Below are 111,769 nucleotides of genomic sequence, written 5' to 3' on the forward strand. Positions count from 1 at the left end.
GAAGCCCGGCTCCGGCATGCCGCGACCCTCTGCGTCGGAAAAGCTGAAATCGTCTCCGGCCACGAATTGAATCTGGCCGTTATGATCCTCGGTCAGGGTGAAGTGGCCTTCCACCACATACGGTCCGCGACCGTCCAGCGACCCTCGTCCCAAAAGCATGTTGTGTCCTCTGTCCTCTTTAATTGTGGATTTCATCATGGCGCCCCCCGCACCGGCACCAGAGACGCGCCGTGCTTGAGCAGCCGGTGAATGCCTTGCGCGCCGCCGACGAGAACCAGCGAGGTGAGCGCCGCATCGACGAACCGGAACCACGTTGCCGGTTGCGCACCGCCGATATCGCCCGCAAGTCCCGTCAGGACCATTTCGCCGAGAAAGATGCCGTTCACGACGATCAGGCTGGCAATGGTCAGGCAGATCAGGAACGAGACGAGGTTCCGCCGGGATTGAGCTTGGGGGCCTTCCGACTTTGCCGGGATCAACCCGATATCCGTCAACGCGCCCAGCATCCCTTCGCAAGCCCGTTCGATGATGAACGATACGAGAAGGAGGAGGACGACAATGTTGAACGCGCGCATCAACAGCAATCCATCCTCGCCGACCAACAGCGGCGCGAAACGGGCGCTTGCTGTCACGGCGGCGATGAAGATCAGTCCCAGCACGGACAATCCGATAAAAGTCAGGAGCGGGCGGTGGATTTGCATGGAACCTCGGGACATTGGTGCTGTGCTTCGTTGGAAAGGGATGCCCCCTTCGCAAGGAAGGGGGCATCAGGTACCCCGCGTCAGGACAGGCGCGGGGCCAGGGAGAGAGAATGGACGGGTGATCGAAGAGCGTCGTCTTGTCGTGTCTGGCACGGTGGCATGACCGAAAACTCCAATCTGAAATCGCCCCACAATGGAGCGCGATTCTCGGTCGTTCATGGAGTGAATAAGGTGTGAACCCTGCCGGGGCCGAGACCGCAGGCGGGCCAGAGACGTCGCAACCCGCTGTTTTCAATGCAGAATAAGCTCCCTTGCACAATTCCACGCCAAGCTGACCCAGCGTAATGTGAAAAAAGCGTGAAAGCCCTTTGTGAAACCGGCGCTCTGTGGCTGACTGGCGACGGAGGGGAAAAGGTCATGACGAATTGTATTTCAATTCGACTTTTCGGCGCCTTTCGGCTGGAGACGGTCGAGGGGGAGGAAATCTTGATCCGCAGCGCGAAGCTGCGTGGATTGATTGCCTTGCTTGCCCTGGCCCCTGATGGAACCCATTCACGTTCATGGATCCAGCAGGTCCTGTGGGGGAGGTCCGGATCGGAATTAGGACGATCCAGTCTGCGTCGTGCTCTGTCGGACCTCAGGCGGAGCATGGGCGAGACGTTCGAGCTCCTTTTCTCCGCCACGAATTCCGAGGTGCGGCTGAACCAGGCCGCGGTGCAGATTACTGGGTCGCCCAGTGACGGCGAATTTCTCGAAGGTATCGACATCAACGAACCGCGGTTCAACGAATGGCTGTCCGAGCGGCGAGAGCAGGCCTATGACCGCCGTCTGCGCCTCCCGTCCGTCATCAGTGCCCGCCTTTCGCCGTCGGTCTGCGTGGTGCCATTCTGCCCGGTCGTCCCCGATGAGCAGGCCCGGCACCTCGGCGATCTTATGGCGCTCGAAGTGACGCGAGACCTGTCGCGCTGCACGATTGTCGATACGATCTCGCACCTGTCCAGCCGACGATTTCAGTACCCAACGCTCGATCTTGCGACGCTTCGCCAACAGCTCAACGCCGATTACCTGCTGTTCGGCACGATCCGCCTGATGGGGACGGAGCTTGCCGTGTCCTGCGACCTCGTCGAATTGCAATCGGAACGTGTGTGCTGGAGCCGGCAATTGTCCATGGCCCTGTCGGAAATCTCTGCCGCGGATTGGGCCGCCCCGCGCGACATCGCGCAAATGACGCTGGAGACGATCCTGTCACAATCGGTCCATGCGGTACAAAGCCGGGATCGCTTCCGCCTTCAGGTTCACCAACGCCTGATGGCCGCCATCAGCATGATGCACCAGCACCAGAAGGTCGTGGTGCAGCAGGCACGCACCTTGATGGAGGAGCTGATCGAGGAATTTCCCGGCCACGCCGTTCTACATGCCTGGCTTGCGAAGTTCTACATTCTCAATGCCAACCAAGCATGGAGCACGGACATCAAGGCAGACGGCGCGCGTGCGCTGCATCTGGTCCAGCAGGCACTGGCGCTTGACCCGGCCTGCTCGTTCTCCCGTGCGATCCACGGCATGGTGTTAAGCCATTTTCACGATGATTTCACGCGCGGCGCGATCGAGATGGACATGGCGTTAGAGACCGATTCCAGCAACTCGCTGGCGTGGCTCCTCAAAGGCGCGATGCTGTCGTTCTCGGACCAAGGGGCGGAGGCTGTGCTGTGCACCTCGAAGGCGCGCAACCTGTCGCCGCTTGATCCGCATCGCTACTACTTCGATTGCCTGTCTGGAACGGCGCATCTGGCCATAGAGGATTACGGAACCGCGCTTCGCTTGGCAGAGCGGTCGTATCTGGCCAACCCGCGCCATGCCTCCACCCTTCGCGTTCGCACCATTGCCCTGCAAAACCTCGACCGCCACGAAGACGCGGTGCAAAGCGCGCAGGAAATCTTGCAGCGCGACCCGAATTTCACCGTCGAGGGCTACCTGAAATTCCACCCGGCCGCCAATTTCCGGACCGGTGAGAACTGGGCCAAGGCCCTGTCGGACGCGGGCATACCGCTGCGCTAACCTAAGAAGAGAGTATCTGCGATGTCGACCACAGCAACATCATCGGGCGCCTCCGGGGCGTCAGGCGCTTCCGGCGCGTCGGGTGCATCCGGGGCCTCCGGCGCATCGGGAGCGTCAGGCGCGTCCGGAGCCTCGGGCGCATCTGGTGCGTCGGGGGCTTCCGGCGCATCCGGCGCGGCAGGCAGCTACGGTTCCTTCCTGTCGGGCGCGTCGATCATGGCGCGCGACGGGATCGCGGGATATTGGCAGCACAGCACGCGGACCCCGCCGCACCTGGCAGATTCCGACGCCTACGCGCGCTTCAGCGCTCCGTGGGTCCGTGCCATCACGATGGAGAACGAGATCGTCGGCCCGCTGGTTTTCAAGGAGCGGAACGATTGCGACGACGCTAATACGCCAGCCGTTTCCATCTATCACACCGCCAAGACCATCCCCGACGCGGCACCGGCCTTGGGTGACGTCGCCGATCTGGAAACCCAGACGCAACTGCTCGCCGATCTGATTGCGCCGACCCCGGCCATCCTCGCCCAGCAACTCGACCTTGTGGCCAATTACATTCCGCAACGGAGCGAACGGCTTGGCGAGGCTGTGGGCCAGATCGGGTTTCCGACGCCGTTTTTCGAAACGGTCCTGCCGCTGCACCCGGCGTCCAGGAAATTCACGCGAGAGTTGGTGAGCATTGCGCAATCTTCGGCGTCCGAAGTCGTGATACGGGTCAAGAAGGCCCTGCGATGCCGCCGCCCGAACGAATTCTCCCCGCAATTGCAACCCATCGTGCCCACCCCGGGCCATGGAACGCTGCCAAGCGGTCATTCGACCGAGGCTTTTGTCGTTGCCCGGATGCTCGATCACCTGATGAACGACACCGGCTACGATGGCGGCGCATCCGATTGGGCGACGATGCTTTTGCGCCAAGCCCATCGCATCGCGGTAAACCGCACTGTTGCGGGGGTGCATTTCCCCGTGGATTCGCTTGCCGGTGCCGCACTTGGCCTGATGTTGGGCGACTACATCGTCAGCCTCGCGAAACAAGATGCCGGAGAGATCGGGGCCTTCAAGTTCGTCGGGTCCGAGATGGGGTCGCGCGACTTCTTGTTCGGCAGCTACTTCGCCGGGACTGCGCTGCAATTGCAGGACGGCATTTCGGAGCTGCCCCAGAATGTCGGCTTGGCCCACGGGGTCGAGGATGCGCCGACCCTCGCATGGCTCTGGACCAAGGCGATGGAAGAATGGGCCTGAGGGGGACAACGCCATGCCGTTGACCTACGCATTGGCAAAACGCGCCTCCACGCCCGCGACCGCATCGGGCGAACCGCTCGACCCCTATACGGACTGGGACACGTCCGAAGGGGCCGCATATAGCGAAATCTCACGGCTTGGGGCGGTCCGGCCCGAAGTCGTGTCCGCGCGTCATGTTTTGAACCTTGATCCCATGGCGCGAGATGTCCGGGTGGAGACGTTGGGACGGGACGGCCAGAACCGTGAACCTTTTGACAAGGCCGGTGGAAAGGCACGGGTGATAAGCCGTCTTCCAGTGCCACCGTCCAGTATCCCGCTGTCACCGCCCAAGTCGGACGGAACACAGGGGGGTGCGCATGTCCTGCATGACGGCGCGAACCCCGCCAACATGGTGATAACCGCGATTATCGACACCGCGATAAATCCCTTCAACACACGCTTCCGGGTGCCGTCGCCGGACGGATCCATCCGCGGAGCACGCTGCGACTATATCTGGGCGCAGGCCGCCAAGAGCGATCCGATGTCCCCGGTCCCATTCGGGCGCGCGTGGATTCGCAAGGACCTTGAGGCGGAAATGGGCCGCTCGGCTGAGGATGAGGCGTTGTGGATGACCCATCTTGGCCTGATCTCGGACACGACCTCGGAATTCGGCGCATCGCGCTTGAGCCTTGGCCACGGTACGCATGTCCTCGACGCAGCTGCCGGTTATGACCCGGATGTCGGGGACCGGGCGCGGGACCACCGGATCATCGCGGTGGAATTGCCGGAACTCGTGACGGCCGACACGTCGGGAAGCGCGCTTTATGGTGTTGTGCTGTGCGGTTTGCGGTACATCTTCGACCGGGCCGAACAGATCTGCATCGCCGCGTCCCGCCCGGTTCCCCTCGTCCTGAACTTCAGCTTCGGCCTTGGAGCCGGTCCCCACGATGGCACGCATCCAATCGAGGCTGCGTTTCGCAGGATGCTTGCGGATTACGTGGAACGGATCGAGACGCTGTTTCCCAAGCGTCACGATGATGCCTCGGTGAAGGCGGACATCGTGCTGCCCGCCGGAAACCGGCGTCTTGCCCAGGGCCACGCAATGTCGGACCGTGTGGATGCAAAGACCTCCTCCACAATTCTTAACCTCAGCTGGAAGACGCAACCGGCGGACCACAGCTCCAATTATCTTGAGGTTTGGGCGCCCCTTGGTGCGCATATCTCCAAGGTCGCGCTACAGCCGCCCGGTGGCGGGCAGGAGTTGATTTGGACAATACCGAAAGGCCGCATGCCCCACAGCATCGACATCACCCTGAACGACGCCGTGATCGGCAGGATGAACGTCGACCACCCCTATGCCAATGACAAGGACCCGGGTGCGTGCCGAACCGTGCGCCTGCTCATCGCGCTTGCCGGGACCGAAAATTACGACGGCGCCCCGATGTGCGAGCCCGGGCCTTGGCAGGTCAGCGTGGCAGCAGATGGACTGAGCAAGGGTCAATCCCTCCATGCCTGGGTGCAACGCGACGATCAGGCACTGGGCTTCGTCACACGGGGGCGGCCCTCTTACCTGGACGAAGCCCCGTACGAAGGATCAAGGCGCCTGCCGCAGGGTGAAACGCGGGCAACCGATCCCGGCGATGACGGCGCCATCATCCGCCGGGCCGCGACGCTCAACGGGCTGGCAACCCGTCCGCGCGACGGCGTGATCGAGGACCGCATACACATCATCGGTGGGATCTATGGCGAATTTGACGAAGCCTTGCATCTGCAGGGTAAAGAGGCGCCCTATTCCGCCTTGGGCGAGGGCGCGAAGACCAAATGCTACGTCCACGATCCCAACGCCCACAGGGCGAGCGACCGGTCCATTGATCGGTGGGGGCAATTCGCCGCCGGTATGCAAAGCGGTGCCGTCCGCGCGATGAATGGAACCAGCGTGGCGGCCCCGATCTATTCACGGGAGATTTTGGCGCGCGATTGAACAGCCCTCATGCCTCCGCTTTCATTGACAGCGCGACATGATTTGTCGATATGCCGTCCATGACCGACAAGGAAGAGATGATCGCCGCCGCCGCCATCCGGGTCTTTTCCCGCTATGGCCTTAAGCGCGCGACGATGAACGATGTAGCGGACGAGGCAGGCGTAGTGCGCCAGACCCTCTACAACGTGTTTTCCAACAAGAACGAGGTGATCGAGGGCGCGATCCGATACTATTGTGCCGGGATCCTGCAACGGACCCTAGCCGATTGGGACGGCGCGCAGACGCTGTCCGAAAAGCTCGATATCCTGTTCCAACATGCCGTGATTGACCCCTGGGACGCTTTAAGGGACGCCCCCGATGCCGCGGAGTTGGAGCAGGCTGCGCATCCGGCCGCAAGCGCCGCGATGGAGGAAGCCCAGGCCAATATCCATGCAGCCCTCACCGATTTGCTGCGCCCCCACGGACCGGCGCTGGCCGCCAAGGGACAAAGCCCCGAAAGCCTTGCCGCCTATCTTGTGACGGCGACCCACGGCATCAAACATAACACACCCGACCGTGACCGGTTGCTCGGCCTTCTTGCCACGCTGAAAACTTCTGTCGAAGTCATGGTGGACGGTTGACCTATTTTGGACACGTATTGACCAATTGTCCAAATCTACGCTACGATACTGACCAACGTCTTTGGCCGATCCCGACCAGATGACACCAGACCAATGGACGGAGGCCCCACATGGAACTGACCGTGAACGGCGAATTGCGGGAGGTCGAGGTCGCGCCCGACATGCCGCTTCTCTGGGTCTTGCGAGAGGAGCTGGGCCTCACCGGCACGAAATTCGGATGTGGTATTGCGCAATGCGGGGCCTGCACGGTCCATATCGACGGTATCGCGGCGCGGTCTTGTCAGACGCGGATTGGCGACCTGGCCGGGGCGAACGTTACCACGATAGAGGGTTTGGGGACGCCCGAGGCGCTGCACGCGGTGCAGGCGGCCTGGGTCGAGCATCAGGTCGCGCAATGCGGCTATTGCCAGTCCGGCCAGGTGATGCAGGCCGTAGCCCTTCTGGATCTCAACCCTGCGCCGACGAATGAAGATATTGATCTCGTGATGTCGGGCAACCTTTGCCGGTGCGGCACCTATCCGCGGATCCGGGCCGCAATCCATACCGCCGCCCGCAATCTGGAGGGGTGAGGGATGAGCAAGCTGAAAACCTTCACCCGCCGCGCATTCCTCGTAGGCTCCGCCGCCGTTGCGGGCGGCGTGGCGTTCGGCACCTACATGGTGCAGCGGCCCCACGATAATCCGCTGCTCGACGGACTTGCTGACGGCGCGGCGGCGTTCAATCCCTGGGTGCGCATTGATGCAACCGGGATCACGCTGATCACGCCGCACGCCGATATCGGGCAGGGCGTGGCCTCCATGCAGGCCGCACTGATCGCGGAAGAGTTGGACCTGACCTGGGGTGAATTCGAAACCGAATTCGGTCAACCCGCTGCCGCTTACTGGAACACGGCGATGGCCAATGAAGGCGCGCCCCTCTTGCCGTGGGACGAAAGCTTCGGGGCGCGGACAATGCGAACCTCCGTCTCGTCCCTTGTGAAAGTGATGGGAGTTCAGGCCACGGGCGGCTCGACGACCACACCCGACAGCTTCATCAAGCTGCGAGAGGCCGGCGCGATGGCGCGGGAAACGCTGAAACTGGCCGCAAGCAGGCGAACCGGCATTGCCGTGACCGACCTGCGCACCGAAGGCGGCGCGGTGCATCTGCCGGACGGAACCGCCCTGCCCTACACCGATTTGGCGGCGGAGGCCGCATCGCTTGAGCCGGTACAGAACACACCCCTGCGCGATCCGTCCCAGTGGCGTTTGATCGGCAACGACATGCCCCGGATCGACATCGTGGCGAAATCTACCGGGACTTTGGCATACGGCATCGACCTTGACGTGCCGGACATGGCGCGCGCATCGCTTCGCATGAACCCCCGCAAGGGCGCGGCGCTCAACAGCTTCGATGCGAGCGCTGCCGAGGCGATGGAAGGCGTGGAACAGGTGGTGGAGATCACCGGTGGTGTGGCCGTTGTCGCCTCGAACACGTGGTATGCAATGCAGGCCCTGGACGCGATCGAGTTCGATTGGGCACCAGCCGCTTATCCCGCAGAGCAGGCCGAACATTGGGCGGCCCTTGAGGCAAGCTTTACCGAAGAACGCCTGGACAGCGAATGGCTCAATACCGGCAATGTGGACGCGGACATTCCGGGTGCGGAGGTGATGGAGGCCGAATATCGCGTGCCTTATGTTGCGCATCAGCCGCTGGAACCGCTCAATGCGATCGTGCTTGTGGAAGAGGACGAGGTACAGGTCTGGACCGGCCACCAGATGCCCCGCTTCCTGCAACAGCAGGTCGCCGCGATCACCGGGCACACGGCGGAACAGATCACGCTGCACAACCAATATTCCGGCGGCTCCTTCGGACATCGACTGGAATTCGACTACGTTCGGCAAGCCGCGGAAATCGCCATGCAGATGCCTGGTCGGCCGGTGAAGCTCACCTATAGCCGCGAGGATGATTTCGCCCAGGATTTCCCCCGTCAGATCACGATGGGACGTGGGCGTGGCGCGGTCGTGAATGGCCAGGTTGTCAGCTTTGACGCCCAGATCGCAGCACCTTCCGTGATCCGCTCTCAGATGAGCCGGATGGGCCAATCTGTTCCGGGCCCGGATGCGCAATTGGCGGCGGGCGTATGGCAGCAACCTTACGGGTTTGAAAACGCGCGCGTGCGCACCTACGCGGTGGAGGGGCTTTCCCCCGTCTCCTCCTGGCGGTCCGTCGGTGCTTCGGCCAATGGATTCATCGCGGAGAGCTTTCTTGACGAGCTGATCCATGCCGCCGGTGCCGATCCACTGGAAGAACGCATCCGCCTTTGCACCCTCGATGATGTCAGCCTGCGCGTGCTGGAAGCCGTGGGCGAGATGTCGAATTGGGGCGAGGCATTGCCCGATGGCACAGGTCGCGGCGTTGCCTTCGTGCATTCCTTCGGCGTCCCCACCGCGGAGGTGGTCGAGGTGACGGAAACGGCGGCAGGCATCCGCATCGACAAGGTCTGGATCGCCGCGGATGTGGGGCGCGTCGTGGATCCGGTGAATTTCGAGAACCTGGTGCAGGGCGGTGTTGTCTGGGGCCTTGGTCACGCGATCAATTCGGAGATTACATATTCGGACGGGATTGCCGAGCAGACCAACTTCCACGCCCATGAAGGAATGCGGATGCATCAGACGCCGGAGATCTTCGTGCGTGGGCTGGAGAACGGACACATTCGCGGCATCGGGGAACCGCCTGTGCCACCCACGCCTCCCGCGCTGGCCAATGCCATTTTCGCCGCCACCGGACAGCGCATCCGAGAGATGCCGTTCTGGAACCACATCGATTTCGTCTAGGGGGATTGGTCGATGAAACACCCGCTTATCCTCGCACTTGCCGTGATCGGGGCCGCCGGCCTTGCCCTTGCCGACGGCACCGATGTCGTGATTGATCCGCCCGCAGAAGGCTCCATCACCCAGGCCGAAGGGCTGGCGGCGTGGGGGCGCATATTCGAGGTCACGTCCCATCCGCGATGTTCCAATTGCCATGTCGGGCCAGACAATCGCCCCATGTGGTCTGGACCTTCCTACGGCCGCACGCGGCCCCACGGAATGAACATCAACGCGGGCGAAAGCAGGATCGGGGCGGAGTACGTTCAATGCCAGACTTGCCACGCCTACAGCGAGGGCGGTGGCAACAATGCGCCGCAGATGGCCCCGCAAGTGGCGATGACGTGGCAGCTGCCCCCGGTCGAAGCCGAATGGTTCGGGCGCAGCACGGAGGAAATCTGCGCCCAGCTGCGTGATCCCGCCCGCAATGGTGACCGGGATATGATCGCGCTGGCCAGCCATCTGGAACATGACCTTATCCTGCATTGGGCGTGGTCGCCGGGTGGCGGACGTGAACCGGCGCCCTATTCCCTGCAAGAGCATGTGAATGACGTCCTTGCCTGGGGCGTGGCCGGGTATCCCTGCCCGCACGATCAGTGAGGGACCAATGGGAAACCGTCTCTATCTGACCGCTTCGGTCTTCGCCGCCTTCGGCGCGGTCCTGCATTTCGCGGCGTTGCCGTTCGGGGCACCGCTTTCTGCGGGCCTTCTGGGCGGGCTGATCTGGGCCGCGCTGGCGTTCGGTCTGTTCCGTGAATGGCGCTTGGCGGCCTATGTTACGTTTCTCACATCGCTCTTCGGGATCAGCGCCGCGATGACGCTGGCTGTCGGTGGCCCACCGGGACCCGTGGCTTGGCTGTTCGCGGCCATCGTGGTGGTTGATGTGTTGATCGCGCTCACGCTCATTCGGCTGCTCTGGTCGGCACCCGCACGGCCTTAAAACTCTGTTCACGGGTTTCGGCGTAAACCTTTCCGGTCGCTTCAGGAGCTTCCGGTTATGGCCGAAAACGAACTGCGTCCGCTGATTATAAAGCGAAAGAAAGTGTCCGGCGATGGCGGCCACCACGGCGGCGCGTGGAAGGTGGCTTATGCGGATTTCGTGACGGCGATGATGGCGTTCTTCATGCTGATGTGGCTGTTGAACGCCACGACGGAAAACCAGCGGAAGGGCCTGGCCGATTACTTCAGCCCCTCCATACCCGTGGCACGGATCTCCGGCGGCGGGGACGGCGCGTTCGGCGGGGATAGCCCGTTTTCAGAAGAGGTACTGGCCCAGGACGGCACTGGCGCCACCAGCCTTCGCCCGACGGAGGGGCGGCAGGCCCTGGGCCTGGAGGGCACCGAGCACGAGGACGATGCCGCCGACAGCGCGGAACTTTCGGAAATCGAAGGCTCCCTGACAGGCGAAGGCGGCGATAGCCTTGTCAGTGACCTGGCCCGCCCGCATATCGAAACGCGATTGAGTGACGAAGGATTGATCATCGAGATCTTCTCTCGTCCCGGCGCGCCGCTGTTCGATGCCGATACCGGTGCTCCGCAACCTTGGATGGCGGAACTGATGGAGACGATGGCGGACCTTTTCAATACCGTCACCAACGGCGTTGCTGTGGAGGCGCATATCGCGACCGAACCCTTGGTGCGCGCCAGCGCAAGTGGCTGGCAACGCACCACCGAACGCGCACAACTGATCCGCACCATGCTGGAACGGGCGGGTCTGGATGGCCAACGCGTCGTGCGCGTGACGGGCCATTCCGACCGTGAGCCTGCGATTGATCCTCCGATCTCTCCGCGCAATGACCGGATCGAGATCATCTTGCTGCGCAACGACCGCTGAGCGTCACCGCCACCCGCTGAAAATACGGCGCATTTTATCTGTTAGCCTCGCCTTAATCCGCCACGGCGCAAGCTGCCCCGAAGTTCGAGATGCAGCAGAAAGGCGCATGAGATGACGATTTCCTCCTCGCTCAATTCCGGCGTGGCAGGCCTGACGGTTAACGCGAACCGCCTGGCCACCATCGCAGACAACATCGCCAATTCCGGCACATACGGCTACAAACGGGCCGTCGCAGATTTCCACTCCATGGTCATTACGCAATCCGACGGGTCCTATTCCGCCGGTGGTGTGCGCGCCACGGTCAGTCGGATGATCGACCAGCGCGGCACCTTGATCGCCACCGACAACCCGACCGACCTTGCCATTTCCGGGCGCGGCTTCCTGCCCGTCACGCCCTTTGCCGGGCTCGACAGCACTGGCAGCCAAACCGTTCATCTTGCAACAACCGGGTCATTCCGGCCCGATTCCGAGGGGCGGCTGGTGACATCGACCGGACAGGTGCTGATGGGGTGGCCCGCCAATCCTGACGGGTCGATCCCGACCTTCCCGCGCGACACGTTCGACGGGCTCGAACCGATTCAGATCAACGCAAATCAATTCGCGGGCGATCCGACCACGATGATGGAGCTGACGGTCAATCTGCCCGCGACCGAGACCGACGAAACCGGTGGCGGCGATAGCCTGATCATGTCGGCGGAATATTTCGACAACCTTGGCACGTCGCAATTCCTCGAGATCGAATACACGCCCACGATTCCCACATCCGGCATGTCGCATACCTGGACGATGGAGATCCGGGATTCCGCCCAGGGCGGTGCCGTGATCGGGAACTACACGCTTGAATTCGACGATGCGCGCGGCAATGGCGGCAACCTGCTCAACGTGACAGTCAATTCCGGCGGCGCCTTCAATGCCACAACCGGCATACTCGACCTGACCGTTGCGGGTGGGCCGATGGAGATGTCCATCGGCATTCCCGGCACACCCGGTGGCCTGACGCAGTTGAGCGACAATTTCTCCCGTGCGCCGGTGGTCAAGAACGGGTCTGCCGTGGGCGACCTGACAACGCTGGAGGTCGACGTAAATGGCACGCTCCACGCGGTCTACGACAACGGAATGACGCGTCCGATCTACCAGATCCCGATCGTGGACGTCCCGAACATCAACGGCCTGACATCGCTTGATAATCAGGCGTATTCCATCTCTCCGGACAGCGGCCCGTTCTTCCTGTGGAACGCGGGCGATGGGCCCACGGGTGAAATGGTCGGCTACGCGCGGGAAGAATCGGCGACCGACGTCGCCGCTGAACTGACACAGTTGATCCAAACCCAGCGCGCCTATTCCTCCAACGCCAAGATCATCCAGACCGTCGATGAAATGCTGCAGGAGACGACGAACATCATCCGCTGATCCGCGGCTGTTCGTTTCCCCTGATCCCACGCCATGTCCATTTCCTCCGCGCTGTCCAATGCCTTGTCCGGCCTCTCCGCCTCGTCTCGGGCGGCCGACATCATCTCATCGAATATCGCCAATGCGATGACCGACGGTTATGGCACAAGGCGGCTCGACACCGCGTCGCGCGTGATCGGCAATGCCGGTGCGGGCGTCTCCGTCGTCGGTGTGACCCGGTATTCGGACGAGGCGCTGATCGGTCAGCGCCGCGTGGCGGAGGCTGATCTCGGCGCAAGCCGCGCACGCGCGGATTTCATGGCACAGCTGGAGGGTTTGATCGGCGCGCCGGACGCCGTCGGAAATTTGTCGGCGAGGGTGGCGGATTTCGAGGGCAAGCTGATCACAGCCGCAAACGCGCCCTGGAACGAGTCCCACCTGTCCAGCGCGGTCCTTGCCGCGCAATCCATGGCGACGGGGATCAACGACGTATCGAACGGCATCCAAGAGCAGCGGCTGCAAGCGGACGGCCAGATCGCCATAACGGTCGACCGCATCAACGGCGCATTAGAAAGCCTTGCCGACCTCAACACACGCATCGTCGCCGCGCAGGCCGGCGGGGGCGAGGCGGCCTCCCTCCTCGACGCCCAAGCCCAATTGGTCGAACAGATCGTCCCCTTCATCCCCCTGCAATCGCGTCGGGATGAGGCGGGCGCGCTCTACCTCTACAGCGATGACGGGGAGGCCTTGCTGGATGTCCGCCCGGCGACCCTTGGGTTCACACCGGTGGCCGCCATCGCGGCCGATATGACGCTTGCGAATGGTGATCTGTCAGGGCTGACGCTCAACGGGCGTTCGCTTTCGATGGATGGCGCTTACCCGGCACTGGGCGGCGGCGAATTGCAGGCCATGTTCCAATTGCGCGACCAATGGGCGCCGGAGGCGCAGGCCCGGCTCGACGCCGTGGCGCGCGATTTGGTGGAGCGGTTCGATGCCCCAGGGCTCGACGGCACCATCGCGACCGGCTCCCCGGGCCTGTTCACGGATGCTGGAAATCTTGCCATCCCGGCCAACGAGATCGGACTGGCGGGTCGCCTGCGGATCAACGTGGCCGTCGACCCCGATCAGGGCGGCGCGGTGTGGCGATTGCGTGACGGCATCGGAGCTACCGCGGAGGGCCCCACCGGCAATGCGACATTCCTAACGGCACAAGTCGATGCCCTTGCCGCCTTGCGACCCACGGTGTCGGGCGGGTTTTCGGGCGCTGCACGGTCGGCCGCCGGGCTGATCTCGGAAAACCTGTCGGCGGCCGGATTGCGCCGGTCAGCAGCCGAAAGCGAGTTGGCGCAGATCGCGGCCCGTCACTCCGCCCTGGAATCGGCGGAGAGGGCGGGCGGAGTGGACAGTGACGATGAGCTTCAGCGCCTTCTGATGGTCGAGCAGATGTTCGCGGCCAATGCACGTGTCATTACCGCTGCGGAAGAGATGATGGATGAATTGATGAGGATCGCCCGATGAGCCTGACGACCTACGGCGATCTCGCGCAATTCCATATGCTGCGCAGGGACAGCGCACAGTTGAAATCCGACCTCGTTCGCCTCACCGGGGAGTTGTCGTCCGGCAAGACGGCGGATATCGGGCGCGCCTTGGGTGGCGACTTCTCCACCCTTGCCGATATCGCCCGCAGCCTTCGCCTGAATGCGAGCTTCAGCGCCTCCGTGGCGGAAGCCTCCATCGCGGCGGAGGGGCGTCAATCCGCATTGGGCCGTATCGCGGCGGAACTCGACGGGTTTGCGCCGCAGCTCCTCTCGGTCACGGGCGCGGGCAGTTGGAACGACATCCAATTGACCCTCGCAAACGGGTCAGAACGGTTCGACGCTGCCGTCGATGCCCTGAACACTCGGCTTGCTGGCCGAAGTCTCTTTTCCGCCGACGAACCCGACGCGACGCCATTGGCGGGAAGCGAGGCAATCCTCGATGAATTGCGCCTTCTGGTCGGAACCACAACCGATGCCGCAACGGCCGAGGCAGATGTGCGCGCGTGGTTCATGTCTCCCGGCGGCGGATACGAAACGATGGCATGGCAGGGGGGGGCCGGGGCCGCGCCCGAAGTGCTCCTCGGTGAAGGCCGATCGGCGGAAACCGGGGTGACCGCCCTTGATCCGGCGATCCGTGAAAGCCTGATCGGTCTGGCATTGGTGGCCTTGGCGGAAGAGGAGGCCGCGCCCCTTGATGAGACTGAGAAGCGCGCCCTCGTGACCGGTGCGGCGGAACAGATGCAGCGCGGCGAAGGGCAGCTTATCACGCTCCGCGCCGCCCTCGGCGCGGAAGAGGCCCGGATCGAGGAGGCTCGTGTCGCCTCCCAGGCCGCGCGGGCCAGCCTTGAGATCGAATACGGTCGGCTGGTCGAAGCGGACCCCTACAGAACCGCAACCGACCTAGAGACGGTGAATACGCGATTGGAAAGCCTTTACATCCTCACCGCGCGCCTGTCGCGGTTGAGCCTTACGGAGTTCATCCGGTGATCAGAATTTTCACACTTCTCGTCTTGGCGCTTAGCGTCGCCACAAGTGCGCTGGCGACACCGATCCGGATCAAGGATCTGGTGGAATTCGACGGCGTACGCGGCAATGATCTGGTCGGGTACGGCCTTGTCGTTGGCTTGAACGGCACCGGTGACGGGCTGCGCAACGCTCCGTTTACCGAAGAGATCATGGTCAACATCCTCGAGCGCCTTGGCGTCAATGTCACGGGAGAGCAGTTCCGCCCGCAAAACGTGGCCGCCGTGATCGTCACTGCAACCCTGCCGCCCTTTGCGCGGCAGGGCGGCCAGATCGACGTGACCGTATCGGCGATCGGCGATGCCGACAGCCTGCTTGGTGGCACGCTTGTGATGACTCCTCTGACCGCTGCCGATGGGGAGATCTATGCCGTGGCTCAAGGTGCGGTCATCGCAGGCGGGGCGTCGGTGGAAGGGGACGGTGCAGAGATCGTGCAGGGCGTCCCCACTGCGGGCGTGATCCCCACCGGTGCCCGGGTGGAGCGCGAAGTCGCATTCGACTTTACAGAGATGGGGCAGATCCGCCTCGCGCTCCGCTCCCCCGATTTCACGACTGCCGCGCGCATTGAAGTGGCCATCAACACGGAATTCGGCCGGGGGGTGGCGGCGATGCTTGATGCGGGCACCGTCCTTCTGGACATCGAGCGTACCCACGCACCATCCCCCGCCCACGCGATCACGAGGGTCGAAAACATATTGGTTGAACCGGAAACGCGCGCGCGGGTGGTCGTGGACCAACGCAGCGGTACGATTGTCATGGGAGAGGACGTACGCATCAGTCGCGTGGCCGTGGCGCAGGGCAATCTGACCCTCCGGATCGAGGAGGCACCGATCGCTCTGCAACCCAACCCCTTCTCGGAAGGAGAAACCGTCGTCCTGCCCCGCACGGAGGCCGCTTTGATCGAGGAACCCGGCTCGCGCCTGGCCGAGGTCAGCGGAGGGACGTCCCTGTCCGAAGTCGTGGGCGCGCTGAATGCGCTTGGCGTCTCACCCCGGGACATGATCGACATTCTCGCCAGCATCGAGGCTGCCGGTGCGCTCCATGCGGAGTTCATCGTGCGATAGGGTGCGTTTGCTGTCGTATCCCGGCTGATTCTCGAAGATGAAGGCGGCGCCCGATTGCGAGTGCGCCGCCCAAATGCCTGTCCGGTTTAGCCTCTTGCCCGGTGCAACACATGTTTGGCCCGCCTAAACGAGCCGCAATCGCGCCGCACCCCCAATGGCTACGGCAGCTCTCGCAACCGTTGCACGATGCCGCGCGCCATCGGTCCGGGCAGCGACCGCAACGCTTCGATCCGCGCGGGCCGGGCGAGTGTCCCAAGAAGGCGCGCGATCACGGCGGGGTGTTCACCGGCCAATCCGGACCCACTGACGTTTCGCGCCAGCCTTTGATCCAGACCGGCTCCGGCAGGGATTTGGTTCGGGTCATCTGCCTGCGTGGCCGTTTGCGAAAGTGGCGGCGTTGCCGGGTCGATCACGCGATCCTCCCCCGTGCCCGGTCTGGATTGCCTTTGCCGCAACCGTTCCAACAACTTGTTGCGGTGCCAATCGACGCGGGCCTGATCGACCTCCTGCGCATCCGCGTCGGGCGCATCCACGCGCAGCTTGGCCAACGCCTCCGGACCGAGGAGAGAGGCCAGCGCGCTCAGCTTCTCGTTTCGGGACACGGAGCCCACGCGGGTTGGTTCAGAATGATTTTGCATCGGCAGTCTCCGGGCCAGGGGGGCGTCTTCGCCCGTCAGAAATAACTTCGCACGAGCGCGCCCGTGATCAGCGCCCAGCCATCCGCAACGACGAAAAAGGCAAGCTTGAAGGGCAAGGACACGATCGCGGGTGGCACCATCATCATGCCCATCGACATGAGAATGGCCGCGACAACCAGATCAATCACGAGAAACGGCAAGAAGATGAGAAAGCCGATCTGGAACGCCCGCTCCACCTCGCTCAGCATGAAGGACGGGATCAGGACAGAGGCGTCAGGATTTTCTGCATCCGTGCCGGGGCGCAGTTCCGCCAGGCTGACCAATGTCGATTGATCGACGCGATTCAACATAAAGCCCCGGAATGGCTCATAGATCAGGGGGATCGCGGCGTCGGGTGTCAAATCCCCGGCGATCAGCGGTGCGATGCCGGTGGCATAGGCCTCCTCGAAAACCGGGGCCATGACGAAATACGTCAGAAAAAGTGCGAGGCTGACGATCAGCATGTTGGGGGGCGAAGCCTGTAGCCCGATCGCCTGTCGCAAGATGGACAGAACCGTCACGACGAACGGAAAGCACGTCACCATCACGGCGAGACCCGGCGCGAGGCTCAAGAGCGTGATCAGCGCAATCAGCTGGAAGGTGCGCGCCGTCAGGCTGCCTTCGTCCCCAAGATCAAGGGTCACTTCCTGCGCCGACGCGAAGGCGGGCCACAACACTGCCATCGCCACGAACAGAAGAAAGAGCGTGGGCCTAGACCGCGGCATCACCACCGTCCATCAGGTCGGTCACGCGCACGGCAAGCTGACCGGCCCGGTCGCCATCGAGTTCCACCAACTCCCCCTCGGCGATGATCTTGTCACCGACCCAAAGGCTCACCTTGTCCTCGATCCGACGATCGAGCGGCAGAACGGTATCGGGATCCATTGACAGCATCTCTGACAGGCGCGGGCGTGCCTTGCCCACGCAGACGCGGATCTCGATCGGGACGGAATGAAACGCGGAGGCACGCGCGGATTGGGAAGAAGGCTCGGACATCAGGCGGCTCCTTTATCGGTCCATTGATCGGATGGGGGCGGTTCGGTGCGGTTCAGGGTGACAATCGCCTCCGCGATGCGGCGGGCCGCGCCCGTCACGTCGAGATCCCGGCGCGTGGCACCGGCCTGGAGGGTCACTTGACCTTCCGCAAATGCAGGCTCCGGACGCACGCGCACCTCGAAACCCTGATCTTCCACCAAGCGCTGGAGGCTGGCACAGTCACCCGGGGCTGCGACGATTTCGATCCGGGCCTCGGCCTGATTTTCCGCCAAGGCGGTCAACTCGGCCAAGACGGTGGGCGCAATGGCCGCCGCCGCCAGTTCCGGCAGAACTGTTGACGCGATATCCTCGAACAGGGGACCGAGCGCGGCCAGCACATCGCGCCGGGCGGCGTCGAAGGTCAATTCAGCGTCTTTGAGATTACGGCCCAAATCCGCGCTGACGGACTTCCGCTCCTCCGCTTCGGCGGCAGCGCAATCCGCCCAGCCGCTCTTGTAGCCATTGTCATAGGCGTCGAGCTGATCCACGTCCTGACCGCCCTCTTGCGCCTGCGACATCGCGGCAGGGGCCGGCCCGAATCCGGGATCCGTTGGCGCCTCGCCAAAATCAGGAAGGGTCAGGGAACGGGTCATGGGGCCGTTTCCTCGTCTTCGTCCATCCAACTGCGCAAAATCTGGACGGTTTCATCCTCCCGTTCAGAGATCAGGCGGCGCAGGCGATCCACCGGGTCCAGGTTTTCCAGGTCCTGTTCTCTCGGGCCGACGGTGGCGCCTGCCATCATCATTGGGAGTGCATCGTCAAACGCCGACCCGAGTGACGCGATCTGCGCCGTCTCACCCGCTTCCTCTTCGCCGTTTGCTGTCCGCGCAGAACCGCCTGTCGCATTTGCGGATTCCGTGGGACGTGTGGCGGGCAGGTTGTTCGGGTTTTCGGATGCATTCGGCGCGGATGCATCGCTGGACCGGGCGGGGGCAGGCAGGCCCGCCATGGCGGTCGATCCGGTACCAGGGAGGGCGGAGGGCGTGTTTGCACTGGCCGTCTGTCGCGCCAGCATCGGACGCAACAGCCCGAATGTGATCGCAAGGGCGACCACTGCAAGCAGAGCCGTTTGAAGCAAGCGACCAAGGTCGATACTCAACCTATCGGCAAACCCCGGCTCCGACAGATCGGTGATCGCGGCCTCATCGAAAGCCATGGATTGTATTGTGACCTGATCCCCCCGCTCCGCGTCGTACCCGACGGCGGACCGGACGAGTTCAGTCAGTTGCTCGATTTCCTCCGCTGCGCGGGGGATTGTAGAAACTATCCCGTCAGCGCTGACATTTTCCACGCCGTTGAGCAACACGGCGACCGTGATCCGGCGCACGGCACCGGGCTCCCGCTCCAGCTCCCGCTGCAATTCGGACATGTCGAAGGTCACGCGTTCACGGGATTCCGTGGTCTGCGCGGAGGAGCTTTCGCCACCCGCCGCATCTCCATCGGGAAGGTTGGAGGCGACGGTCACGCCGGCGCCCGCCCCATCGGTCGAGGAATTATCAAGCTCCTCGGTATCGGTTGCGATAATCACGCGACTTTCGGGGTCGATTACGCGTTCAAGGATCGTTTCGCGCGCCATCTCCAACTCGACGGAGACCTGGACAACGGCATTCCCCGGCCCGACACGGGCGGCGAGAAGACGCTCGATATTCTGGCGCAGCTGCTCCCCCCGGCCAGCGGCATCGGCGACGGGCGACATCTGATCCTGTGCGCCCATGACCTGGCCCGAATCTGCATCCACGATGATCACGTTTTCCGGGCTCAGGCCGGGCACGGACGACGCCACGAGGTACCGCAGGGCCTGCGCATGGCCGGGCGCGAGACCGCCAGCCGCGGGGCGCAACGCGACGGATGCCGTGACCTCCCGCGTAGGTTGAAACGGGTCGGATGACGGGTTGGCGATATGCACCCGCGCCGCCCGGATAGCCGGGGACGCGATGATCGTGCGCGCGAGCTCCCCTTCCTTGGCCCGCCAGTAGGCGGCATCGAACATCTGCGACGTCGTGCCGAAGCCCGACAGCGAATCGAGCAGTTCATAGCCCTGCGGCCCGTTGGCCGGCAGCCCCTCACCGGCCAGCGCCATGCGCAAGGCATCCCGTTCCGTTGCATCCACAAGGATCGAATCACCTTCCACCCTGTGCGCCACGCCACGGGCGGAAATCGCTTCCACCACCTCTCCGGCGGCGGCGGGGTCGAGACCGGAATATAGCAATGCATAGGACGGTTGAGATGCGATGCGTGTCAGGATGACAAGGACGACGGCAAGCGCCGCAATTCCCCCGATCAGAACGCCACGGCGGCGGCCATCCATCCCATTCCAAAGCTCAAGCAGCGTGTTCACCGCAGCACCTTTCGCATCGACCCATTCTGGCCCGTTGCTGCCACACATACCCACCGCACGATTAACAATCGGTTAGTGCCTTCGGTCTAAAACGAACGAGAACGAAACAAGATCATGAGCATCATGGACGACGAGGTCGAAACCGAAGACGCCAAGAAGAAGAAGGGCTTGAAGGGTCCGCTTCTGATCGGCGTGATTCTCGCAGCTCTGGGCGGTGGTGGCGGCTTCTGGGCCGTCACGCAGGGGCCACTTGCGTCGACCACCCCCACGGAAGACAGCGCGGAACAGGGTGGCGAGGACGCCGAGGATCAAGGTGGAGGCGAGCCGGTCGACGTCGCCTTCGTGGAGCTTGAGACGCTTGTCATCACCCTTGGGGCCGAGGGGTCCGGGCGCAACCTGATCTTCACCGCCGCGCTTGAGGTGGAGCCGGACCATCTCGAAGAAGTCACGGCACTCAGCCCTCGGGTGCTCGACGTGTTGAATTCCTACCTGCGGGTGATCTCCGTTTCGGAGTTAAGCGAACCAACCAGCCTCGCGCGGCTGCGCGCGCAGATGCTGCGCCGCATCCAGGTCGTGACCGGGTCGGGCCGGGTCCGCGACCTCCTCGTGACACAATTTCTGGTGAATTGAATGGCATTCCTTTTCAGCTACGGCGCCGACATCCTCGTCATTCTCGCCAGTCTCGGGGCGATGGCCTACTGCATGATCCTGTCGCGGCGATTGTCGCGGCTGACATCCTTCGACAAGGGCCTTGGCAGCGCGATCGCCGTGATGTCGAGCCAGGTGGATGAGATGAAATCCGCGCTCCACGAGGCGAAGGCCGGGTCGGACGGGGCGGGCACTCATCTGAACGATCTGGTCCACCAGGCGCGGGAGATCTCGGCGGAACTCGAGATGATGATCGCGGCCTGCCACGACTTCGCGGAAGAGGCGATAACGGTCCAGTCCGAAGCGCCGGAACCCGGGACGCAATCCGAGCTTGATGCTGAGGCTGAGGCTGAGGCTGAGGCTGAGGCTGAGGCTGAGGCTGAGGATATCTCCGAAGCACCCACCGATGTCGAACCCGATCTCGATGACGAAACGCCAAACGCCATTCCGGTCTTTGGCTCCCGCAGGACAGCCACGGCGAGGTCTCAGGACACGGCCTCGGTCGAGCCGCTCTTCCGCCACCGCAAATTGGCGGCTGGCTGAGCGATGGCGACCAAAAGACATAGGGCGCTGAAAAGGGGCGGCGTGTTGGCCACATTGGGTATCCTCTTCGCCTTGTCCGTCATCTTGCGCGTGGGGACCATGGACGCACCTTTGATCGCGCCGGCGCAGGCGTCCGACCCCGATCCCGTCATGTCTGTCGTCGGACCAACCTCACCGATCCGCGCCGCATTGGACGAGGTCAGCGCCCTTCGTGACCGCCTTCTTGCACGGGAAGCGGAGATCGCGGATCGGGAACGTGCGGTGGATGCCGCGCAAGCCCTGATCGAAGCGCGACTCGCCGAGCTGGAAGCGGCGGAGGTTCGGTTGCAGGCCCTGATCCAGACCTCCGACAGGGCGGCGGAAGAAGACCTCGCACGCCTGACGCAAGTCTACGAGTCGATGGAGGCGCAGGAGGCCGCGGCCCTTTTTTCGCAGATGGACCCGAACTTCGCCTCTGGTTTTCTGACCCGCATGTCGGCCCCCGCCAGCGCCGCCATCATGTCGGAGCTGGATCCCGCCACCGCCTATGCAATCTCCGTCGTGATCGCGACGCGAAATGCCGGCGCTCCAACCCTTCCGGCCGCCGATGATCCGCCCGAGGGCGATACCGAATCTTAAGGCTTTTCAACCAAGTCTCAGCGCAGCGCAGGAGAACCCGCAATGCTTGGAATTATCGGAATCGTGGTCGTTTTCGGCATGGTCTTCGGCGGCTACAAGCTGGCTGGCGGCAAGTTCGGCATCATCATCAAGGCGCTGCCGTTCGAGATGATGATGATCATGGGCGCGGCCACCGGCGCATTCCTGATTTCAAACGACAAAGGCACGATCAAGGCCACGCTCAGTGGACTGAAGAAGGTCTTCAAGGGACCCGATTGGAAGGATGAGGATTACCGCGACCTTCTGTGTCTGTTGTTCGAACTGATCCGCCTGCAACGCCAGAATGCCGTCGCGGTCGAGGAGCATATCGAGAACCCGGAAGGCTCGGAGATTTTCGGCCGCTATCCCAAGATCCTGAAGGACCACGAGGCGGTTGAACTGATCTGCGATACGATGCGGTCCGCCGCGATGAACTACAACGACCCGCACCAGGTGGAGGAGGTTCTGGATAAGCGTCTGGAGCAGAACGTCCACCACCAGATGCACGGAAGTCATGCGATGCAGACCGTGGCCGATGGCCTGCCCGCACTTGGCATCGTTGCCGCCGTTCTGGGTGTGATCAAAACCATGGCCTCCATCGACCAGCCGCCCGAGATCCTCGGCGGCCTGATCGGCGGTGCGCTTGTCGGGACATTTCTGGGCGTATTCTTGGCCTACGGATTCGTCGGTCCTTTCGCCTCCAAGATGAAGACCGTGATCGAAGAGGATCACCAGTTCTACCTGATGATCCGGGAGGTCCTGATTGCGAACCTCCACAACCACGCCACGAACATCTGCATCGAAGTGGGCCGCCAAAACGCCCCGCACCACGTCCGTCCCGGCTTCAATGATCTGGAAGAAGCGCTGAGAGGGTTGAAGGCGGCATGAGGACCCTACTCATTGCAGTGTCGTTGCTAGGCGCTTGGGTCGCTCCCGGCCATGGGCAGACACTTCGCATACAGTCCGGCGATCATGCCGGATTCACCCGGCTCGTTTTGCCTATAGGCACGGAACGCGAATGGAATCTTCAGACCGAGGGCGATCGGGAATGGACGCTCAGCCTCGTGCCCGGCGTGGACGGCTTCGACACGTCCGGTGCATTCGATCTGATCCAGCGGACACGGCTTGCCGATCTTCGCGCCGGTGACGACCTTAGGCTGGACCTGAACTGCTCCTGTGGCGTCAGCAGTTTCCGGCACGAGGGACAATACCTGGTCATCGACATCGCCGATCCCGACCCCAACGCGCTGCCTCCCGCCGATGAGCCCAGCGAGGGTGCGGAACCCGACGTCGCCGTGACGGAGCCCACGGAGATCAACACCCTGCCCGATTTGACCTCGATCCTCCGGGTACCACGGGCCCTGCCGATCATCCCAGCGTCGCAACAACCCGTCATGGCCGAACCCGCAGTGACCGAACCGGACATGGGCGAAGGCGACCCAAATCCGCGCATTGCCGAAGCGGCGGAAATCATGGCGGAACAACTGGCTCGCGCGGCAGCCTCCGGATTGCTTGACGCGGCCCTTGACCAGCCTTTCACGGCCGCTGACCCCGTGGAAGCCGACCGTCCTACCGATGTCGAAATCGTGGACCCCAACCCCGTCCCCCCCGAGGGAGACCCACTTGTGACAGGCGACCTCCCGATCCGGGCCGAGACAGCGTTTGATCGGTCGATTCAGATTGAATTGCCCTCGCGCCCGACCCGGACGGAAGGATCGTGCACCGGAGCACCGTTCTCCGCGCGCGATTGGGCGGATGGGTCTGGCTTCGATCAGGATCTCGGGGCGCTCCGCCTGGCCCTCTATGACGAACGCGATGTCCTGTCGGAAACCGGGGCGCTGCAAATGGCACAGCACTATCTCTACTACGGGTTCGGGGCGGAAGCCGCCTATTGGCTGTCGGAATTGGCCAACCCTCCCGATCCGTATCTGCCAATTGCATCCATCCTTGACGGCAGACAGGACGCGCGCTTCGTTCCGGTCGAGATGCCGTCGGGTTGCTCCCCGGGGGAGCTCTTGTGGCGTTACATTGGTGATGCCGTCACGGCGGATCTTGAGCCGGACGATCTGTCCGCCCTGCAGCGGGCCTTTGCGGACTTGCCCCCCGGTCTGCGCGACCATTTGGGGCCGATGCTGGCGGCACGCCTTCGCGACGATGGCCATGGCGCGGCGGCGCTCAATATCCGCGATGTCCTCCACCGTGGCGGGCGCATAGATCCGAACCAATTGACGGTGCTGGACCTCAGTCTCGGCATCTCGGGCACCGAAGGTCCACACCAGACACGCGCCGCAATCGACGGCGCGTTGGCCAGCGACGGCGCGAATTCCGTCACTGTTATGGCGGAGGCCCTCGGCTTCGAGCGTAGTGCTGGTACTCTGCCTGATCCGGCTCGCGTCACGGCAGCGGAAGCCCTGTTGCGCGAAAACGGGGAGGGCCCGGATACCGCAATCCTTTGGCGTGAGGTCCTGCTGGCCCACGCGGCGCTGGGGCGGATCGACACCGCGCTTGGCATGCTGTCCGACCCCGCGCGGTCGGACGATGCGCGGGCGGATGCGCTGACCCTTCTGATAGAAGAACGTGCTGCGGTGAACGATACGGCCTCCCTCCTGATACTGGCCTATACCTATGGACGCGATTGGCGACCGGAGGGCTCGGCCGCCGGTCGGGCGCAGGTGCGCGCCATTTCGGCTCTCCGGGCGGAGGGTCTTTTCGAGGCCGCCAACATCCTGCGGGACGTGCGCCGCCCGCTGATCCTGCCAAACCTGGACGACGAGATGCCCGAGGCCCCGGACGAGGCGCTTGATGCGTGGCAGGATGGGGATTGGGAGCGACTGGCCACGTCCGCCGATGGCCCCCACGGCGACATCGCCGCCCGAATGTCAGCCCTTGGCCGCGGGGAAGACGTAACTCAAACGACGCTCAATCTCGCCGACCTCGCCAGATCGGTCACAGATAGCCGCGACTTGCGCGGAACGATCACCGAACTCCTCGCGCAGCCGACGCTGCCATGACCGGAAAGCCCTATAGCCATTCCATGCACCAAGCCGCGGGCCGTTCGACGAGCCGCACCACGTGCCCTTCCAAACAGGCCTGATCATGTCCGCCAAAGCCCTGTTCCAGCCGACGATCCTGTTCGCCCTGGCCCTGATGGCCGTCATCGTCATGATGATCCTACCCGTGCCGTCCTTCATCCTCGACCTCGGGCTGGCGGCGTCTTTCGGGTTGGCGATCCTGATCTTCACGGTGACGCTGTTCATCGAGCGGCCGTTGGATTTCTCGGCATTTCCGACGGTCCTTCTGGCGTCCCTCATGCTGCGGCTGTCGCTGAATGTCTCGTCCACGAAACTGATCATCGGACAGGGGCATACCGGAACGGATGCGGCGGGGGGCGTCATCGAAGGCTTTGCGATGTTCGTCATCGGCGGATCAGTCGTGATGGGTCTTGTCATCTTTTGCGTTCTTTTGATCGTAAATTTCATCGTAATCAACAAGGGCGCCGCGCGCATGGCAGAGGTCGGGGCCCGCTTCGCGCTCGACGGGATGCCGGGCAAGCAACTCGCTATCGACAGCGATATGGCCGCGGGCGCCATCGACCATACCGAAGCCAAGGAGCGGCGCGAACGGGAGCAGGCGGAGACGACCTTCTTCGGCTCCCTGGACGGGGCGTCGAAATTCGTGAAGGGCGACGCAATTGCCGGGCTTCTCATCACGCTGCTCAACCTCGTGGTCGGTCTGATCATCGGCACCACGCTCCATGGCATGCCGCTTGCGCAGGCGTTCGAGACCTACACGATCCTCACTGTGGGCGATGGTCTGGTCAGCCAGATCCCAGCGGTCATCATCGCCATCGCATCCGCCTTGTTGCTGGCACGCGGCGGGGCGACCGGTGCGACCGACACGGCGCTTCTGTCTCAGCTCGGCCGCCATCCTTCGGCCCTTGCCACCGTAGGTATCCTGATGGGAATCTTCGGTCTTGTCCCCGGCCTGCCGCTCGCGCCGTTCCTCCTTGGCGCTATCGCATTGTGCGCCGCGGCGTGGTGGCGGTCCAACACGCTATCCAATGAGGCAAGTCTCAAGATCGCCGCCGAAACACCCGATAAGGATGCGCCGCGAGAGACGGTGGGCGACCTTCTGGATGTGGACGACATTCATGTGGAGTTTGCGCCCGACCTCGTTAGCCTCGCCCTTGATCCGGCGACGGGGCTGGATGCCCGAATCAAGAGCATGCGGGAACACATTGCCCGCGCCTTCGGGGTAATCCTGCCGGAAATGCGCCTGACCGACCGGGGCGACCTGCCGCCCGGTTCCTATTCCATTCGGCTGCTCGGCGTCGAACACGCCACCGCGTCGCTACAGCCCGCCCGCGTCCTGATGTTGACGCAGGATGGCGCAATTGACTTGCCCGACGGCGAAGAAACGGCGGAGCCTGTCTACAATGCGCCCGCCCGATGGATCGACCCGCGCGATCGGGAGCGTGCGGCACTGGCAGGTATGACGGTTGTCACTCCGTCCGAGGTTCTGGCGACGCATCTGTTAGAGGTTCTAAAGCGCAACCTCTCGCGCCTGCTGACCTTCAAGACCCTGCAACGGCAGCTCGATGCGTTCGTGACCCTTTCTGACGGAACGCGGTCGGAAGAGAACCGTCGCCTGCTTGATGAGCTTGTGCCGGACAAGGTGCCGCTTGACCTTCTGCATTCCGTCCTGCGCCTGCTTCTTGCCGAACAGGTCTCGATCCGGAACCTGCCCCTGATCCTCGAAGCCATTGCGGAGGCGCGCGGCAACGCAGCTCAGCCCGAGATGATCTGCGAACATGTGCGCCAGCGGCTCGGCTTTCAGTTGATATCCGAGATGAAGCGCGCGGATGGCTCGCTGCCTCTGATCCAGCTGGCATCGGAATGGGAAGACGTTTTCATGCGTTACCAGATCGGTGGCGACGGCGGCTTGCCCGAAATTGCGCTGCCCCCCGATGAGTTCAACGCGCTGGCCAAATCCGTGGGCGACAAGGTCAACACCGCCAGTGAAAAGGGCACGTATCCCGCAGTCGTGACCTCGGCGCTGCGGCGACGGTTTCTGCGCACGGTCCTGTCAGCGCGCGGTATCCCGAATCCGGTCGTGTCATTCGAGGAGATCGGATTGGAGGCGAAACCTGCCCTTGTCGGGCTCGCCGCGCCATGATCGCGCTTGCGGCAGAGATGCTGGAGGTCACGCAAATCTGGCTGGCGACGGCGATCGCCGTATTCCTGCGCATCGGTGCTTGCTTCATCGTCCTGCCGGGGCTGGGCGAACAGATGATCCCGGCGCGCGTGCGTCTTGGGGCGGCCTTTGCTTTCACCATCTTCCTCACCCCCGCCCTCCACGGAGAGATTGCGGCCCAGGGCACGCTCCCCCCGATTACGGCCTTCTTCTCGGAGGCGCTGTCGGGCCTGATCCTCGGCCTTGCCCTTCGTTTGATGGTCCACGCCTTGCAGATTGCGGGCACGATTGCGGCGCAATCCACGTCGCTCAGTCAGATCATGGGCGGCGCGTCACCCGACCCGCAACCGGCCATGGGTGCGATCCTCATGTTGGGTGGCCTGACCCTTGCGGTTCTGTCAGGCCTGCATATCCATCTGGTCGAAACGTTCCTGCGCTCCTACGCGATCCTGCCGTTCGGCGATCTGCCCGGCCCGCGCGATTTGGGTGGTTGGGGCGTCGATCAGGTACGCCACAGCTTCTCCCTAGCCCTGTCACTGGCGGCTCCGTTTCTTGTGGCGTCGCTGCTCTACAATGTTGCGCTTGGCGTCATCAACAAGGCGATGCCGCAACTGATGGTCGCCTTCGTGGGCGCGCCCGCGATAACTTGGGGCGGTCTTGTCCTTCTCTTGCTGACGACACCGTTCATCCTGCCGATCTGGCTGACCGCGTTTGAAGGGGTGCTGTCCGCGCCGATGGGGCCACGATGAGCGACGAAGACCAAAGCCCATCCGATAAGCCACACGACCCAACCGACCGCAAACTGGAGGAGGCGCGCAAAAAGGGAGAGATCGTGCGGTCCGCCGATCTCAACACGGCGGTCGTCTATGCCGGTTTTCTCCTGTCTGGCGCGCTTCTTGCCCCTTGGGTCGTGCAATCCCTTGGCGCTTTGACCCAGGCCAGCCTAGGGCAGGCGGAGGTGTTGGCCCCGTTGCTTCTTGGCCCGGGCGGCTCCGGACCTGCGGTTGGGCTCTTGTCGCCGTCCATGCTGTCGGCGGCGGTCGTGGGCTTCGTCCCGGCGATCCTCCTGGTGGCAGCGCTCATCGCGCAACGTGGCCTCCTGTTCACGCCATCCAAACTCGCCCCCAAGCTCAACCGCATCTCGCCCATCGGCAACGCCAAGCAGAAATTCGGCGCGCAAGGCATGTTTCAGTTCGCAAAATCCGCCGTGAAACTCGCCCTGGTCTCGATTTTTCTCGCCCTCTACCTCTGGGCCCGGGCGGAAGAGATTCTCGCGTCGATCTATGCCAGCCCCGGGCAGGTTCTCGAGCTTCTCGGGCGCCTGTCGCTTGATTTTCTTCTGGTCGTCACCGGGATGACCGCCCTGATCGGGGGCGCGGATTGGCTCTGGGAATGGGGCCAACTGCGCCAACGCAATCGCATGACAAGGCAGGAGCTGATGGATGAAGCCAAAAGCTCCGAAGGCGATCCCCACATGAAACAGCAGCGTCGGCAACGGGGCCAAGCGATTGCGATGAACCAAATGATCGCCGATATACCCAAGGCAGACGTCATTATCGTCAACCCCACGCATTACGCCGTTGCATTGAAATGGGACCGCGCCGACGGCGGCGTGCCGACCTGCGTGGCCAAAGGCGTGGATGAGGTCGCCCGGCGCATCCGTGAAGCGGCGGCTGAGGCGGGCGTTCCCGTCTTCTCCGATCCGCCAACGGCCCGCGCCCTTCACGCCTCGGTGGAGCTTGGTCATCCAATCCTGCCCGATCAATACCGCGCCGTCGCGGCCGCCATCCGGTTCGCGGATCTGATGCGCAGCAAGGCCCGCAAGGTGCGCAAGCCGTGAGCGAGACGCGCCTTGACCGCCTGCACCAGGTGTCCGGCATTCTGGCCGACCGCGCCCTTGCCCCCGTGGAAAAGGCAGCCGTGGACATGCATGCGATCGAGCAGCGGGTGGAAGCGTTGGCGCACCATCGCGCAGCGCTGATGCGGTCGGCCAGCGACCCGACGCTCGCCGGGTCCATGCTGGCCCAGGCCGAAAGGTTGCGTCAGCAACAGGCGCGCGCATTGGAAGAGCTTGCGCGCGCGCGCGTGGCGCTGGAACAGGCCCGGCAGGCGGCGGCCAAAGCCGTCGGACGGAACCGCGTCCTGGAGAAGCTGATCGAGAAGCGCGCCCTCGTTATAAGAAAGTCGGGGCGCGCAAAGCGTTGAACGGCAGCTAAAACTTCGCGATCAGGCGTCCTGCCGCGTCAGATCCGTGATCAAGACGTCATGCACGACCGCATCGCCCAATACGCCGATCGCTGCCTCCCGCAGACCCTCACGCAGGGGGGCCATGGCCGCGGCCTCGGTGAACATGCCGTCGAAGCCCCCTGCATTTGCATGGGCGAACAGGACGCGCAGGAAGCTGTCGCGAAGGCGCGGCTCTCGATTGAAGACGGAGCTGTTCTGGCCCGTATTGACCTCCACCGTCAGTCCCATCACGACGAGCGCACGAACCGATCCGTTGCGCACGATGGGCACGACGAATTGATTGTTCAGGCGCACATATTCCGTGCCCTCGCCGGTCTGCTCAACCGGGGACGGTTCGCCGTCATCTTCGGCGACATCGTCCTCGCCACCCTCGTCCGATGAAGTTCCCGCCACCTCCTCGACATCGTCGGAAGGCACATCGCCGCCGGCCAGCATCATCCCCGCACCGATGCCGCCACCGGCCCCGAGCAGCAAGAGGAGCACGGGCAAGAGCATCCGCATCATACCAATATTCCTAAGCCGTTCAGCCGATCAGAAAGGCAGGATCGCATCGGCCACCTCCTGCCCGTATCTGGGCCGCTGGACGTCAGTAATCAGGCCGCGCCCGCCATATGAAATCCGCGCCGCCGCGATCCGGTCATATTCGACGGAGTTCTGGCGCGAGATATCCTCGGGCCGGACGTACCCCGTCACCAGCAGCTCTCGGACCTCGTTGTTGACGCGCACTTCCTGGCTGCCTTCGATGCGCAGGACGCCGTTTTGCAGAACCTCCGTGATCGTGGCAGCGACGCGCAAGGTCAGCTCCTCGTTGCGACGGACAGAACCCTCGCCCGCCGACCGGCTGGAACTGTCGAACTCCACCGCCTCCCCCAGCGAACCACCGCGGGTCAGTAGCCCGTCCGCCCGCTGTGGCAGGCCGAAGAGGTTGGGGATACCCATTTCCTCCGACCCGCTGCGTTCCCGTTCGGAGGAGTTCTGGAATTCCGCGCTGTCGTCGATCTCGATCACCACGGTCAGGATATCGCCCCGCAAGCTCGCCCGCCGGTCCCCCAACAGCGATGCACGTCCCGCGGTCCAGAGCGAGGCGCCCTCCGCCCGGTCGGGGATGTCGCGCGAATCGGGAAGCGGCACCACGTTCATGGCGAAGACTTCGTTACCATTGGCGGGCGAGGTCAGGTCGGGGGTCTGGCCCACCTGGGACAGTCGGGCACAGGCCGACACGGACAGGATCGCGGCGGCGAAAAGGATCAGGGATAGATGTTTCATGGGGTGGGTCCAACGGTGACAAGGCCAGGACCGGTGGCCGTGGCGGTAACGGTTTGGCGCGAATTGAGATTGATCACGCGGAGCATTTCGCCCGAGGCCGCACGATCCAGCGCGCGCCCCTCGGTGAGGATCAGAAGGCCCCCATGGTTGTAGCGCAGCGACACGATCTCGTTACGCTCCACGATGGCGGGCGGGCGCAGATCGCCCGGGCGGATGGGGCGGCCAGGGTAAAGGTTGATCCGGGCTTCCATCCCGATCGCATCGCCCATGTCAGACAGCGCGCCGGGCGTTGCACCTTCGACCGTCGCCACATCGGCGGGGCCGATCAGCGTGGCGCCCCGAATGGTTCCGGCGGCGATCACGGTTTCCTGCGCAGCCACGGGCGTGGCCAAGAATGTCAGCATCAAGACGACCCGCATCAGCGCACCTGCGTCGTTGCGCCGAGCATCTGGTCGGCAGCGGTCAGAACCTTGGCGTTCAACTCGTATCCGCGTTGTGCCTCGATCAGGTCAGTGATCTCTCGCACCGCATCGACGGAGGATTGTTCGACATAGCCCTGCCGCAACGTCCCCAGACCGTCCTGCCCGGGTTGTGCCGCCAAAGGCGGACCGGAGGCCGCGGTCTCAAGAAACAGGTTCGATCCGATCGCTTCCAGCCCGTTGTCGTTGGAAAAGCCTGTCAGGTTGAATTGCCCGAGCAATTGCGGCTCCACCTCTCCGGCGAAGAAGGCATAGACCTCGCCTTGCGCGTTGATGGAGATGTCGCGGGCATCGGCCGGAATGGTGATCCCGGGGTTCACCTCGAACCCATCGGCCGTCACGATCAAACCGTCGCCGGTACGCTGCAACGCGCCGTCGCGGGTATAGGCCGATTCCCCCGAAGGCAGCGTCACCTCCAGATAGCCGCGCCCTTCGATGGCGACATCCAGATCTCCACCGGTCTGGGCGATCGTGCCCTGCTCCCACGTCACGGTCACGGCGGAGGGGCGAACGCCAAGGCCCACTTGCACACCGGCGGGAACAATCGTCCCGTCGGCGGCATTGATCGCACCGGCCCGCGTCATCTGCTGGTAATGCAAGTCGGCAAAATCCGCGCGGCGCGGGCTGTAGCCGGTGGTGGACATGTTCGCGATGTTGTTCGAAATCACGTCGACGCGCATCTGCTGCGCGCTCATGCCGGTGGCGGCGATATCCAAGGCTCTCATTCGGGAATCCTTTCTGGATTAACTGCGCTGACCCGCGGTGCGCAGGAAGTCGCGGATGCGGTTGTCTTCGGCATCCATGAAACTCTGGCCAAGTTCATAAGCCCGCTGCACCTCGATCATGCGAGAGATCTGGGCGACTGCATTGACGTTGGACTGCTCCAGAAACCCTTGCATCACCCGCGCGTTATCGGCGGGGACATAGCCGCTTTCGGCAACGAAAGCGGTCCCGAATTGGCGCGACAATTCTAGCGGGTCACTGGGCAGGTAAAGACCCACAACCGTCAGGGGCTGGCCACCGACCGACAGCGTTCCATCGGGCGCAAGGGCCAGGTCGCCGCCATTGGGCGGTACGAAGACGGGCGCGCCGCCTTGATCGAGAAGGCGACTGCCGTCAGGCGTCACAAGTTCCCCAACATCGTTGCGGATGAACGCGCCCGCGCGGGTCAGCGCCTCCCCCGCGACCGTGTCGATCAGGAAAAATCCTTCACCTTCGATTGCGAAGTCGAACTCACCGCCCGTGCGTTGCAGGGCGCCTTGCTGCGCGGAAATGCTTCGTCCTGTGGCCGTCCCCATGCTTAATGAAGGGTCGTCCCGCCCGGTATGGGCGACGTGTTCGGCGAAGATGATCCCTTCGGTGCGGAACCCGGTGGTGGAGATATTGGCGATGTTGTTGGCAACGACCGACATCTCCCGCACCAGGCCGGACAAGCGAGTGAGCGACGTGTAGCCGGGATTATCCATCGCTCACATCCCCGCGATCATCGGGACAAGCGTGTCCGAGAAATAGGAGGTGAGCGCCTGCGTCATGAACCCCATCGACGCCCAGAAAACGACGACGATGGCTGCGAGTTTCGGCACGAAGGTCAGCGTCATTTCCTGCACGCTCGTCAGCGCCTGAACCAGGCCGACCAGCACGCCAACCACGAGGGCAGCGGCCAGGATGGGAGTGGAGATCACGACGGAAACCCAAAGCCCTTGGCGGAGCGTGTCATAGAAGACCATTTCCTCCATCACTCTACACCGGCATCCGCAGGATTTCCTGGTAAGCTTCCACGACCCGGTCGCGGATCGTCACGGCCGTTTCCACCGCAAGCTCCGTCTGCGCGAGGGCCGTTACAAGCGAATGGGGATCGGCCCCGGTGGTCATGGCCGCGGTCGCCTGCGCCTCTCCCTGCGCCACGGTATCGGCAAATGACGTGACGGCCTGTACGAACGCGCCGCCATCCTGGGGGGCCGTCGGTTGCGGGGTCAGCCGCGTTTGACCGTAGGCCTGTGCGGCCATGGTTTGACGAATATCCATCCGGGGTTCTCCTCAGACGTGAATGAAAATCGGTGCGCTACCGGCGCAATAGATCGTTAAGAGAGGTCGACATCTGCCGGATCTGGTCAAAGACCCTCAAATTCGCCTCATAGGATCGCTGGGCTTCGCGGGCATCGGCCAGTTCAACGACCAGATCGACGTTCGACCCTTCGTAGTGCCCGGTATCGTCCGCCATGGGGTGGGCGGGATCGAATATCTGTGGAAGGACGGTCTGGTCCAGCCGCACCGGGCCGGGGCGCACTGTGCCCTCGGTCGTTCCCATGCCGCGTTCGACCTCGAAGCTGGTGATCTTGCGCTGGTATCCGGGTGTATCGGCATTGGCGATATTCTCCGACACATGGGTCAGGCGCTGCGCCTGGGCGCGCATTCCGGAGGCCGCGACGGACAGGGCATTGGAAAACTCGGTCATGGCATCCCCCTATCGCCCAAGGCTTGTGCGCAGGATCGACATGGCGGAGCCATAGATACGAAGCGCTCTGGAATGGGCGCGCTGCGCCTCAATTCCGCGCAGCATTTCCAGTTCCAGCGACACGGTATTTCCGTTCGGGGACGCGGGCGTTCCCGCATCTACCACGCGCATCGGCAGCGGGCCATCGGCCATCCTGTTCTCCGCGTTCATCCTGCGCCATGTCTCCGCGAAATCGGTGACGTCCCGAGCGCGATAACCCGGCGTATCGGCATTTGCGATATTCTGGGCTACCACGGCCTGACGGGACGCGGCGTGGCGCGCCTGTGCGCCCGCAAGTTGAAAAATCTCAAGCCTGTCTAGCATTTGGGGTTCTCCCATCTCGGCTACACGAATGCTTAAGAGTGATTCCTTTAGATTCGGTAATCGAGGCGCTTCAAATGCGCCGTTTGCCGGAGAAGCCGCCATGACGAATGCCGCCACCCTGACTGCCTTCGACCACCTGCGCGCGCAATTGCGCACTATCCGAACGGCTCGCGCCGTGGGACGCGTCGAACGCCTCGGGCGCAACGTGGTGACGGTGTCGGGCTTGGAGGGGGAGGTCGCCCTGGGCGACCGCGTCCGCCTCGGCCCTGCCTTGGTCGGGGAGGTATTGTCCATCGGCCCTGACGGGGCCCGCGTCATGCCGGAAGGATACGCAGATGGCCTGCGGCTTGGCACGGACGTGACCCATATCGGCCCGCCCGTCATTTCCCCCGACGACAGCTGGCTTGGTCGTGTGATTGATCCCGATGGCCAACCCCTCGATGGTCGCGCGCTTGTTCCCGGCGCCCGCCCGTATCCCCTCATCACTGCCCCGCCTTCGCCCGCTGCACGGCGCGGACTGGGGCGGCGTTTGCGGACCGGGTTCGCGGTGTTCGACACGCTGCTTCCCATCGTGCGCGGGCAGCGGATCGGGCTTTTCGCGGGCTCCGGTGTCGGGAAATCGCGCCTCATCGCGGCCCTGGCAGAGGGGATGCGCGCCGATGTGGTCGTGATTGGCCTGATCGGCGAACGCGGGCGGGAAGTGCGCGACTTCGTCTCCGATACCCTTGGGGCGGACGGATTGGATCGTGCGATCGTTGTCGCCGCCACGTCCGACCGGCCCGCCCTCACCCGGGCGCGGGCGGCCTACACGATGATGGCGATTGCGGAGTATTTCCGGGATCAGGGAAAGCAGGTTCTCGTTCTCGCCGATTCCATTACCCGCTTTGCCGAGGCCCATCGCGACGTCGCGGCCAGCGCGGGGGAACCCTTTGGCCCCGATGGCTTTCCCGCGTCGATGGCCCAAGCGGTCATGGGCCTCGCTGAGCGGGCGGGGCCAGGTGCGGCGGGACAAGGCGACATCACCGCAATCCTGTCCGTGCTTGTCGCGGGGTCGGACATGGACGGCCCCGTCGCCGATGTCATGCGGGGGGTCCTTGATGGCCATGTCGTGTTGTCGCGCGATATCGCGGAACGGGGGCGCTATCCGGCGATTGATCTGCTCCGCTCCGTCAGCCGGTCACTGCCCGCTGCCGCGGGTGCGGAAGAGAATGCGTTGATCGGGCAGGCCCGCAAGCTGATGGGTGCCTATGACCGGGCGGAGATGATGATCCAGGCCGGCCTCTACTCACCCGGTACCGATCCGCTGATCGACGGCGCGGTCAAGGTCTGGGACGCTTTGGACGAATTCATCGGCGCCCCCGCCGGTGTCGATGAGGCCGCGAGTTTCGAGGCGCTGGCCCGCGTCCTTGGTCCCGCCAGCACGCCTGGCCACGGGACGACCTGAGCCCGGCGACCGTACCGCTTAGGCGAGGTTCTGCAACAAGATCACCGCCGATGCGCCGGGGGTCAGGGGGGACGGGCCGGCAGCGATCTGCGCCTGCAACGTGAAGGCGCGGACCAGGTCATCCACCTTCTCCGGGTCCCGCAAATCCTTGAAGTCAGACGTTCCCAAAACACGCTCCGACGCTTTGCGGAATTCGTCGAGCTGTTGGTCAAGGTCGAGCGTCCCGATGGATGTGGGCAAGGCGAAGGCGGTCTCGAAAACCTTGCGCAGGGGCGGATTGCCCAACACGCTCAACCATTGGGTGTTGTTCGAAGAGGTTAGCGCGGCGATTTCCGGCACTTCACGGGACGCCGTCAGGGCAAGGCGCATATCCTCATCCTGCGCACCCACCGCAACCTCGAAGGATTGGCGATCGAAGCGTGCCAGGATACGGTCGGCGAAGCCGGGGGATTGGGTGCGGGGCGGGAGCGTGCCGCCGAACCCGAAGGCCTCAGCAAAGGCGCGGTAGCGTTTGTCGGCCAGCCGGTTGGATAGGGCATCGTCATTGTCGACACCGTCCGACAGCACCTTTTCGATAAAGGCGCGGTTGCCGATATCGCCGTCCAAACCATAGGCTCCGAGCGCCACGCGCATCATGCGAAAGTCCGCAACCAGATCAGCCGGCGATGTGATGGACCCGATCTTCTCTCGGAAGTAGGCACGATCCCTCGCCTGGGCCGGCGCATCGGCGAATTGTGCCTGTTGCTGGTCGAGGCTGGATTTCAGAAACGACCAACCGGCAAACCCGCCAAGCGGAAGAACGGGTTGGAAGGTCACGCCTGACTTGCGGCCAGCAGCCGCTCCTCCCGCGGGAGAAGGCCACGCAATGCCTTGAGGGTCTGGTAAACCTGCCCGTCGACGAGAGTTTCCGTCGCGCGCGCCAGCAACGCGCGGCTGTCGGGATCGGTGAAGACCTGGCTCAATTGCTCGACGCCGCGCAACAATTGCGCCTTGGCGTCATCGAAATCCGCATCACCAGACAGGACCAGCTGCGCGACATAACAGACGCGGCGGACGGGTGTGTTCACCTCCTCCGGGTGGATCGCGTCTCGCAGGCGCAGGATGTTGGCTCCGGGCGTCACGATCGACAAACGCGTGCGCCGGTCGCCGTTCTCGATCACGGCGCCGTTCACGAGGACCCGTTCCTTTGGACCAAGCTTCAGGACAAGGCCGCTCATTCCGAAACCTCCTGTCCGCTCAACCCCCGCATGACGGCCGTGTTGATGTCGATCAGCGCATCGAGGGCCGCGCTTTCGTCCAAGGCCTTGCGCGATTGCAGAAGCGAAAACTCGGCAAGGTAGAAGAGCTGCGCACGAAGGCTCTGGGGCAGGCGATTATCGGGATCCGCAAGGTCCGAGGCGAGGATTGTCCAAAGCTTGCGATTGTCGTGCAGGGCAGATGCGCGGTCCGACATCGGGGCGCCCTTTCGGCGCGATGCGTTCAGGCGTGCGGTGATGGATTGAAATGCTGCGTATTCCGTGCCCCGCGCGGTGCGGACGGGCGTGGCAGAAGAGGTATAGGCGGTCTGGGCGAGGGAGGTGGACATCACGGATGTGCTCCTTGGGCGGGCTGTGTCGGTCGGCGATCAGGGGCGGTCTGCGGCGATGGGGGTCGTATTGCCGAGCGGCCAAGACAGTCGGTGATTTCCGGGGCGTGTGCGCGTCATGCGCCACGCCCCGGAAAAGGATCAGTTTACCGGAACAGCGCCAGGATGTTCTGAGGCGCCTGGTTGGCAATGGACAGCGACTGGGTCGCCAGCTGCTGCTGCACCTGAAGCGCCTGCAAACGAGCAGAGGCCTCTTCCATATCTGCGTCCACCAGCGTGCCGATCCCGGATTTCAGGGAATCGATCAGCTTGCCCACGAAGTCCGACTGCGTTTCGATCCGGCCCTGGGCCGAACCGAAGGCCGCCGCGGCGTCGATGGAATTCTGGATCAGCGTCTCAACGTTATCGAGCGCGGAATCCGCCCCCGCATTCGTGGTTACGTCCAGATTATCGAGGCCGAACAGACCGCCCGACGCCTCGCCCCCCGTCGATGCGCTCAATGCGATGGTGGTGGTGGAGGCGTTGTCATAGTCGATGGCCAACGAATAGGCGCCCGTGGTCTCGTTCTGCTGGACCTGCGTGGTCACACCATCGGGCGGGTTGGAGTCAATCGCCGTTTTCAGACCCCGTGCGACGTCTTCCATTGTCTCACCCTGGCCCGCGATGTAGCGGAACGCCGTGCCGGCAACCGTCACTTCGAAGCCATCACCTTCCGACACATTGGCGGCGGCGCTGAAGTCGATCGTCTCGGCCCGTTGCGCGATGGTGCCTGTGGTCTGGGTCAGGCCGGTGCTGCCGTTGAGCTCTTCGATATTGGCACCGGCACTACCGGACGTGTCGCCCAGCGTTGCGGCAACCTCGATATCGACCTCTGCGAAGGCGTTGGTGTTGGAAATCACCAATTCGCCCGCATTGGCACCGGCGGTGGCGGTGATACCGGGAATGTCGCGCGCATTAATCTCACCCTGCAGAAGCGTGGCAACGCCTGTGGCGTCTTCCGTGCCGTCGAGCGTGACGGTGATGGTGGACCCGCCGACCGTCAGGCTGAACGTGTCGTTCGCGGCAAAGCCGGTGGTCGTGCCTTCGGTGATCTGAATCTGCGCACTCAGCCCCGCCTGCGCGCCGCTTGTGGCCGACGCCGACCCGTTGAGCGAGCCAAGCGCCGTCAGATCGCCACCGGTCACGGCCGTCGTTCCGTAGGTGCCCGCGATGCTGCTCAGGTCCTGACGCTGAACCGTGATGTTAGAGGCGGCAACATTCCCGGAACCCGACCGGTCGAGGGACGAGAGGACGTTCACATCTTCGGTGCCGGACACGAGGTTCAGGCCGTTGAACTGCGCCGCGCCCACAACCGATTTGATCTGGTCGGTCAGCGCGTCGATGTCGGTCTGGATCTTGGCCCGGTCGACGTTCTCCTCCTGCGCGGCCACGATCTTGCCTTTGATCTCGGTCAGCAGGTCCGTCACGGTTTCGGAGGCGTTCCGGGCAACGGCGACGGTGGATTCCCCAAGGCTCAAGCTTTCCTGGATGCCCTTGAAGCCCTTCACGTCCGATTCCATCACCTTGGAAATCGCCCAGACGGCCGAATTGTCTTTCGCCGATGCCACGGATTTACCGGTGGAGATCTGCGATTGGGTTTCTTGCAAGTTCGCGTTGACCGATTTCAGGGTCTGAAGCGCGACCATGGCGCTGTTGTTGGTCAGAATGCTGGACATGAATGTCCCTTTCTTTGCTTTCCTTGGCGTGATTTTCCACGCCGGTCACAGGACAGCCTCCGCTTTGGCGGGGCATTGCGAGCGTCATTCTGACGGTTGCGGGTCGATCGTTCCGGCCCACGCCACCCCTCGGGTGCAGAGCCCGTTCTGGGCAGAGGGGGGTTAAACCGGCGTTAAGGCCCGGCTCGGCGATGCTGCTAATTTGATCCAACGCGAGCCGCTAGCGACGGGCGAGGGTTTTGCCCGGCGCTTCGCCATTGGCCCGGCTCTGGCCCGATGCATCATAGGTATTGAGGACCGGCGCGCGTACCGACCCCAACTGATCCCGCGCCCGCGCGACACCTGTCTGGGCCGCGCGCAGAAGCGTGGCATTGCGTGCGGACATCGCCTTGATCGCGGTCAGCTCCCCCGCACTGGCACCATCTTGGCGCAAACGCGCAAAAGCCTGTTCCAATTGCGCGGCCAATGGCTCCAGCCGCGCGAAGTCCCCGGCCAGCAGGGCCGTGTGCTGGGTTTCAAGGATAGAGCGGATGACATTCGCCGCCGGTTTTCGCAGCCCGAACATCACTCCGTTTCCGTCCGTGCCAGAAGGGAGGCGAAGATCGCCTCGGCAAGGCCGATGCCGCCCTGCTGCGCGATCGCGCGCGCGTGTTCGTGTCGCAGCATGGAAGACATCTGCTCCTCCCCGATGCCGCCACCGAAGCTTTCTCTCGCGCCGCCAAACCCTGCATGTTGCAGCATTTCGGCGAGGAAGGCGGCTTCAAGGTCTTCGGCAACCGCGCGGAGGCGGGCGGTCTGCGACGAGGGGTTCGCCTGCACCGGCGTAAGGCCGGAGGGGGTCAGAATCGGCTCGGACATCAAAGTCTCTCGCATTCGAGGGATTTCGACTCACCGTGACAGGCCCGCGTAAAGAATTCGTAAGGGGCTTGCGGGTTAGAGCGGGTCGGACACCAACAAACGGGCACCCAGAATGGTTGATCTGTTCCAGAACCTCCGCGCAACGGGCGCATCTGGCCCCACTTCCCAGGGGCATGATGCGGCAGGCGTGATACCCGACGGCTTCGCCTTTCTCACCGCATTCCAAGCGGATGGCACAGCGCAGAATTCCCTGATCCCGGCAGTCCCGGTTTCGGCGCAGGACAACGCGGACGGGAGCGCACGGGCCGACGACGTGCTGACCGTTTGGGTTTCATCCGAGCCCGTTTCGGTCGACGATCCCTTGAATATGCAGCCGCTGCCAGTGTCGGACGAGCCTCCCTTCGTCACGTCGGACCTGCCGGCCCCCACCGAACCCGGCGTCAAAGCGCCTATTCAAGCCATCGTTACGCCCATCGAGATGGTCACGACTATGGAGCCCCGTTCTATGCCGGTGCAGGAAGAGGACATCTTGCCGGTCCGCGTCCCGGTCCCGATCAGCGCGCCCGTCCAACCGACACCGCCCGCTACGTTAAACCCGGCGGCACCTCTACCGACCCTGGGCGCGCTGCCTGCACCTCAGCCTAGCCCGAATGTCACGACGGGTACGTGGCCGGGCGCTGACACGCTCGGCGCGAGCAATCCCGTTGCACTCGCCCCAGCGCAAATTTCCGCCGCGGTCCCGGTCGATCCTGACATTCCGTCGTCGGCTCAACCGATGCCAATGCCCGGTCTGGCACCGGCCCCGAGCCTATCAAAAGCGCCTCTTGCCAGCCCCACCCAGGCCATCCTTGCCGAACCATCCCCGCAGTCGGGCGCATTTTTTGCGCGGCCCGCTCAATTCGTAGAAGCACCCCCGCCTCTGCAGGTCCGAACGACGCCGATGCCCGCGCCGTCTGATGCCGCACCGATTCAATCCTCCGGTGCGCCGGCACCGCTGAAGTCTCCGCAATCCAAGAGCACGGCTGTGCCAGCACCCACCGCGCCAGCGCCACAACCCGTTCCACCGCCGCTGATTGAGCGAGCTGAACCCACCCCACTCACGCAACGCGCGGAACCCGCCTCGGCCCCGCTCACGTTCCTCCCAGCACTCGCACGCCCGCCAGTTGCGACCCCCTCCGAGCCAGTGCAGACAGCGCTGCTGACACCGGACCCAGCGCCTCGTCACTCTGCCCCGGAGCAACTGCCACCCCGCATTCCGCTCGATGAACCGGTCGCCATGCCCCGGATAGTCACCCCGCCTGCGCCTGCGACGGGCCCATCGGGAATCGTGACATCAGCACCGGTCCTGACACCAGCGCCGATCTTGACCGCGTATTCGCGCTCGGTTCTGCCCGTGGACGGAACGCCTTCGCTCGACCCGTTCGGCCTCCTCCAACCCCAAGTCACGCACACATTCTCCGCCACGCCGGTCGCGCCCATCATACCCCATGCGCCCCCGTCCTCCGCAACGGCCATTGCGCACCAGATCGCGGCGGCTATGGCGGATCTTGGTCCCGAGACGGGGCCGATGGAACTGGCCCTCGACCCGCCGGAACTTGGCCGCCTGCGCCTTCAAATCACCGAGGTGGCGGGAGTGCTCACCCTTTCCATCCATGCCGACCGCCCCGAAACCGTCGACCTGATGCGCCGACATCTGGACCTTCTGGCGCAGGAATTCGCGCGGTCGGGCCTTGATGCTCCGTCCGTGCGCATCGCCCAAGACGACGGCGGCGGCGGCAACTCCGCCCGACACGGCGCGCCCCGCGGTGGCGATGACGCGGATACGAACGAAACCGCTGCCCCGCAGCCCGAACGAACCGTCCTTCGCGTCACCGCGGACGGTGGCCTCGACATCCGAGTGTAGGAGACCCCATGGACGTCCTTCCCATTTCCCAGACCACCTCATCGGCCAACGGCGCCACCGCATCGGACGCGGCCTCCATCACGTCCGATTTCGAGTTGTTTCTTCGCCTTCTGACCACGCAGATGCAGAACCAGGATCCGCTCAACCCAACCGACAGTACCGAATACACCGCCCAGCTCGCCACGTTTTCCGGCGTCGAACAGCAGGTGCTGACCAATGACCTCCTGCGCGACTTGCAGGCCGGGTTCACCGCCATGAACATGGGGCAGTTATCCGGCTGGATCGGGTTGGAGGCGCGGGCCGAAATGCCGGTCAACTTTACCGGACAGGAGGTTGAGGTTCAGGTCGCCCCCGCCCCTCTTGCCGACCGAATGGAACTGATCGTGCGCGACCAGAACGGAGAGATGGTGGCCCGCACCCCGATCCCGTTATCCGATGAGCCCTACCAATGGCAGGGCCTCGACGAAAACGGGCAACCCTTGGCCGACGGCACCTACTTCCTCTCCGCCCAAAGCTGGTCGGGAGAGACGATGCTGGAAGAACGCGCCGCCTTCGTTCACGCCACGATCCAAGAGGCGCAGACCGTGAACGGTGAGGTCTGGCTTACGATGGACAACGGCATCTCGATCCCCGCCGATGGCGTGCAGGCGCTGCGCCGTGGCGACGGCTAGATCAGGCTGAGGATCGCGGCCAACGCGGCTCCGACAACCACGCCCCCCAGCCCGAGGGCCAGCCGTTCGGGCCAGACGGGACGCCGGTCCTGCCGGGGCGGGTGAGCCTGGGCGATCAGCGCCGCCTCGGCCAGTTGCGGCAGGCGTGGACCGAAGCGCGACAGAACCATCGCCGTACGGAAGAGGTCCCGTGCCACCGCCTGCGGTCCGATATTGCGGGCGATGTATTCTTCCACCACCGGGCGCGCAGCGGTCCAGATGTTCATGTCCTCGTCCAGCGACCTGGCCACCCCCTCGACCACGACCATGGTGCGCTGCAACAGGATTAGCTCCGTGCGCGTCTCCATCCCGAAGCGTTCCGTTACCTCGAACAGATAGGCCAGAAGGCGACCCATGGAGATACCGCTGGCATCCATCCCGAAAATCGGCTCCCCCACGGATCTGAGCGCTTGGGCAAACTCCGCCACATCGCGATCCTGGGGCACGTAGCCGGCCTCGAAATGCACCTCAGCGACGCGGCGGTAATCCTTGCGGATGAACCCCATCAGGATCTCCGCATAGACGCGCCGCGTATATTCATCCAACCGTCCCATGATCCCGAAATCCAGCGCCACGACATCGCCATTGGGCGCGACCTTCAGGTTGCCCTGGTGCATGTCGGCATGGAAAAATCCGTCGCGCAGCGCGTGGCGCAGGAACATCTGCAACACCGTCTGCGCAAGGGCCTTGCGGTCGTACCCGCCTACATCAATGGCCGCGAGATTGCTGAACGGCACCCCTTCGGCCCAGCCCAGCACCATCATCCGGCGCGAGCTGAGGCCCCATTCCACCGCCGGCACGACAAAGCCCTCATCGTCCTTGGTATTGGCCGCGAATTCACCCGCCGCCGAGGCCTCGATGCGCAAATCCAGCTCCTGCGTCACGACCCCTTCGAAATGGGTGATGACGTCGCGCGGTCGCAACCGGCGGGAGGACGGAGATAACGTCTCGATCAGCGTCGCCATGAGGTGAAAGGCGTCCACATCCTTGCGAAACGCCCGCTCAATGCCCGGACGAAGGATCTTCACCGCCACGTCGCGTCCGCCCTCGACCAACGTCGCGCGGTGCACCTGCGCGATGGAGGCGGCAGCAACGGGATCGGAGAACGCGCTGAAAATCTCATCGACGGGGCGGCCCATTTCCTCGGCCACGACGCGGCGTGCATCCGAGGTATCGAAGGGCGGCAGCTTGTCCTGCAGCACCTGCAATTCCGCTGCCATCTCCGGTCCGACCACATCCGCGCGGGTCGAAAGGATCTGCCCAAACTTGATGTAGGCCGGGCCAAGGGCCGTCAGGGCGCGGACCACGGGCGGCATGGTCGGATCACCTTTCAGGCCCAACCACTTGAACGGCCAGCCCAGCACACGGGCCGCCACCCGGATCGGGCGCGGCGCGTCCACGGCTTCCAGCACGGCACCCATGGCGCCCGTCCTCTCGAACGTCGCGCCGGTGCGCACCAGCCGCCAGATATTGTGGGGACCGCGCACCTAGAGCTTCCAGCCTGAATGCAGCGCGGCGATGCCCATCGACAGGTTGCGATATTTCACCTGCTCGAACCCCGCATCGCGGATCATGCCCGCGAAGGTCTCCTGATCCGGGAATTTGCGGATCGACTCGACCAGGTATTGATACGAGTCGCGATCTCCCGCGATCACCTGCCCCATGCGCGGGATCACGTTGAAGGAATAGAGGTCATAGAGTTTTTGCATTCCGTCATTGGGCAATTGCGAGAACTCCAGAACCATCAACCGGCCGCCGGGCTTCAAGACCCGGAAGGCTTCCGCGAGGGCCTCGTCGATGCGCACCACGTTCCGGATGCCGAAACTGATCGTGTAGACGTCGAAGCTGTTATCGGCAAAGGGCAGCGCCATCGCGTCGCCGCACACCCACGAAAGCTTGTCGGCCATCGCCTCGGCCTCGGCGCGCTTTTCGCCCTCGTCCAGCATGCTCTGGGTCATGTCGAAGACGGTCGCATGGGCACCGGGTGCGCGTTTCAGGAACCGAAAGGCGATATCCCCCGTGCCGCCCGCCACATCCAGAAGCCGCTGACCGTCGCGCGGCGCCAGCCAATCCATCATCGCATCCTTCCAGATGCGGTGGATGCCCACGCTCATCACGTCGTTCATCACGTCGTATTTGGACGCCACATTCGTGAACACCCCGTGGACCATCCCCGCCTTCTGATCCTCGGCCACATCCTGAAAGCCGAAGTGAGTCGTACGATCGTCCGCCATGGGCCTTGTCCTTTTGTATTCCCGCCCCTTCTTATAGGGGCCTGCCGGGGCGCTGCAACGCACCCCGATGACACATGAGGAAAGCCTGATTTGCCCGAACTTCCAGAGGTTGAGACAGTGCGTCGCGGGCTGCTGCCTGCGCTGGAGGGCGCTCGGATCACCACGGCGTCCGTGAACCGCCCCGATCTGCGCTGGCCGTTCCCCGACCGGATGGCCGACCGCCTGACCGGCGCACGCGTCACCGCGCTGCGCCGGCGGTCGAAATACATCCTCGCCGACCTCGATACCGGAGAGACGCTGTTGATCCATCTGGGCATGTCCGGGCGAATGACCGTGTCGGGCGATCCGTTGGGCCGGTTCCACCACACCCACCCCACGCCCGCGAAACACGACCATGTGGTGTTCGACACCGATACGGGCGCGCGGATCACGTTCAACGATGCCCGCCGGTTCGGTGCGATGGACCTTCTTGATACCGACACCCAGGACGAGCATTGGCTTTTGCGCGACCTGGGGCCGGAGCCGCTTGGCAATTCCTTCAACGAAGCCCACCTTATCGCGGCCTTCGCGGGCAAGCGCAGCCCCGTGAAATCCGCGCTTCTGGACCAGCGCATCGTGGCCGGCCTCGGCAATATCTACGTGTGCGAGGCGCTTTACCGCGCCGGAATTTCTCCTTTGCGCCACGCCGCGCGCATCGCACCGGGTCGAGTCGCGCGCCTGGTGCCGATCATCCGCGATGTATTGGCGGAAGCTATCGAAGCGGGGGGATCTTCCTTACGTGACCATCGGCAGGCGGACGGGGAACTGGGATATTTTCAACACACCTTTCTCGTGTATGGCCGCGAGGGTCAGCCCTGCCAAACCCCGGCCTGCGCTGAGAAAATTCGCCGCAAGGTACAGTCAGGGCGGTCCAGCTTCTACTGCGCGGCCTGCCAAAGGTAGTTGAAACCCCTGCCACCGGTGCTAAGCCTCAGGGCTCGTTTCAACAGCCGATGAGCGCATTCCATGGCCTACGAGACCCTGATCGTCGACGTCGAAGATCATATCTGCCTGATCAAATTGAATCGCCCCGATGCGCTCAACGCGCTCAACACGCAGCTTCTGGGCGAATTGGGCAAGGCGCTTGCCGCGGCCGAGGGCAATGACAAGGTCCGCTGCATCGTCATAACAGGCACCGACAAGGCATTCGCCGCCGGGGCCGACATCACCGAAATGGCCGAAAAGACTTTTGCCGACGTGGTATTCGAGGATCTCTTCGCCGAAGCCGCCGACAGCATCGCGCGCATCCGCAAGCCGATTATCGCCGCCGTGGCGGGCTATGCCCTGGGCGGCGGGTGCGAATTGGCGATGGCGTGTGATTTCATCATCGCCGCCGACAATGCCAAGTTCGGCCAGCCCGAGATCAACCTCGGTGTCATCGCCGGCATGGGCGGCACCCAGCGCCTGACCAAGCTGGTGGGCAAGTCAAAGGCAATGGACATGCATCTGACGGGGCGTTTCATGCCAGCCGAGGAGGCCGAGCGCGCGGGCCTTGTCAGCCGCATGGTCCCCGCCAAGAAGCTGATGGAGGAGGCGATGGCCGCCGCCGCGAAGATCGCCGAGAAATCCGCGATCTCCACCATGGCCGCAAAGGAAGCCGTGAACCGGGCGGAGGAGGTGAGCCTTTCCGAGGGACTCCTGTTCGAACGGCGCCTGTTCCATTCGATGTTCGCGACCGAGGATCAGTCCGAAGGCATGGCCGCCTTCATCGAAAAGCGCGAGCCGCAGTTCCGCGATAAGTAAGGCCGCGACGAAGGGGGCTTCCCTTCGCGGGCCAAATCCCCTATCAGCCGCGCCAGACATGCGTGTGAGGCCCGCCTTTTGGCCAGATTCGCCCGGTAGTGAACCCGGGGTCGGGACCACCCGCGTTGCACCTATTTCAATATGCCCGGGACTATCGGGCCGACGAAGGATCAGACACGATGGCAAATTCGCCCCAAGCCAAGAAACGCGCCCGCCAGAACGAGCGCCGCTTCCAGATCAACAAAGCCCGCCGTTCGCGCATCCGCACCCACCTGCGCCGCGTGGAAGAGGCGATCGCCTCGGGCGATCAAGCCGCCGCCGCCGAAGCGTTGAAGAATGTCCAGCCCGAGTTGATGCGCGGCGTCACCAAGGGGGTGATGCACAAAAACACCGCATCGCGGAAAATGTCGCGTCTTGCGTCCCGCGTGAAGGCGATGGGCGCCTGAGCCGCCGCATCTCCGACCACGACAAAGGCGTCCCTTCCCGGGGCGCTTTTTTTTGCGCGAGAGAAAATCGCAATGCGCTCAAGGCTCTAAATTGAGCCGCGAGATTCGATTGCCGGAGGTGGCCCGAGTCAAGCAAGAAGAGGTGTTGCGACGGGCGCGAGACTCCCGATACCTTCCCTCCAGCGAGTCAGACGCCTTGGGGGGCGGATGCGGGGTACGAACCCTGGTTCGATGCTGAAATTGCGCGGTGCCACGACACGTGGCGCATGACGTATCCGGCGGAATTGCCGTGGCACTTGGACAGGTGGGATTGGGACGGGCCGTGGCCATGTTGGCCGCGCGGCGTTCCTTTTTGTAGCCCGAATCTTCCCTTAGACCCACGAAGCGCGACACGACCAGACCCACGCCGGATCAACCGGCGGGTAACAGTTGTGTTGTTTGTTGTGGGTGGTGATTGGCGCGCGGTGGCAGAATTTTGGTGTATAACCGGTCCGTAAGCACAGGGCCGGGCAAGAAAAGGGACGGATAGAGGGAATGAACGACGACACATGGGGCCAAGTCCGCGAAGAACTGTTGCAAGCCGTCGGGCGCAACAATTTCAAAGCCTGGATCGAACCGATCGGCTTTGATCGGGTGGAGGACCGAACGGCGCATTTTCACGTGCCCACCGGCTTCATCGGATCCTGGGTGTCGAATAATTTCGGGGACCTGATCCTGCGCCATCTGTCGTCCCGCGGCGTCAGCGCCGACCGTGTCCAGTTTACCGTCGGCCCGCGCCGCGCCGCCCCCGCCGCTGCACCGCAGCCGGCCCTGGAAATGGCGGAAGCCGCTCCGGCGCGCCACCACGCGGAACCCGCTCCCCGGCCGCAACCCGCCCCGGCCGCCGCCGCCGGCGGCGCCGTCCCGCCGTCGCAACCGCCCGCAGCGTCCGTCGCCCCGCACCGCACCGTGGCGGAGCTTCACGGCACCAAGCTGAACCCGCTGTTCACCTTTTCCAATTTCGTCGTCGGCAAACCGAACGAGCTGGCCCATGCCGCCGCCCGCCGCGTGGCCGAAACCCTCGACGTGACCTTCAATCCGCTGTTCCTCTACGGCGGCGTCGGCCTCGGTAAGACACACCTGATGCACGCCATTGCCTGGGACCTTCAGGACCGCTTCCCCGATGCGAAGATCCTCTACCTGTCGGCGGAGCAGTTCATGCACCGCTTCGTCCGGGCGCTCCGTGAACAGGACACGTTCAACTTCAAGGAAACCTTCCGCTCGGTCGATATCCTGATGGTCGATGACGTGCAGTTCATCGCGGGCAAATCCTCCACCCAGCAGGAATTCTTCCACACCTTCAACGCGCTGGTGGAGATGGGCAAACAGATCGTCATCTCCGGCGACCGCGCGCCCGTCGATATGGAGGAGCTTGATGGCCGCATCGCCTCGCGCCTGCAAAGCGGACTGGTGGTGGACATTCACCCCACCGATTACGAATTGCGGATCAGCGTGCTGGAGCACAAGGCCGAGCTTCTTCGCCAGAAATACCCGCATGTGAAATTCGCCGACGGGGTGCTGGAATTCCTCGCCCGCAAAATCGCCTCCAACGTCCGCGAACTGGAGGGTGCCCTCAACCGCCTCTACGCCACCGGCGATCTGGTGCGCCGCGAAGTGACGGAGGATTTCGCCCGCGACAACCTCGCCGATATCCTGCGCGCCTCCGACCGCAAGGTCACGATGGACGAGATCATCAAGAAAACCTGCGAATATTATAAGCTCCGCCAGGTCGACATGATAAGCCAGAACCGCCAGCGCGCCATCGCGCGGCCCCGGCAGATGGCGATGTATCTCTGCAAGCGACTGACGCAACGCTCCCTGCCCGAGATCGGGAAGAAATTCGGCGGACGCGACCACACCACGATCCTCTACGGTGTGCGCAAGATCGAAGAGCTGATGCAGATCGACAGCCAGATCGCCGAAGACGCGGAATTGCTGCGGCGGATGCTGGAAGCCTGATTACCGGGTCCGGGGGGTTGACCACGCAACACCCCGCGCCCAAACCTTCATAAAACACCTTGTGATTGGCTGGGGTCCGGGACATTCTCGCGGCCCCGCCATCTGTCGGAGCCTGGGACATGAAACTCTCCATCGAACGCGCCACCCTTCTGCGCGCCGTCAGCCAAGCGCAATCGGTCGTGGAGCGGCGGAACACCATTCCGATCCTCGCCAATGTCCTGATCGAAGCCGACGGCGACAGCGTGTCGTTCCGGGCAACCGATCTGGATATCGAGGTGGTGGACAAGGCCCCGGCCCAGGTGGAGCGTGCGGGCGCAACAACCGTCAATGCCGTCACCTTCCACGAAATCGTGCGCAAGCTGCCCGACGGCGCGCTCGTTTCGCTGAACGAGGATAGCACCGCAGGCCGCCTGACGGTGGAAGCCGGACGCTCGACCTTCCAGCTGGCCACTCTGCCTCGCGAAGACTTCCCGGTCATGGCATCGACCGATTACGCCGCGAATTTCTCCGCCAAGGCGCCGGAGCTTCGGCGGCTGTTCGACAAATCCAAATTCGCCATCTCGACGGAAGAGACGCGCTATTACCTCAACGGTGTCTATTTCCACATCGCAACCGGCGAAAGCGGCGACAAGGTCCTTCGCGCCGTGGCCACGGATGGCCACCGCCTGGCCCGCATCGACAGCACCCTGCCCGACGGTGCCGCCGACATGCCCGGCGTGATCGTTCCGCGCAAGACGGTGGGCGAGTTGCGCAAACTCCTCGATGACGACGACGCGCAGATCGCCGTATCTGTCAGCGAGACCAAGATCCGCTTCGCCACGCCCGACATCACGCTGACCTCCAAAGTCATCGACGGCACGTTCCCCGACTACACCCGCGTCATCCCGATGGGGAACACACGCCGGATGGAAGTCGATGCCGGCGATTTCGCGAAGGCCGTGGACCTTGTGGCCACCGTCAGTTCCGAACGTTCCCGCGCCGTGAAGATGGCGTTGGATGAGGACCGGCTGGTCCTGTCCGTGAACGCCCCCGACAGCGGCAATGCGGAGGCCGAGCTGGCCGTTGCGTACGGCGATGAGAAGCTGGAGATCGGCTTCAACGCGAAATACCTGCTGGAAATCGCCTCACAGGTGGACCGGGAGAATGCGGTCTTCATGTTCTCCTCCCCCGCCGAGCCCACGCTGATGCGCGAAGGCAATGACGAAAGCGCGATCTACGTTGTCATGCCGATGCGCGTGTGACGTCTGCCGGATGCCTCCGGCGGGGATATTTTTGGCACATGGAAGACAGGGCGCGCGATGAGCCGGGTATTCGTCGCATCCCTCACCCTCTCGCATTTTCGGTCCCACAGGCGGGCGCGACTGGCGCTTGACGGACGGCCCGTGGCTTTGTTCGGGCCCAACGGGGCGGGCAAGACCAACCTGATGGAGGCCGTATCGCTGCTTAGCCCCGGGCGCGGGCTCAGGCGCGCGGCCTCCGATGAGATCATTCGCAGGCCCCAGGCGATCGGGTGGAAGGTCTCCGCCGAGGTCGAAGGCCCCGGGATCGGCCACGAGATCACGCTGACCGCCGAGCCCAGCACGGCGCGCGCCACCCAGATCGACGGCAAGACCGCGCCGCAGGTGGCACTCGCCAAGATCCTGCGCATCGTCTGGCTGGTGCCCGCGCAAGACCGGCTCTGGATGGAAGGGGCCGACGGGCGCAGGCGGTTTTTGGACCGCATCACGCTCAGCTTCCTGCCCGACCATGCGGAGGCGGTGCTGACCTATGAAAAGGCCATGCGCGAACGCAACCGCCTGCTGAAGGACGACGTCCGCGATCCCGCATGGTATCGCGCGCTGGAGGCGCAGATGGCCGGTGCCGCGACCCGCATCGTGGCCGGGCGGGAGGAGGCCCTGCGCCGCATCGCCGCCGCGCAGGTGGGGGCCGCCACCGCCTTTCCCGCCGCCGATCTGTCCATCGAGGTGGAGGTGCCCTGCACCACCGAGGACGATTTCCTCACCGCCTTCGCCGACAGCCGCCCCCGCGACATCGCCGCCGGACGCACGCTGATCGGCCCGCACCGCGCCGACATGGCCGCGATCTACCGCGACAAGGGCGTGGCGGCCAAGCAATGCTCCACCGGAGAGCAGAAGGCGCTGCTGATCTCCCTGATCCTCGCCAATGCCCGCGCCCTCAAGGCCGAGACCGGGGCCGCGCCGCTGGTGCTCCTGGACGAGGTCGCCGCGCACTTGGACGCGGGCCGCCGCGCCGCGCTCTTTGACGAGATCTGCGCGCTGGAGGCTCAAGCCTGGATGACCGGCACGGGGCCGGAATTGTTTGCGGAACTGGGCGAGCGGGCGCAGCATTTCGAGGTGACCGAGGTGGGTGGCGAAAGCCAGCTGGCCTAATTCTCAAGCATCATCGTCACGAAGGCGTCCGCGCGCTCCCATGTCTCACCGGGCGGGATGTCGAACTGATCGTAGAGCGCGCCGTTGCGGTGCCTGGGGTAGACCGCCTGCGCTGCCGCGTCCGTGTACCCGATCGGCAGGCCATAGCCCCAGCCGGTGTCGATCTCACAACGCCCGCCGAACTCGATCCAGACGTCGAGGCCATGATAGAACCGCACCCGCACATCGCCGCAGACCGTGCACAAGCTGTCTCCGAACGATGTCTCGAACACGCGGGAGACGACCAGATCGCCGCCCACGAGGATGACGCCGCCAGGGGTTTGGATCAGATCGGTGCAATGGAGATTGCCGGTCACGATCAGCACGGTATTCCCGTCCTCGCTCTCTGCCATCTGGCCAAACAGGTTCAACCGCCCGAACAGGGTCAGATCGCCGTCGACGATGACATAGCGGTGGCCCTGGGGTGGAGCGGTGGTGGCGTCCCCGTCGTGGTGAGCGATGGCGCGGGCCGCCTCCGCCGGGGGCATCTGCAGGCCGTCGGCGACGGCCGCAAGCGCCGGGGGAAGACCCTCCAGCAGGCGCGCGTATTGTGCTGTATCGATCGTGGTCCAGGCCATCGCGTTCTCCTCCAGGAATACACTCAATATATGGGGCAATCGCGTGACAATGCCCGCCCAAATGCGTATATCTTGGGCAACAATACGGGATAAGAAGAACATGAGCGACACACCCGCAAGCGGCGAAGACTATGGCGCCGATTCCATCAAGGTTCTCAAAGGGTTGGAGGCGGTTCGCAAGCGCCCCGGCATGTATATCGGCGACACCGATGATGGCAGTGGTTTGCACCACATGGTCTACGAGGTCGTGGACAACGGCATTGATGAGGCGTTGGCCGGTCACGCGGACGCGGTGACGGTCACGATCCACGCCGATAATTCCGTTTCCGTCTCCGACAATGGCCGCGGCATTCCGGTGGGCCTTCACGAGGAAGAAGGCGTATCCGCCGCCGAGGTCATCATGACCCAACTCCACGCAGGCGGTAAGTTCGACAGCAATTCCTACAAGGTCTCCGGCGGTCTGCACGGGGTCGGCGTGTCCGTCGTCAATGCGCTCTCCGATTGGTTGGAGCTGCGCATCTGGCGCGACGGCAAGGAACATGTCGCGCGGTTCGAAGGCGGGTTCACCACCAAGCATCTCGAAGTCGTCGGCGAATGCGGCGACCGCACCGGGACGGAGGTGCGCTTCATGGCCTCCACCGATACGTTCTCCAACCTCGATTATTCCTTCAAGACGCTGGAAAACCGCCTCCGCGAACTGGCCTTCCTGAATTCCGGCGTCCGCATCATCTTGCGCGATGAACGCCCGGCGGATGCGCTGGAAACCGACCTGTTCTACGAGGGTGGGGTGAAGGAATTCGTCCGCTACCTCGACCGGTCCAAGACCGCCGCCATGGAAGAGCCGATTTTCATCGAAGGCACGCGCGACGATATCGGCGTCGAGGTCGCGATGTGGTGGAACGACAGCTACCACGAAAACGTCCTGCCGTTCACCAACAACATCCCCCAGCGCGATGGCGGCACGCACCTGGCGGGCTTTCGCGGCGCGCTGACCCGCACGATCAACCTCTACGCGCAATCCTCGGGCATTGCGAAGAAGGAGAAGGTGAATTTCACCGGCGACGACGCGCGCGAGGGGCTGACCTGCGTTCTGTCCGTGAAGGTGCCGGACCCGAAATTCTCTTCCCAGACGAAGGACAAACTCGTCTCCTCCGAAGTGCGCCCCGCCGTGGAAGGCTTGGTGAACGAAAAGCTTCAGGAATGGTTCGAGGAGCATCCCCAGGAAGCGCGCCAGATCGTCGGCAAGATCATCGAAGCGGCGTTGGCCCGCGAAGCCGCCCGCAAGGCCCGCGAACTGACCCGGCGCAAGACGGCGATGGACGTCGCCTCGCTTCCCGGCAAACTCGCCGATTGCCAGGAAAAGGACCCCTCCAAGTCCGAGATTTTCCTGGTGGAGGGCGACAGCGCCGGCGGCTCCGCCAAGCAGGGCCGCTCGCGCCACAACCAGGCCGTCCTGCCCCTGCGCGGGAAGATCCTCAACGTCGAACGCGCGCGGTTCGACCGGATGCTCGGCAGTCAGGAGATCGGGACGCTCATCACCGCACTTGGCACCGGGATCGGGCGGGACGAATTCAACATCGAGAAACTGCGCTACCACAAGATCGTCATCATGACCGATGCCGATGTGGACGGTGCCCACATCCGCACGCTTCTGCTGACCTTCTTCTTCCGCCAGATGCCGGAGATCATCGAGGGCGGCTACCTCTATATCGCCCAGCCGCCCCTCTATAAGGTCAGCCGCGGCAAGTCTGAGGTCTATCTGAAGGATCAGGCCTCGCTTGAGGATTACCTCGTGGCCCAGGGCATCGAAGGCGCGTCGCTGCGCCTGCCCTCGGGGGAGGAGATCGCGGGCCAGGATCTTGCCCGCGTCGTCGAAGGGGCGCGCCACTTCAAGCGCATCCTCGATGCGTTCCCCACCCATTATCCCCGCCACATCGTCGAACAGGCCGCCATCGCGGGCGCGTTCGATGCGGGCAAGGCCGACAGCGATTTGCAGGGCGTCGCCGACGACGTCGCCAAACGGCTCGACCTCGTGGCCGTGGAATACGAACGCGGTTGGCAGGGGCGTATCACGCAGGATCACGGCATCCGCCTCTCCCGCGTACTGCGTGGCGTGGAGGAGATCCGCACGCTCGACGGCGCCGTCCTGCGCTCGGGCGAGGCGCGCAAGCTGTCGGAAGTCTCCAAGGACACCCGCATCGTCTACCGCGACCCCGCCACGCTGTCCCGCAAGGACCGGGAACAGCTCATCCACGGCCCGTCGGAGCTTCTGCAAGCGATCCTCGACGAAGGCGCCAAGGGCCAGCAGATGCAGCGCTACAAGGGTCTGGGCGAAATGAACCCCGACCAGCTATGGGAAACCACCCTCGATCCGGAGGCGCGCACGCTCTTGCAGGTCAAGATCGCCGATTTGGCCGATGCCGACGATATCTTCACCAAGCTGATGGGCGATGTGGTGGAGCCAAGGCGGGAATTCATCCAGGCCAACGCATTGAGTGTGGAAAACCTCGACTTTTAACCAAATGCGCTGCGCCCCTTCCATGTGCCGAAAATATCCCGGGGGTTTGGGGGCTGGCCCCCAATCTCTTGGTCTCGTCAAACCGTAGGGCGGGACTTGTCCCGCCATCCGCCCTACATTCCCTCCCACCAACAGGGGAGGGCCCCAAATGTCCGACGGTTTCGCCGATCTCATCACCCGCGCCAACGGGTTCTTCACCGACCTCAGTGCCAACAACAACCGTGAGTTCTACGAGGCCCACAAAGCCACCTACAACGCGGACATCAAGAAGCCGGCCGAGCTTCTCGCCGATCTCTTTGCGGAGGATCTCGCCAAGGCCACCGGCACGGCGCACAAGCCCAAACTCTTTCGCATCCACCGCGATGTGCGCTTCTCCAAGGACAAGACCCCCTACAATACGCATTTGCATCTGCTCTGGTCGCAACCGGTTCAGGCGCCCACGCCCGCATGGTTCTTCGGCAGCGCCCCCGATTACCTCCTGCTCGGGATGGGGGTGATGAACCTCGAAAAGGACAGCCTCACCGCCTACCGCACCATGGTCGACCGCCACGGCGACGAGCTGACGGACGCGATGGATGCCGCGCACAAGGCCATCGGCGCGCGGTTGAGCGATTGGGGCCCCGATCCGCTCAAGCGGGTGCCAAAAACCCTTCGACCCCGACCATCCCCATGGCGATCTGCTCAAAAGCAAGGCCTTTGCCGTGACGGCGGACCTGCCCCCGGGCTGGGAAAAGGCGGGGCTGCTCAAGACGCTCAACGCAATGGTCCCGGCGTTTCTCCCGATCCACGCGATTCTCTCGGACGCCTTTCCCGGCTGACCCGATCGCCCAAACGATTCGAATCGCGCGCCCGGGGTAAGGGCAGCCTTACCTTAAGCCCCGCTTCATCCGAATCCCGCCCCAAGGGCCCGATCTCCCAAACTGCGGGATACCCTTACCTTGGGTGATGACACCCGATAACACGCGCCCGACGGGGCGATGACACGATGCTATCGGGCCCATTTCCGACGTCGCGTCACATGGTACCTTCATCATTTTTTATATCGTAATTTCAAAACACTAAGACAATGACATCCGATAACATCGGGGCGTTATGACCTTTCTTCGCGTTGAAATTGTCTGTCAAGGCAGGTTGGGGCCAATTTGAGTTCATCGGCTCACAGGGCATTACCCGAAACGAGCTGCACAACACCTGAACCTGAAACACACACCTGAACCAAAACTTCATTTTAATAGGAATTCACACAATGAAACTCGCACTGATCAAAACCGCCGCCGTCTCCATCGCTCTGATCGCCGCTGCCGGCTCCGCTTCCGCCTGCAACCTGGCAACCGCCAACCAGTGGGGTTGGGGCAACGGTGCCGGCGTGACCCAGCTGGGTAACTGCAACAACACCGCCGTGTCGCAGGGCGGCTGGGGCAACCAGGCGATCGGCTACACCGACGGTGACTTCAACACGACCGCCATCGGCCAGGAAGGCGCGTTCAACAACGCCTACTCCCAGCAGACCGGTTTCGCGAATGCCAACGGCATCGCCCAGTTCGGTGTCGGCAACGACGCATCGGTCGTCAGCGACGGTGCCTTCAACTCCGGCGCTGTGATCCAGGTCGGCAACGGCCAGTCCGGTCACATCAGCCAGAGCGGCGTCGGCAACACCGCCAACATCATCCAGGCCAACTAAGCCTGGCCCATCCGGCGGCGGGGTGCCCCTTCCTTCCCCTCCTCATCCCGCCGCCGGATCATTTTCCAAGACCCAGATATTTCACCACCCCAAACCCAATTTTTTGAAAGGACAGGCCAATGACCAAGATTTCCAAATCCCGCACGGCCCTCGGCCTCGCCGCGATCAGCACGGCCGTCCTGGGCTGCACCGCGATCTCTGCCGAAACCGACAGCATGACCCGCGAAGCCCACGCCCAAGCCACCGCACCCGTCGCATGTGCCGTGAACATCCAGACCTCCGGCAACGGCTTCGTGCTGGAACCGGTCGTGCAGGCCAACGAGGCCGTCTCCGGCATCTACCAGCTGCGCGTCGAAGGCCCCGGCACCCGCATGAACCAGGGTGGCCCGTTCTCGGCCAATGCCGGTCAGACGGTCGAACTTGGCCGTATGCAAATGTCCGGCTCCGCCTCCAGCCTTGATGCGGAACTGACCCTCACCATCGACGGCCGCAATTACAGCTGCCCCGTGTCCCTCTAACCCCAAGACCTCAATACAAACCCTTTTATCCGATCCTTTTTAACCAACCTATTTTTCCAAGGAACACTGCCATGTTTAAGAAAACCTTTACCGCCCTCGCCCTCGTTGCCGCCACCGCAGCCACGACCGTTCCCGTCGCCGCCCAGCAGATCAGCTTCGGCATCAACGCCCAGACCCAGGAAGAAGCGGACCTGATCCGCGGTGGCCTGGTGCTCTTCCAGATCGCCAACGGCGCTGACCCGGTGGAGACGCTTCAGCAGGCCGCCAACGGTTCGGTCGGCGTGATCCACCAGGAAGGCAACGGCCATAACGGCTCCATCGCCCAGAACGGCAACGCAGCCGGCGGCGTCTTCCAGTTCGGTGAGAACACCGACGCCCACCTCGTTCAGGGCAACGGCGATGCCGACCTGACCTTCGTATTCGGCTGGTAATCCCCTTACCCAGCCCACCCAGTTCGGTTCCCCTTCACCGGGGCGCCGGAACCCCGGACGCTCGATCGACCCAAGCCCCCGTTTCCCCTGACTGATCGGGCGTCCGGACCTCTCCATCCCCTCCTTCCCCCCAAGGGAAGATCGTCCCTTTGACGTGTCCCACCTCCCCCGGCCGAAGCGGTCGGGGGCTTTTTCTTGTGCTTGTGGAGCGAAGCCGAATTATGCGACGGCTCAGCCATCCGTTTGCAAGGGGTGCCTTGGTGGCCCGATTCCGGTTCCATGGATTGTTGCCCTTCTTGCTGCTGCTCTTCGTCGGCACGCTCAGCAATTCTGCCATCGTCCCGTTCATGGGCTTCTTCCTGATCGATGGGCTGGGGCAAGCGCCTTGGATTCTCAGCGTCTATTCCGGTCTGGCCATTGCACTGACCGTGGGCACCAACCGCGCCTTCGGGCGGCGGATCGATGGCGGCGCGCCGGTCTTTCCCCTGATCGGCCTTGCGGCGGGCGGCTATGCGCTGGCGGCACTGGCGCTCAGCCTGTCACCCAGCCTCCCGGTTATGCTGACCATGGGCGCGCTTGGCTTCGGGCTCAGCGCGTCGGCGATCTCCACCATGTTCAGCCTTGGCGGCCATCTGGCGGAAGGGGCGAGCATCGACCGTCCGCGCTTCAATGCGATCATGCGGGCCACAACCTCGACCGCGTGGATGATCGGCCCCGCGCTCAGCTTTCTGGCGGCCGGCCTTTATGGCCCCGCCATTGTGTTCAAGGGGGCGATGGCACTCGGCCTTCTCTGGCTTGCCCTATGGTGGACATCCCTGCCGCGAAACGCGACAGCCAAGGCACCCCCCAGACCGGTCGATCCCGGCACCACCATCGCACCTCCCAAGGGTCTGGCACTCGCCGCTGCCTTCGTGTTCTGCCTGTCCATCGCCCATGGCCTCACTTTCTCGGCCCTGCCATTGTTCTTCACGCAAGAGGTCGGTCTGCCCGATTTCGCTCCCGGGACCGCCTTCAGCGTCAAGACGTTCGTGGAAGTCATCGCGATCTTCTCCACCCCTGTCCTGATGGCCCGCTTCGGCCTGCGCGCGCCTCTGATGGCGGCGACCTTACTGGCCATCGGCGCAATCCTTGTCCTCGCTTCGGTCAGCACGCTGCCCCAGATGCTTTTCGGCGCGGCGCTAGAGGGGCTCTATTACGGGCTCTTCGCCAGCCTCGGGATTTCCTACGTGCAAAGCTTCGCGCCCGACCGTCCGGCGCAGGCCACGGCGATGTATTGGAATGCGCTGATGATCAGCGGCTTGCTCGCCGGTCCCGCCGTGGGCCTGATTGCGCAGATCAGCAGTTTCCAGACGGTGATCTACACGTCGTCCGCCGTGGCGGCGCTAGCCGCGCTGATTCTTCTGGCGGGCGGTCGCACGCGGACCTGACCCCGGCTCAGGGCACCGACGCGTTACCGCCCCAGATGCATCTCGCCCCGCGCCTTGGCCAAGGCGATCTGCTTCTGCCGCTCCCGGAACCGCGCGCGATCCGCATCGCTGTGGAGGTCGATGCATCGGTGGCAAGATACGCCCTCCTCGAAGGCCCCACGCTCGCGATCCTCCGCCGTAATCGGCTGCCGACAGGCGCGGCACAGGTCATATGGCAGTTCCCTCAACCCGTGGCCCACGGCGACCCGCTCGTCGAACACGAAGCAGCCGCCCTGCCACAGGCTTTCCTCCTCCGGCACCTCTTCGAGGTATTTCAGAATGCCGCCTTTGAGGTGGTACACCTCCTCCACCCCCTGCGCTTTCAGGAACGCGGTGGACTTCTCACACCGGATGCCGCCCGTGCAGAACATCGCAATCCGCTTGTTTCCGAACCGCTCCTTGTTCTCGTCCCACCATTTCGGAAAATCGCGAAAGCTCGTCGTCTCCGGGTCCACCGCCCCCTCAAACGTCCCAATCGCCACCTCGTAATCGTTCCGCGTATCAATCACCGCCACGTCCGGCGCCTGGATCAGCGCGTTCCAATCGGCGGGGTCCACATGGGTCCCGACCGAGGCCGGGTCCAGCCCCGGCGCGCCCATCGTCACGATCTCCTTCTTGAGCCGCACCTTCAGCTTCCCGAACGGCGGAGCCTCCGCATGGCTCTCCTTCCATTCCAACCCGGCAAATCCGGGCAAAGCCCGAATGTGCGCCAAAACCGTATCAATCCCCTTGCGCGACCCCGCAATCGTCCCGTTGATCCCCTCCGGCGCAATCAACAACGACCCCCTCACCCCTGCGTTGCACGCAACGTCCGCCAACGGCCCCTTCACGGTGGAAGGGTCCGGCACTTTGGCGAAATGATAGAGGGCAGCAACAGTGACCATGGGGCGCGGCTTAATCCAGCTTCCGTCCCGTCGCAATCTCGGCGGCGTCCCCAATCGCCTCACGAAGTTCCTCAAGGCTCAGTCCGGGCGGCATCTCAAAATCCATGACCGAGTGGCGCCGTGTGCGCGTCTGAACCTGAAGCATGCGATACAGCTTGATGGTCGCAATCTCGATGCCTCGAATATCGGCGTAATCCACTCGCTGGACGCCCCGTCTGAGCAAAGTCCCCGGCATCTCCAAATGGGTCGGGCCCAACACGATGGCACGTTCACCGACCAGATCACGGATCAGAACGTACCCCGACACGGCCGCAAAGATCAGAGACGTGACAAAAAAGAAAACCGACGCGCCTCCCGCGCCGCTCATCGCTGCATTGAACGCGCTCGCGGCGATCAAGCCGAACAGGATCACACCGCAAACAAATACAAATGGCCGCGCCCGGATCGGGATGCGGCTCATCGGTTCATCTGCTTGAGGTCCACTCACGTCTTGCTCCATGATCCGATTCAGATAGCCCTTGGACTAGGATGCAAGGAAGCCTCGAATGACCCAAGCCCTCATCGTCATCGACGTGCAAAACGACTTTTGCCCCGGCGGCGCGCTCGCTGTGCCTGAGGGTGACGTAATCGTCCCCGGTATCAACGCGCTTATGGCCGACTTCCCCGCCGTTATCCTCACCCAGGATTGGCACCCGGCGGGGCATTCCTCCTTCGCCTCGACCCATGATGCCGAGCCGATGACCATGACCGAAATGCCCTACGGTCCCCAGGTGCTCTGGCCCGATCATTGCATCCAGGGCTCCATCGGCGCGCAGTTTCACCCGGACCTCACAATCGACCGCGCGGACCTCATCATCCGCAAGGGCTACAACCCCGCCATCGACAGCTATTCCGCCTTCTTCGAGAATGACCACACCACGCCCACCGGCCTCGAAGGCTACCTGCGGACGCGCGGCATCACGGACCTCACCATGGTCGGCCTCGCCACGGATTTCTGCGTGAACTTCTCCGCCGTGGATGCCGCGAAACTGGGCTTCAACGTCACCGTGCGGGAGGATCTGACCCGCGCCATCGACTTCGACGGCTCCCTTAATGCCGCCCGAGAAGGGATGCGCGAAACCGGTGTCCTCTTGGCATGATCCCACCGCTCGCCAGCCAGATCACCGAAGCCCTCTCGGGCGAGAGCCAAATCCGCGCCGTCTTTCTTGGCGGCAGCCACGGGACCGGCACCGCCGACGCTTAAAGCGACATGGATTTCGTGATCGTGACGGAGGCGGGGCTGACCGATGACATCGCGGCGCTCTGGCGGGATACGCTTTCCGATCTCGGTCAGCTCGTTCTCTGGCGCGACCGCTCCGTCGCGCCGACGCTCATCAACGCCATCCTCGCACCCGACATTCGGATCGACGCGCTGGTCCTGCAACCGGCGCAGCTTGGTCGGCACACGCAAGACGGCGTGCAGGTCCTGCTTGATCGCGACGCGCTCTACGACACGCTTCCGCCAAGCCCGCCTGCGCCGCAGCGCGATGTCCGCCGCCATGCCTACCAGTTCGAGGAGTTCATCCGCGTTCTCGCCCTCCTCCCCCTCGTTGTGGGGCGGCAGGAATTCATCAATGGCGTCACCGGGCTCACACACCTGCGCCGTTACTTGATCGACCTTCTGATCGCGGAGGCGGGCGTGCCCTTTGGCGGTGGCGCGCTGGTTCTGAACCCGCGCCTGACACAGGCGCAGCAAAGGCTTCTGACCGGTCTGCCGCCCCTGGTCCCGACACGCGACGGCGTCATCAAAGCGCATCGCGCCTACGCCGCCGCCTACCTGCCCCGCGCGCGGGCCTTCGCGAAGGCCGAAGGCATCGACTGGCCCGCGGCGTTCGAAGACGCCACGCTTACCAATCTCGAACAGACGCTCGGGCTGAAGATCTACTGATCCCCCTCACCCTGCTGCGCCAGTGACAGCGGTTCCTTGAAGGTCAGGGTGCGATAGGGGAACGGGATCTCGATACCCGCATCGTCGAGCGCGCGTTTCACGGCGGCCACGATCTCATCGCGGGATTGGCGCACGTCCACCGGCTTCGATCCGGTCCACCACGTCACTTCGAAATCAATGGAGGAGGAGTTGAATTCCCGCGCGAAAATCTGGATCGGCTTCTCCCCCACCACGCTCTTGCAGCCCTCGACCGCCTTGGCGATCACGTCGCGCGACGCATCAACATCCTCGCCATAGGCGACGCCGCAGATCACCGTGACCCGGCGCACTTCCTGATCTGTGCGGATGGTCAGCGGGTTCTTGAACAGCATGGCGTTCGGCACGATCACCAATTGCCCATCTGTCTGGCGGATATGGCTTTCACGGATGGCGATCTTCTTCACCTCGCCCTCGATCCCCTCGCATTCGATATGATCCCCGATCCGCATCTTGCGCCGCGACAGGATGATGATCCCGGCCAGGAAATTCTCGAACACGTCCTTGAAGGCGAACCCGATGGCGACCGATCCGATGCCAAGCCCCGCAAGGATGCTCGACGGCGTCAGGTTCGGGAACACGATCACGGCAGCAATCATCAGCCCCATGACCCAGACAAAGATGCCCGCGAACAGCTCGAACAATTCCTTGAGGCTCGGGCGCAGCTTCGATCCCGACATGACGCGCGACAGCAGCGCCTGCACCCCCCTCGCAATGCCCCAGGTCAGCAGAAGCACGACAACAGCGACGGCAAGCTGCGGCAGCATTTCGATCGACGCGCGGGCAATGTCGCGCAATTGCTGCAACAGAATGTTCACGGGTTCCATGGGCGGGTCTCTCCTGTCCTTCGCAAGGCAACGCAAAGGACCGGGTTTGGTTCACCGCCGCCGCGCGGATAGCGGACGGTTCGCCTAGGACAGATCGCGGTTGGGCATGCGCAATCGCCACACCAGGCCCCGCGCGGGATAGGACACGTCGACGGATCCGTTCACCGCACCGGCAACCAGATCGGTCAGAACCGTGGTCCCGAATCCGGCATGGGATGGCGCCGTGACCGAGGGCCCGCCAACCTCCGTCCATGTCACTTCGAACGTGGCTTCGTCGTCTTCGGACGGCCCTGCATTCAGGATGATCTGACCGTCCGACGATGAAAGCGCACCGTATTTGACCGCATTGGTCGCCAGTTCGTGGAACGCCATGCCGATCGCCTGCGCCTGCGCTGCGTCCAACTTGGCGCTGCCTCCTTCCAGCCGAAGCCGGGACCCGTGCGGATCGACGAAGCCCGATAGCTGCGCAATGGCCAGTTGCTTCAGGTCGGCGTGCCGCCACGCATCCTCGGACAGCGCATCGGAATTCCGCGCCAATCCCTCCAACCGTTGCAGAAGGCGCTCCTCGAATGTCTCGGAAGGGCCGGATCGCAATGTGCGCCGGACCAGACCCTGCACAACGGACAGAAGGTTGCGGGACCGGTGGGTCAGCTCCCGCATCAGGAAGGTGTTATGCGCCAGCGCGGCCTTATGCTCCGAAATGTCCATGATCGCGACGAGGCCCCGGACCGGTCTCTGGCCATCCGGTCCGTCTTCGAACGAGACCTGTTTGCGCGCGCTCACCCACACGACGTCACCGTTGCCGTGCAGAACCCGGTGCTGCACGTCGATGAAATCGTCCTTGTCCGGGTCCAGCAGGATATCGACCTGGTAGTCGATCTTCGCGCGATCCTCGGGATGAATGCGGGCATGCAGGTCACCACGCGGACTCGCCTCCTCCGCCGGCAGGTCGAACAAGGCCGCGGCGCGCGCATCCAGCGTGATCGTGTCGTCGATATAATCCACACGGCCCAGCCCAAGACCGGCGACCTTGACGGCGATCAGATATTGTTCCTTCAGCGCGGATGTCATTTCACTCATCGCACAATTCGGCCTTCGCGCAGGAAAATCAGTCATTTCGACCGGTTTGACGGGGCAAGCTAATGCGGAACCGGTGGTCCGTACAATAAAATACCTTAAACGCATCGCGTGCCAAGACCGCCCCTTGCCCGGCACCCAAACCACGCCTAAACCATCCCGGCTGTATACAGGCCGGGGAGGGTGCCATGACCGCGAAAACAATCGTCAACAGCTGGAATGAATGGGACCCTTTGCGCCACGTCATCGTAGGCCGCGCCGACGATTGCCACATTCCACCGGAGGAGCCCGCGCTCGACGCGAAGGTGCCGGAAGACAGCGACATGCGCGGCCAATGGGGACGGCGCCCACAGGACACCATCGACCGCGCGAATGAGCTTCTCGATAATTTCGCATCGCTCCTCGAAAAGCGCGGCATCCGCGTCGATCGCCCCACGCCCATCGACCATTCCAAACCCGCGACCACACCGGATTTCCACACCGACAGCCAGTTCGGCTGCATGCCGCCCCGCGACGTCCTGCTGACCGTCGGCTCCGAGATCCTCGAAGCCACGATGTCCTACCGTTGCCGCTGGTTCGAATACCTCAACTATCGCCCCCTGATGCAAAAATACTGGGACGAAGACCCCAACTTCCGGCACGAGGCCGCGCCCAAGCCCCGTCTCACCGACGCCGACTACCACCCCGATTACCTGTCCGACAAAATCGGCGTCGAAAAGCGCCTGCAATGGGCGGCTGAGAAGTTCTTCGTCACGACGGAGGAGGAGCCGCTCTTCGACGCCGCCGATGTCCTGCGCTTCGGCCGGGACCTCGTGGTGCAGCACGGCTTCACCACCAACCTCAAGGGCATCGAATGGCTTGCCCGCCATTTCCCCGATCACCGCGTCCATGCGGTGAACTTCCCCGGCGACCCCTACCCGATCCATATCGACGCGACCTTCACGCCGCTCCGCCCCGGCCTGATCCTCAACAATCCGCAACGCCGCCTCCCTGACGATCAACGCGCCCTCTTCGAAAAGAACGATTGGGAAATCGTCGACGCCGCCCAACCGGCCCACAACGCGCCCCCGCCGCTCTGCTATTCCTCCACCTGGCTTTCCATGAACGTCCTTGTCCTCGACCCAAAAACCGTCTGCGTCGAAGCGTCCGAGGTCTACCAGATGGAACAGATGGACAAACTCGGGATGGAGGTCATCCCCGTTAACCTCCGCGACGCCTACGCCTTCGGTGGCGGGCTCCACTGCTGCACGGCGGACGTCTATCGCGAAGGTGGACTGGAGGATTATTTTCCGGTGCAGTAGCCTAAGCCACATGACCGATATCGCCCTTGGCACTTTAGAAAGCGTGGACCTCCGCGCGGCTTGGCAAACCGAAGCTGCAGACTTCACGCCCTGGCTCGCCGAAGAGGCCAATCTCAAGGCGCTCGGCGATACTCTGTCGCTCGATCTGGAATTAGAGGCGCAAGAGAAATCCGTGGGCCCCTTCCGTGCGGACATTCTTTGCAAAGAGATTGGGTCAGACACGTGGGTCCTAATTGAAAATCAGCTTGAGCGCACAGATCATACGCATCTGGGGCAATTGCTTACCTATGCCAGCGGGCTGAAGGCCGTCACTATTATCTGGATTGCCGCGAAATTCACCGAGGAACATCGCGCCACACTCGATTGGCTCAACACGATCACCGATGCAAGCTTCCGCTTCTTCGGCATCGAGGTCGAACTTTGGCGCATTGCCGCATCGCCCGTGGCACCGAAATTCAACATCGTTGCCAAACCCAACAATTGGTCCCGCGCCGTGGCCCGTGCGGCGACCGCGATTGACGAGGATGCGCTGTCGGATGTGCGGCAAACCCAACTCGCCTATTGGGAGGCCTTGAATACCACTTTGTCCGCAAGCCCTGGTCCTGTTGCCGGGACCCGCAAGGCTAGGCCGCGCGGCTGGATAAACTACTCCGTCGGGCGCACGAACTTCGGGCTAGGTGCGGTCATGCTTCGCCAGCGAAACGCCATCCGTGCCGAAGTCTATATCCGTGGCCCCGATGCCAAATCCTATCTGGCCATCTTGCGTGAAGACGCGCCACACATCCAAGCCGAACTCGGCTTCCCCCTCACCTACGATCCGCTTCCTGATAGGCAAGACGCCCGCATCTACACTCTCCGTGAAAATACCGACCCCGAGGACCGCTCAGACTGGCCCAGTCAACACGAATGGCTAGCGGACAAGCTCAACCAGTTGCACCGCGCTTTCGCCCCGCGCATCCGCGCGCTTGATCTTGCGGACATGACGGACGACAGCGCCTAATCCATCCCCCGCCACAGGTTCACCTTCGTCCCCGAATGATCCACGGGCCCGAAAGCCTCAAGCTCCAGCCCCGTGGCCTTCGCCAACCCTCCATCGCTCGTCACAAGCCCCACGCGCCAACCACCAAAGCGATCGGCCAGCACCGACCCCAGCGCGCCATACAATCCAAACAACAGCTTCCGGTCCCCGATCCGTCCGCCATAGGGCGGGTTCACCAGCACCAGCCCCGGCGCCACGCCATTGGGCGGCACCAAGTCACTCACCGCCGCCCGCTCGAACGCGACCACCTCTTCCACGCCCGCCCGCTCCGCATTTCCGCGCGCGCCGCGAATGGCCCCGTCGTTCCGGTCAAACCCGAAGAACCGCACGCCGCCGATTTGCGCGACCCTGTCTTCCATGTGCTCCAAATATCCCCGCCGGAGGCTCCCGCCGCGGGCCATACGCTCGAACGCAAATGATCGTGAGCGCCCGGGGACCAGCCCGGCGGCAATCTCCGCCGCTTCAAGCACGAACGTCCCCGACCCGCACATCGGGTCCACGACCGCTTGGCTCCCGTCAAAGCCCATGACGCGCAGGAACCCGGCTGCCATAGTCTCCCGCAACGGCGCCTTTCCCACGAACTCCTTGTGGCCCCGCCGGTGCAGCGCCTCCCCGGTCGTGTCGACGGAAATCGTGCACAGATCATCGTCGATCCGCACCTTCACGACGATTTCGGCCTCCCTGGACACCGCGATCCCGGCCGCCTCCAGCCCGCCGGCAACCCGCTGCACCGCCGCCTTGTTGACGTAGATTCTCGAGCGTCGGCACGTGGCCTCCACGCGCACCGGCTCATCCGCGCTCAGGACCGCCCGCCAATCCACCTTCCTGGCCCGTTTGTCGAGTTGCGCCAGATGCATCGCCCGGAATTCCGCGATCCTCAGCAACACGCGCACCGCGCAGCGCAGATGCATGTTCGCCCGCGCCGCCTCGGCCAGATCACCCTGCGCTTCCACACCGCCCGCCACACGACGCAGGCCTTCAAAACCCAGGGCGCGCGCCTCGTCCTCCAACGGTCCTTCCAGGCCGGGCACCGCCACAAGGAACATCCCGCTCACGGTCGCGCCCCGACAATGGGCAACGCCGCAATCGGCTCCAGTTTCAGGAACGCCGCCACCTCGCGGCTCGGCATCGGATCTCTGAGAACCACTTCCATCTCCAATGCCCCGAATTTCAAATCCGTGCCGATCTCTCGCAATCCGGCGCTGTCCCCAAGCTCCAGCAACAGCGCCGCGCCCAAACCCGCGCGCACCATTTCCCGCGCGGTGGTCTTCGTGGTCACGGCGATAACACAATCAAAGGTCACGGTAACGTCCGCGTCGCCCCGTGACATGTCGGTTCCGGTGATGATCGGGCGACTTTGGGCTGTGCCGATCAGGGGGCATCGCATCCGGTATCCCGTTCCCTGCCATTCCGGCGCGACCCCGTCCGCCGCGATCAGGCAGCGGACACGCGGGCCCGCGCCCTCCGCCACCCATGACGTGCGGATCGCTAGGTCCACATCACTGTTATGGAGCGAGATAACGCCGTCGCTTTCCTCCACCCGCAAATCCACCTTCGGATGACGCGCCCGGAACGTCTGCAGGATCGGCGGCGCCCAATGGGTCGCCAGCTCGACCGGCAGGGTCAGGGTCAATCGCCCGGTCAACGGACGATCTTCCGCGCCTTCCTCCAATGCCTCAAGCGCCAGGGCTACGATTCCAACCGCCTTTCCCCGGACGCGATGGCCTGCATCGGTCAGCTGGAAAGACCGCGTCGTACGCACGGCGAGCGACACGCCCAGTTCCGCTTCCAGCTCCGCCAGGGCAGCCGACACGACGGGGACGGATAACCGCAATCGCTCCGCCGCAGCGCGGATGGAGCCTGCATCTGCGATCACCGCGAAATACGCCATGCGCCGCAGGAATTGATAAGACGGTAGCCGGTCCAATTGTTCGTCTTTTCCGAAGGCTTGCTTTGTTTCTTTTGTTCTACACGAAAAATGGACCCCGCGCCAATCTCTCCAGACATCGCAACATCATCCGAAAGGGATCAAGATGACCGGATTGAAACCCACGCTCGCCGCCGCCACCCTCGCCGTGGCCGCCCTCACCGCGCCGGTGCTGGCCGACGGCCATGGCCTCGCCGTGGTCGAACGCTTCTACACTGAGCTTCTGACCGACCCCGCCGCGACAACCCCCGACATGGTACGGGAGGTCGTGGCGGAGGATTGGGTCACGACCCCCACCCCCCTCGGCGGCCCGGGGGCGGAGGGCTTCGCCAACACCATGGCCGCCTTCGGTCAGATCATCCCCGACCTGGAATGGGAGGCGGTTGAAATCCTGCAATCCGGCGAACGCTACATCGTCCGGGGCCGCGCCACCGGCACCCCGGTCGCACCCTTCTTCGGCATCGACCCGCCCACCGGCAACAGCTTCGACATCATGTCCATCGACATCCACCGCGTCGAAGACGGCCTGATCGTGGAAAGCTACCACGTGGAGGAATGGGCCACCGCGATCCAGCAACTGACGGCGGAGTAACCGCCACCGCCCCTTGCACGTCCCAACACCTTCGGGCCAAGGTCCGAAGCGTCACGTGCAAGGGGTCCATCCATGGTCGACATCGCCACCCGCGTCTGGAACCACAAATGGAAGATCGACCCGATCGTCCGGTCCCTCATCGATACCGATTTCTACAAGCTGCTGATGTGCCAGTCCGTCTTCCGCAACAAGCCGGACACCCAGGTCACGTTCTCCCTCATCAACCGCTCCACACACATCCCGCTTGCCGACCTGATCGACGAAGGCGAATTGCGTGAACAACTCGACCATATCCGCACCCTCCGCCTCACAAGGGGCGAGTCCACCTGGATGCGCGGCAACACCTTCTACGGCAAACGCCAGATGTTTTCGCCTGCCTTCATGGAATGGTTCGAGAATTTACAACTCCCCCCCTACCACCTCGACCGTGTCGGCGATCAATATGAGCTGACCTTCGAAGGCGCCTGGCCCGAGGTCATGCTTTGGGAAATTCCCGCCCTCTCCATCCTCATGGAACTCCGCGGCCGGGCCGTCCTCAACCGCATGGGCAAATTCGAACTGCAAGTCCTCTACGCCCGCGCCATGACCAAGCTCTGGGAAAAGATCGAACGCCTGCAACAGACCCCCGACCTGCGCATCGCCGATTTCGGCACAAGACGCCGCCACTCCTTCCTCTGGCAGGATTGGGCCGTCCAGGCCATGCGCGAGGGCCTGGGCGACAGCTTCGCGGGCACCTCCAACTGCCTCATCGCCAAGAACCGCGATCTGGAGGCCATCGGCACCAACGCCCACGAACTCCCCATGGTCTACGCCGCCCTCGCCCCCGACGACGCCGCGCTGGCCAACGCCCCCTATGACGTGCTGAGCGATTGGCACGAGGAACACGACGGCAACCTCCGCATCATCCTGCCCGACACCTACGGCACCGAAGGCTTCCTCGAAAACGCCCCCGACTGGCTCGCTGGCTGGACCGGCATCCGCATCGACTCCGGCGACCCCGCCACAGCCGCCGAGACCGCGATTGATTGGTGGAAGAGCCGCGGCGAAGACCCCCGCGAGAAGCTGGTGATCTTCTCCGACGGGCTGGACGTCGACAAGATCGAGACCCTCCACAAACAATTCTCCGGCCGCGTCCGCGTCAGCTTCGGCTGGGGCACCCTGCTCACGAACGACTTCCGAGGGTTGGTGGACAACGACGCCTTGGCCCCGTTCTCCCTGGTCTGCAAAGCCGTGGCTGCAAACGGGAAGGCAACGGTCAAATTGAGCGACAACCCCGAGAAAGCCATGGGGCCGGGGGCAGAGATCGAGCGCTACAAGCGAGTCTTTGGGGTGGGTGAGCAGGAACGGGTGGAGGTGGTGGTTTAAGCAGGAAGCGGCCACCGAGTTAGCACCCAATCTGAAAGCCTTTCGGCACGATCCCTCAAAGCCTCCGGAGTCCAATCTTCATATTCAGCCGCGAACTCCCGGACGTGTTTATACATCGAATCCTCCGCGTAAACCGCGCGCTTCTTTTTGTATTCAAGGTTGCCAATACCAGGATTCATTGATGGACTTAGTGGTAGTAGATTGGCCAAAGTGTGAGTAAGTGACTTTCGGTCTTCAGGTGAGAACCCGACATATGTTCCCGCTTTAACTTTTTGCGGTAACACATGTTCGATCACAATATCGCCGGGCGGCACATCACCACCAGATGCTCTATTGAGTTCCGCCAGAACGTAGTTGGTGATTTTCGCCGTGTAGACGGGGCGTTCAATCACCGCATTATGCACAGCAGTATCATCCGGCCAAAAAATCGTTGGGGAAGTTCGCACCAGTTGCGATAAAGCATCGGCACTCCTACCGCCATCGGAATTCTTCCAAAGGTCCTTAAAAAGCGCGTGCAAGCCCGTTGGCTCAACACCACAAAGCGCACGTCTTACCAGGAAACCTTCAGTGAAATCAAAAATTTCTGCAGCCTCGTCTTGAGAAATCTCATCGAGCTGAGCACTACGATAAGCACTCATCAAAAATGGCAAAGCAGAGGAGGGTAGTCGAAAACGAGATGGGCGGGAAATACAGTTCTTCAGCCGTCCATCGAAACTGTGCAGTTCCGTTCCCGTAACAATGTCCATAAACGCCGGTTGCCAATGGGCAAGGCGCTCGACAACCTGCTCTGGGGAGGTCGAAGTCTGCCACTCTTTTTGCAACTTGTTAAATACTTCACTCTTTTTTGTGGAAGGATCAGAAATAAGACCGTACGGAAAAAAGAAGCTATCGAAAAGATTCTTTCCCGAACGATCATCCTGGAATCTACCATAAAATGGAGTCCAAATATCATCATGAAGTTTTTCGACTTCAACAGGCGACCTTGACGCTGATTTCTGAAAAATTGCGTTCTTTACAAGATCTCCAATTGTCATTGGCTTTTGCTTCGAATTCAGTCGATCGAAAATTATTGGACCAGAAGTTGGGTCGATAACATCGATTTGAACTACTGGGAGACCACTAAGCAATGCAGATAAGAAGCGCTCTAGACCATCGTCTAACGAGTTTTCATACTTGTTTTGAATTGCCACCAAGGCGCGGTCATAGTTTTTCTTAACAGTTTGGTTCGGAGCTAACGCTGATGTTGAGAGAGGATGAAATTCTCTTATTTGGCTCACATCTTCAACAGTATTTACAATCGATGCTCGCGTACTTTCAATTACATCATTCATCGACTTTCGATCAAGCTGTGAGGATTGTATTTTTGCATTTGACTTCTCGAGATATTTCTCGGTATGAATTATGTATTTATGGAATAGTTTTCGAGCTTCGTCACCGTCTCCTCTGCGCGAAAGGAGAGTGATAACAGCGCACAAAGTGATAAAAATGGAAGTCATTCTCTGCTGACCATCCACAATTTCATATGCGTTTGGATCGGATGGCTTAGAAGGTTGTTGCGCAATAATAATCGCACCACAAAAATGACTGTCGACCTCGGCGTCTGCAACCCTTTCGATGTCGTCGATCAGTCCCTCTATTTCAGGTTTGGCCCATTTGTAGGGTCGTTGAAAGTAAGGGATGACATAGATGTTACCCGCTCCAATTACTTGATCAAACGAAGTCTCGCCGGTGTTGTGCGTGATTTTTGACATATCGGTGTCCTAGATTCGTGTCTTTGATATGTTGGAACACTTTGTCGCTCAGAAAAAGCGTTTCACACCATTTTGCTAGGTCGGCACGTTGGCTTTCGCTAGCCCACGGAGGGCGGGTGCAACCCAAAAGCCCCAATCCGCAACTTCCAGGATGACGCGCTACACCCCCGCTCAATCCTCCCCCACAGACCCCCGCAACGCCTTCACCTCACCGCGGCGTTTCTTCGCCTCCACCCGCTTCCGCTTCTGGTTCAGCGACACCCGCGTCGGCCTCCGCTTTTTCGGCGCTACCAGCGCCCGCCGGATCAGCTCCGCCAACCGCTCCCGCGCGATCTCTCTATTCCGCGCCTGGGACCGCTCCTCCGAGACCTGCAAGAGCACTGCCCCGTCCTTCGTCCATCGCCGCCCGGCGATCCGGCGCAGCCGCCCCTTCACCGCGTCGCTCAACGCCGGTGACCGCGCCGCCTCGAACCGCAGTTCGACCGCGCTCGCCACCTTGTTCACATTCTGCCCGCCCGGCCCGGAGGCGCGCACGAACTGCTCCGTGATCTCCCAGTCCTCGATGCTGATCTGGTCCGTGATGCGAAGCATGGCCCTCTCGTCCCGCGTCTATACCGGTTCTATACCAAGACTATACCGGTCCTATATCCTCGAATTCGCACGAAAAAGGGCCGCCTTGCGGCGACCCTTTCGAAAGTTCAGGAGGTGGGATCGGTTAGGATATACCACCTTGGGATGGGCGGTGCGCCCAAGGGTCTGCCCTAGAGGCGCGCCTCCCAAGTTGTCCCGTCACACGTCTCCAATACCTTTCTAGACACTGGATCACCTCCTTTCGCTTGGTTGCTGTTGAGGTGATGCTGCCACAGATTTTGTGGATGTCAAAAGAAATTACACAAGCACTGGCGAAATTTTCCGTGTGATGAGGCGGAAGGGGATCAAGGCGATCAATGCGAGTGCAAGTTTCACCCCCCAATCCGCAATGGCCAGAGACACCCAAAGCGGCGCCTCGGGGCCCATGCCGAGGATCGGGAGGATCTCATTCGCCCAGGCTACATCGCCCGGCAGAAGACTTGTCAGAGCGCCCGAGAACGCGATGAAGAAGAAGAGCGCCGTGTCAACGGACGATCCGATTAAGCTAGATATAACAGGCGCTTGCCACCATTTCCCCTGCCGCAAGCGATCAAAAATCGCCACGTCGAGAAGTTGCGCCGTCAGGAACGCGATGCCGGACCCAAGCGCGATGCGCAACGTGACCAGCGGTCCGAATTCGCCCATGATCTGCGTCCCGATGAGGGAGCAGGCAACGCCCACCAGGAAGCCGACGAAGACGACGCGCCGCGCAACGCCCGCGCCGTAGACACGGTTCATCACGTCCGTCACCAAGAACGCCAGCGGATAGGTGAACGCGCCCCAGGTCAGCCATTGGCCGAACAGGAATTGCACGAGGATGTTGGAGGCGACGACAATGGCCGCCATGGCAAGAATGCCGGGCAGGATACGCATGGGTTTCATTCCGTTTTTACAAGGTGGTCGGAGACTTGGCCCAAGAAGGGCAGGCGCGCCGGATACGCCCATGGTCGTGCCCCGTCAACCCTCGTGGCGGTCATACATGAGGGTGCGCTGGCACACCTCCCGGTCCACCGGTTCGAACCCCATGGATTGGTAAAGGCGCAGGGCGGCGGGATGATCCAGGGTGCAGGTATTGACCGTCATCTTCTCCACCCCGTCCCGCGCCCATCCCGTGGCGATGGCTGTCTGCAGAAGCGGACGGCCGAGCCCGCTGCCCACGGCCTGCGGCACCAGCCCGAAATACGCAAGGTCGCATTCCCCCGGCTCGGACCAATCGAGCATGTAGAACCCGGCGGGCCAGCCGTTCCGGATCGCCGTCCAGATCACCACATCCGGATGGCGCACGAAGTCCTGCAGGGCTTGCGGATCGGTCTCCGCCTGGATGAAACGGTCCTGCCATTCATATTCCTGACCCACGGCCTCGTAGAGCGACAGGAAGTACCAGACAGGCGGATCAATCGCGCGCTCCAGCCGGACATCGCCGGGCAGTTGCGCGGGGGCAATATCGGGACGTTCGGGCATTTCGAGATAGGTGATGGTGTAGTCGACCTTGGTGCCCGCAGGGACCACGTTCATCCGGTTTCGACCTTCAACTGCTCGAACTGACCCCACTCGGCCCAGGACCCGTCGTAGAGCGAGACATCCTCCTGCCCCAACCGCATCAGGCCGAGCATCAGGATCGCCGCCGTCACGCCGGAGCCGCAGGTGGTGATGATACGCTTGTCGAGGTCCACGCCGCCCGCCTCGAACGCGGCGCGCAGGGCGTCGCCCTCTTTCATCGTACCGTCCTCGTTGAACAGCGTGGCATAGTGGACGTTTCTGGAATTCGGAATGCGCCCCGCGCGCAGGTTCGCGCGCGCCTCGGGCTCCTCGCCGCGGAAACGGGCGGGGCTGCGGGCGTCGACGATCTGCCAATCCCCCAGCTTGGAGGCGGAGGCGACCTGCGTGACGTCCTTCACCAGATGGGCCTGACGCTGCACGGTCATGTGCCGGTCACGGATGATCGGCGGCATGTCCTCGACCGGGCGACCTTCGGCCTGCCACTTGGGAAAGCCGCCATTCAGAACCGCCACGTCACTCTTGCCCATCAAGCGGAAATTCCACCAGACGCGCGCGGCAGAAAACAGGCCCATCCCGTCATAGACCACGACCTGGTGGCCATCGCCCACGCCCATGGCGCGCATGCGGGACATGAACTTTTCAACCGGGGCGACCATGTGGGGCAGGTCCGAACGGCGGTCGGAAATCTCGTCGATGTCGAAAAAACGCGCGCCGGGGATATGGGCCGCGTCATACTCCGCTTTCGCGTCTCGTCCCATTTCCGCAAGGTAATAGGACGCGTCGATGATTCGCAGATCGGGGTCGTTGAGATGTGCGGCCAGCCACTCGGTCGAGACCAGTGTTTGCGGATCGTCCCCGGTGATGACCTTACCCATGTCCGGCTCCCGTTTGCGGATATGCGATCTGTCCTACGCCGCGCCCCAAGGCCACGCAAGTCTTCGCACACGCGCGGATGCGGTGTCGTCATGAAGGAAAGATCCACCCAGGAGGTCGGCAGGCTCAGCCGTTTTGCTTCAGCAGCCGCTGTTTCTGCCGGTTCCAGTCGCGCTTGGCCGACGTCTCTCGCTTGTCCTGCGCCTTCTTGCCTTTCGCGACGCCGATCCTCAGCTTCACGAAGCCCTTGTGGTTGAAATACATCACCAGCGGGACGAGCGTCATGCCCTGCCGCTGCGTGGCGTTCCAAAGGCGCGACACCTCCCTTTTGGAAGCCAGCAATTTGCGGCGGCGCTTTTCCTCGTGTCCGAAGGTCTTGGCCTGGATGTAGGGGGCGATGTAGGAATTCACGAGCCACAATTCGCCGTCATCCACCTCGGCATAGCTTTCGGCGATGTTCGACTGGCCCTGACGCAGGCTTTTCACCTCCGAACCTTCCAGGACAATCCCGACCTCCAAATCGCTTTCGATCGCGTAATCGAAGCGGGCACGCCGGTTTTCGGCGATGACCTTGTAGTTTGGAGTGTCAGTCGGTTTGGCCATGGTTTCGCCTATCTAGGCACTCCATCGCCCCGAGTCCACGGGCCCTGGATCGGATCAGTTCATGAGGCCCGCATGGCGCAGTCCGGCGTCGACCTTGGCCTTGGTCTCATCGCTCAGGCCAATCAGCGGCAGGCGCACCTCGTCCGAACACAGGCCAAGCGCGGACATCCCGTACTTCGCGCCGCAGAGACCCGGTTCGGTGAAGATCGCATCGTGAAGCGGCATCAGCCGATCCTGGTATTCAAGGGCGGCCTTGTAATCACCCGCGCGGGTCGCAGCCTGCATCTCGGCACATAGCCGCGGCGCGACATTGGCGGTGACGCTGATACAGCCATGGCCGCCGCCCGCATTGAACGCCACGGCCGTCGCGTCCTCCCCGGACAATTGGATGAAATCTATGCCGCAGGTGATCCGGGTCTTGGGAACGCGCGACAGGTCCGCCGTTGCATCCTTCACGCCGACGATATTGGGCAGTTTCGCCAAGTGCCCCATCGTCTCAGGCGTCATGTCGATCACGGACCGGGGCGGGATGTTATAGATGAGGATCGGAATACCGACCGCGTTCAATGCCTCGTAATGGGCGATCAGCCCGCGCTGGGTGGGCTTGTTGTAATAGGGCGTCACCACAAGCGCCGCGTCCGCGCCGACATCCTTGGCGTGCTGGACGAAGCGCAACGCCTCTGCCGTGTTGTTGGACCCGGCGCCCGCGATGACCGGGATACGGCCGGCTGCAACCTGGACCACGGTTTCGATGACCGCCTCGTGTTCCTCGTGGCTCAGCGTCGGGCTTTCGCCAGTGGTCCCGACGGGCGCCAACCCGTTGGAGCCTTCCGCGATATGCCATTCTACCAGCCGTTTCAGCGCGTCGAAATCCACAGCACCATGGGTCAACGGCGTGACGAGGGCGGGGATCGAACCATGAAACATCGGCCAGTCCTTTCGAGGCGCAATCAGTGGCAGGGTCCTGCCCCAATACCCGGCGGCTTGCCGATTGCCAAGTTCGTGAGTTGCGTCTGTGCCCATCTGCCCTATCCTGTCCTGCGGGGGCTTTGATGGAAGGGAGACGCCGCGGATATGCGACGCCTGATACTTGTGACCTGCCTCAGCACCCTGATCTCGGGGGCCGCCGTTCATGCACAAACCGATGCCGTGGCGCTGAACCGCGCGCTGAACGCGTACAATGCCGGGGATCTGGCCGGCGGGTCGGAAGCCGCGCAGCAGTTGGACGATCCCGTGGCGCTAGACCTTCTGGCCTGGACGCGCCTGCGTCGGGGGGAAGGGGATTTCGGCGAATACATCTCTTTCCTCGACCGCAATCCCGACTGGCCCGGCCTGCCATATCTGCGACGCCAGGGGGAGCCGTCGATCCCCGAAGGCGGTGATCCGCAAAACGTGCTCGACTACTTCAACGATGATCTGCCCCAGACCGGTGCGGGCGCGCTGGCGCTGGCCCGGGCGCTGGAGGAAACCGGGGATCGCGCCACCGCCGAGGCGATCGTCATCTACGCCTGGACCAATCTGGTGATGATCGGAACCGACGCGCAGGCGCTGAACCGTGCCTATGGCGATATCCTCACACAGGACCATCATATCGCGCGGCTGGATCACCTTCTTTGGGAGAATGCAGAGGATCGTGCGCGGGCCATGTTCGGCCTCGTCCCCGAAGGGTGGGCGGCCCTGGCCGAGGCGCGCCTGACGCTCCGCGCGCGGGGGCCGAACGTGAACGGCCTGATCGACGCGGTCCCAGCAGAGCTTCAAGATGATCCGGGCCTTGCCTATGAGAGGTTCATCTGGCGGGTGCGCGAAGGGCTTTGGGACACGGCAGGGGAATTGCTGCAGGCCCGATCCGTATCTGCCGAGAGCCTTGGACGCCCCGCCGAATGGGGCCGCCGCCGCGCGGATCTTGCCCGTGACGTGATGCGCGAAGGCGACCACGCCACATGCTACGATTATGCCGCGAACCACCGTATCGATCCTGTCGATGATTACCTGCGTTTTGCGGATCTGGAATGGCTGGCCGGGTATTGCGCCCTGCAACTTGGCCGGGCGGAGGTCGCCGTCGGACATTTCCAGGATTTTCGGGAAGTGGTCTTTTCCCCGATCTCGGTCGGGCGGGCGGGCTACTGGCTCGGGCGCGCGCATGAGGCGGCGGGCAATGCCGACCGGGCGGCAGAGGCGTATTCCCTTGGCGCGCAGTACCAATCCAGCTTCTACGGTCAACTTGCCCAGGAACGGGGCGGCCTGCCGGTCGATGCAGCGTTCCTCGGCGACCGGGATTACGGCGAATGGGAAACCGCCAGTTTCGTGGACCTGCCCGTCTTCCACGCCGCGATGCTTCTTTACGAGGCCGGGCAACGCAATCTGGCGGAGCGGTTCTTCACCCACATCACCGAACGTCTGGATGAACGGGAAGCCGGGCTGATGGGTGATCTGATGCTGGAACTGGACGAGCCGCACTTCGCCCTGCTCGTCGCGAAGCGCGCCGCGCAATCCGGCCACCAGATCATCCGCGCCTATTACCCCCTTGCGGACTTGGAGGATGTGGAGCTGCCGATCCCGCGCGCCCTTGCCCTGTCCATCGCGCGGCGCGAAAGCGAGTTCGACCCGGTCGTCGTGTCGGGCGCCGGGGCCATCGGCCTGATGCAGGTTATGCCGGGCACGGGGCGGGATTCCGCGGGCGATCTGGGCATCGACTTCTCCCTCTCCCGGCTCAGCAATGATCCGGCCTACAACGTGCTCCTCGGCTCCAACTACATTCGCGGGTTGATCGAGGCCTATGACGGCAACCCGGTTCTGGTCGCCGTCGGCTACAATGCCGGGCCCGGGCGCGTGCGTCAGTGGCTGGAACGGTTCGGCGATCCGCGCCGCGCCGATGACGTGATCGACTGGATCGAGGACGTGCCGTTTTCCGAGACACGCAATTACATCATGCGCGTGATCGAGAGCTTGCCGATCTACGAGGCGCAATTGACCGGTGAATTGCCGACAATCGGCATGAGCGAGCGATTGGTGCAGTAATCCCGTCGCGATGTGTTACGGTCTTCGGATCGGCGACGGGAAGTTGGAAGGTTAGCGCGACATCATGGATTGGTCTGTCTTCGCCTTATTCCTGTGCGCGTGCGGCGCAGCCGCGGCCACGGGATCCCTGTTTCCGCCGGGGGAGTGGTATCGCGCCCTGAACAAGCCCAGTTGGACACCACCCGATTGGCTGTTCCCGATTGCCTGGACAACCCTCTACATCGCGTCGGCCTATGCGGCCACGCGCATCGCGGTGCGCGACGACAATGCCCATGCGATGGCGTTCTGGGCGCTGCAAATCGCGCTGAACGCACTTTGGACGCCGGTCTTCTTCGGGTTGCAACGGATACGCGGCGGGATGGTCGCGCTGGTGTTCCTCTGGCTGGCCGTGTTCGGGACGATGCTGTCCTTCTTTGCCCATGACGCCCTGGCCGGATGGCTGATGGTGCCGTACGTGGTGTGGGTCACGGTGGCGGGCGCGCTGAACCTGTCGGTCTGGCGCCTGAACCCGGAAGAGGCTGCCGGACAGGCTTAGGTCCGGCGATTCCCCCCCGAAGCCGCCCCAAGCTCGGCGACCGCATCCGCCCGACCCCAGAATATTTCAGCCAAACGCCGGAATTCTCACGGCACCGAGACCGGGGGCTCACGCATCCGTGGGCTCCGTGCGTTTCGAGCGGGTTGTGTGCACATGCGCACCAATATTACCGGATTCTCGCGCTTCCGTGTCTGGATTGAGAGCGCCACCCCCCGCATATTCATTCCATCGACGAGCCACAGAGGTTCGCCAGAGAGACACACCAAACCAGGGGCCACCAAAACACACGGCCCCAACACACTCAAAAGGATAGAGAAAATGAAAAAGATCGCACTCATCGCCGCCGTTGCCGCCACCGTCGCCGCTCCGGCCTTCGCCCAATCCGCCGCTTCCATCTTCGCGTTCGACCACTTCAACCAATCCGCCGAAAGCACCTCTGACCTGCGCTTCGCACCGTCGGGTGAGAACACCTCCCGCGTGGCATCGACCGGCGCGCTCGGCACCGCGTTCGACGTCGTCAACGCGTCCCAGGACACGCCCTCCGACCTGCGCGGCCTGAACGGCGCGACGCTCGTCAACGGCACCCCCGCCCACGGCGCCGACATCTTCGACCGCCTGCGCGCCGCATCGCTCGAAGACGAGTGATCGCCACCAGATAGAGCTTCCCGCTCTCTCTCCGGATGCCCCTCGCCATAGTGGCGGGGGGTGTCTGCGTTGGGGGGGAATACGAAAAAGGGCGCCCGGTTGGACGCCCTTTTCAATTCGGTTCGGGGAAAGGTCAGGTCAGGGACCGCTCGACCTCTTCCCGTTCGAAGATTTCGATCACGTCATCGGGGCGGATGTCTTCGTAATTCTCGAAGGCCATGCCGCATTCCTGACCGGACTGAACCTCTTTCACTTCATCCTTGAAGCGTTTGAGGGTCTTCAGCGTCCCTTCGTGGATCACGACGTCGTCGCGCAGCAGACGCACCCCGGCGGAGCGGCGCGCCACCCCTTCGGTGACCAGACACCCGGCCACGTTGCCCACACCGGAGACCTTGAAGACCTCCTTGATGGTGGCGTAGCCGATGAAGTTCTCGCGGATCTCCGCGCCCAGAAGGCCCGATGCGGCGGCTTTTACGTCATCCACAAGATCGTAGATCACGGAGTAATACCGGATTTCCACGCCCTTCTGGTTGGCGCTGTTGCGCGCGGGCGCGTTGGCCCGGACATTGAAGCCGATGACCGGGGTGCCGGACGCTTCGGCCAGGCCGATATCCGATTCCGTGATCGCGCCCACACCGTAATGCAGGACCCGCACGCGCACCTCGTCATTGCCGATCTTCTCAAGCGCCTGGACAATCGCTTCGGCGGAGCCCTGGACGTCCGCTTTCACCACGATCTGCAACTCCGCCACGTTCTCATCGGCCTTGGCGTTGGCCAGAAGCTGATCGAGCGTGGTTGCAGCACCGGCAGCGGCGCGTTTGTCCTTGGCGGCCTGCTCACGGTATTCCGCGATTTCGCGCGCCTGGGCTTCGGTTTCGACGACATTGAGGACGTCACCGGCCTCCGGCGTGCCGTTCAGGCCGAGCACCTCGACCGGAACCGAGGGACCGGCTTCCTGTACGCGGTCGCCCTGGTCGTTGACCAAGGCACGAACCTTGCCCCATTGCTCGCCCACGACGAAGATATCGCCCTGCTTGAGCGTGCCGTTTTCCACCAGCACGGTTGCGACGGGGCCCCGGCCCACATCCAGCTGCGCCTCGATCACGGCGCCTTGGGCGGCGCGTTTCGGATTGGCCTTGAGTTCCAGCAATTCCGCCTGAAGCGCGATGGCCTCCAACAATTCCGGCAAGCCATCGCCGGTCATGGCGGAGACTTCGACATCCTGCACTTCGCCCGACATCGCTTCCACGATCACCTCGTGTTGCAGCAGGTCGGTCCGGACTTTCTGGGGATCCGCGGCGGGGCGGTCGATCTTGTTGATCGCCACGATCATCGGCACATCGGCCGCCTTGGCGTGGGCAATCGCCTCCACCGTCTGGGGCATGACCGCGTCATCGGCTGCAACCACCAGGACCACAATATCCGTCACCTGCGCGCCCCGGGCCCGCATGGAGGTGAAAGCCGCGTGGCCGGGCGTGTCGAGGAAGGACAGAACCGCGCCGGATTCCGTCGTCACCTGGTAAGCGCCGATATGCTGGGTGATGCCACCGGCTTCGCCGGACACGACATTCGCCTGGCGGATCTTGTCCAGAAGCGAGGTCTTGCCGTGGTCGACATGGCCCATGATCGTGATGACCGGGGGACGCGGAACCAGATCTTCCGGCGCATCCTCGACCGCGGCGATCACGTCCTCCACGTCGGCATCCGACACACGCTGCACGCGGTGGCCGAATTCCTCCACGATCAGTTCCGCCGTATCGGCGTCGATCGGCTGGTTCTGGGTGATCATCATACCGTTGTTCATCAACGCCTTCACGACGTCGGCGACCCGTTCGGACATGCGGTTGGCCAGTTCGGAGACGATGATCGTCTCGGGCACCTGCACGTCGCGGATGACCTTTTCGCGGTCCACGGGGCCGCCCATCGCCTTCTGGCGCTGGCGTTCCTGCTTGCGCTTCATGGCCGCCATGGAGCGCTGACGCCCGCCCTCGCCACCGGACATCGCCTGGTTGACGGTCAGCTTGCCGGAGCGGCGTCCGCCACCGTCATTGGCACGGCCACGCTCATTGCGCTTGTTATCCCGTTCGGGCTCGCGCCGCGACGGGGCGGCCTTGCCACCTCCGCGCGGACCTGCGGCGGCCGGTGCGGCAGCGGCGGTCGGGTCAACGGCTTCGGGCGGCGGTGCGTTGCGGCGTGCCTCATCCTCGGCCTTGCGGCGTTCGTCTTCTTCGGCCTTGGCTTTCAGCGCCTCTTCACGCTCGCGCTCTTCGCGTTCCTTGGCCTCGGCCTCGGCACGGCGGCGATTGCGTTCTTCTTCACGCTCGCGTTCGGCCTTCACACGTTCTTCGGCCTCTTCGACCTCGCGTGCCTTGGCGTTCTGCAACGCCTTCAGGCGACGCTCCATCTCCGCGTCGGGGACCGACTTGTCCCGTTTGCCGCCTTCGGCGTTTTGCGCAGCCGCCGAAGGGGCGCCGGGTTTCGGCACCATCACGCGTTTCCGCTTGGTCTCTACCACCACGGACTTCGTCCGCCCGCGCGAGAAGCTCTGGTTCACGCGGCCTGATCGTGCCCCACCCGAGAGGCCAAGGGGTTTCTTTCCGTCCTGATCGCTCATGCGTTCCGTTCGTCCTTCCCGGTGGTCTGGCCACCGTCTGCTACACGCAGTCCCTGGAGTTTCGCGGCCCCCTCTACAACACGGGGGGCGAGTCCACCAGCGGCAAGCGCGCCATGTATCACACTTTGGCGACCGAATGCCAAACCCAATTCCTGGGCGGTGAGAATGCCAAAATATCGGGCCCCTTCCGGGGTCCACAGTTTCGATTTTCCGCGCTCAGACCCGTCAGAGGCCTGAAGCAGCACGCCAACCTGTTTCGTGGCGAGCCAGTCTTTCACTTTCTCGAACCCGGCAACCGCGTGGCCGCCCTTGCGGGCCATCGCGATCAGGTCGGTGACGCGGCGGGCCAGGGCGGCTTCGACCCGGTCCACCAGATCCTCGGGCACCTGCACCGGTTGCTTGGCCGCGCGGGAGAAGAGGTTTTTCTTCACCGCACGTTCAAGCGCCGCGCGATCCGCGCTGACCCAGATACCGCGGCCCGGCAACCGTTCCAGGATATCCGGCGCGATTTGCCCGTCAGGTGCCACCACGAACCGGATCAGCCCCCGTTTGGGGGTCACCTCGCCCGTGGCGATGCACTTGCGTTCGGGACCGTCGCTTCGGTCCTTATGTCGGCCACCGCGGCTCATGGGCGCGCGCCGGGCAAGAGGGCGTTAGCCCTCCACCCGCTCCTCGCTTGCGGCTTCGGCTTCCGCCGCGGCCTGCGCCTCAAGCTCCTCGATCGTGACCCAGCCCAATTGCAGGCGGGCCGTCATGACCATGTTCTGCGCTTCCTCAAGCGACACGTCGAAGGGTTCCAGAAGGCCGTCATCCTTGATCCGCTCACCGCCTTCGGTCGTCCAACCGCCGGCAAGCTCCCAATCGGCGCAGGTGCCGAAATCGTCCAGCGTCTTCACGCCATCTTCGCCCAAGGCCACCAACATTTGGGGCGTGAGGCCCTCAAATTCAATGAGGCTATCCTCAACGCCAAGCTCACGCGCCTTCTCCAGCGCCTTCTTGTTCTGCTCTTCGAGGTAGTCGCGGGCGCGGGCCTGAAGCTCGTTGGCGGTATCCTCGTCCACGCCGTCTATGACCAGAAGCTCGTCCACTTCGACATAGGCGACCTCTTCCAGCGCGGTGAAGCCCTCAGACACCAGAAGCTGCGCGAAGAATTCGTCGAGGTCGAGCGTTTCCATGAACAGGCCCGTGCGCTCTTCGAACTCGGCCTGACGACGCTTGGATTCCTCCTCCTCCGTCAGGATGTCGATGTCGAGGTTCGTCAATTGGGAGGCCAGACGCACGTTCTGACCGCGACGGCCGATGGCAAGCGAAAGCTGCTCATCCGGGACCACGACTTCGATCTTTCCGGCGTCCTCGTCGAGAACCACCTTGGAGACTTCGGCGGGCTGAAGCGCGTTCACCAGGAACGTCGGCGCGTCCTCGTTCCACGGGATGATGTCGATCTTCTCCCCCTGCAACTCGTTCACGACCGCCTGCACGCGAGAGCCGCGCATACCCACGCAGGCACCAACGGGGTCGATGCCGTTGTCGTAGGAGATGACGGCGATTTTGGCGCGGGAGCCGGGATCGCGGGCGACGGCCTTGATCTCGATGATGCCGTCATAGATCTCCGGCACTTCCATCTTGAACAGCTCACGCATGAATTCGGGCGCCGTGCGCGACAGGAAGATCTGGTGGCCTCGGTTTTCGCGGCGCACATCTTTGATGTAGCAGCGGATGCGGTCGCCGTTGCGATAGGCTTCGCGACCAATCTTCTCGTTCCGGCGCAGTTGTGCCTCGCCCGAGCCCACGTCGACGATGACGTTGCCGTATTCCTCGCGCTTGACGACGCCGTTAATGATTTCGCCCACGCGGTCCTTGAATTCTTCGAATTGGCGATCCCGCTCGGCCTCGCGCACCTTTTGCAAGATGACCTGCTTGGCCGATTGCGCGGCGATCCGGCCCATTTCCACGGGCGGCACCTCGTCGGCGATCATGTCGCCCAGTTCGGGGGCCACGTTCTGATCCACGCCTTCGGTCAGGATGCGGTCGTTCTCGGTCGGCGCGCGCAGTACGAATCGCTTGACGTCGCGGGTTTCGACCAGCTCGCCCTCTTCGTCATAGATGTGGGACTTGGCGTTGAAGACGACGACATCGGGACGCTCCGCCGCGATCAGGGCGGTCGCCTCGTCGGGCAGCATCTCCGCCTTGTCGTTCTCCAGCATTTCCGGATCGGTCACGGTGCGCACACGGGTGAAGGTGGCGCGGCCCGTCTTGCGGTCGATGGAAACGCGGATGTCCAGCTCGGACCCGTAGCGGGACTTCGCGGCCCGGGCGAGGCTTTCTTCCATCGCTTCCACGACCAGTGACGGGTCGATCATCTTCTCGCGCGCCACCGCTTCCGCGGTTTGCAGCAACTCCAGCTGGTTGGCTGATGTGATGGCCATGTTGTTAGTCCTCCGCCTTCGAGGTGTCTTCCTCGATCTCGTCAAATTGCGTTTCGTCGATGATGCCGGCGTCTTTTCGCTGCTTCAGCATCTCCTTGATCAACTCGTCGGTCAGGACCAGCTTCGCGTCGCTAAGCCAGTCGAAATTCAGACCGACCGTCCCTTCCTCGATATTCAGCAAGACATCGTCCCCGTCGACGCCGGCCAGCACGCCTTTGAAGCGGCGGCGGCCGTCGATCACGTCCGTCGTCTCGATCTTCGCCTCATAGCCCTCGAAGGTCTCGAAGTCCTTCAGGCGGGTCAGGGGCCGGTCGATGCCGGGGCTGGACACTTCCAGCGCATAGGCATCCTCAAGCGGGTCCTCGACATCCAGAACCACGGAGATCGCGTTCGAGATCTGCGCGCATTCATCCACCTCGATCCCGCCATCGGGACGTTCGGCCATGACCTGAAGCGTGTTCGTCTTGCCGCCCATCACGCGGATGCGCACCACTTCGAACCCGAGATTTTCGATCACGGGCACGAGTATTTCCGCCATGCGGCGGTCCATTGATGTCTTGGCAATCAGGTCTGACATAGATCCCTCTTTGCACGGCCCCAAAAACGAAAAAACGGGCCGTGCGGCCCGCTGAAAGTGTCGGTGGTGCGGTGGATCGTGACCCAGCCGCGCCGCTGTTGAGGGGGATATAGGGAGAATCGGGAGGCGGCGCAAGGCTCAGCCGCAATGCACGTCCCGGATCACGTCAGCGGCATCAACTTCGAAGTTCAGCCGGGCCGGATCCGGGGCGACATCGCGCTGGCTGTCGGGGTAGATCACGCGGAAGATCAGCGGCAGGTCAGCGCCGGTTTCCAATTGCACGAGCGTCTGCCCCAGAAAGCCGCGCCATTGCTTTGCATTGCAATCCCCATCATGGGCCCCGGCCGGCAGCGGGCAGGCAAACAGCATCGTAAGGAACAGGGCGCGTGTCATGGACCAAATGTCCGCCACGCGCCCCGCTGGCGCAAGGGAAGGGTCAGCCGCAATAGACGCGGTCGATGATGTAGTTCGCATTCGTGCTGACGTTCAGGCGCTGGGGCTGGAAGTCCAGCGTGCCATACGGATTGTCGGGGGTGAAGTAACGCGCGGCGATCCCGAACGACATCATGGAGCCGACGGGCTGTCCCACGAAGCCCTGGTACTGGTGGGCGCCGCAATCCTGACCCTGAACGGGAAGCACGGGCGCAGGGGTCCAACCACTGTCTCCGATCGGGTTGATCACCGGCGCACCCAAATTGGGCGTGCTGCCGGGGCCAAAGTTGCCGATGGTTTGTGCGCCAGAAACGGCGGGGGCGAGAGAAAGAAGAAGGGCGGCGGCAATAGCCGTGGTGCGAAGGGTCATTGTGAAATCTCCAAAATCCGAAATCTGGAAATGTCATGGCCCGCGGAACCCTGAAATACCACTCACGACCGCGTAGGGTAAGGAAAGCCTGCCATGTTGTGTCAGCCGCAACTGATGCGCGTGATCGTGGCGCCATCGTGCGATATGTTCATGCGCATCGGATTGTAGTCCGTCGTAACCACATCGCCCGGGCCGATCCGCCGCACACCCCCCGGGGCCGCGACGCCGCTGGCCGCGGCAAGGGGTTGGCCCACGAGGCCCTGCACGGCTTCGGCACCGCAGGCGTTCGGGTCGTCGAAGCCAGGACCAAATCCGGGCTCGATCGGCTGACACGCGGCGATCACGAACAAGACAGGCAAATACGCGAAACGGGTCATGCTATCCTCCGTTGCTTTGACGCCCAGATTGTCACAGTCTCCGATCAAAGCAAGTCTGCGGGAGGACTGGATAATATGCGAACACGCGCGGCAGTAGCACTTGAAGCGGGCAAACCGCTCGAGATCATGGACGTGAACCTGGACGGCCCCAAAGCCGGGGAGGTTCTGGTTGAAATCAAGGCCACCGGCATCTGCCACACCGACGAATTCACGCTATCGGGTGCCGACCCAGAGGGGCTGTTTCCCGCGATCCTGGGCCATGAGGGCGCGGGCGTCGTCCTGGAAGTCGGGCCCGGCGTGACCTCGCTTGAGCCAGGCGATCACGTGATCCCGCTTTACACCGCCGAGTGCCGGGAATGCGAATATTGCCTGCATCCCAAAACCAACCTGTGCCAGAAGGTCCGCGCGACCCAGGGCCAGGGGCTGATGCCCGACGGCACCTCGCGCTTCTCGATGCTCGATGGAACGCCGATCCTGCACTACATGGGCTGCTCGACGTTTTCGAACCACACGGTCCTGCCCGAGATCAGCCTCGCCAAGGTGCGCAAGGACGCCCCGTTCGACAAGATCTGCTACATCGGCTGCGGTGTGACCACCGGCATCGGTGCAGTGATCTACACCGCGAAGGTCGAGATCGGATCACGCGCAATCGTCTTCGGCCTCGGCGGCATCGGGTTGAACGTGATCCAAGGCCTCCGGCTTGCGGGCGCGGACCAGATCGTGGGCGTCGATCTGAACCCCGGCAAGGTGGAGATGGCAAAGCATTTCGGCATGACCGATTTCGTGAACCCGTCCGAGGTGAAAGGCGATCTGGTGGGTCATCTGGTCGAACTGACCGGCGGCGGTGCCGATTACACCTTCGATGCGACGGGGAATGTCGACGTGATGCGCGCTGCCCTGGAATCCGCGCACAAGGGATGGGGCGAGTCGATCATCATCGGCGTGGCCCCCGCCGGGGCGGAGATCAGCACACGGCCCTTCCAGCTTGTCACCGGTCGGTCGTGGCGCGGGACCGCGTTTGGCGGCGCACGGGGCCGGACGGATGTGCCGCAGATCGTGGATTGGTACATGGACGGCAAGATCGAGATCGACCCGATGATTACGCACACGCTGGCGCTTGACGATATCAACGAGGGCTTCGACCTAATGCATCGCGGGGAATCCATCCGGTCCGTTGTCGTCTACTAGGACCGCGCGAGGCCGATGTCGGACCACGACCTGTTCCACGTCGAGTTCGCCCCCCGGGGAACTGCGCGGGATGACGCAAACCCATCTTGTCGGCGCGGGCGCTCCCGGGGGCGGGGTCTATTTGTCTACACATGAGTGTTCCTTTACCGAGATGCTCGAACAATCGTCCGGCTTCGCCGACGGGTGCGGCCGGACCTGAATGAAAGATGTCAATTCAAACGGCCGTGTGATGGCCCCCACCAAATGACTTGAAAGGACCACATAGATGAAGAAGACATTTTCCCTGACCCTCGGCGTAATCGCCCTGACCGGCAACGTGGCACAGGCCGAAGGCTGGACCGTCACCGATTTCTCCTCCATCGCCGACAGGGCCACGTGCATGAATTACGCGGAGACGACGTTCAACACCTACCGCCAGCGCTTCGGCGGGGACGGGTTCACGGGGCGGTCCAACTGGACGATCGGCGGCTATGACCTGCGCGGCGAAGACGTGGACGGCCTGTTCATCTGCGCGGACGAAGGCGGGGCGGTTGCCCCCTTCCTCGTGGTCTACAATTACGACGACGACAGCGATTCCCGTGAAGCCATTGCCGACCGGCTTGGCGACATCTGGGACGAGGTTGTGGATGGCAACGGCGTGCCCGGCGGCGGCGCACCCGCCTCGGGCGGCCTGAAGTAAAGAATGTCCGCGACCCTCGTGATCCGGCAGGCCGGGGCGGCGGACGCGTCGGCCCTGTCGCAGCTTCTGCTGCCGGTCTTCCGCGCGGGTGACACCTATACGGTTGATCCCGATATCACGGCGGCGGACGCGGTGGCCTATTGGACCGCGCCCGGCAAGACCACATTCGTTGCGGAGCGGGGCAGCCAGACGCTTGGCACGTATTACGTCCGCGCCAATCAGGGCGGCGGCGGCGATCACGTCTGCAATTGCGGCTACATTACCGCCTCCGACGCGCGCGGGCAGGGCATCGCCCGGGCCATGTTGAGCCATTCGCTGGACCAGGCCCGCGCGATGGGGTTTCGCGCGATGCAATATAACTTCGTTGTCGCCACCAATACCCGTGCAGTCGCCACGTGGGAAAAGGCGGGGTTTGACATCGTCGGACGCCTTCCCGATGCATTCCATCACCCTGCCGATGGCTATGTCGACGCGCTCGTGATGTACCGCAGCCTCGTTTAGACGTCGGCTCGCCATGCAAAGGACCATCTGATGATCCGCACGCTTACGCTCCTCATCCTGATCTTCGGGCTTCCATTGCCACTCGCGGCGCAGGGCTCGGCCGTGCTGGAAATCGCCAGCCCCAGTGACACAAGGCTCGTCCAGCCGTCGGACATGGTGCGCGCGGAACCGGGCTTCGACCCATCCACGGGCCAGCCGCTTCTGACGTTGCAATTCGCACCCGCGATGGCGGCGTGGTTCGAGGCGGAAACGGCCGAGCATATCGGTGAGCGGATCGAGTTGCGTGTTTGCGGTGAGGTCGTGACCGCCCCCGTCGTCCGGGAAGTCATTCCCGGCGGAACGGTCGTTGTCACCGGCAGTTTCACGGCGCAGGAGACCGAGGCACTTGCCGCGCGCCTTTCGGGGGCTGCCCCCTGCGCCGACTGATATCCGCGTTTCCCTTCCCGTCGCCTTATGTCACATATCGGCCCGAAGGAGACCTATCATGGCCAACGATACGCCGCTGCTTGCCGTCCTGATCGACGCCGACAACACGTCCCACAAACACGCCCAGGCCATCTTCGAGGAGATTGCCCGTTTCGGCGAGGCGTCGGTGCGGCGGATCTACGGGGACTTCAGCTCAACCCACATGAAGGGTTGGTCCGGTGTGCAGGCAGAATACGGGATCGTGCCGTTTCACCAACCCGCCAACACGGTCGGCAAGAACGCCTCCGACATCGCGCTGGTGATCGACGCGATGGACGTGCTGCATTCGGGCCGGTTCGACGGCTTCGTTCTTGTTTCCTCCGACAGCGATTTCACACGGCTCGCCAGCCGCATTCGGGAACAGGGCCTCGACGTCTACGGCATCGGGCAGCAGAAAACGCCCGAGGCGTTTCGCAAAGCCTGCAAGCGGTTCATCTTCATCGAGAACATCATCCCCGAACAGCCCAAGGGCACGCCCGCCACCAAGTCGGAGCCGAAGAAAGAAACCGCCTCCCTCAACGAGGCGCGCGACCTGATCTTCCGCGCTATGGAAGCGATCGAACAGGACGATGATTGGTATTCCCTGGGCCAACTGGGCCAGTACATGACCGCCGCGAACCCGGATTTCGACACGCGCACCTATGGCAAACGCAAGTTGAGCGATCTGGTGGAAAGCCTGAAAATGCTGGAGGTCAAACGGGGGCAAGGCAATCAATTGCTGGTGCGCCGTCTGGATTGATGGACCTGTCGATCTGGCCAGCGACCGTTCACGACAAGCCCACACTTGCGCGCGCCTATGCCGACTACATGGCGGAGATCGTCCCTGGACAAAACCCGGCCAACTCCGCCCCGTATTTCAACGACTACTGGCAGGAACCCACGCGGCGCTTTCCTTACCTCTTCGGATACGACACGCCTGCGGGCTTTGCCTTCGTCCGAGATCCGGAGGAGCCGGACCTTGATTTCGAGATGGCGGAGTTCTGTGTCTATCCCGGCCACCGCCGCACCGGGCTTGGCACGCGCGTTCTGCCGTTGATCTTCGATGTGCATCCCGGTCGGTGGGAGCTTTGCATCCTCAGGACGAATGTTGCGGGTCTGGCCTTTTGGCCACCTGCGCTGACGAAAGCCCGCGTCCGCGACCTTCGGATGCGGGAAGATGAGACCTCCCGTGATTACAGGTTCAGTGTGCCCTAGCCCATCGCCGAGGGTGCGCGGCGATAGCGGGCGAGGAAGGTGCGCACGGCCTCATCCACGATGCGGTCCAACTCGTCCTCGGGCGGGTCGCGCTCGATCCCGAACATGACTTTCAGCATCAGATCCGTCCGGCAAAGCTGCGCCAATTGGTCGGCGGCAAGCAGCGGATCCTCGATATCCAGCACCGCCCGCGCCTTGTCGCTGCACAGGAACCCGGCAATCTTCTCACCCCAATGCTTGGGGCCGCTGTTATAGAAGGTCTCCCCCAATTCGGGGAACCTCTTGGCCTCCGCGACACAAACGCGGAACATGTCCTGCCCGAAATCGCTGAGAAAGAAGGTGATGAGCTTCTTGCAGATCACGCAGAGCTTTTCTTCCACACTCAGCCCCGTCTGCTCGAACAGCACCTCCACCTCCGACTGGGCATCGCATTCCTGTCGCAGCACTTCCAGGAACAGGTGCTGCTTGTCGGGGAAATAGCTGTAGAGCGTCGCCTTGGACACACCGGCGTCGCGGGCGATCTCGTCCACCGACGCGCCCTCGAACCCTTCGCGCATGAAAACGGCGCGCGCACCGGCGATGACCTGGTCGTATTTCCGACCTTTCTTGATCTGCGCTTCCGCGTTCATGTTTGGGCGTCTCACTCTTCCTGACACCTATTGTAAACTATTTAGTTTAGTTTCGGCAAGCTGGACGTTTGGTCAGGTCTGCCGCTGGACAGGGCGCGCGCCTTGGCGTAGCGCGGAGAGATGCTGGAGATCTTCCTCAAGACATTGCCGTTCTTCGCGCTGATCGCGTTGGGGTTCCAGGCCTGTCGAACCGGCTTTTTCACGTCCGAGGCGGCGGCCTATCTGACCAAGTTCGTGTTCTATTTCGCCCTGTCGGCGATGCTGTTCCGTTTCGCCGCGAACCTGTCCCTGTCAGAGATCTTCGACTGGCAATTCGTGGGTGCCTACCTTTCGGCCTGCATCGCGGTCTACATCCTGGCCACGGCCGTCGCCATGATCCGCAAACGCCCCGTGGCCGAAGCCGCGTTCGAGGCGCAATGCGCCATCATCGGCAATGTGGGCTTCCTGGGCATTCCGATGCTCGTGGTGCTTCTGGGGGAAGCCGCAGCAGGTCCGGTCATCCTGGTTCTGTCGGTGGACCTGATCGTATTCTCCAGTCTTATCGTGATCCTTGTCACCGGCAGCCGCGATGGCCGCATGTCCATTGGCGTCCTGCGGACGGTGGGGCTTGGCCTGTTGAAGAACCCGATGATCGTTTCCATCGTCCTGGGCCTTGCATGGTCCTATACCGGCCTTGCGGTCCCCGGTCCGGTCAATGAGTTCCTCGCGATTCTGGGCGCGGCCGCCACACCCGGCGCGCTGTTCGCGATCGGCGCATCGCTGGCGGGCAAGTCGGCGGAACGGATGTCGGTGGCGGGTTGGCTGACATTCTGCAAACTGGTTTTGCACCCCGCCGCCGTGGCCGTCGCCGCGCTCTACCTCTTCGACGTACCGGATTACGACGCGGCGGTGATGATCGCCGCGGCATCGCTGCCCGTGGCGGGCAACGTCTACATCCTTGCGCAGCACTACGGCGTGGCCCCGCAACGCGTCTCTGCCGCGATCCTGATTTCCACGGCTGTGTCCATTTTGACGGTTTCCGCCGTGATCGCCTGGCTCGCCCCGCTTTCCGGCACATGATTCTTGCGCCCTCGCCCAAGCCCGCGCTAGGCAAGGCAAAACACTGGGGGAGCATGCACAATGGAAACGATTTCCGAAAACAGGGCCTTCGGCGGCACACAAGGTGTCTATACCCATGCCTCCGACGCCACGGGAACTGACATGACCTTCGGCCTGTTCCTGCCGGAGGAGGCGCGCGATGGCCCCGTGCCGCTTCTTTGGTATCTGTCCGGCCTGACCTGCACCCATGAAAACGCCATGAACAAGGCGGGCGCGCAGGCCTGGGCGGCGGAGCAAGGCATCGCGCTGGTCTTCCCCGATACGTCGCCGCGGGGCGAGGGCGTGGCCGACGATCCGGCCTATGATCTGGGCCAGGGCGCGGGGTTCTACGTCAACGCCACGCAAGACCCCTGGGCGTCGCATTTCCGGATGTGGGACTACATCACCGAGGATTTGCCGGCCCTTATGTTCAAGGATTTCCCGCTCGACATGGAGCGGCAGGCCATCACCGGGCATTCCATGGGGGGGCACGGTGCGCTGACCATCGCCATGCGGCTGCCGGGGCGCTTTACCTCCGTCTCCGCCTTTGCGCCCATCTGCAACCCGACCGACAGCGATTGGGGCCGCAAACAGTTCTCCGCCTATCTCGGCGAGGATGAGGAGGCGTGGGCGCCCCATGACGCCACATTGTTGATGCATGCAGCGGGCTTCGACGGACCGATCCTGATCGACACCGGCACCAACGACCAATTCGGCGACCTGCTCAAGACCGAGGCGCTGGCCCATGCCGCCGCCGCCCGCCGCCAGCCGATGCAGCTTCGGATGCAGCCGGGATACGACCATTCCTATTTCTTCGTCTCCAGCTTCATGGAAGATCACGTCGCCTTCCACGCCGAAGCCCTCTACTCCGTCTGATGGGCATCGAAGCGGTCGTCTTCGACATCGGCAATGTGCTGATCGAGTGGCAGCCGGAGCGGCATTACGACCGGGTGATCGGCGCGGATCGTCGCCGTGCAATGTTCGACGCGGTCGATTTGCACGCGATGAACGACCGCGTGGACCGGGGTGAGAATTTCGAACGCGTGGTGCGGGAGACGGCGGCAGCCTACCCCGATTGGGCGGACGAGATCATGCGGTGGCACGACGATTGGCTTCACATGGCCTCCCCCACTATTCCGCATTCGGTTACGCTCCTGCGGGCCTTGCGCCGTCGCGGCGTTCCGGTGTTCGCGCTGTCGAATTTCGGGATCGAGACCTTTGAGATCGCCAAGCCCGTCTACCCGTTCCTGACAGAATTCGACCGCTCCTACATTTCCGGCCATATGGGCGTGACGAAGCCCGATGCGCAAATCTATGCCATGGTGGAGGCGGATTGCGGCCTAGAGCCCGGAACCCTCCTGTTCGCCGACGACCGCTTGGATAATATCGAGGCAGCCGCCGCGCGGGGCTGGCAGACGCATCTGTTCGACGGACCGCAAGGTTGGGCAGATCGGTTGACCCGCGAGGGCCTGTTGGATGAGGAGGACACGCGCCCATGATGTTCATCGGACCAGAGGCCGAGGAGAAGCTGGATTGGATCGCCTTGAGCGATGCGATCGAGGCCGGTCACAAGATGCCAAGGGCCGAAATCGGCGACACCTTCCTCTACCGCGGCGACGACACGCTGTTGAGCCGGGGCGCCTGGATCGACGGGCTGGGGCAATTGGTGAAGACCGCCACAATCTTTCCCGGCAATACGGAGCTTGGCAAACCGGCAATCAACGGCGGCGTATGCCTGTTCTCGGATAAGGACGGCACACTTGAGGCGATCATCGACTTTCACCTCCTGACGAAGTGGAAAACGGCGGGCGACAGCCTTCTGGCGGCGCGCAAGCTGGCGCGACCAGATGCGCAGAACATTCTTCTGATCGGTGCGGGCAATGTCGCCCGCTCCCTGAGGGAGGCTTACGCCGCCGCTTTCCCGAACGCGCGCTACTCCATCTGGAACCGTAGCCTTGTGAAAGCCGCGAAACTGGCCGGGGAGTTTTCGGACATGCACGTCGCCCGCGATCTGGAGGAGGCGGTGGCGGAGGCCGATATCATCGGCACCGGCACCATGACGACGCAGCCGATCCTGTCCGGCAAATGGCTTCGCCCCGGGCAGCACATCGACCTTGTCGGCGCGTACCGGCCCGACATGCGCGAAGCCGATGACGATTGCCTGCGCCGGTCGCGCGTCTTCGTGGACAGCCGGGCCACCACATTCGGCCATATCGGAGAGCTGAAGATCCCGCTGGAAGACGGGGTGTTTTTCGAATCCGACGTGGTGGCCGATTATTATGAGATGGAGTTGTTCGAGCGGCACTCCGACGATGAGATTACGCTCTGCAAGAATGGCGGCGGTGCACATCTGGACCTTATGGTGGCGCGCTATATCCTCGACGCAGTGCGGGCGCGTTAGGCCGCGACCTGCGCGCGCTGTCGCAGGGGCACTTCCTTGATCGGTAGATGCACGATGGCGCTGAGCGCGCCCACCGCGACCCCGACCCACCAGACCACGGTGTAATTGCCATAGATGTCGTACATGAAGCCCCCCAGCCAGACACCCACGAAGGACCCAAGCTGGTGGCTGAAAAACACGATACCGTACAGCGTCCCCATATAGCGCATGCCGTAGATGTAACCGACAAGGCCCGAGGTCAGGGGCACCGTCGCCAGCCAAAGCGAGCCCATCACGACCGAGAAGATGATGACCGAAAGCGGCGTGATCGGCAGCAGGATGAACACCGCCGCCGCGATGGTGCGCCCGACGTAGATCCATGCCAGCAGGTTCTTCTTGGAATAGGTCTTGCCCAAGTAGGATGCGTAAAGCGTGCCGCCAATATTGGCCAACCCGATCAATGCAATCGCCAATGCGCCCAGGGCGGAGGTTGTCGTGACCCCCATCGTGTGCAGCACGCCACCCGGCGCAATCGGGCCGCAATATTCGGTGATGAAGGCAGGAAAATGGGCGGTCACGAACGAAAGCTGATAGCCGCAGGAAAAGAACCCGATGAAGATCAGCGTGAAGGACGGGTCGCGGAACGCCTTGCCAAGGATCTGGCCCAAAGTCTCATCCAGCTCCGGCCCCTCCGGCTTCTCGGGCGCGCGCAGCAAAGGCAGGAAAATCATGGATGTGAAAATGATCCCCGCCATGATCAGGAACACGGTCTGCCACGCGAATGCGCTCAGCATTGCCTCAACCACCGGCGGCCCCACGACCTGCCCTGCCGATCCTGCCGCCGTCACGATGCCAAGGGTCAGCGACCGGTTTTCATCCGATGCGGCGCGCGCGACCATGGCGAGGATCACGCCGAAGCCGGTGCCCGCGATGCCGAAGCCCACAAGGACTTCCAGAAGCTGATGCTGTCCCGGCGTGATCGCGTAGGCCGACACGACAAGACCGATGACATAAAGCGCGACGCCTAGAACGATGGCCTTGCGGTCCCCGAATTTCTCGGCAATCGCGCCAAAGATCGGTTGGCCGATCCCCCAGGCGAGGTTCTGGATCGCGATGGCCATGGAGAACTCGGCCCGCAGCCAACCGAATTCATCGGCGATGGGGATCTGGAACAGGCCGAAACTGGAGCGCACGGCAAAGCTGATGAGGATGATGGCGCAACCGCCGATCAGGACCGGCGTCACTAGGTTGTCTTTCCGGTCCATCTCACCCTCGCGCTGCTTCGCCGTGAAGAATGTCCGAGCGTCGCGGGAGGGTCAAATCAGAGGTTCTGATCCGACGCATAACGAGGGCTGAACCGGTGCATTTTCCAGTGGCGGCACGGCGCGAAATCCCCTTACATCGCCCCGATGTCCCAACACCTGACCGCCCTATACGACACCCGCGTTTCCGAAGGCCTTCTGCGTCCGGACCCGGAGCAGCGCGCGGTCATGGAGCAGTTGGAACGGGTGCGCGAAAAGCTAGAAGCGCCGGACCGCACAGGATTTCTGGCACGATTCCGCAAGGCGGAGCCGACCGGCAAACTGGGCCTGTACCTGTGGGGCGGGGTCGGGCGCGGCAAATCCATGTTGATGGACATGTTTTTCCAACACACCTCGATCCCCGGCAAGCGGCGCGTGCATTTCCACGCCTTCATGCAGGAGGTTCAGGCCGCCCTGCACGAGGCGCGCAAAACCGGCGTGGACGATGCGATCAAACCGGTGGCCGAAAGTATCGCCCGCGATCTGAAACTGCTGTGTTTCGACGAGATGCAGATCACCGACATCGCCGACGCCATGATCGTGGGTCGCCTGTTCGAGCGTCTGTTCGAGGCGGGCGTGACGGTGGTCACGACGTCGAACCGCCATCCCCGCGACCTCTACAAGGACGGGCTGAACAGGCAGCTTTTCCTGCCCTTCATCGCATTGCTGGAGGAGCGGCTGGAGGTCCTTCAGCTCGACGCGATGACCGATTACCGGCAGGACAGGCTGGCGGGAGAACAGGTCTGGTTCACCCCCGCCGACGCCAGCGCGAAACGCGCCATCGACCTGATCTGGCGCGACCTGACCGGCGGCAAGGAAGAGGTTCTGACGCTAGAGGTGAAGGGCCGTGACGTGGTGATCCCGCGCTTCTGGGCCGGGCAGGCGCGGGTTCCGTTCGAGACGCTGTGCGGCCAACCCCTTGGCCCGGCGGATTACCTGGCCCTTGTCGGTGCGGTGAAGCTGCTTGTGCTGGAGGATATTCCGCGGATGAATCGCGACCGCGCCAACGAGGCGAAACGGTTTGTGACCCTGATCGACACGCTCTACGAAGGGCACGTCCGCCTTGTCGCCAGCGCCGAGGCCGCGCCAGAGGCGCTTTACACCGAGGGCACGGGCGCGTTCGAGTTCGAGCGGACGGCCAGCCGATTGCGAGAGATGCAGGGGGCGGATTGGGCCGCCTCCACCGACGAGCAAAGCTGACCGCGCCCACCTGTCACGCAAATGCGCGTGCGCTACGTCTTCCGCATGACCGACTTACCACCTATCGCCCTTTCCGTGCGCCAACCTTCTGCCTGGGCGATCATCCATGGCGGGAAGGAGGTGGAGAACCGATCCCTCGGGTCTATCCGTGCGGGCCGTATGGAGCCGGGTCGAATCGCGATCCATGCCGCAATCGGGATGAAGCAGGACGAATACGCATATCTTGTCTGGCGGTGGGCGAAGGATGGGGTCGCCACGCCGCGCCCCGACCTGCTGCCCCGCCGCGCGATCATAGGCTCGGTGGAGGTGGTGGAGATCATCACCGAAAGCGACAGCCCCTGGTTCGGAGGAGAGGCCGGTCTTCTCTTGCGCGACCCGGTGCCCTGCGATCCGATCCCGGCGGCAGGTGCGCTTGGGTATTTCGAGTGGCGGCAGGGCAGCGCCATTGCCGATCCCTTGCCATGGATGCGCGACTGGGGCGCGGCTGAGGGCGGAATGTTCGACGATCTGCCGGTTCAGTTCCGAGAAACACCGGTGAAACCCTTCGGCACAGGCAAAGGTCGCAAGACATAGCGTCCGTAGACCACGCCTAGAGCGTGTTGATCGCCCCCTGAACGGCGGCGAAATAGGCCCCGACATGGGCCCCGTCGGCAAGCGCGTGGTGAACCTCCAACGTCATTGGCATGGAAAACCGCGCGCCGACCTGCGTGATCTTCCCCCATCCGACGCGGGGAATACAATCCTCCGGCCCCGGCATCGCGTTGCTGAGCGACGTGTAATCAAGCCATGGCATGCACGACAGATAGGCCAGATCATCGCGCTCCCCGGAATTCGCGGCGAGGTCCGTTTTCTGCGCCGCCTCGTCAATCAGCGCCTTCGTCCGGGCATCGAACGTGGCGAAATCCGCGTGAAACGGCACGTAGGCATAGTTGAAACTGCCCGCCTTGGTCGGCACCGTCATCGACAGCTCCACCGCGTCATGGCGCACCACCCGATCGCCCCGAAACCGCATCAGCAATTCCGGCACCGCGTGAATCCCCGCGCCGATGGCGTAAAGGCTCGCCCGATAGGGGGAGGTCCCGGCAGGCTTGTGCCGCAGCATGAGGTCCGTCACGTCGATCCGCGACGTCACCGCGAAATGGGGACGCGTGTACGTGCGGAAGAATTGGAACTGCGCCGCGCGGGGCCAGGTGGCGAGATCGACGGGATGTTCCAAGTCAGCTCACCGGTACCGTCGTTTCGCAGATCAGCCGCACATCCATGGGCTGCGCGAAAAGCGGCGTATTGGGGTCGATCGAACTGTCCTCGACCCAGACATTGTCGACGCATACATCCTGCGCGTAATTCCCGCCGTTCCAGCCAAAGCCGCCCTCCGCCCCGCAATTGTTCACCCGCCCGTTCGCATTCCATTCCTGGTAGCTGTTCGCGGATCGGATGCCGCCCGTGGGAAACTGCAAATTCGTCGTATCGAACCGCAACAGCCACGACGTCTCCGGCGTCAGTTGATCAAGGCTCCAGGACCCGATGGCCACACCGTCGAGAAATCCGATGATCTGGAAATCGGTGACGTCGGCCTCGGTGATCAGGCCCGTATCCAGCAACGCATCGGGAAACGTGATCTGCCCTTCCATCGTGTAGCCGTTCGCGCCGACCCAGCAGAACTGGAATTGCGCGGCGTGGACGGGGTACGTGGCAAGCAGAGCCGCAAGGGCGGCGGGGATCAGGCGTGTCATGGGCGCAAATTGGAGTCTGCGCCGCGTGGGGTCAACCGGCGGATATCATGCCGTCGCCTTCACCCGTTGGTCTTGAGGATTTCGCCCGCAAGATAGAGGGAACCGCAGATCAGGACGCGCGCATTCGGGTCTGTTTCCGTGATGCGGGCCAAAGCCGTTTCCACGTCCAGCGCCGTTGTCGCGGACATCCCGACGGCACGCGCCGCCCTTGCCGTAGCCTCCGCCGCCAGGGTCGCGGCCTGACCGGGGATGGAAACGGCGATCAATTGCGTGGCATGGGGCGCCAGCGGCGCCATGTAGCCCGCGACGTCCTTGGTGTTGAGCATCCCGCAGATCATGTGGGTGGGACGATCTGGCAAGATACCCAGCGTCGCAGAAATCGCGCGGGCGGCATGGGGGTTGTGGCCCCCGTCCAGCCAGATTTCCGCCCCGGGATTTGCTTGGGTCAGCGGACCGTGGCGCAGGCGCTGCATCCGCGCGGGCCAAGTGGCGTTCGTCATCGCGGCGTCAGGGTCGCCGCGTCCCAAGGCCCGCAGGGCGGCGATGGCGATGCCCGCATTCTGGATCTGGTGCGGCCCGGCAAGGGCAGGCAGGGGCAGGTCCAGAAGCCCAGTCTCGTCCTGAAAGATCAGCCGTTCGCGTTCCGTCGTGACGTGCCAGTGCTGTCCATAGGCGAGGATCGGCGCGGACAAGCCACTGGCGCGGCGCTCGATCACCTCCAGCGCGGCGTCCTTCTGCGGACCGATGACGACCGGCACGCGCGGCTTGATGATCCCCGCCTTTTCACCCGCTATCGCCTCAATCGTATCGCCAAGGAACTGTTGATGGTCCAGATCGACGGGTGTGATCACACACAGGGCGGGCGCATCTATGACATTCGTTGCATCCAACCGTCCGCCGAGGCCGACCTCCAATAGCGTGTAGTCCGCGGGCACCTCGGAAAACGCCTGGAACGCCGCGGCGGTCGTAATCTCGAAATAGGTGATCGGATCTGGGCCGTTGGCCCGCAGGCACGTGTCTAACGTGCGCGATAGAGCCTGTTCGTCAATCAACTGACCGGCCACACGGATGCGCTCGTGGAACCGCGCCAGATGGGGGGATGTATAGGCGTGAACCGACAGGCCCGCCCCCTCCAGCCCCGCCCGGATCATGGCAAGGGTCGACCCTTTGCCGTTCGTTCCGGCGATATGGATAACGGGTGGGATGCGCGTTTCGGGATGATCCAATGCCGCGAGGACGCGCCACATGCGGTCCAGCGTGAGGTCGATGACCTTTGGGTGCAGGGTCATCAACCGTTCCAGCAGCGCGTCGGACGTGGCTTGGGTCATCGGAGCGGTCCTTCGCGGGGACGGGCCTGCAAGGCCGCGGACTTCTGTGGATCAGACGATACAGCGGTCAGGCACGATCCGGCTTGGCATCTGACGTCCCGGCATCCGCCGTCGTCGGAGCACCCGGTGTCTCCACGCCCGCAGCAGCGTCCGCCTGGTTGTCTTCCACGGCATCGGGCGCGGGCAGATCGCCCTTCACCGGCGGCGGCATCCCCATGAGCATCCGCGTGATAGTGACAAGCTCATCCTTCATCTCCCCACGCGGGGTGACGCGATCCAGCATGCCGTGATCCAGAAGGTATTCGGCGCGCTGGAACCCATCGGGCAGCTTTTCGCGGATCGTCTGCTCGATCACGCGGGGACCGGCGAAGCAGATCAGGGCATTCGGCTCGGCGATATGGACATCGCCAAGCATCGCATAGGACGCAGTGACGCCGCCCGTCGTGGGATGCGTCAGCACGACGATGTAGGGCAGGTTGGCCTCTTTCAGCATCTGGACCGCAACCGTCGTGCGCGGCATCTGCATCAGGCTCAGGATGCCTTCCTGCATACGCGCGCCGCCTGCGGCAGAGAAGAGGATCAGGGGCCGCTTGAGCTGCACCGCGCGCTCGGCCGCCGCGATGATCGCGTTGCCCACGAACATGCCCATCGACCCGCCCATGAAGCTGAAATCCTGCGCCGCCGCCACGATCGGCGTGCGCCCGATCTCGCCCTCGGCGACCAGCATCGCCTCGGCTTCACCGGTTTGGGAGCGGGCGGCTTTCATACGGTCGGGATACCGTTTCTGGTCCCGGAATTTCAGCGGATCGGCAAGCGGCTCTGGCACCGTGATCTCGGTGAAGATGCCGTTATCGAACAACGCCGTGAACCGATCGCGCGGCGTAATCGCCATGTGGTGCCCGCAATTGGTGCAAACGTTCAGGTTTTCGCTGAGCTCGCGGTGGAACAGCATCGTTCCGCATTCGTCGCACTTGGACCACAGGTTCTCGGGCGTCTCGCGGCGCGAGAAGATCGAGTTGATCCGGGGGCGGACGTAGTTGGTGATCCAGTTCATAGGCGCCTCGGCCACAGGGTGTAAGCTACACGCCCAGATATTGCCTGCCGCGGGGAATTGCAATTCGCGCTCTTTCGGGTCAATAAATGTATATACATGATTCGTGAGGGGGAATGGGCAATGAAGGTTCTTGTGGTCGGGGCGACCGGACATGTCGGCAGCCAAGCGGCGCAGTTCGCGCAAGAGGCGGGCCACACCGTCCGCGCGATGGTCCGCCGGGAAGGGACGACCTTCGACGCCCCCGGCATCGAGCCGGTCTTGGGTGATCTCGCAGATCGGGAGAGCCTACGCCGGGCGTTGCACGGCATTGAGGTGGTGGTGGCCACCGCCAACGCGATCATCCCCCAGGGCCGCACGCAGAGCATCCCGCAGATGGCAAGAGACGGCTACGGCGCCCTGATCGAAGAGGCGGAAGCGGCGGGCGTTCGGCACTTCATCCTGGCCTCGGTTCCCGCCCATCCGTTGGAACGCGCAGTCCCTGAGCTGGCCGCGAAACGCACCATCGAGGCGCTGCTGATGCGAAGCCGATTGGCCTATACGATCCTGCGTAATCCGGCGTTCACGGATGTCTGGTTGGTCATGGCCGGGGCCGGGCAAGCGGCAGGCCGCAACCCATTCGCGACCACGGGGCGCAGTTTCGGGTTCGTGCGCCTCTGGCAGGCGCTGACGGGAAACCTTGTGCAGCGCAGGGGTGTGATGCTCGCCCCCGGCGGCGCAGGCCATGGCGCACCCTTCATCACGACGCAAGATGTGGCGCGGATGCTGGTGGGTGTGATCGGCAAGCAGAAGGCGTTCAACCGGGTGATCGAAGCCGGTGGCCCGGAATGGCTGACATGGCGCGACGTGGCTGATCTGCTCTCGCGGAAAACCGGGCGTCGGGTGCGGATTGTCGCGATGCCAAGCTGGCTTGCGGCCACCGCGCAGCTGCTGGTGCGTCCGTTTTCAGCCCCTGCCGGGAACGTCCTTGGCCTCGTGCGCTTTGTCGCCACCCATCAACCCCGCTGGGACGCACCAACCATGGTGGAAGAATTCGACCTTCCCCCGCAGGTGACCGTCGCGCAATATCTCGATACCCATTGGAGCGAGACGTGAGCGAGCTGAACGACATCGTGGCAGAGGTGGCCACCTCCTGCCGCGCCACCCATGCGCGGATGCAAGCGCGCCGATTAAGCCGGACATATGACGCGGCCCTCGCGAAACATGGCATCCGCTCCACCGAGTTCGCAGTGCTGGTGGCGGTGGGTCGGCTGGAGAACGGACGCATGGGGGACGTGGCCGGGCTGCTTGAACTGGAGCAATCCTCCCTCAGCAGGGCGGCGGCGTCGCTGCATCGCAAGGGACTGATCGACATCGCGGTCATCGGACATCGCACCCGCCATCTGTCGCTGTCGGAAGCGGGCGCGAACCTGATCGTGGCGGCCTATCCGGATTGGGCGGACGCGCAGGCTACCACCGCTTGACGGCCAGCCGGATAAGGACCCAGGTCGCCACGGTCGTCCCCATATCCAGGAAGATCAGAGGACGGATCGCTTCATCGGAGGCCGAGATATCCGCCGTGTAAAGCGCCAGACCCGACAGCGGCCCATCAAGCGCCACGATCAAGATCGCGACCACATTGTTGGCAAAGTGGAACCCCCACGCCGCGCCAAGCGACCCGGTCACGGCGGTCAGGTCGGCGGCAAGTAGCCCGAAAAGCCCCGCCGCCAGCACAATATAGATGGCGTTGTCGCCCATGACCTCCGGCTGATAATGCAGGACCGCGAAAAGGACCGAGGGCAGGACCATCCACAGGATCGGGGACCGGAACCGTGCGGCCAACTGCTGTTGGAGATAGCCGCGAAACAGGATCTCCTCCGCCCCGGTCTGCAACAAGATACCGACCAGCGCGAGGGGCAGGAACGACAGCCAAAGGCTGCGTTCGAGATTGGGGCTGATCGTGACGTCATTTGGAAACAGGAATGACAGGCTGTAGGCCAGCGCGCAGACCACCATCGCGATCAGAAAATGCCGAGCCGTCCGCGGCATCGCCCCGAACAGCGTCGCGGGCGACCGGTCGTGGAACGCGGAGACGGCAACCATCGGCCCGACGGCCATGCCGATGAACGTGGCCAGAACCAGCAACGTTCCCGTCGGTCCGGTGGCGTTTATCATCTCCGCCATCCAGCGCTCCGCGCCATCGGGCCCGGCCGCCACGAAAATCCCCCCGAAGACAACGGCAATGCCCAAGGCGTAGACGGCGGCAACCATGATCAGGCCGATGATGATCCGCCAGATCTGGGGCCGCGCGCGAGCGGGCGCGACGAAGGGGTCATGGGCTGTGTACTGCATCGCTCTGCCTTGTTGGATCGGCGGTTGAGCGCAGCTTAGTGCGGGTGCGCCAAGCCTTCAATCGCGGTTCTCGGGGGAATTCGCAGCCAGCGCGTAACATTCTGGCGAGGATAGATTATATTCGAAACCGACCCGATGAAGAACCAGGGCACAACGCTATAGCAATCGGTCTTTGAGGGCCGTCAACGGGGCAACGGATTTTGCCTCGGAGGTCAGGATCACTCCGACACCTCGCGAATTGGCTGCCGGGGGCATCTGGAGCGGTCGGACACACGGCGTGGATAGAGGGTGGACGCGAACCTTTTGCTCTCCGACGGCCTGCCCCTTGTCTGACGGACGCGCGCGCAGGAGGGCGGCAATGCCGTCTCCCTTGCCCCCGCAGGCTGGCCGCTTTATCCCGCTTGCAAACGCGCAATGCCACCCGGGGGGAACCACGCCATGCTGCAAAACCGGCCAGACAAATCCAAACTGCCGAGCCGCCACGTCACCGAAGGCCCCGAACGGGCGCCGCACCGGTCGTATTTCTACGCGATGGACCTGACGGAAGAGCAGATCGGCCAACCCTTCGTCGGTGTCGCGACCTGCTGGAACGAGGCCGCGCCGTGCAACATCGCACTGAATTGGCAGGCGCAATCGGTCAAACAGGGCGTCAAGGATGCCGCCGGAACGCCCCGGGAATTCACTACCATCACCGTGACGGACGGGATCGCCATGGGGCATGAGGGGATGCGATCCTCCCTCGCCAGCCGCGATGCGATCACCGACACGGTCGAATTGACCATGCGGGGCCATTGCTACGACGCCATCGTCGGCCTTGCGGGCTGTGATAAATCCCTGCCCGGCATGATGATGGCCATGGTGCGCCTGAACGTGCCATCCGTCTTCATCTACGGCGGCACGATCCTGCCCGGCAAGGTGCCCGAAGGCGCCGATGTGCCCGCGGAATTCGCCACCCGCGACCTGACCGTGCAGGACATGTTCGAAGCAGTCGGCAAATTCCAGTCCGGTGAATTGAGTGAAGAGGCGCTTGCCGTCCTCGAACGTGTGGCCTGCCCCAGCGCGGGGGCCTGCGGCGGGCAGTTTACCGCCAACACCATGGCCTGCGTGTCCGAGGCGATTGGCCTGGCGCTCCTGAATTCGTCCGGCCTGCCCGCCCCCTACGAGGGGCGCAAGGAGTTCGGCGAAGCCTCGGGCCGCGCCGTCATGAATCTTCTGGAAAAGAACATCCGCGCGCGGGACATTGTGACTCGCAAATCGCTGGAAAACGCCGCACGTGTCGTGGCCTGCACCGGCGGGTCGACCAATGCGGGCCTGCACCTGCCCGCCATCGCCCACGAGGCCGGGATCGACTTCGACCTCTTCGACGTGTGCGAAATCTTCAAGGACACGCCCTATTTCGTCGACATGAAGCCGGGCGGCCAGTTTGTGGCAAAGGACCTTTATGAGGTGGGCGGCGTGCCGGTCGTGATGAAGGAATTGCGCAAGGCCGGTCTGATCCACGAGGATTGCATGACCGCCAATGGTGAAAGCATGGGGGAGGCACTTGACCGGATCGAGGGGGAGGCGGATGGCCGCGTCATCCACACCGTCGCCAACCCGATCACCCCCACAGGGGGCGTCGTGGGCCTGCGCGGCAATCTTGCCACCGAAGGTGCCATAGTGAAGGTCGCCGGCATGGATGAGGCGCAGCAGGTCTTCACCGGCCCCGCCCGCGTGTTTGAATGCGAAGAAGACGCCTTCGCTGCCGTGAAGGCGCGCTCCTACGAGCCGGGCGAAGTGATCGTGATCCGCAACGAAGGCCCCAAGGGCGGGCCGGGGATGCGCGAGATGCTGGCCACGACCGCCGCTTTGTCGGGGCAGGGTATGGGCAAGAAGGTGGCGTTGATCACCGATGGCCGCTTCTCGGGCGCAACGCGCGGTTTCTGCGTGGGGCATGTCGGGCCGGAGGCAGCCGTGGGCGGGCCCATCGGCCTGCTGCAGAATGGCGATGTCATCACGATCAACGCGCTGACCGGCGAATTGTCCGTGGCGTTGAGTGATGAGGAATTGGCCGAACGCCGCAAATCCTGGTCGGGCCCGCGCGAGACGATCTATGCCTCCGGCGCGCTGTGGAAATACGCGCAACTGGTGGGCGAGGCGCGCTACGGTGCCGTGACCCATCCCGGCGGCGCCAAAGAAAAGCATGTCTACGCCGATCTCTAGGCCGCTTCTCCGGACGTCACTTTCACTGGGGCTTGTGGGCCTTCTGTCCGCATGCCTTGGCATCGGGGCGGATCTGGACGGCGCGCCGCGCGACGTTCAGGTCACGACCGATGCCGTGACAATAGCTGGACCGCCCGGGTTCTGCGTCGATCCCGACACGACCCGGGATACGGGTGATACCGGCTTTGTCCTGTTGGGCAATTGCGCGGCCATCTCCGGCAACGCCCGTGCGCGGCAACCGGATGTCCCGGCGATCCTGACGGCGGCCATCTCGGCCCCGTCGGACGGCACGAACCTGGTCGGCAATCTGCCCGCCCTCGATGCGTTCTTTCGGTCGCAGGACGGCCGCGCGTTGCTCAGCAGGTCGGGCGATGCGGATCAGGTGGAAATCCTGGCCTCCCAGACGCGGGAAGGCATGTTCTTCCTGCATGCCCGCGATACCAGCCCCGGTGCGCTGTCGGGCGTCGCGCAGGATTACTGGCGGGCCTACCTGCAAATCGGCCCGCGCCTTGCAACGCTGAGCGTGCTGGCACTGGAGGATCGGGACGTCGACAATGCCGATGCCCTGACCACGCTCGACCGCTTCGCGCGCGCCGTGCGGGCGGCGAATGCGCAACCCGCGGATGCGACAAACGCGGCAGACCTGCCACAGGCTGCGCAAGAAGCGGAGGGGGGCCTCTTCCGCGCGGGGCTGTTCCGAAGGATATTCCAGTAACCGCTTGCCAAGAGACACCTGCTAAAGATGGGGCCGGGGATGCGGAGGGGACGCGAGGAGTAGGCTGCCATGGGTCAGGATTTTCCAGGAATGTTCGGCGGGTTCGGCCTTGGCCAGACGCTGAAGCGTTGGCAGCGCGCCCTGAAATCCCCATCCACCCTGTCTTCCGGTGACCTGCGCCGGATGAGCGGGGACATGACGGGCATGCGCGACCGCCTCGACAACATGGCGGCCAAGGCGCGCTCCGAATTGCAGGCCCGCACCATTGGCGACGACGGGATCGACCGCCCGGACCAATGCGACTGGTCCGTGCGTCCGGCACCCTGGACCAGCGAAATGCGCCCCCGCGGTGTCGTGGGCCTGAATTCTCCGCAACCTCTGCCGGGAGGGATCACGCTGTTCCACGACGCCACCTACGCGGAGATGAGCTTGCGGCAGGAACGTGCGCCCACCTCCGTGCGCGGGGCGCAGTTCGGACTGGTGCTGGAGGTTTACCGCTCCGACGGGTCGTTCGTGTCTTTCGTGCAGGATCTGCCGGCGGAGGCGTTGGTCGGCCTGACCCGCAACCACTTCGTGTCGGTGCGGATCACGGCGGATCGTGAACAGCCGGTCGAAATCTACGCCCGCCTGAACATCCAGCACGGTCCCAACGTGGAACAACTGGTCCGCCAAGTGGAATTCGACGGCGAAACGGGCCAGGCGGAATTCGATCTCGCCTATTCGAAGATCAACGAAAAGCGGCTGGAAAAGGCATGGCTCGACCTGATCGTGGAAGGGCCGAAAATGACCCGTGTGGCGCTTTGGGACATGGTCATGCTCCGCGCGCCACGGGCAGATTTCTGAGGGGACAGGGCAGATGGCGGAAACTCTGACATGCGGGGACCTGCAAGCGGGCCGCTACGAAGGCATCCTGACCGGCGCAGGCCAGACGGAGATTGAGGCGCTGCACAAGGGCCGCATCATCGCGGTGGCCCAGATCACGCCGCATCCGACGGAAAGCGGGGCGCAGCGTGTCGCCATCGACCTGCCCGCCGATATCCTCAGCGACGGGGTGCAGGTGATCGGCCTGCGCTCCACCGCGACGGGCGAAGTGCTGGACCGGATCACGTTGATGGCGGGTACGGCACTGGATGAGGATATCCGGGGAGAGATGGCGCTGCTGCGCGATGAGCTGGAAATGCTCAAACGCGCCTTCCGCCGCCATTGTGCGGAAACCGGACAGGACTAACCGCCCGGTCTAGAAACCTACCTGACAGGTGCGGCGTGAGATCAGGCGCGGAACTTGCGGTTCCGGGCGGCCAGAAGCTTCAGGCGCAGCGCGTTGAGCTGGATGAAACCCTGCGCATCGGATTGGTCATAAGCGCCCATATCCTCCTCAAACGTCACATGCGCCTCGGAATAGAGCGAATGATCCGACCAGCGCGCCACGGTCCGTGCGCTGCCCTTGTAGAGCTTCAGGCGGACTGTGCCGGTCACATGCTCCTGGCTCTTGTCGATTAGGGCCTGCAACATCTCTCGCTCCGGTGAGAACCAGAAGCCATTATAGATCAACTCGGCGTATTTCGGCATGATGCTGTCTTTCAGGTGCCCCGCTCCGCTGTCGAGCGTGATTTGCTCGATCCCGCGATGGGCCTCCAGAAGGATCGTGCCGCCCGGCGTCTCGTAGATGCCGCGGGATTTCATGCCGACGAAACGGTTTTCCACCAGATCAAGGATACCGATCCCGTGCTTGCCACCCAATTCGTTGAGGCGTGTCAGGATCGTCGCGGGGCTCATCGCCTCACCGTTGATCGACACCGCATCGCCCCGCTCGAACCCGATTTCCACCATCTCCGGCGTGTCGGGGGCATCCTCCGGGCGCGTGATACGCTGGAGGACGTAGTCAGGCGCTTCCTCGGCGGGGTTCTCCAACACCTTCCCCTCGGAAGACGTGTGCAGGAGGTTCGCATCGACGCTGAACGGCGCTTCGCCGCGCTTGTCCTTAGCGATGGGGATCTGGTGCGCTTCGGCGAATTCGATCAGCTTCGTACGGCTGCCCAGGTCCCATTCCCGCCAAGGCGCGATCACCTTGATCTCGGGGTTGAGGGAATAGGCGCACAGCTCGAACCGGACCTGGTCATTGCCCTTGCCCGTCGCCCCGTGACTGACGGCATCCGCCCCGGTTTCCGCCGCGATCTCCACCAACCGTTTGGAAATCAGCGGGCGCGCGATAGAAGTGCCCAGAAGGTACAATCCCTCGTAAAGCGCGTTGGCGCGGAACATGGGAAAGACGAAGTCGCGGACGAATTCCTCCCGCACGTCCTCGATGAAGATGTTTTCGGACTTGATGCCGAGCAGTTCCGCCTTCTTCCGCGCAGGCTCCAACTCCTCCCCCTGGCCAAGATCGGCGGTGAAGGTCACGACCTCGCAACCATATTCCGTCTGCAACCATTTCAGGATGATCGAGGTATCGAGGCCGCCGGAATAGGCAAGCACGACCTTCTTGGGGTGAGTCATCTGAAACGCTCCGTCCGTGATGTGGTTGACGGTCGCGCCGATACCGGGTTTTCAGGGGGTGAGCAAGCGAAGGGCGGCACGATGGATTACGGATATCAGGTTTTGCGCCATGTGGTGCAGCAGGTTCTGGGCAATCTGGGCGCAGCCGCGCGCATCACGCTGGCACTGGTGCTGATTCCGGCGGCGATCATATTCCTGACCAATCCCGAATTGATCGAACAGAGCATGCAGCCGGCCGATCCGCTCGCGCAGCCGGGAGATGTGATCTTGCCGCCGGTCAACGGGCTGGGTCTTGCGATCGGGATTATCGCGGCAATCGTCGGCTGGATGTGGGCGGCCGTGTCCTGGCACCGCTTCGTGCTGCTTGAGGAATACCCAAGCGGCGTCTTGCCGCCATGGCGCGGGGCGCAGATCGTCAACTATTTCGGCAATTCGCTTCTGGTTCTTTTGGTGTTGTTCGGGGCCGTGCTTGTCATGGGCATCGTCATCGCCATCGTGACCTTTGCCCTGCAAAACATCGCAATCGCGGTCCTGCTTGGGGTGGGTCTGGCAATCGGGGCCAGCTGGGTCGCCGTACGCATCGGGCTGATCCTGCCCGCGGCAGCAGTGGGGGAGAAGATGGGTGTCGGCGAAAGCTGGCGCGTGACCGCGCCGGTGTCTGGCCAGCTGCTGTTGCCGGTGATCGTGCTGGCCTTGGTCTTCGGCCTCATCAACCAGGCCGTCACGCTGGCCTTCGGGCCGACCCTTGTGGCGGCGGGGGTTGGATTGTTGGTGTATTGGGTGCAGCTATTGATGAACCTGGCGTTGATGACCACGCTTTACGGCAATCTTGTCGAAGGGCGGCAGCTGAACTGAACGCTGGACAGGCTCCGCCAAACGCGCCACTCCGAACGCATGACCGATTTCGCCACCAGATCAAGGGCCGCGACCGACGCCTTGCGCGACGTGTTCCCGCCCACGCCGCTGCTGAAGAACGCCTATCTGAGTGAGCGGTACGGGGCCGACATCTGGCTCAAACGCGAAGACCTCAGCCCGGTCCGATCCTACAAGCTGCGCGGTGCGTTCAACGCCATGCGCAAGGTGCGGGTGGCCGATCCGGGCCAGATGCATTTTGTTTGCGCAAGTGCGGGCAACCACGCGCAAGGTGTCGCCTTCGTCTGCGCGCATTTCGGGGTGCGCGGGCAGATCTTCATGCCCGTCACGACGCCCGAGCAGAAGATTCTCAAGACCCGCACCTTCGGCGGCGACGCGGTGGAGATCGTGCTGGAAGGCGATTTTTTCGATGAAACCCTCGCCGCCGCCAAGGCCCATTGCGCGGAGGCGGGAGCGCATTTCCTGTCTCCCTTCGACGATTCCGACGTGATCGAGGGGCAAGCCTCCGTCGCGGTGGAAATGATGGAGCAATTGGGACGCGCGCCCGATCATCTGGTCCTGCCAGTGGGGGGCGGTGGCCTGTCGGCGGGCATGCTGTCCTACCTGCGCGAAGTGGACGCGCCGACGCGTGCGACGCTGGTGGAACCGGCGGGTGGCGCAAGTCTGACGGCGGCCCTGCGGATCGGTGCGCCGCAAACGATCGAGATCACCGATACGTTCGTCGACGGCGCCGCCGTGGCGCGCATCGGGGACCGCACGTTCGAGGTGCTGCGGAACATCCCCCCCGGCGACGTCCTGATCGCGCCCGAGAACCGGATCTGCGTGACGATACAGGAGATGCTGAACCTGGAAGGGATCGTTCTGGAACCCGCCGGTGCCTTGTCGGTCAACGTTCTCGACGACATCGCGGATCGGATCGCAGGCAAGACGGTCGTATGCGTCACGTCCGGGGGCAATTTCGATTTCGAGCGTCTGCCGGAGGTGAAAGAACGGGCGCAGAATTGGCAGGGGCTCAAGAAATACTTCATTCTGCGCCTGCCTCAACGACCCGGCGCGCTGCGCGATTTCCTCGACCTTCTGGGCCCTGAGGACAACATTACGCGATTCGAATACCTCAAGAAGAACTCCCGCAATTTCGGGTCCGTCCTGATCGGGATCGAGACGGAGCGCGCGGGCAGCTTCGATGATCTGGGCGATCGCGTGGCGTCACGCGGGTTCGGGTTCCGCGACATCACGGATGACAACATCCTCGCCGACTTCCTGATCTGAAATGCGGCGCACCGCGTGTGTCAGGCGGCATATGTCAGGCGGCGTCAGCCAGCTCCGGCACGGTCGGTCGCACCTCCGCCAAGGCGTCATCGAACGCGCGTCGAACCGCTTCCACATCCGGCGCCGCACCCGTCTGACAGGCCGTTTCAGCCGATGCGCAGGCTTCGACCAGTGCCGTGAACCCCAGATTGGCCGCCGATCCACGCACGAAGTGAAAGTCGGCGACGTTGGCCGTTGCCGGGTCCAGCCCATCGAGGCTTTCCTGCAATTCCGCCACGAACAGGATGGCGACGTCGGCGAAATCCTCCTCCCCGATGTCGCTGCGCAATTCGTTCAGGCGGTCCCAGTCAATGGCGCTCATCCCGCTGCCTCCGATCCAACTCACGCCCGGATCAAAGCGATAACCCCTTAAGAAACCGCTACCGCCCCACCCCCGAACGCATCGAATTGTCCCCTTCACCCGCCGTTAAGGGAATACCTGCAAAACCTGCGCGAAGAAGAGTTTTGGATACCCGAATGCAGACAGGCGCCGTGGCGAAAATGGAAACGAAGGTTGCGGCGTCCGATCCCGTTGGGGGGGTGCTGGGTGCGGCATCGCTCAAGGTGCTGGTGCTGGATGACAGTCCCGCGCAACGCAACCTCGCTTGCGCCTTTCTGCGCAAATGGGGCCACCGCCCCGTGCCCACCGGCGATCCGGTAGACGCCCTGCGCATCGCGCGCGATCCGGAGATTTCGCTGATTCTGTGCGACTGGATGATGCCGGAAATGACGGGCCCGGAATTCTGCCGCCGCCTGCGAGCGGAAGTGACCGACAGCTATGCCTATATCCTTCTCCTGACGTCCAAAAGCGAACGCGGCGCACTTTCCGAAGGGCTGGAGGCGGGAGCCGACGATTTCCTCAACAAGCCGATCCGTCCGCCGGAACTCCACGCACGGATGAACGCCGGTGCCCGTATCGTTGCCATGCAGCGAGAGCTTCGGTCGAAAAACGTGCTCTTGGAGACCACCCTCGATGAACTGCAGGAGGTCTACGGCACCATCGACCGCGATCTGGATGAGGCGCGGCGGCTGCAGATGGCCTCCCTGCAACAGACGCACCGGCGCTTCGACGGGGCCGATATATCTCTCCTGCTGGAGGCAAGCGGACATGTCGGCGGGGACATGGTGGGCTATTTCAACGTCTCGGATGATGAGGTCGGGCTGTTCAGCCTCGACGTGTCCGGCCACGGTGTCGCGTCGGCGATGATCGCGGCGCGCGTCGCCGGCATGTTGTCGGACGCGTCCCCCGATCAGAACATCGCCCTGCACCGTCAACCGGACGGCACGCTGCAGCCGATTGATCCGGGCGTCGCGGCGGAACGGCTGAACATGCTGATGCTGACGGAG

Annotated in this window: 121 protein-coding genes (2 of these 121 running past the window's edge); 67 read left to right on the forward strand and 54 right to left on the reverse strand. The window is 63.3% G+C overall.

The annotated features are described in order from the left end of the window. Both KUW62_RS15820 and KUW62_RS15825 read right to left on the reverse strand, forming a co-directional pair. Window positions 1-159, reverse strand: partial view of a hypothetical protein gene (locus KUW62_RS15820; protein WP_224816426.1) — the 5' portion only. It extends 327 nt beyond the left edge of the window; the window shows 159 of its 486 coding nt (coding positions 1-159); its start codon is at window positions 157-159; the stop codon falls past the left edge of the window. A gap of 35 nt (window positions 160-194) precedes the next feature. Continuing rightward, complete coding sequence (locus tag KUW62_RS15825; protein WP_224816427.1) at window positions 195-701, reverse strand: hypothetical protein; 507 nt, start codon at window positions 699-701, stop codon at window positions 195-197. A 648-nt stretch (window positions 702-1,349) separates the two neighbouring features. Here KUW62_RS15825 and KUW62_RS15830 point away from each other — a divergent pair. The 13 genes from KUW62_RS15830 (at window position 1,350) to KUW62_RS15890 (ending at window position 16,269) form a co-directional block, all read left to right on the forward strand. Further along, window positions 1,350-2,756: a hypothetical protein gene (locus KUW62_RS15830; protein WP_224816428.1), complete on the forward strand. Its 1,407-nt coding sequence runs from the start codon at window positions 1,350-1,352 to the stop codon at window positions 2,754-2,756. A gap of 21 nt (window positions 2,757-2,777) precedes the next feature. Then, complete coding sequence (locus tag KUW62_RS15835; protein WP_224816429.1) at window positions 2,778-3,995, forward strand: phosphatase PAP2 family protein; 1,218 nt, start codon at window positions 2,778-2,780, stop codon at window positions 3,993-3,995. Window positions 3,996-4,008: 13 nt separating this feature from the next. Continuing rightward, window positions 4,009-5,955: a hypothetical protein gene (locus tag KUW62_RS15840; protein ID WP_224816430.1), complete on the forward strand. Its 1,947-nt coding sequence runs from the start codon at window positions 4,009-4,011 to the stop codon at window positions 5,953-5,955. Between the two features lie 59 nt (window positions 5,956-6,014). Continuing rightward, a complete protein-coding gene (locus KUW62_RS15845; protein ID WP_224816431.1) occupies window positions 6,015-6,575 on the forward strand; it encodes a TetR/AcrR family transcriptional regulator in 561 nt (186 codons plus the stop codon). A 110-nt stretch (window positions 6,576-6,685) separates the two neighbouring features. Continuing rightward, a complete protein-coding gene (locus KUW62_RS15850) occupies window positions 6,686-7,144 on the forward strand; it encodes a (2Fe-2S)-binding protein (RefSeq protein ID WP_224816432.1) in 459 nt (152 codons plus the stop codon). 3 nt (window positions 7,145-7,147) lie between these two features. Continuing rightward, complete coding sequence (locus KUW62_RS15855) at window positions 7,148-9,388, forward strand: xanthine dehydrogenase family protein molybdopterin-binding subunit (RefSeq protein ID WP_224816433.1); 2,241 nt, start codon at window positions 7,148-7,150, stop codon at window positions 9,386-9,388. Between the two features lie 12 nt (window positions 9,389-9,400). Then, window positions 9,401-10,021, forward strand: a complete 621-nt coding sequence (locus KUW62_RS15860) for a hypothetical protein (RefSeq protein ID WP_224816434.1) — start codon at window positions 9,401-9,403, stop codon at window positions 10,019-10,021. A 7-nt stretch (window positions 10,022-10,028) separates the two neighbouring features. Next, entirely contained in the window at window positions 10,029-10,361 is a 333-nt protein-coding gene (locus tag KUW62_RS15865) for a hypothetical protein (protein WP_224816435.1), read from the forward strand. A 57-nt stretch (window positions 10,362-10,418) separates the two neighbouring features. Further along, window positions 10,419-11,255 carry a flagellar motor protein MotB gene (locus KUW62_RS15870; protein ID WP_224816436.1) on the forward strand — a complete coding sequence of 279 codons (837 nt, stop codon included), beginning with the start codon at window positions 10,419-10,421 and terminating at the stop codon, window positions 11,253-11,255. Window positions 11,256-11,366: 111 nt separating this feature from the next. Further along, entirely contained in the window at window positions 11,367-12,665 is a 1,299-nt protein-coding gene (locus KUW62_RS15875) for a flagellar hook protein FlgE (RefSeq protein WP_224816437.1), read from the forward strand. Window positions 12,666-12,698: 33 nt separating this feature from the next. Then, window positions 12,699-14,162 carry a flagellar hook-associated protein FlgK gene (gene flgK / locus KUW62_RS15880; protein ID WP_224816438.1) on the forward strand — a complete coding sequence of 488 codons (1,464 nt, stop codon included), beginning with the start codon at window positions 12,699-12,701 and terminating at the stop codon, window positions 14,160-14,162. Further along, the gene (locus tag KUW62_RS15885; RefSeq protein WP_224816439.1) at window positions 14,159-15,169 is read left to right on the forward strand and encodes a flagellin; all 1,011 of its coding nucleotides are present in this window, start codon (window positions 14,159-14,161) and stop codon (window positions 15,167-15,169) included. The genes flgK and KUW62_RS15885 overlap by 4 nt, the downstream gene beginning before the upstream one ends. Beyond that, window positions 15,169-16,269 (forward strand): flagellar basal body P-ring protein FlgI, encoded by a 1,101-nt coding sequence (locus tag KUW62_RS15890; RefSeq protein ID WP_370632925.1) that lies wholly within the window; start codon window positions 15,169-15,171, stop codon window positions 16,267-16,269. Before KUW62_RS15885 ends, KUW62_RS15890 begins: the two co-directional genes overlap by 1 nt. Window positions 16,270-16,427: 158 nt before the next feature. Here the strand turns inward: KUW62_RS15890 and KUW62_RS15895 are convergent, their stop codons facing one another. Genes KUW62_RS15895 through fliF form a run of 5 tightly spaced genes read right to left on the reverse strand, consistent with a single transcriptional unit; the run spans window position 16,428 to window position 20,319 of the window. Further along, window positions 16,428-16,907 (reverse strand): hypothetical protein, encoded by a 480-nt coding sequence (locus KUW62_RS15895; protein WP_224816441.1) that lies wholly within the window; start codon window positions 16,905-16,907, stop codon window positions 16,428-16,430. 35 nt (window positions 16,908-16,942) lie between these two features. After that, complete coding sequence (gene fliP / locus KUW62_RS15900; RefSeq protein ID WP_224816442.1) at window positions 16,943-17,671, reverse strand: flagellar type III secretion system pore protein FliP; 729 nt, start codon at window positions 17,669-17,671, stop codon at window positions 16,943-16,945. Continuing rightward, window positions 17,658-17,942, reverse strand: a complete 285-nt coding sequence (locus KUW62_RS15905; RefSeq protein WP_224816443.1) for a FliM/FliN family flagellar motor C-terminal domain-containing protein — start codon at window positions 17,940-17,942, stop codon at window positions 17,658-17,660. The genes fliP and KUW62_RS15905 overlap by 14 nt, the downstream gene beginning before the upstream one ends. Continuing rightward, complete coding sequence (locus KUW62_RS15910; RefSeq protein ID WP_224816444.1) at window positions 17,942-18,574, reverse strand: hypothetical protein; 633 nt, start codon at window positions 18,572-18,574, stop codon at window positions 17,942-17,944. The genes KUW62_RS15905 and KUW62_RS15910 overlap by 1 nt, the downstream gene beginning before the upstream one ends. Beyond that, window positions 18,571-20,319 carry a flagellar basal-body MS-ring/collar protein FliF gene (gene fliF, locus KUW62_RS15915; RefSeq protein WP_224816445.1) on the reverse strand — a complete coding sequence of 583 codons (1,749 nt, stop codon included), beginning with the start codon at window positions 20,317-20,319 and terminating at the stop codon, window positions 18,571-18,573. Before fliF ends, KUW62_RS15910 begins: the two co-directional genes overlap by 4 nt. Window positions 20,320-20,433: 114 nt before the next feature. Here fliF and fliL point away from each other — a divergent pair, with 114 nt between their 5' ends. From fliL to KUW62_RS15960, 9 genes are all read left to right on the forward strand, one after another. Continuing rightward, on the forward strand, window positions 20,434-20,949 hold the full coding sequence (gene fliL, locus KUW62_RS15920) for a flagellar basal body-associated protein FliL (protein ID WP_224816446.1): 516 nt from the start codon (window positions 20,434-20,436) through the stop codon (window positions 20,947-20,949). Further along, the gene (locus KUW62_RS15925) at window positions 20,950-21,510 is read left to right on the forward strand and encodes a DUF6468 domain-containing protein (protein WP_224816447.1); all 561 of its coding nucleotides are present in this window, start codon (window positions 20,950-20,952) and stop codon (window positions 21,508-21,510) included. Window positions 21,511-21,555: 45 nt separating this feature from the next. Beyond that, complete coding sequence (locus tag KUW62_RS15930; protein WP_224816448.1) at window positions 21,556-22,128, forward strand: MotE family protein; 573 nt, start codon at window positions 21,556-21,558, stop codon at window positions 22,126-22,128. A 42-nt stretch (window positions 22,129-22,170) separates the two neighbouring features. Next, window positions 22,171-23,034, forward strand: coding sequence for a flagellar motor stator protein MotA (gene motA / locus KUW62_RS15935; protein ID WP_224816449.1), 864 nt, complete (start codon window positions 22,171-22,173; stop codon window positions 23,032-23,034). 107 nt (window positions 23,035-23,141) lie between these two features. Continuing rightward, on the forward strand, window positions 23,142-25,157 hold the full coding sequence (locus tag KUW62_RS15940) for a hypothetical protein (protein ID WP_224816450.1): 2,016 nt from the start codon (window positions 23,142-23,144) through the stop codon (window positions 25,155-25,157). Window positions 25,158-25,242: 85 nt separating this feature from the next. Then, window positions 25,243-27,321 carry a flagellar biosynthesis protein FlhA gene (flhA, locus tag KUW62_RS15945; RefSeq protein WP_224816451.1) on the forward strand — a complete coding sequence of 693 codons (2,079 nt, stop codon included), beginning with the start codon at window positions 25,243-25,245 and terminating at the stop codon, window positions 27,319-27,321. Continuing rightward, window positions 27,318-28,088 carry a flagellar biosynthetic protein FliR gene (locus KUW62_RS15950; protein ID WP_224816452.1) on the forward strand — a complete coding sequence of 257 codons (771 nt, stop codon included), beginning with the start codon at window positions 27,318-27,320 and terminating at the stop codon, window positions 28,086-28,088. Before flhA ends, KUW62_RS15950 begins: the two co-directional genes overlap by 4 nt. Beyond that, entirely contained in the window at window positions 28,085-29,179 is a 1,095-nt protein-coding gene (flhB, locus tag KUW62_RS15955; protein ID WP_224816453.1) for a flagellar type III secretion system protein FlhB, read from the forward strand. The genes KUW62_RS15950 and flhB overlap by 4 nt, the downstream gene beginning before the upstream one ends. Further along, window positions 29,176-29,544 carry a hypothetical protein gene (locus KUW62_RS15960; protein WP_224816454.1) on the forward strand — a complete coding sequence of 123 codons (369 nt, stop codon included), beginning with the start codon at window positions 29,176-29,178 and terminating at the stop codon, window positions 29,542-29,544. The genes flhB and KUW62_RS15960 overlap by 4 nt, the downstream gene beginning before the upstream one ends. 21 nt (window positions 29,545-29,565) lie before the next feature. Here KUW62_RS15960 and KUW62_RS15965 read toward each other — a convergent pair whose 3' ends face one another. From KUW62_RS15965 to KUW62_RS16005, 9 genes are read right to left on the reverse strand one after another with little or no spacing between them, the layout of a single operon-like run. Further along, on the reverse strand, window positions 29,566-30,090 hold the full coding sequence (locus tag KUW62_RS15965) for a flagellar basal body-associated FliL family protein (protein ID WP_224816455.1): 525 nt from the start codon (window positions 30,088-30,090) through the stop codon (window positions 29,566-29,568). Between the two features lie 27 nt (window positions 30,091-30,117). Next, the gene (gene flgH, locus KUW62_RS15970) at window positions 30,118-30,852 is read right to left on the reverse strand and encodes a flagellar basal body L-ring protein FlgH (protein ID WP_224816456.1); all 735 of its coding nucleotides are present in this window, start codon (window positions 30,850-30,852) and stop codon (window positions 30,118-30,120) included. Continuing rightward, window positions 30,849-31,256: a flagellar basal body P-ring formation chaperone FlgA gene (gene flgA, locus KUW62_RS15975; RefSeq protein WP_255599240.1), complete on the reverse strand. Its 408-nt coding sequence runs from the start codon at window positions 31,254-31,256 to the stop codon at window positions 30,849-30,851. The genes flgH and flgA overlap by 4 nt, the downstream gene beginning before the upstream one ends. A gap of 14 nt (window positions 31,257-31,270) precedes the next feature. After that, window positions 31,271-32,056, reverse strand: a complete 786-nt coding sequence (gene flgG, locus KUW62_RS15980) for a flagellar basal-body rod protein FlgG (protein ID WP_224816458.1) — start codon at window positions 32,054-32,056, stop codon at window positions 31,271-31,273. Between the two features lie 18 nt (window positions 32,057-32,074). Further along, window positions 32,075-32,797, reverse strand: a complete 723-nt coding sequence (locus tag KUW62_RS15985; RefSeq protein WP_224816459.1) for a flagellar hook-basal body complex protein — start codon at window positions 32,795-32,797, stop codon at window positions 32,075-32,077. A 3-nt stretch (window positions 32,798-32,800) separates the two neighbouring features. Then, window positions 32,801-33,067, reverse strand: a complete 267-nt coding sequence (locus KUW62_RS15990) for a flagellar biosynthetic protein FliQ (protein WP_255599243.1) — start codon at window positions 33,065-33,067, stop codon at window positions 32,801-32,803. A 4-nt stretch (window positions 33,068-33,071) separates the two neighbouring features. Continuing rightward, window positions 33,072-33,356, reverse strand: a complete 285-nt coding sequence (gene fliE / locus KUW62_RS15995) for a flagellar hook-basal body complex protein FliE (protein ID WP_224816461.1) — start codon at window positions 33,354-33,356, stop codon at window positions 33,072-33,074. Window positions 33,357-33,393: 37 nt separating this feature from the next. Continuing rightward, a complete protein-coding gene (gene flgC / locus KUW62_RS16000) occupies window positions 33,394-33,786 on the reverse strand; it encodes a flagellar basal body rod protein FlgC (RefSeq protein ID WP_224816462.1) in 393 nt (130 codons plus the stop codon). Between the two features lie 9 nt (window positions 33,787-33,795). Continuing rightward, window positions 33,796-34,149, reverse strand: coding sequence for a FlgB family protein (locus KUW62_RS16005; RefSeq protein ID WP_224816463.1), 354 nt, complete (start codon window positions 34,147-34,149; stop codon window positions 33,796-33,798). Between the two features lie 100 nt (window positions 34,150-34,249). On the opposite strand from KUW62_RS16005, the gene KUW62_RS16010 reads away from it, so the two are divergent. After that, window positions 34,250-35,593 (forward strand): FliI/YscN family ATPase, encoded by a 1,344-nt coding sequence (locus KUW62_RS16010; RefSeq protein ID WP_224816464.1) that lies wholly within the window; start codon window positions 34,250-34,252, stop codon window positions 35,591-35,593. An 18-nt stretch (window positions 35,594-35,611) separates the two neighbouring features. Here the strand turns inward: KUW62_RS16010 and KUW62_RS16015 are convergent, their stop codons facing one another. The 6 genes from KUW62_RS16015 to KUW62_RS16040 form a co-directional block, all read right to left on the reverse strand. Continuing rightward, window positions 35,612-36,409 (reverse strand): DUF1217 domain-containing protein, encoded by a 798-nt coding sequence (locus KUW62_RS16015; RefSeq protein WP_224816465.1) that lies wholly within the window; start codon window positions 36,407-36,409, stop codon window positions 35,612-35,614. Next, the gene (gene flbT, locus KUW62_RS16020; protein WP_224816466.1) at window positions 36,406-36,810 is read right to left on the reverse strand and encodes a flagellar biosynthesis repressor FlbT; all 405 of its coding nucleotides are present in this window, start codon (window positions 36,808-36,810) and stop codon (window positions 36,406-36,408) included. The genes KUW62_RS16015 and flbT overlap by 4 nt, the downstream gene beginning before the upstream one ends. Then, window positions 36,807-37,178, reverse strand: coding sequence for a flagellar biosynthesis regulator FlaF (gene flaF / locus KUW62_RS16025; RefSeq protein WP_255599246.1), 372 nt, complete (start codon window positions 37,176-37,178; stop codon window positions 36,807-36,809). Before flaF ends, flbT begins: the two co-directional genes overlap by 4 nt. A 146-nt stretch (window positions 37,179-37,324) precedes the next feature. After that, window positions 37,325-38,893, reverse strand: a complete 1,569-nt coding sequence (locus tag KUW62_RS16030; RefSeq protein WP_224816468.1) for a flagellin — start codon at window positions 38,891-38,893, stop codon at window positions 37,325-37,327. 220 nt (window positions 38,894-39,113) lie between these two features. After that, window positions 39,114-39,458 carry a hypothetical protein gene (locus KUW62_RS16035; RefSeq protein ID WP_224816469.1) on the reverse strand — a complete coding sequence of 115 codons (345 nt, stop codon included), beginning with the start codon at window positions 39,456-39,458 and terminating at the stop codon, window positions 39,114-39,116. Next, entirely contained in the window at window positions 39,458-39,751 is a 294-nt protein-coding gene (locus tag KUW62_RS16040; protein ID WP_224816470.1) for a rod-binding protein, read from the reverse strand. Before KUW62_RS16040 ends, KUW62_RS16035 begins: the two co-directional genes overlap by 1 nt. 1,363 nt (window positions 39,752-41,114) lie before the next feature. Between KUW62_RS16040 and KUW62_RS16045 the strand changes: the two genes are divergently transcribed. Together KUW62_RS16045 and KUW62_RS16050 are read left to right on the forward strand one after the other, a co-directional pair. After that, complete coding sequence (locus KUW62_RS16045; RefSeq protein ID WP_224816471.1) at window positions 41,115-41,654, forward strand: flagellar hook-length control protein FliK; 540 nt, start codon at window positions 41,115-41,117, stop codon at window positions 41,652-41,654. Between the two features lie 8 nt (window positions 41,655-41,662). Further along, the gene (locus tag KUW62_RS16050; RefSeq protein WP_224816472.1) at window positions 41,663-42,325 is read left to right on the forward strand and encodes a flagellar hook capping FlgD N-terminal domain-containing protein; all 663 of its coding nucleotides are present in this window, start codon (window positions 41,663-41,665) and stop codon (window positions 42,323-42,325) included. On the opposite strand, the gene ubiB is transcribed toward KUW62_RS16050, so the two are convergent. Together ubiB and ubiE are read right to left on the reverse strand one after the other, a co-directional pair. Further along, window positions 42,322-43,851: a 2-polyprenylphenol 6-hydroxylase gene (gene ubiB / locus KUW62_RS16055; protein ID WP_224816473.1), complete on the reverse strand. Its 1,530-nt coding sequence runs from the start codon at window positions 43,849-43,851 to the stop codon at window positions 42,322-42,324. The two genes, KUW62_RS16050 and ubiB, sit on opposite strands and share 4 nt — an antisense overlap. Beyond that, entirely contained in the window at window positions 43,852-44,598 is a 747-nt protein-coding gene (gene ubiE / locus KUW62_RS16060; protein WP_224816474.1) for a bifunctional demethylmenaquinone methyltransferase/2-methoxy-6-polyprenyl-1,4-benzoquinol methylase UbiE, read from the reverse strand. A gap of 90 nt (window positions 44,599-44,688) precedes the next feature. Between ubiE and mutM the strand changes: the two genes are divergently transcribed. From mutM to recF, 6 genes are all read left to right on the forward strand, one after another. Next, a complete protein-coding gene (gene mutM / locus KUW62_RS16065; protein WP_224816475.1) occupies window positions 44,689-45,540 on the forward strand; it encodes a bifunctional DNA-formamidopyrimidine glycosylase/DNA-(apurinic or apyrimidinic site) lyase in 852 nt (283 codons plus the stop codon). Window positions 45,541-45,603: 63 nt separating this feature from the next. Further along, window positions 45,604-46,380: an enoyl-CoA hydratase gene (locus KUW62_RS16070; RefSeq protein ID WP_224816476.1), complete on the forward strand. Its 777-nt coding sequence runs from the start codon at window positions 45,604-45,606 to the stop codon at window positions 46,378-46,380. 179 nt (window positions 46,381-46,559) lie between these two features. Continuing rightward, window positions 46,560-46,826: a 30S ribosomal protein S20 gene (gene rpsT, locus KUW62_RS16075; protein ID WP_224816477.1), complete on the forward strand. Its 267-nt coding sequence runs from the start codon at window positions 46,560-46,562 to the stop codon at window positions 46,824-46,826. A gap of 534 nt (window positions 46,827-47,360) precedes the next feature. Continuing rightward, window positions 47,361-48,824 (forward strand): chromosomal replication initiator protein DnaA, encoded by a 1,464-nt coding sequence (gene dnaA / locus KUW62_RS16080; protein ID WP_224816478.1) that lies wholly within the window; start codon window positions 47,361-47,363, stop codon window positions 48,822-48,824. A 119-nt stretch (window positions 48,825-48,943) separates the two neighbouring features. Next, a complete protein-coding gene (dnaN, locus tag KUW62_RS16085) occupies window positions 48,944-50,065 on the forward strand; it encodes a DNA polymerase III subunit beta (RefSeq protein WP_224816479.1) in 1,122 nt (373 codons plus the stop codon). Window positions 50,066-50,122: 57 nt separating this feature from the next. Further along, the gene (gene recF / locus KUW62_RS16090; RefSeq protein WP_224816480.1) at window positions 50,123-51,214 is read left to right on the forward strand and encodes a DNA replication/repair protein RecF; all 1,092 of its coding nucleotides are present in this window, start codon (window positions 50,123-50,125) and stop codon (window positions 51,212-51,214) included. Here the strand turns inward: recF and KUW62_RS16095 are convergent. Then, window positions 51,211-51,858: a hypothetical protein gene (locus tag KUW62_RS16095; RefSeq protein ID WP_224816481.1), complete on the reverse strand. Its 648-nt coding sequence runs from the start codon at window positions 51,856-51,858 to the stop codon at window positions 51,211-51,213. The genes recF and KUW62_RS16095 overlap by 4 nt on opposite strands. A gap of 73 nt (window positions 51,859-51,931) precedes the next feature. Between KUW62_RS16095 and gyrB the strand changes: the two genes are divergently transcribed. The 6 genes from gyrB to KUW62_RS16125 all read left to right on the forward strand — a co-directional run bounded on the left by gyrB (window position 51,932) and on the right by KUW62_RS16125 (window position 58,406). Beyond that, window positions 51,932-54,349 carry a DNA topoisomerase (ATP-hydrolyzing) subunit B gene (gene gyrB / locus KUW62_RS16100; RefSeq protein WP_224816482.1) on the forward strand — a complete coding sequence of 806 codons (2,418 nt, stop codon included), beginning with the start codon at window positions 51,932-51,934 and terminating at the stop codon, window positions 54,347-54,349. Window positions 54,350-54,497: 148 nt separating this feature from the next. After that, window positions 54,498-55,295 carry a DUF2461 domain-containing protein gene (locus KUW62_RS16105; RefSeq protein WP_224816483.1) on the forward strand — a complete coding sequence of 266 codons (798 nt, stop codon included), beginning with the start codon at window positions 54,498-54,500 and terminating at the stop codon, window positions 55,293-55,295. Between the two features lie 300 nt (window positions 55,296-55,595). Further along, window positions 55,596-56,030 carry a hypothetical protein gene (locus tag KUW62_RS16110; protein ID WP_224816484.1) on the forward strand — a complete coding sequence of 145 codons (435 nt, stop codon included), beginning with the start codon at window positions 55,596-55,598 and terminating at the stop codon, window positions 56,028-56,030. 119 nt (window positions 56,031-56,149) lie between these two features. After that, entirely contained in the window at window positions 56,150-56,548 is a 399-nt protein-coding gene (csgH, locus tag KUW62_RS16115) for a curli-like amyloid fiber formation chaperone CsgH (RefSeq protein WP_224816485.1), read from the forward strand. A gap of 71 nt (window positions 56,549-56,619) precedes the next feature. Beyond that, window positions 56,620-56,979 carry a hypothetical protein gene (locus tag KUW62_RS16120; protein WP_224816486.1) on the forward strand — a complete coding sequence of 120 codons (360 nt, stop codon included), beginning with the start codon at window positions 56,620-56,622 and terminating at the stop codon, window positions 56,977-56,979. Between the two features lie 260 nt (window positions 56,980-57,239). Continuing rightward, complete coding sequence (locus tag KUW62_RS16125; RefSeq protein WP_224816487.1) at window positions 57,240-58,406, forward strand: MFS transporter; 1,167 nt, start codon at window positions 57,240-57,242, stop codon at window positions 58,404-58,406. A gap of 23 nt (window positions 58,407-58,429) precedes the next feature. Here the strand turns inward: KUW62_RS16125 and KUW62_RS16130 are convergent, their stop codons facing one another. Next, on the reverse strand, window positions 58,430-59,329 hold the full coding sequence (locus tag KUW62_RS16130; RefSeq protein WP_224816488.1) for a rhodanese-related sulfurtransferase: 900 nt from the start codon (window positions 59,327-59,329) through the stop codon (window positions 58,430-58,432). 10 nt (window positions 59,330-59,339) lie between these two features. Next, the gene (locus KUW62_RS16135; protein WP_224816489.1) at window positions 59,340-59,828 is read right to left on the reverse strand and encodes a hypothetical protein; all 489 of its coding nucleotides are present in this window, start codon (window positions 59,826-59,828) and stop codon (window positions 59,340-59,342) included. Between the two features lie 46 nt (window positions 59,829-59,874). On the opposite strand from KUW62_RS16135, the gene pncA reads away from it, so the two are divergent. Both pncA and KUW62_RS16145 read left to right on the forward strand, forming a co-directional pair. Then, entirely contained in the window at window positions 59,875-60,468 is a 594-nt protein-coding gene (pncA, locus tag KUW62_RS16140; RefSeq protein ID WP_224816490.1) for a bifunctional nicotinamidase/pyrazinamidase, read from the forward strand. Between the two features lie 110 nt (window positions 60,469-60,578). Next, entirely contained in the window at window positions 60,579-61,256 is a 678-nt protein-coding gene (locus tag KUW62_RS16145) for a nucleotidyltransferase domain-containing protein (RefSeq protein ID WP_224816491.1), read from the forward strand. Here the strand turns inward: KUW62_RS16145 and KUW62_RS16150 are convergent. After that, entirely contained in the window at window positions 61,250-62,119 is an 870-nt protein-coding gene (locus KUW62_RS16150) for a mechanosensitive ion channel family protein (protein WP_224816492.1), read from the reverse strand. The genes KUW62_RS16145 and KUW62_RS16150 overlap by 7 nt on opposite strands. Before the next feature lie 84 nt (window positions 62,120-62,203). Continuing rightward, the gene (locus KUW62_RS16155; RefSeq protein WP_224816493.1) at window positions 62,204-63,199 is read right to left on the reverse strand and encodes an HWE histidine kinase domain-containing protein; all 996 of its coding nucleotides are present in this window, start codon (window positions 63,197-63,199) and stop codon (window positions 62,204-62,206) included. A gap of 185 nt (window positions 63,200-63,384) precedes the next feature. On the opposite strand from KUW62_RS16155, the gene KUW62_RS16160 reads away from it, so the two are divergent. Beyond that, window positions 63,385-64,497, forward strand: coding sequence for a serine/threonine protein kinase (locus KUW62_RS16160; RefSeq protein ID WP_224816494.1), 1,113 nt, complete (start codon window positions 63,385-63,387; stop codon window positions 64,495-64,497). 10 nt (window positions 64,498-64,507) lie between these two features. Beyond that, window positions 64,508-65,497, forward strand: a complete 990-nt coding sequence (locus KUW62_RS16165) for a DUF4268 domain-containing protein (RefSeq protein WP_224816495.1) — start codon at window positions 64,508-64,510, stop codon at window positions 65,495-65,497. Here KUW62_RS16165 and KUW62_RS16170 read toward each other — a convergent pair. Both KUW62_RS16170 and KUW62_RS16175 read right to left on the reverse strand, forming a co-directional pair. Then, window positions 65,494-66,582, reverse strand: a complete 1,089-nt coding sequence (locus tag KUW62_RS16170; RefSeq protein WP_224817133.1) for a class I SAM-dependent RNA methyltransferase — start codon at window positions 66,580-66,582, stop codon at window positions 65,494-65,496. The two genes, KUW62_RS16165 and KUW62_RS16170, sit on opposite strands and share 4 nt — an antisense overlap. 5 nt (window positions 66,583-66,587) lie before the next feature. Next, the gene (locus KUW62_RS16175; protein ID WP_224816496.1) at window positions 66,588-67,427 is read right to left on the reverse strand and encodes a LysR family transcriptional regulator; all 840 of its coding nucleotides are present in this window, start codon (window positions 67,425-67,427) and stop codon (window positions 66,588-66,590) included. Window positions 67,428-67,569: 142 nt separating this feature from the next. Between KUW62_RS16175 and KUW62_RS16180 the strand changes: the two genes are divergently transcribed. Beyond that, window positions 67,570-68,055, forward strand: coding sequence for an ester cyclase (locus KUW62_RS16180; protein WP_224816497.1), 486 nt, complete (start codon window positions 67,570-67,572; stop codon window positions 68,053-68,055). Between the two features lie 72 nt (window positions 68,056-68,127). Continuing rightward, window positions 68,128-69,420 (forward strand): nicotinate phosphoribosyltransferase, encoded by a 1,293-nt coding sequence (gene pncB, locus KUW62_RS16185; RefSeq protein WP_224816498.1) that lies wholly within the window; start codon window positions 68,128-68,130, stop codon window positions 69,418-69,420. On the opposite strand, the gene KUW62_RS16190 is transcribed toward pncB, so the two are convergent. The 7 genes from KUW62_RS16190 to dapA form a co-directional block, all read right to left on the reverse strand. Further along, complete coding sequence (locus tag KUW62_RS16190) at window positions 69,417-71,171, reverse strand: DUF262 domain-containing protein (RefSeq protein ID WP_224816499.1); 1,755 nt, start codon at window positions 71,169-71,171, stop codon at window positions 69,417-69,419. The two genes, pncB and KUW62_RS16190, sit on opposite strands and share 4 nt — an antisense overlap. A gap of 171 nt (window positions 71,172-71,342) precedes the next feature. Continuing rightward, window positions 71,343-71,762 (reverse strand): alternative ribosome rescue aminoacyl-tRNA hydrolase ArfB, encoded by a 420-nt coding sequence (arfB, locus tag KUW62_RS16195; RefSeq protein ID WP_224816500.1) that lies wholly within the window; start codon window positions 71,760-71,762, stop codon window positions 71,343-71,345. Between the two features lie 297 nt (window positions 71,763-72,059). Beyond that, the gene (locus KUW62_RS16200) at window positions 72,060-72,683 is read right to left on the reverse strand and encodes a queuosine precursor transporter (protein ID WP_224816501.1); all 624 of its coding nucleotides are present in this window, start codon (window positions 72,681-72,683) and stop codon (window positions 72,060-72,062) included. Between the two features lie 75 nt (window positions 72,684-72,758). After that, window positions 72,759-73,316, reverse strand: a complete 558-nt coding sequence (locus KUW62_RS16205) for a GNAT family N-acetyltransferase (protein WP_224816502.1) — start codon at window positions 73,314-73,316, stop codon at window positions 72,759-72,761. Then, window positions 73,313-74,176, reverse strand: a complete 864-nt coding sequence (sseA, locus tag KUW62_RS16210; protein ID WP_224816503.1) for a 3-mercaptopyruvate sulfurtransferase — start codon at window positions 74,174-74,176, stop codon at window positions 73,313-73,315. The genes KUW62_RS16205 and sseA overlap by 4 nt, the downstream gene beginning before the upstream one ends. Window positions 74,177-74,300: 124 nt before the next feature. Further along, complete coding sequence (gene smpB / locus KUW62_RS16215) at window positions 74,301-74,777, reverse strand: SsrA-binding protein SmpB (protein WP_224816504.1); 477 nt, start codon at window positions 74,775-74,777, stop codon at window positions 74,301-74,303. A 54-nt stretch (window positions 74,778-74,831) separates the two neighbouring features. After that, window positions 74,832-75,704, reverse strand: a complete 873-nt coding sequence (gene dapA / locus KUW62_RS16220; protein WP_224816505.1) for a 4-hydroxy-tetrahydrodipicolinate synthase — start codon at window positions 75,702-75,704, stop codon at window positions 74,832-74,834. 147 nt (window positions 75,705-75,851) lie between these two features. On the opposite strand from dapA, the gene KUW62_RS16225 reads away from it, so the two are divergent. From KUW62_RS16225 to KUW62_RS16235, 3 genes are all read left to right on the forward strand, one after another. After that, window positions 75,852-77,795 carry a lytic transglycosylase domain-containing protein gene (locus tag KUW62_RS16225; protein WP_224816506.1) on the forward strand — a complete coding sequence of 648 codons (1,944 nt, stop codon included), beginning with the start codon at window positions 75,852-75,854 and terminating at the stop codon, window positions 77,793-77,795. A 64-nt stretch (window positions 77,796-77,859) separates the two neighbouring features. Continuing rightward, complete coding sequence (locus KUW62_RS16230) at window positions 77,860-78,330, forward strand: TspO/MBR family protein (RefSeq protein ID WP_224816507.1); 471 nt, start codon at window positions 77,860-77,862, stop codon at window positions 78,328-78,330. A 318-nt stretch (window positions 78,331-78,648) separates the two neighbouring features. Then, window positions 78,649-78,975 (forward strand): hypothetical protein, encoded by a 327-nt coding sequence (locus KUW62_RS16235; protein WP_224814514.1) that lies wholly within the window; start codon window positions 78,649-78,651, stop codon window positions 78,973-78,975. 133 nt (window positions 78,976-79,108) lie between these two features. On the opposite strand, the gene infB is transcribed toward KUW62_RS16235, so the two are convergent. The 7 genes from infB to KUW62_RS16270 all read right to left on the reverse strand — a co-directional run bounded on the left by infB (window position 79,109) and on the right by KUW62_RS16270 (window position 85,771). Then, on the reverse strand, window positions 79,109-81,589 hold the full coding sequence (gene infB, locus KUW62_RS16240) for a translation initiation factor IF-2 (protein WP_224816508.1): 2,481 nt from the start codon (window positions 81,587-81,589) through the stop codon (window positions 79,109-79,111). Then, window positions 81,586-82,218 carry an RNA-binding protein gene (locus KUW62_RS16245; protein ID WP_224816509.1) on the reverse strand — a complete coding sequence of 211 codons (633 nt, stop codon included), beginning with the start codon at window positions 82,216-82,218 and terminating at the stop codon, window positions 81,586-81,588. The genes infB and KUW62_RS16245 overlap by 4 nt, the downstream gene beginning before the upstream one ends. A 24-nt stretch (window positions 82,219-82,242) precedes the next feature. Beyond that, the gene (gene nusA, locus KUW62_RS16250) at window positions 82,243-84,015 is read right to left on the reverse strand and encodes a transcription termination factor NusA (RefSeq protein ID WP_224816510.1); all 1,773 of its coding nucleotides are present in this window, start codon (window positions 84,013-84,015) and stop codon (window positions 82,243-82,245) included. A gap of 4 nt (window positions 84,016-84,019) precedes the next feature. Beyond that, window positions 84,020-84,592 carry a ribosome maturation factor RimP gene (gene rimP, locus KUW62_RS16255; RefSeq protein ID WP_224816511.1) on the reverse strand — a complete coding sequence of 191 codons (573 nt, stop codon included), beginning with the start codon at window positions 84,590-84,592 and terminating at the stop codon, window positions 84,020-84,022. A 138-nt stretch (window positions 84,593-84,730) separates the two neighbouring features. After that, window positions 84,731-84,985: a hypothetical protein gene (locus KUW62_RS16260; RefSeq protein WP_224816512.1), complete on the reverse strand. Its 255-nt coding sequence runs from the start codon at window positions 84,983-84,985 to the stop codon at window positions 84,731-84,733. A gap of 43 nt (window positions 84,986-85,028) precedes the next feature. Continuing rightward, window positions 85,029-85,394, reverse strand: coding sequence for an I78 family peptidase inhibitor (locus KUW62_RS16265; protein ID WP_224816513.1), 366 nt, complete (start codon window positions 85,392-85,394; stop codon window positions 85,029-85,031). Window positions 85,395-85,495: 101 nt separating this feature from the next. Beyond that, the gene (locus KUW62_RS16270) at window positions 85,496-85,771 is read right to left on the reverse strand and encodes an I78 family peptidase inhibitor (protein WP_224816514.1); all 276 of its coding nucleotides are present in this window, start codon (window positions 85,769-85,771) and stop codon (window positions 85,496-85,498) included. 75 nt (window positions 85,772-85,846) lie between these two features. Here KUW62_RS16270 and KUW62_RS16275 point away from each other — a divergent pair, with 75 nt between their 5' ends. The 6 genes from KUW62_RS16275 (at window position 85,847) to KUW62_RS16300 (ending at window position 89,798) form a co-directional block, all read left to right on the forward strand. Further along, entirely contained in the window at window positions 85,847-86,959 is a 1,113-nt protein-coding gene (locus tag KUW62_RS16275; RefSeq protein WP_224816515.1) for an S-(hydroxymethyl)glutathione dehydrogenase/class III alcohol dehydrogenase, read from the forward strand. A gap of 265 nt (window positions 86,960-87,224) precedes the next feature. Beyond that, complete coding sequence (locus KUW62_RS16280) at window positions 87,225-87,638, forward strand: hypothetical protein (protein WP_224816516.1); 414 nt, start codon at window positions 87,225-87,227, stop codon at window positions 87,636-87,638. Window positions 87,639-87,641: 3 nt separating this feature from the next. After that, complete coding sequence (locus KUW62_RS16285; protein WP_224816517.1) at window positions 87,642-88,139, forward strand: GNAT family N-acetyltransferase; 498 nt, start codon at window positions 87,642-87,644, stop codon at window positions 88,137-88,139. Between the two features lie 30 nt (window positions 88,140-88,169). After that, a complete protein-coding gene (locus tag KUW62_RS16290) occupies window positions 88,170-88,565 on the forward strand; it encodes a hypothetical protein (RefSeq protein WP_224816518.1) in 396 nt (131 codons plus the stop codon). 58 nt (window positions 88,566-88,623) lie between these two features. Beyond that, complete coding sequence (locus KUW62_RS16295; RefSeq protein ID WP_224816519.1) at window positions 88,624-89,343, forward strand: NYN domain-containing protein; 720 nt, start codon at window positions 88,624-88,626, stop codon at window positions 89,341-89,343. Next, window positions 89,343-89,798 carry a hypothetical protein gene (locus KUW62_RS16300; protein WP_224816520.1) on the forward strand — a complete coding sequence of 152 codons (456 nt, stop codon included), beginning with the start codon at window positions 89,343-89,345 and terminating at the stop codon, window positions 89,796-89,798. Before KUW62_RS16295 ends, KUW62_RS16300 begins: the two co-directional genes overlap by 1 nt. Here the strand turns inward: KUW62_RS16300 and KUW62_RS16305 are convergent. Continuing rightward, entirely contained in the window at window positions 89,795-90,427 is a 633-nt protein-coding gene (locus KUW62_RS16305) for a TetR/AcrR family transcriptional regulator (RefSeq protein ID WP_224816521.1), read from the reverse strand. The genes KUW62_RS16300 and KUW62_RS16305 overlap by 4 nt on opposite strands. 120 nt (window positions 90,428-90,547) lie before the next feature. Between KUW62_RS16305 and KUW62_RS16310 the strand changes: the two genes are divergently transcribed. Genes KUW62_RS16310 through KUW62_RS16325 form a run of 4 tightly spaced genes read left to right on the forward strand, consistent with a single transcriptional unit; the run spans window position 90,548 to window position 93,905 of the window. Then, a complete protein-coding gene (locus tag KUW62_RS16310; protein WP_224816522.1) occupies window positions 90,548-91,486 on the forward strand; it encodes an AEC family transporter in 939 nt (312 codons plus the stop codon). Window positions 91,487-91,546: 60 nt separating this feature from the next. Further along, on the forward strand, window positions 91,547-92,380 hold the full coding sequence (fghA, locus tag KUW62_RS16315; protein ID WP_224816523.1) for an S-formylglutathione hydrolase: 834 nt from the start codon (window positions 91,547-91,549) through the stop codon (window positions 92,378-92,380). Beyond that, on the forward strand, window positions 92,380-93,003 hold the full coding sequence (locus KUW62_RS16320) for an HAD family phosphatase (RefSeq protein WP_224816524.1): 624 nt from the start codon (window positions 92,380-92,382) through the stop codon (window positions 93,001-93,003). Before fghA ends, KUW62_RS16320 begins: the two co-directional genes overlap by 1 nt. After that, window positions 93,000-93,905, forward strand: a complete 906-nt coding sequence (locus KUW62_RS16325; protein ID WP_224816525.1) for an ornithine cyclodeaminase family protein — start codon at window positions 93,000-93,002, stop codon at window positions 93,903-93,905. The genes KUW62_RS16320 and KUW62_RS16325 overlap by 4 nt, the downstream gene beginning before the upstream one ends. On the opposite strand, the gene KUW62_RS16330 is transcribed toward KUW62_RS16325, so the two are convergent. Next, window positions 93,902-95,149, reverse strand: a complete 1,248-nt coding sequence (locus KUW62_RS16330) for an MFS transporter (protein WP_224816526.1) — start codon at window positions 95,147-95,149, stop codon at window positions 93,902-93,904. The two genes, KUW62_RS16325 and KUW62_RS16330, sit on opposite strands and share 4 nt — an antisense overlap. A 144-nt stretch (window positions 95,150-95,293) precedes the next feature. Here KUW62_RS16330 and zapE point away from each other — a divergent pair, with 144 nt between their 5' ends. Together zapE and KUW62_RS16340 are read left to right on the forward strand one after the other, a co-directional pair. Next, window positions 95,294-96,385, forward strand: a complete 1,092-nt coding sequence (gene zapE, locus KUW62_RS16335; protein ID WP_224816527.1) for a cell division protein ZapE — start codon at window positions 95,294-95,296, stop codon at window positions 96,383-96,385. A 75-nt stretch (window positions 96,386-96,460) separates the two neighbouring features. Then, a complete protein-coding gene (locus tag KUW62_RS16340) occupies window positions 96,461-96,958 on the forward strand; it encodes a hypothetical protein (RefSeq protein WP_224816528.1) in 498 nt (165 codons plus the stop codon). Window positions 96,959-96,974: 16 nt separating this feature from the next. Here the strand turns inward: KUW62_RS16340 and KUW62_RS16345 are convergent, their stop codons facing one another. The 4 genes from KUW62_RS16345 to accD form a co-directional block, all read right to left on the reverse strand. Further along, window positions 96,975-97,601: a chloramphenicol acetyltransferase gene (locus tag KUW62_RS16345; RefSeq protein ID WP_224816529.1), complete on the reverse strand. Its 627-nt coding sequence runs from the start codon at window positions 97,599-97,601 to the stop codon at window positions 96,975-96,977. Window position 97,602: 1 nt separating this feature from the next. Further along, entirely contained in the window at window positions 97,603-98,118 is a 516-nt protein-coding gene (locus KUW62_RS16350) for a hypothetical protein (RefSeq protein ID WP_224816530.1), read from the reverse strand. A 59-nt stretch (window positions 98,119-98,177) separates the two neighbouring features. Beyond that, window positions 98,178-99,446, reverse strand: a complete 1,269-nt coding sequence (locus KUW62_RS16355) for a folylpolyglutamate synthase/dihydrofolate synthase family protein (RefSeq protein ID WP_224816531.1) — start codon at window positions 99,444-99,446, stop codon at window positions 98,178-98,180. Between the two features lie 67 nt (window positions 99,447-99,513). Then, window positions 99,514-100,500: an acetyl-CoA carboxylase, carboxyltransferase subunit beta gene (gene accD, locus KUW62_RS16360; protein WP_224816532.1), complete on the reverse strand. Its 987-nt coding sequence runs from the start codon at window positions 100,498-100,500 to the stop codon at window positions 99,514-99,516. A gap of 120 nt (window positions 100,501-100,620) precedes the next feature. Between accD and KUW62_RS16365 the strand changes: the two genes are divergently transcribed. Next, on the forward strand, window positions 100,621-101,592 hold the full coding sequence (locus KUW62_RS16365) for an SDR family oxidoreductase (RefSeq protein WP_224816533.1): 972 nt from the start codon (window positions 100,621-100,623) through the stop codon (window positions 101,590-101,592). Next, window positions 101,589-101,960: a MarR family winged helix-turn-helix transcriptional regulator gene (locus KUW62_RS16370; protein WP_224816534.1), complete on the forward strand. Its 372-nt coding sequence runs from the start codon at window positions 101,589-101,591 to the stop codon at window positions 101,958-101,960. The genes KUW62_RS16365 and KUW62_RS16370 overlap by 4 nt, the downstream gene beginning before the upstream one ends. Here KUW62_RS16370 and KUW62_RS16375 read toward each other — a convergent pair. Beyond that, the gene (locus tag KUW62_RS16375; protein ID WP_224816535.1) at window positions 101,947-102,828 is read right to left on the reverse strand and encodes a CPBP family intramembrane glutamic endopeptidase; all 882 of its coding nucleotides are present in this window, start codon (window positions 102,826-102,828) and stop codon (window positions 101,947-101,949) included. The two genes, KUW62_RS16370 and KUW62_RS16375, sit on opposite strands and share 14 nt — an antisense overlap. 438 nt (window positions 102,829-103,266) lie before the next feature. Between KUW62_RS16375 and ilvD the strand changes: the two genes are divergently transcribed. From ilvD to KUW62_RS16395, 4 genes are all read left to right on the forward strand, one after another. Continuing rightward, window positions 103,267-105,030, forward strand: coding sequence for a dihydroxy-acid dehydratase (gene ilvD, locus KUW62_RS16380; RefSeq protein ID WP_224816536.1), 1,764 nt, complete (start codon window positions 103,267-103,269; stop codon window positions 105,028-105,030). Then, on the forward strand, window positions 105,011-105,745 hold the full coding sequence (locus KUW62_RS16385; RefSeq protein ID WP_224816537.1) for a hypothetical protein: 735 nt from the start codon (window positions 105,011-105,013) through the stop codon (window positions 105,743-105,745). Before ilvD ends, KUW62_RS16385 begins: the two co-directional genes overlap by 20 nt. Before the next feature lie 90 nt (window positions 105,746-105,835). Then, window positions 105,836-106,588: a DUF6478 family protein gene (locus tag KUW62_RS16390; RefSeq protein ID WP_224816538.1), complete on the forward strand. Its 753-nt coding sequence runs from the start codon at window positions 105,836-105,838 to the stop codon at window positions 106,586-106,588. A 13-nt stretch (window positions 106,589-106,601) separates the two neighbouring features. Continuing rightward, on the forward strand, window positions 106,602-106,973 hold the full coding sequence (locus KUW62_RS16395) for a hypothetical protein (protein WP_224816539.1): 372 nt from the start codon (window positions 106,602-106,604) through the stop codon (window positions 106,971-106,973). Window positions 106,974-107,014: 41 nt separating this feature from the next. On the opposite strand, the gene KUW62_RS16400 is transcribed toward KUW62_RS16395, so the two are convergent. Then, window positions 107,015-108,241, reverse strand: coding sequence for an argininosuccinate synthase (locus KUW62_RS16400; RefSeq protein WP_224816540.1), 1,227 nt, complete (start codon window positions 108,239-108,241; stop codon window positions 107,015-107,017). On the opposite strand from KUW62_RS16400, the gene KUW62_RS16405 reads away from it, so the two are divergent. Continuing rightward, on the forward strand, window positions 108,233-109,096 hold the full coding sequence (locus KUW62_RS16405; protein WP_224816541.1) for a hypothetical protein: 864 nt from the start codon (window positions 108,233-108,235) through the stop codon (window positions 109,094-109,096). The genes KUW62_RS16400 and KUW62_RS16405 overlap by 9 nt on opposite strands. Before the next feature lie 39 nt (window positions 109,097-109,135). Further along, window positions 109,136-110,383, forward strand: coding sequence for a threonine ammonia-lyase IlvA (gene ilvA / locus KUW62_RS16410; RefSeq protein WP_224816542.1), 1,248 nt, complete (start codon window positions 109,136-109,138; stop codon window positions 110,381-110,383). 34 nt (window positions 110,384-110,417) lie between these two features. On the opposite strand, the gene KUW62_RS16415 is transcribed toward ilvA, so the two are convergent. Next, window positions 110,418-110,744, reverse strand: a complete 327-nt coding sequence (locus KUW62_RS16415) for an Hpt domain-containing protein (RefSeq protein WP_224816543.1) — start codon at window positions 110,742-110,744, stop codon at window positions 110,418-110,420. Window positions 110,745-110,923: 179 nt separating this feature from the next. Between KUW62_RS16415 and KUW62_RS16420 the strand changes: the two genes are divergently transcribed. After that, on the forward strand, window positions 110,924-111,769 hold the 5' portion of the coding sequence (locus tag KUW62_RS16420; protein WP_224816544.1) for a PP2C family protein-serine/threonine phosphatase. 426 nt of this gene lie beyond the right edge of the window; the window shows 846 of its 1,272 coding nt (coding positions 1-846); it begins with the start codon at window positions 110,924-110,926; its stop codon lies off the right edge, out of view.

This window comes from Hasllibacter sp. MH4015 (genome assembly GCF_020177575.1).
Lineage (GTDB): Bacteria > Pseudomonadota > Alphaproteobacteria > Rhodobacterales > Rhodobacteraceae > Gymnodinialimonas.

Coding starts and splice junctions, on each gene's coding strand:
- flhA (WP_224816451.1), top strand. CDS start 25,243: ATGTCCGCCAAAGCCCTGTTCCAGCCGACGATCCTGTTCGCCCTGGCC.
- rpsT (WP_224816477.1), top strand. CDS start 46,560: ATGGCAAATTCGCCCCAAGCCAAGAAACGCGCCCGCCAGAACGAGCGC.
- KUW62_RS15845 (WP_224816431.1), top strand. CDS start 6,015: ATGACCGACAAGGAAGAGATGATCGCCGCCGCCGCCATCCGGGTCTTT.
- zapE (WP_224816527.1), top strand. CDS start 95,294: ATGTCCCAACACCTGACCGCCCTATACGACACCCGCGTTTCCGAAGGC.
- KUW62_RS15830 (WP_224816428.1), top strand. CDS start 1,350: ATGGGCGAGACGTTCGAGCTCCTTTTCTCCGCCACGAATTCCGAGGTG.
- KUW62_RS15965 (WP_224816455.1), bottom strand. CDS start 30,090: ATGATGCGGATGCTCTTGCCCGTGCTCCTCTTGCTGCTCGGGGCCGGT.
- KUW62_RS15870 (WP_224816436.1), top strand. CDS start 10,419: ATGGCCGAAAACGAACTGCGTCCGCTGATTATAAAGCGAAAGAAAGTG.
- KUW62_RS15855 (WP_224816433.1), top strand. CDS start 7,148: ATGAGCAAGCTGAAAACCTTCACCCGCCGCGCATTCCTCGTAGGCTCC.
- KUW62_RS16305 (WP_224816521.1), bottom strand. CDS start 90,427: ATGAACGCGGAAGCGCAGATCAAGAAAGGTCGGAAATACGACCAGGTC.
- KUW62_RS16350 (WP_224816530.1), bottom strand. CDS start 98,118: ATGACACGCCTGATCCCCGCCGCCCTTGCGGCTCTGCTTGCCACGTAC.
- KUW62_RS16005 (WP_224816463.1), bottom strand. CDS start 34,149: ATGCTAGACAGGCTTGAGATTTTTCAACTTGCGGGCGCACAGGCGCGC.
- ilvA (WP_224816542.1), top strand. CDS start 109,136: ATGACCGATTTCGCCACCAGATCAAGGGCCGCGACCGACGCCTTGCGC.
- KUW62_RS16235 (WP_224814514.1), top strand. CDS start 78,649: ATGAAAAAGATCGCACTCATCGCCGCCGTTGCCGCCACCGTCGCCGCT.
- KUW62_RS16225 (WP_224816506.1), top strand. CDS start 75,852: ATGCGACGCCTGATACTTGTGACCTGCCTCAGCACCCTGATCTCGGGG.
- recF (WP_224816480.1), top strand. CDS start 50,123: ATGAGCCGGGTATTCGTCGCATCCCTCACCCTCTCGCATTTTCGGTCC.
- KUW62_RS16040 (WP_224816470.1), bottom strand. CDS start 39,751: ATGTCCGAGCCGATTCTGACCCCCTCCGGCCTTACGCCGGTGCAGGCG.
- KUW62_RS16110 (WP_224816484.1), top strand. CDS start 55,596: ATGAAACTCGCACTGATCAAAACCGCCGCCGTCTCCATCGCTCTGATC.
- KUW62_RS16415 (WP_224816543.1), bottom strand. CDS start 110,744: ATGAGCGCCATTGACTGGGACCGCCTGAACGAATTGCGCAGCGACATC.
- KUW62_RS16290 (WP_224816518.1), top strand. CDS start 88,170: ATGATCCGCACGCTTACGCTCCTCATCCTGATCTTCGGGCTTCCATTG.
- KUW62_RS15865 (WP_224816435.1), top strand. CDS start 10,029: ATGGGAAACCGTCTCTATCTGACCGCTTCGGTCTTCGCCGCCTTCGGC.
- KUW62_RS16400 (WP_224816540.1), bottom strand. CDS start 108,241: ATGACTCACCCCAAGAAGGTCGTGCTTGCCTATTCCGGCGGCCTCGAT.
- KUW62_RS15895 (WP_224816441.1), bottom strand. CDS start 16,907: ATGCAAAATCATTCTGAACCAACCCGCGTGGGCTCCGTGTCCCGAAAC.
- csgH (WP_224816485.1), top strand. CDS start 56,150: ATGACCAAGATTTCCAAATCCCGCACGGCCCTCGGCCTCGCCGCGATC.
- dapA (WP_224816505.1), bottom strand. CDS start 75,704: ATGTTTCATGGTTCGATCCCCGCCCTCGTCACGCCGTTGACCCATGGT.
- gyrB (WP_224816482.1), top strand. CDS start 51,932: ATGAGCGACACACCCGCAAGCGGCGAAGACTATGGCGCCGATTCCATC.
- KUW62_RS16310 (WP_224816522.1), top strand. CDS start 90,548: ATGCTGGAGATCTTCCTCAAGACATTGCCGTTCTTCGCGCTGATCGCG.
- pncA (WP_224816490.1), top strand. CDS start 59,875: ATGACCCAAGCCCTCATCGTCATCGACGTGCAAAACGACTTTTGCCCC.
- accD (WP_224816532.1), bottom strand. CDS start 100,500: ATGAACTGGATCACCAACTACGTCCGCCCCCGGATCAACTCGATCTTC.
- KUW62_RS15825 (WP_224816427.1), bottom strand. CDS start 701: ATGCAAATCCACCGCCCGCTCCTGACTTTTATCGGATTGTCCGTGCTG.
- KUW62_RS15835 (WP_224816429.1), top strand. CDS start 2,778: ATGTCGACCACAGCAACATCATCGGGCGCCTCCGGGGCGTCAGGCGCT.
- KUW62_RS16105 (WP_224816483.1), top strand. CDS start 54,498: ATGTCCGACGGTTTCGCCGATCTCATCACCCGCGCCAACGGGTTCTTC.
- infB (WP_224816508.1), bottom strand. CDS start 81,589: ATGAGCGATCAGGACGGAAAGAAACCCCTTGGCCTCTCGGGTGGGGCA.
- KUW62_RS15905 (WP_224816443.1), bottom strand. CDS start 17,942: ATGTCCGAGCCTTCTTCCCAATCCGCGCGTGCCTCCGCGTTTCATTCC.
- KUW62_RS16280 (WP_224816516.1), top strand. CDS start 87,225: ATGAAGAAGACATTTTCCCTGACCCTCGGCGTAATCGCCCTGACCGGC.
- KUW62_RS16295 (WP_224816519.1), top strand. CDS start 88,624: ATGGCCAACGATACGCCGCTGCTTGCCGTCCTGATCGACGCCGACAAC.
- KUW62_RS16325 (WP_224816525.1), top strand. CDS start 93,000: ATGATGTTCATCGGACCAGAGGCCGAGGAGAAGCTGGATTGGATCGCC.
- KUW62_RS16145 (WP_224816491.1), top strand. CDS start 60,579: ATGGATTTCGTGATCGTGACGGAGGCGGGGCTGACCGATGACATCGCG.
- KUW62_RS16395 (WP_224816539.1), top strand. CDS start 106,602: ATGGCGGAAACTCTGACATGCGGGGACCTGCAAGCGGGCCGCTACGAA.
- KUW62_RS16355 (WP_224816531.1), bottom strand. CDS start 99,446: ATGACCCAAGCCACGTCCGACGCGCTGCTGGAACGGTTGATGACCCTG.
- KUW62_RS16285 (WP_224816517.1), top strand. CDS start 87,642: ATGTCCGCGACCCTCGTGATCCGGCAGGCCGGGGCGGCGGACGCGTCG.
- flgH (WP_224816456.1), bottom strand. CDS start 30,852: ATGAAACATCTATCCCTGATCCTTTTCGCCGCCGCGATCCTGTCCGTG.
- KUW62_RS16030 (WP_224816468.1), bottom strand. CDS start 38,893: ATGTCCAGCATTCTGACCAACAACAGCGCCATGGTCGCGCTTCAGACC.
- KUW62_RS16155 (WP_224816493.1), bottom strand. CDS start 63,199: ATGAGTGAAATGACATCCGCGCTGAAGGAACAATATCTGATCGCCGTC.
- KUW62_RS15875 (WP_224816437.1), top strand. CDS start 11,367: ATGACGATTTCCTCCTCGCTCAATTCCGGCGTGGCAGGCCTGACGGTT.
- KUW62_RS15950 (WP_224816452.1), top strand. CDS start 27,318: ATGATCGCGCTTGCGGCAGAGATGCTGGAGGTCACGCAAATCTGGCTG.
- KUW62_RS16320 (WP_224816524.1), top strand. CDS start 92,380: ATGGGCATCGAAGCGGTCGTCTTCGACATCGGCAATGTGCTGATCGAG.
- KUW62_RS15910 (WP_224816444.1), bottom strand. CDS start 18,574: ATGACCCGTTCCCTGACCCTTCCTGATTTTGGCGAGGCGCCAACGGAT.
- KUW62_RS16205 (WP_224816502.1), bottom strand. CDS start 73,316: ATGAACGTGGTCCCTGCGGGCACCAAGGTCGACTACACCATCACCTAT.
- fliL (WP_224816446.1), top strand. CDS start 20,434: ATGAGCATCATGGACGACGAGGTCGAAACCGAAGACGCCAAGAAGAAG.
- arfB (WP_224816500.1), bottom strand. CDS start 71,762: ATGCTTCGCATCACGGACCAGATCAGCATCGAGGACTGGGAGATCACG.
- KUW62_RS16160 (WP_224816494.1), top strand. CDS start 63,385: ATGACCGCGAAAACAATCGTCAACAGCTGGAATGAATGGGACCCTTTG.
- fghA (WP_224816523.1), top strand. CDS start 91,547: ATGGAAACGATTTCCGAAAACAGGGCCTTCGGCGGCACACAAGGTGTC.
- dnaN (WP_224816479.1), top strand. CDS start 48,944: ATGAAACTCTCCATCGAACGCGCCACCCTTCTGCGCGCCGTCAGCCAA.
- KUW62_RS16390 (WP_224816538.1), top strand. CDS start 105,836: ATGTTCGGCGGGTTCGGCCTTGGCCAGACGCTGAAGCGTTGGCAGCGC.
- KUW62_RS16180 (WP_224816497.1), top strand. CDS start 67,570: ATGACCGGATTGAAACCCACGCTCGCCGCCGCCACCCTCGCCGTGGCC.
- KUW62_RS16035 (WP_224816469.1), bottom strand. CDS start 39,458: ATGTTCGGGCTGCGAAAACCGGCGGCGAATGTCATCCGCTCTATCCTT.
- KUW62_RS15860 (WP_224816434.1), top strand. CDS start 9,401: ATGAAACACCCGCTTATCCTCGCACTTGCCGTGATCGGGGCCGCCGGC.
- fliE (WP_224816461.1), bottom strand. CDS start 33,356: ATGGATATTCGTCAAACCATGGCCGCACAGGCCTACGGTCAAACGCGG.
- flgK (WP_224816438.1), top strand. CDS start 12,699: ATGTCCATTTCCTCCGCGCTGTCCAATGCCTTGTCCGGCCTCTCCGCC.
- KUW62_RS16230 (WP_224816507.1), top strand. CDS start 77,860: ATGGATTGGTCTGTCTTCGCCTTATTCCTGTGCGCGTGCGGCGCAGCC.
- KUW62_RS16135 (WP_224816489.1), bottom strand. CDS start 59,828: ATGGAGCAAGACGTGAGTGGACCTCAAGCAGATGAACCGATGAGCCGC.
- ilvD (WP_224816536.1), top strand. CDS start 103,267: ATGCTGCAAAACCGGCCAGACAAATCCAAACTGCCGAGCCGCCACGTC.
- KUW62_RS16200 (WP_224816501.1), bottom strand. CDS start 72,683: ATGAAACCCATGCGTATCCTGCCCGGCATTCTTGCCATGGCGGCCATT.
- KUW62_RS16175 (WP_224816496.1), bottom strand. CDS start 67,427: ATGGCGTATTTCGCGGTGATCGCAGATGCAGGCTCCATCCGCGCTGCG.
- KUW62_RS16260 (WP_224816512.1), bottom strand. CDS start 84,985: ATGACACGCGCCCTGTTCCTTACGATGCTGTTTGCCTGCCCGCTGCCG.
- KUW62_RS16130 (WP_224816488.1), bottom strand. CDS start 59,329: ATGGTCACTGTTGCTGCCCTCTATCATTTCGCCAAAGTGCCGGACCCT.
- sseA (WP_224816503.1), bottom strand. CDS start 74,176: ATGGGTAAGGTCATCACCGGGGACGATCCGCAAACACTGGTCTCGACC.
- dnaA (WP_224816478.1), top strand. CDS start 47,361: ATGAACGACGACACATGGGGCCAAGTCCGCGAAGAACTGTTGCAAGCC.
- ubiE (WP_224816474.1), bottom strand. CDS start 44,598: ATGGCGGACGATCGTACGACTCACTTCGGCTTTCAGGATGTGGCCGAG.
- flgA (WP_255599240.1), bottom strand. CDS start 31,256: ATGCTGACATTCTTGGCCACGCCCGTGGCTGCGCAGGAAACCGTGATC.
- KUW62_RS16050 (WP_224816472.1), top strand. CDS start 41,663: ATGGACGTCCTTCCCATTTCCCAGACCACCTCATCGGCCAACGGCGCC.
- KUW62_RS16330 (WP_224816526.1), bottom strand. CDS start 95,149: ATGGACCGGAAAGACAACCTAGTGACGCCGGTCCTGATCGGCGGTTGC.
- KUW62_RS16265 (WP_224816513.1), bottom strand. CDS start 85,394: ATGACCCTTCGCACCACGGCTATTGCCGCCGCCCTTCTTCTTTCTCTC.
- KUW62_RS16010 (WP_224816464.1), top strand. CDS start 34,250: ATGACGAATGCCGCCACCCTGACTGCCTTCGACCACCTGCGCGCGCAA.
- flhB (WP_224816453.1), top strand. CDS start 28,085: ATGAGCGACGAAGACCAAAGCCCATCCGATAAGCCACACGACCCAACC.
- KUW62_RS16150 (WP_224816492.1), bottom strand. CDS start 62,119: ATGGAACCCGTGAACATTCTGTTGCAGCAATTGCGCGACATTGCCCGC.
- KUW62_RS15985 (WP_224816459.1), bottom strand. CDS start 32,797: ATGGATAATCCCGGCTACACGTCGCTCACTCGCTTGTCCGGCCTGGTG.
- flaF (WP_255599246.1), bottom strand. CDS start 37,178: ATGTCCACCTCCCTCGCCCAGACCGCCTATACCTCTTCTGCCACGCCC.
- fliP (WP_224816442.1), bottom strand. CDS start 17,671: ATGCCGCGGTCTAGGCCCACGCTCTTTCTTCTGTTCGTGGCGATGGCA.
- KUW62_RS15840 (WP_224816430.1), top strand. CDS start 4,009: ATGCCGTTGACCTACGCATTGGCAAAACGCGCCTCCACGCCCGCGACC.
- KUW62_RS15850 (WP_224816432.1), top strand. CDS start 6,686: ATGGAACTGACCGTGAACGGCGAATTGCGGGAGGTCGAGGTCGCGCCC.
- KUW62_RS15990 (WP_255599243.1), bottom strand. CDS start 33,067: ATGGAGGAAATGGTCTTCTATGACACGCTCCGCCAAGGGCTTTGGGTT.
- flgC (WP_224816462.1), bottom strand. CDS start 33,786: ATGACCGAGTTTTCCAATGCCCTGTCCGTCGCGGCCTCCGGAATGCGC.
- KUW62_RS16120 (WP_224816486.1), top strand. CDS start 56,620: ATGTTTAAGAAAACCTTTACCGCCCTCGCCCTCGTTGCCGCCACCGCA.
- KUW62_RS16070 (WP_224816476.1), top strand. CDS start 45,604: ATGGCCTACGAGACCCTGATCGTCGACGTCGAAGATCATATCTGCCTG.
- KUW62_RS16375 (WP_224816535.1), bottom strand. CDS start 102,828: ATGCAGTACACAGCCCATGACCCCTTCGTCGCGCCCGCTCGCGCGCGG.
- KUW62_RS16190 (WP_224816499.1), bottom strand. CDS start 71,171: ATGTCAAAAATCACGCACAACACCGGCGAGACTTCGTTTGATCAAGTA.
- KUW62_RS16365 (WP_224816533.1), top strand. CDS start 100,621: ATGAAGGTTCTTGTGGTCGGGGCGACCGGACATGTCGGCAGCCAAGCG.
- motA (WP_224816449.1), top strand. CDS start 22,171: ATGCTTGGAATTATCGGAATCGTGGTCGTTTTCGGCATGGTCTTCGGC.
- rimP (WP_224816511.1), bottom strand. CDS start 84,592: ATGTCAGACCTGATTGCCAAGACATCAATGGACCGCCGCATGGCGGAA.
- flbT (WP_224816466.1), bottom strand. CDS start 36,810: ATGAGCGGCCTTGTCCTGAAGCTTGGTCCAAAGGAACGGGTCCTCGTG.
- flgG (WP_224816458.1), bottom strand. CDS start 32,056: ATGAGAGCCTTGGATATCGCCGCCACCGGCATGAGCGCGCAGCAGATG.
- KUW62_RS16165 (WP_224816495.1), top strand. CDS start 64,508: ATGACCGATATCGCCCTTGGCACTTTAGAAAGCGTGGACCTCCGCGCG.
- KUW62_RS15925 (WP_224816447.1), top strand. CDS start 20,950: ATGGCATTCCTTTTCAGCTACGGCGCCGACATCCTCGTCATTCTCGCC.
- KUW62_RS16170 (WP_224817133.1), bottom strand. CDS start 66,582: ATGTTCCTTGTGGCGGTGCCCGGCCTGGAAGGACCGTTGGAGGACGAG.
- KUW62_RS16300 (WP_224816520.1), top strand. CDS start 89,343: ATGGACCTGTCGATCTGGCCAGCGACCGTTCACGACAAGCCCACACTT.
- KUW62_RS16275 (WP_224816515.1), top strand. CDS start 85,847: ATGCGAACACGCGCGGCAGTAGCACTTGAAGCGGGCAAACCGCTCGAG.
- pncB (WP_224816498.1), top strand. CDS start 68,128: ATGGTCGACATCGCCACCCGCGTCTGGAACCACAAATGGAAGATCGAC.
- KUW62_RS16270 (WP_224816514.1), bottom strand. CDS start 85,771: ATGACCCGTTTCGCGTATTTGCCTGTCTTGTTCGTGATCGCCGCGTGT.
- smpB (WP_224816504.1), bottom strand. CDS start 74,777: ATGGCCAAACCGACTGACACTCCAAACTACAAGGTCATCGCCGAAAAC.
- nusA (WP_224816510.1), bottom strand. CDS start 84,015: ATGGCCATCACATCAGCCAACCAGCTGGAGTTGCTGCAAACCGCGGAA.
- KUW62_RS16385 (WP_224816537.1), top strand. CDS start 105,011: ATGTCTACGCCGATCTCTAGGCCGCTTCTCCGGACGTCACTTTCACTG.
- KUW62_RS16245 (WP_224816509.1), bottom strand. CDS start 82,218: ATGAGCCGCGGTGGCCGACATAAGGACCGAAGCGACGGTCCCGAACGC.
- KUW62_RS15885 (WP_224816439.1), top strand. CDS start 14,159: ATGAGCCTGACGACCTACGGCGATCTCGCGCAATTCCATATGCTGCGC.